Here is a 115,343-nt window from a genome sequence, read left to right as displayed (position 1 = left end):
AAGCGCTGGCCAGCATTGATTTGAGCGGCGCGAGCAGAAAATATCGCCGGGAGCAATCCTGTCCCGGGCAGATGCCCAATTGTGGGAGCTTTTCTACCGAGATTCAACAGGCGGGAGAATGATTTTCGGAGTGGTGTCTGCGGCTGCCCGATTGCTCGCCGCATTCTCTATAGTCAATGACGGCGCGTCTCTGGAGATCGTCAAAAGCCGGTATAATACGCCGGCTTTCTCTCACGCGACGTCTGACGGCCTGTCTTGCCTGTCGAGCGCCGAAATGAGCTGGTTGGGGTCGCGAATTCCGTGGCGATAAAGATGGATGAGGGCGCGCGCGAGCTTCCTGGCCTCCGCATCATCCTCGATGAGCATCCGGCGAACGCTGATCGTGTTGAAGGCCTGTTGCAGCGCCTCCATGTCCCGCTGATCGAACATCCCGATATCCTGTCCGTCCCGATGGTATTTCATGCCTACCTCCACTTCAATCCCGCCGGAGGCTGTCGTGTGCGACGGGATTGTGAACTGGTCCGACTGCTCATGAACTGCGCTTCATGAACGCATATCACAGATTGAAGTCTTTGGCATGCAACTTAATTGCGTCATCGAGCCTGATTGTGAAATCGGCTTTCCCCACAGCGAAGCACGGGATTAGCGCGCAAGACGAGCAACGACGGCTCAGGCCGCGACATATTCATCGTGGCGCCGCCACCAGCGATAGGGCGGAGTCTGCGGTGTGCCTTCGGGCGACACTTCCCATTCTTCCTGCCGCCCCATCGGCGTAAGATCGAGGAAGGACCAGACCGTGCCCAGCATCTCGACACCGCGGCTCGTGGTGAAATAGGTGCGGTAGATCTTGCCGTCCTGACGGAAAAATACATTCAGGCCAAAGCCGCCCTGGACGACGTCGAAATCCGAATTGAATTCCTGGCCGGTCGAATAGAACGGCAGGTCCCAGTCCAGGCGCTTCTTGAGCGCTTCGATTTCGTCGATCGGCGCTCGCGCAACCAGCGCCAGCGTCGTGTCGCGCTGATTGAGATGGATCATGTTGCCGACATTGTCGGTGAACATGCAGCAGCCAGGGCAGGGTGCGGGATCCTGCGGCTTGAGCATGTGATGATAGACGATCAGCTGCTTGCGCCCGTCGAACAGGCCTTCAAGATCGGTCTTGCCATTGGGACCTTCGAAAACATAGTCCTTCTCGACCAGTTGCCACGGCTGGCGCCGGCGCTCGGCTGCAAGCGCATCGCGGGCGCGCGACAGCTCCTTTTCCTTGGCAATGAAGGCATTGTGGGCAGCGAGCCATTCGGCGGGCTTCAGGATTTGAGGTTCATGCATCTTCTCTCTCCCTTTTCAATTCCAGCGGTTGGCGTTGAAACAATTGCGCGACATAGCGGCTGAGGTGATCGATGCTGTCTGCGGCGACATCAGCGTTCCCTTTCGCCTTGGCAAGAATGAAGGCGCCCTGGATCACGGCTTGGGTGTGCAGCGCCAGGCTTTCCGCCGTCCATTCTGCATCGGGCGCATAGCGCCGACGAGCCTCGACGAAATCTTCCCTCAGCGTGAAGACGTGACCGGCCATGCTGGTGTCGCAGGCAATGCGGATCGCCGGATTGGTCTCATAGACTTCCTGCACCATGGTGCCCAGCAGGCAAGTGAACTCGGCAAGCGTGCCGCGCAGCAGCGCCTTGCGGAAATCGATATAGCCGAGCAGCCGATCAGCGGGATCGGCGTGGTTGTGGTAATCCGCCTCACGAAACAGGGCGCCGGTGACTTCAGACCAGTGCTCCGCGGCGGCAATCGCCACCTCTTCCTTGGAGCCGAAATGATGGAAGAACCCGCCTTTTGTCAGGCCGGCAGCGGCGCAGATATCCTCAACCCTCGTCGACGCATAGCCCTTGAGGCGAAAGACATCGGTCGCGGCCTTGAGAATTCGCGTGCGGGAATCCGTTTTTGCGTCCATCTGCGCGGTTCCTCACTTTCATATCCAGCATACCGACTGGTCGGTTTGTCGTCAATATCGAATATTCTAAGATGCATTCGTGGCCGTGATCGGCGTCATCAATTGAATTCATTTGAAAGTTAGAGCTGCGGCTTGAATATAGACTTTTACGACCCGGCTCGATTCCATGCTCTCCGCATTTCTCGTCATTCTTCGCAATCCGTCTCTTCGCGTCGCCACGCTGGCACTGTTTATCAGCGGTATGACCGGCGGCGCCACGCTGCCATACCTTTCCGTCGTCGGTATCCGAGAGTTCCATCTCAGCGACCAGTCGCTATCGCTGCTGTTGTTCCTCATCGCGCTCGCCAACCTGATCTATGGCGTGACGGTGGCGGTGTTTTCCGATCTGATCGTCGACCGCAAGCCGTTGCTGCTCAGTGTCCTGCTTGCCGGCATCGTCGGCTTTGGGCTGATCTATCTGCTGCCGGACATCAGGATCTTCGCCTTCTGCGCCATCCTGCTCGTGCCGCTTTCCAATTCCAGCTACTCGCTAGGCTTTGCCACCATCCGCTCGCTCAGCAATAGGCTTGCAGCCAACGAGGCGCGTGCCATCACCTCCGTCGTGCGGGCGATCTTCTCGGGTTCATGGATCCTGGTGCCGGGTCTCGTGGCGCTGTGGATCTCGACCTCGCCGAGCATGCTGGGCGCCTGGGGCTTTTCGGCGATCGCCTGCCTCGCAGGCTTCCTGGTGATCCTTGCCTTCATGCCGCCAATCCGCAGCGAACCGGGAAAGAACGTGGAGCGATTGTCGTTCTTCGCCTCGCTCAAGCTGGCCACCACGCCCGTCATGCTGATGCGCGTCACCTCGATGTCGCTGGTGACCGCCGCGACGCGACTGATCGCCATCATCCAGCCCTTGATCATCACCGGCCGCGCCGGCGGCACGCTGATCGATGTCGGCATCGTCGCCGGCAGCTGTGCGGCGCTGGAAATCCCCTTCATGCTGATCTGGGGCAGCCTGCTGAAGCGGCTGAGCGTGTTGCAGGCGCTGGCGGTCGGTTCGCTGATCTATACGGTATTCATGGGTCTGCTGAGCTTTGCCAGCCAACCCTGGCATATCTATCTGCTGCTGATCCCCAATGCGTTCGGGGTCGCCGCGATCCTGTCGCTGCCGCTTACCTATTTCCAGGATCTCTGGCTCGACAAGCCCGGCTTGGGCACATCGCTCAACCAGATGACGTCATTCATGTCTGCCGGCATGAGCGCACTCGCCTTTGCGGTCGGCGCCCATCTGTTCGGCTATTCCGATACTGCCTGGCTCGGTGTCGTCATGGCGCTGGCTGGCGTGGCGGGTCTCGTATTTCTCGAGAGACGCCACACTGTTACCGCCTAGCTAGGGCATCATCTGGCCGCCGTTGACGTCGATCATCTGGCCGGTGATGTAGCCGGACAGCGCATCCGAGGCGAGGAACAGATAGGTGCCGACGCAATCTTCAGCGGTGCCGACGCGGCCGAGCGGGACTGCCTTGGCGACTGTGTCCGCTTGTCCCGGCAGCGCATAGCGATCCTGGAACGGGGTCGCGATATAGCCAGGCGCCACCGAATTGACGCGGATGCCATATTTCCCGAGTTCCAGCGCCAGCCCTTTGCTTACCGCCGCCACAAAAGCCTTGGACGAACCATAAGGCCCAGAACCTGCCGTGCCGCCGGTGCGGGCGGCAATCGAGGTGGTGTTGATAATGAAGCCGCCCTGCTTCTTGAGATGCGGAATGGCTGCGGTGGTGGTCGAAAACACCGAACGACCATTGAGATCCATGACGGCGTCGTAATGCTCGTCGGTCATCTCCTCGTAGGTGAGGCGTGCGACCATGCCGCCGGCATTGTTGATCAAACCATCGAGCTTGCCGAACGCCTTGGCGGCTTCCTCAACCACCCGAACCATATCGGATGATATGGTCGCATCGCCCTTGAGCAGCACGACGCTGCCGCCGGCATCCTCGATCTCCTTGGCAACCGCATGCGCCGCCTCGGTGCTGGAATTGTAATGCAGGCCGACCATGGCGCCCTGCGCAGCAAAACCCCGCGCGAGCGCTGCACCGATACCGGTCGAAGCACCGGTGATCAAAACCGCCTTGCCGGCGAGATCGGGAATTGTCAAAGCGGATGCGGCCATGGAGGCCTCCTGACGGTTCAAAAAGTGTGGAACGATTGCGCCTAGGCCTATCGGACGGTGGTAGCGCTGTCCAGTGCGTTAGTATGGGATCATTCGGCGGCGGAAGTCAGATCGGCGCGATCTCGCCCACGCCCTCGCGCAACCGAGCGGCGTCGCGCGCTGGTGGAATGCCGAACAGACGGGAATATTCACGGCTGAACTGCGACGCGCTTTCGTAACCCACGGCATAGGCTGCGCGGGCCGCATCGGCGTTGGTCGCCAGCAGGCGGCGCGCGGCATGAAGCCGAAGCGTCTTCTGATACTGCAGGGGGCTCATCGCGGTCGCGGCCCTGAAGTGCCGGTGAAAGGACGGCACGCTCATGCCGGCCATGTCGGCAAGCGTCTCGGTGCGCACCGTCTGTTGGAAGTGTTGGCTTATCCAGTCGATGGCGCGCCTTACCTGTGACAGCCGGCTTTCCTCGCGTCCGATCTGGCGGAGCATGGGGCCGTGCGCGCTCTGTAACAGGCGGTAGAGCACCTCGCGTTCTCGCGCTGCGGCGAGGACGGGAATGTCGCCGGGCATGTCGAGCAAGGCGAGGAGGTGATCCCACGCCTCAAGCAGTTCGGGTGTGACCGGAGCTACACCAAAGCCGGAGACAGGAGCGGTGGTGGCAGCAGGGGCGAGATCGGCCAGCAGCGTAGTGAGCACACCGCGATCGAGCGCCAGTCCCGCCGATACGTAAGGCTTGTCCGTCTCCGCTTCGACCACGCAACCGGTCGCCGGCAGACCGAGCGAGATCATGAAACAGCTGGCGGCATCGTAACGCAACAAGCGGTCGCCGATCAGCACCTGCTTTGCGCCTTGCAACACCAGACAGATCGTTGGCTCGTATAGCGTCACCATCGGCATGCCGCACTGTCGCGAGACGCCCAGGCCGATGCGCGGCAACGGCGTCTCCAGACGTATTCCATCGGTATGGCGCAGTACGCGGCGGCACATGCTGTCGAGAAGTTCCTGCATGACCTGAATAATTGTGCATTGCGGGAGCCGGCGCAAGGCCATTGATCGGATCAGGCAAGGAATCGAGACGATTGGGCGCGGATTTCGATCATCCTCGAACCATATCTGGCAAACCGGCGGGCATCCGCTGCCGGCAGCGTCTCCATCAATCGAGGACATTATCATGACAAATCAATTTGGTGCGACATCGACCACTGACGAGGTGCTTGCGGGCGTGGACCTCGGCGGCAAGCGCGTGCTCGTGACAGGCGCTTCGGCGGGGCTCGGCGTCGAGACCGCCCGGGCGCTGGCGGCCCACGGGGCCGATGTCGTCGGCGCCGCTCGGGATCTCGCCAAGGCCGAACGTGCCACGGCCGGGGTACGCGAAGCCGCCAAGGCGGGTGGCGGCAGTTTCGAGTTGATCGACCTCGACCTCGCCTCGCTCGACAGCGTCCGCGCCAGCGCCAGTCAGTTGTTGGCGGATGGTCGCCCGTTCGACATCGTCATCGCGAATGCCGGCGTGATGGCGCCGCCCCTGGGGCGCACATCCGACGGATTCGAAACCCAGTTCGGCACCAATCATCTCGGCCACTTCGTCCTGGTGAACCGCATTGCCTCGCTGATCAAAGATGGCGGGCGGTTCGTGAATCTGTCGTCGGCGGGCCACCGCTTCGCCGACATCGACCTGGACGACCCCAACTTTGAGCGGACTGCCTACGATCCATGGGTCGGCTACGGTCGGTCGAAAACAGCCAACGTCCTGTTCGCGATCGAATTCGACCGCCGGCATCGCGGTCGCGGCGTGCGCGCATGTGCCTTGATGCCGGGAGCCATCCGCACCGAACTCGGCCGGCATATGAGCCAGGCGGACGAAGAGGCGTTCATCGGCTCGATCAACGCCGCCAACGCGGAGGCCGGCCTGCCGCCGTTCGAGTTCAAGACGATCCCTCAGGGCGCCGCGACATCGGTATGGGCGGCGGCCGTCGCTGATGCAGACGCGGTAGGCGGACGCTATTGCGAAGATTGCCATGTCGCAGAGGTCACGGAAGGCGAAGGCATTCGAGGTGGCGTGCGGTCTTATGCCCTGGACCCGGAACGGGCCAAACTGCTTTGGGCGAAGAGCGAGGAACTCGTGGGCGAGCGCTTCTGAGCACCGCTGGTAGCGGGCGCGATTTTGGTCGCGCCCGCTGTACACGTCCGATAGCGGTAATCGATTTGTGTCTTATAGCCCGATATCGGGCTTCTATTTCCCGATCAAATGCTCGTATTTCTTGTCCGTCAGCGTCTTCAGGAACGCCACCAGTGCGTCGACGCGCTTGTCGTCCAGGCCCGGTCCGGTCTCCAGCTTGTCCTTGGCGAGGTTATCGGAGATTTCGGGATCGGCCCAGCGCTGGCCAGTTTCGGCGTTGATCTGGCGGCTTTTCTTCTTGGAATTATATTTGTTGTAGAACAGGATAACGGTGCGCAGGTCGTTGAAGACGCCGTTGTGCATGTAGGGTCCGGTGACCGCGACATTCCTCAGGCTCGGCACCTTGAACTTGCCGCGCTCCAGTGGATCGCCGTTGACGAGCGGATTGCCGGCAAGGCCGACATCGACAAAGTCCGGCTTGGAGCCATTGCTCTTGCGCACATCCGTGTTGGCCGGCACGCCGATGTTGAAATATTTGTGCGACGAGAAGGTCGAGGTTTCAAGGCGGCCGTCGGCACCCTTCAGGTCATGGCAGAGATTGCAGTTGGTGAACTGCGTCGAGAAAAACAGAGTCCGTCCCAACTCTTCCTGCTCGGTGAACTTTTCCTCGCCGCGCAGATAGCGGTCATAACGGGAATCGAAGGGCGAGAATTCCGGTGTGCGTTCGAAAGCCGCGATGGCCTGCGTGGTGGCACGGAAGGTTTTGTCGGAATCCTCCAACACCCCGGCACCGAACAGTTTGTCGAAGGCTGCCACGTAAGCAGGGTTCTCATGAATGCGGGCCGATATCTCCTTGTCGTCCGTCATGCCCATCTCGATCGGGTTGAGCGGCGGCCCGGCGGCCTGCTCCTCCAGACCGCTGGCACGGCCATCCCAGAACTGCCCGCCGACATAGAGCCCGGTGGCATCCTTGTGAAAGGGTGGCGTCAGCGCCGCATAGCTGGCGGTCGGCGCATTGCGGTCGCCAAAGGATTTGCCGTTGTCGCCCAGCGAAACGGCATTGCCCTTGTGGACGTCGTGACGGTCGGCGAAGCCGATCTCCGGCATATGGCAGGTCGAGCAGGCCTGGGTGCGGTTCTGCGACAGGTTCTTGTCGTGGAACAGGGCTTTGCCCAATGCCTCCTTGGTTGGATAGACGTCGGAGCCGGCAAGGCCGATGCCTGCGAGAGCAACAAGCGAGGTAGCTGCGATACAAACAGTAGTGAGAACAAGGCGCATGGCGGTACTTCGAAATCGTGCCGGGCGGACGCAAAATATGTCTACCACCCTCAAGTTTTGGCACTTCTATACACCAGTCCTGAGCAGAGGAAAGATCAATTTTGCCATGCGACGATTGCGCTCAGATCGGCTTGCCGACTGTCATCGCTTCACGGAATGCCGCGTCGTCGCTGATATAGACCGGCTCCGGGCCGGCACCGACAGCGTCGAAGAACCGACTGACGAAGGAGCGGAAGGCGGCGCAGAGCGCGATATCGCAGATCTGCTGGTCTGAAAAGCCGACGGCGCGCAACCTGTCGATATCCGCCTGCACGATGGACGCTGCATCCCTGGTGATCTTTTCCGCATAAGCAAGCATCTCGACATCCCGCTCGGAGAGGCCGGCATTGCGGAAATCGCGCTGGACGGCGAGCACCGCCTCGGGAGATCCCAGTTCGTCGACGAGTTGCTTGCCATAGACATGGGAGCAATAGGTGGAGGGGATGTCACGGGCGCAAATCAGCGTAATCAGTTTCCATTCGCGCATGCCGAGCGAAAAACCAGCGCGGATTTTGTCGTTGAAATCGGTGTAGATGGGCAGCAGGTCGGGCCGCGTGGTGAAGCACTTGGTGGCTTCCATCACGAAACCTTGAGCGTCCAGTTGCTTTTGATAGATCTCACCGACCCGGCCGTTGCCTTCAGTCTCCGCGATGGTCTTCAAGAACATGCGCTGATCTCCCCTGCAAGGTCAGAGAGGATGATAGCAATAAAACCTGTGATCACCTATCGCGGTCTGTTCCGGGAAGGCCTGCCGGCAGATGTCGGTGGCATGGGCGCAGCGTGGATTGAATGGACAGCCCGGCGGCGGATTGAGCGGTGACGGCAACTCGCCCTTGAGCTCGATGCGGGCCTTCTTGCGCGTCGGATCGGCGATCGGGGTCGCCGACAACAGGGCTGCGGTGTAGGGGTGGCGCGGATGCGCGAAGACATCCTCGACGGGGCCGATTTCCACTGGCTTGCCGAGATACATGACCAGCACGTCGTCAGCGATGTGGCGGACGACCGAAAGCCCATGCGAGATGAAGAGATAGGCAAGTCCCATCTCTTTCTGCAGGTCCATCAGCAGGTTCAGCACCTGCGCCTGGATCGACAAGTCGAGCGCCGAGACAGGCTCGTCGAGCACCAGAACCTTCGGATTGAGCATCAGCGCACGGGCGATGGCGATGCGCTGGCGCTGGCCGCCGGAGAACATATGCGGGTAGCGATCGTAATGCTCGGGCCTGAGGCCAACCTTGGCAAGCATCTCCATCGCCTTCCGGCGCCGGGTCGCGGCGTCGTCCGGCATGTTGATCTTCAGCGGTTCCTCGAGGATCGTGCCGATCTTCTGGCGTGGATTGAGCGAACCATAGGGATTCTGGAAGACGATCTGTACCGTGGAGCGGTGAACCTTGTCCTGCGGATCGGCTGGCCGGCCCTCGATCAGCAGATCGCCGTTGGTGGGATGCTCGATCATGGTGACGAGCCGGGCGAGCGTCGACTTGCCGCAACCGGATTCGCCCACCACGGCCAGCGTTTTGCCGGGCTGCAGGCTGAAGCTCAGGCCATTCAATGCCTTGACGGTCGCGGGCTTGGAAAACAATCCGCCGCCGACCTCATAGAAGCGCTTGAGATCGGTGCCTTCGATAATGGCCTGGCTCATGCCATCTCTCCCTGAAATGCGGGATGATTGGTCGGCTTGCCTGCCTTGAGCGGATAGTTGCAAAGCGCATTACCATACTCCGCACCCTGCCGCTGAACACTCTGACGACAGAGGTCGGTGACAAAGGCGCAGCGCGGCGAGAAAAGACAGCCTGTCGGACGATCGCGCTGACCCGGCACAACGCCGGCGATCGACGGAAGCCGGCCACCGGCCATGGCGCGTTCTGGCAATGCGGCGAGCAATGCCGCGGTATAGGGATGATGCGGATCGGTGAAGAGGTCGATGACGCCCTGTTCTTCGACCTTCTGGCCGGCATACTGGACCTGGACGCGCTCGGCGGTCTCGGCGACGACGCCCATGTCGTGGGTGATCAGCACCAGCCCCATCCCCTCTTCCTGCTGCAGCCGGATGAGAAGATCGAGAATTTGCGCCTGGATCGTCACGTCCAGCGCTGTGGTTGGTTCGTCGGCGATTAGGAGCTTGGGATTGCAGGCCAGCGCCATGGCGATCATCACGCGCTGGCTCATGCCGCCGGACATCTGGTGTGGAAAGTTTCCGAGGCGGCTTTCCGGCGAGGGAATGCCGACCTTCTTAAGCAGCTCGACGGCCCGCGCGCGCCGCTGCTTCTTGTCGAGGTCGAGATGCGCCTTCAGCGCCTCCTCGATCTGGAAACCGACGGTGAAACAGGGATTGAGCGATGTCATCGGCTCCTGGAAGATCATCGCCATGTCCTTGCCGATAATCTGGCGACGGTCACTGGGCGACATGGTCTGCAGGTCGCGGCCGTCAAATGCCATCTTGTCGGCAGTGATGATCGCCGTCCACGGCAGCAGGCCCATGACAGCGAGCATGGCGACCGATTTACCCGAGCCAGATTCGCCGACGATTGCGAGAATCTCGCCCTTGTCGCAGCTCAACGAGACGCCGTCGACAGCCCGGAACAGGCCGGACGTGGTCTCGAACTCGACAGTCAGGTTGCTGATTTCAAGCAGGGCCATGCACAAGCTCCAGACGATTGACATGGGAGGGCAGGCGGGGCGTGATCAATTCCTCATGATAACCCACCGAGTAGCGACCGATGCCCAGGGCTCGGTCCCGCTGGCGGGCCAGCGCCAATGCATCGCGATCGCTGCGGGCAGGTACGGCATGGTTGGCCAGTTGGGTTTTCACAGGTTCGCCTTCGGCTATCCGCATCAGGCATTTGGCGTTGCCGCCGAGGAACTGTTGCGCCGACAGCATCGCTGCCGTCCAAAGGATAAGCGTGACGGCGATGACGAACACACGGCGCGCGCGCACCAGGCCAATCGCCCGCTCCAGGATTTCCGTGGCGTCGTGGCCCCGTTCGATGCGAGACCGCGCCTGCTGCATCAGGCTGACATAGGCACTCGCCGAGCGGGACAGGGACGAATGGCTTCGTAGTCCGTTGGCAAGCACAGGCGTCGAAAGGTGCAGGTCGTTCGGCTGGTATTTGCCGAACCAGACCGCCCATGCCGTGAACGCAAACCCCGCACCAACTGCGAGGCCGCCGTAAAGACTGGAAAAGTCGAGCGAACAGATCATCGTCACGACCTCTTCAGCTTGGGATCGAGCGCGTCGCGCAGGCCATCGCCCATCAGGTTGATGGCAAGCACAGTTATCAGAATCGCAAGACCGGGGTAAGTCACGACCCAAGGTGCACGCAGAATGAATTCGCGGGCGGTCGCCAGCATCGTGCCCCATTCCGGCGTCGGCGGCTGGGCGCCAAGCCCAAGAAAGCCGAGCGCTGCGGCTTCGAGGATGGCGTTGGAGAACGACAGCGTTCCCTGCACGATCAGCGGCGCCAGACAGTTCGGCAGAATGGTCAGGAACATCAGCCTGAGATTGCCGGCACCCGCGACCTTGGAGGCGGTGACATATTCACGGCCTTTCTCCGCCATGACGGCAGCACGAACGAGCCGGGCAAAATGCGGCACCAGCACCAGCGAGATGGCCAGCATGGCGTTGAACAGGCTCGGGCCGAGGATCGTCACCATTACCAGCGCTAGCAGCAGCGACGGAAAGGCAAGGATGATGTCCATGATCCGGGTGACGGCGACATCGACCCAGCCACGGAAGAAGCCGGCGACAAGGCCAAGCGTAATGCCGCCGATCAGCGACAGCGTCACAACCACGGCGCCGATCAGCAGTGAAAACTGCGCGCCATACAACAGGCGCGACAGCATATCGCGTCCGACAGGGTCAGTTCCGAGAATGAACTTCCACTGGCCGCCTTCGTGCCAGACCGGCGGCACCAGAAAGGCATCGCGATACTGCGCGTCAGGTGCATGCGGTGCGAGCACAGGTGCGAGCATGGCTGCAAGCACCATCAGGCAAAAGACCACCAGCCCGATCACCGCGCCGTGGTTCATTGAGAAGTAGTACCAGAATTCGCTCAGGCGCGGGAAGCGCGCCCGCTTTGTCACTGCAAGTGTTTCGATTTCGACCGTGCTCATGGCTACCCTCGCATGCGTGGGTTGATGACGGCGTAGAGCACGTCGACGATGAGGTTGACCGACATGACGATCAGCGCGATCAGCAACAAGCCGCTTTGGACGACGACATAATCGCGCTTGAAGATGGAATCGACCATCCACTTGCCGATGCCGGGCCAGGAGAAGATGGTTTCCGTCAGGATCGCACCCGCCATCAGCACGCCGATCTGCAAGCCGATGGTGGTGATGACCGGGATCAAAGCATTGCGCAGGGCATGCACGCCGATGATCCGGAATGTCGACAGCCCCTTGGCACGCGCGGTACGGATATAGTCCTCGCCGAGCACTTCAAGCATGGCGGATCGCGTCTGCCGTGCTACCACGGCAAGCGGAATGGTGCCGAGAACGATAGCCGGCAGGATCATGTATTTGACGGCGGAGACGAAGGCGTCCCACTTGCCGTAAAGCAGCGTGTCGATCAGCATGAAGCCGGTGATCGGGCGAAAGAAGAACTGCAGCCCGATACGCCCCGAGACCGGCGTCCAGCCGAGATAGCCGGAGAAAAAGATGATCAGCAGCAGGCCCCACCAGAAGATCGGCATGGAGTAGCCGACAAGGGCGGTGCCCATGATCAGCTGGTCCGGCCATGAGCCGCGCTTGGCAGCGGCGAGCACGCCGGCCGGAATGCCGATGACGACGGCCAGCAGCATGGCAACAATAGACAGCTCGATCGTCGCCGGAAACAGCGTCAGGAACTCGTTCATGACGGGTTGCTTGGTCGAGATCGAGATGCCGAAATCGCCCTGCAATATCTCGCCGAGATAGCGCAGATATTGCTGCCAGATGGGCAGGTTGAAGCCGAATTGCTCCTTGAGGATCTCGTAGCGCTCGGGCGTGACGCCATGCTCTCCCGCCATGGCGAGAATCGGATCGCCCGGAAGCAGACGCACAAACGCGAACGCACAGATGGTGATGCCGAACACTGTCGGCACGAACAACAGTAGCTTGTGAAGGATATAGCGTATCATCGCGGAAACCAGAACCGGGCGGCGGCAAATGCCACCGCCCGAATTCCATGTTACTCAGCCTTGTCCGTGCCGTCAAACCGGTGAATACCGAGCGGGTCCATCATGAAGCCGCTGACATTCTTGCGGGTTACTGCATAGACCTGGCTGTGGTCGAGCGTGAAGGCAGGCGCCTCGCGCTTGAAGATGACCTGAGCCTCTTCATAGAGCTTGGTGCGTTCGGCCATGTCGCTGGTGACCTTGGCCTTCTGGATCAGATCCTCGAAGTCCTTGTTGCACCAGCTCGAATAGTTCGAAACGCCGATAGCGGCACATGAGAACAAGGTTGCAAAGAAATTGTCCGGATCGCCGTTGTCGCCGGTCCAGCCGATCTGGAATGCGCCCGGGCGGTCCTTCTTCTTGCCTTCTTCGCGGTACTTGGTCCATTCGAGCGTCTTGATCGTCGCCTTGACGCCAACCGCTGCCCAATCCTGCTGGATCAGTTCGGCGGCGCGGGCAAAGCTCGGATTGTACGGACGGAAGCGGTCAGAAGCCCAGAGATCGATGGAGGTGACGTTGTTGGCGGCGAGCACCTTCTTTGCTTCTTCAGGATTGTATTCGTCGTCCTTGACGTCCTTGTTGTAGGACCACATGGTCGGCGGGATCAGGTTGACGGCAGGCGTGGCGCCAGCATCGCCGAACAGGGCTTCGATCATGGACTTCTTGTTGATCGCCATGTTCAGCGCCTTGCGGACTTCGACCTTGTCGAATGGCGGCTGGGTGGTGTTGTAGGACATGTAGCCGATGTTGAGGCCGGCCTGCTCAAGCAGGTTGACGTCCGCATTGGCCTTCAGCGCCTTGATGTCGGCCGGGTTCGGGTAAGGCATGATATCGCATTCGCCGGCGATCACCTTCTGCATGCGAGCGCTTGCATCGGGGGTGATGGCGAAGATCAGGTCGTCGATCTTTTCCTTGCCGCGCCAGAAATCCGGGAATGCAGCGTAGCGAATGACCGAATCGAGCTGGTAGTCGACGAACTGGAACGGACCGGTACCGACCGGCTGGCTTGCGAACTTCTCCGGCGTACCGTCTGCCATCAGCTTGTCGGCATATTCCTTCGACACGATCGACGCGAAGTCCATGCCGAGGTTGGCCAGCATCGGCGCATTCGGCTCGGTCAGCGTCATCTTGACCGTGAGGTCATCGACCTTCTCGATCGACTTGAGATATTTCGGCATGTCCATGCCCTGGAAGTAATCCCAGGTGATGTTGGGCATGTAGGTATGCCACTTGTTGTCTTCCTTCCACTGACGTTCGAAGGAGAAGATCACGTCGTCGGCGTTCAATTCGCGCGTCGGCGTGAAATAGGGCGTCGTCTGGAACTTCACGCCCTTGCGCAGCTTGAACGTGTAGGTCAGGCCGTCGTCGGAAATCGTCCAGCTCTCGGCAAGGCCAGGCTCCAGCTCGGTCGAGCCGTGCTTGAATTCAACGAGGCGGCTGTAGACGGTACGCGACGAGGCGTCGAAATCATTGCCGCCGGTCGTGATCGATGGGTCAAAGTTCGCCGGCGATGCTTCGGAGCAGTAAACGAGCGTCTTGGCGGAGGCCGAGAACGCGAAAGTGGACGCAATGGCAGTGGCTGCCAGCAGTATAGCGAGCTTTTTCATGATTTTTCCCCAGTTTATTCCGCGCCGGCTTCTCTACCGGCCCGGTTGTGCCGAATGGACCGCATTTGATGCCGAAATGCAATATGCGGCAGGAGAAATATTTTCCAAAAGGTCAAAACCGTGGAATGGCTTGTAACAAAATAGACATTCCACGAACAAAAATGACTGCGGATGTACAAAATCGACTGTGGACAACCAAAATCCGATTCCGTTTTTTCCGGAACGGGGCTATTGCGGAGACCAACACCCTCCCAACCCGCCCGAGTCCGGGTTTTCCGGCTCCAAAAAGGAATGTTCCAGGCATGAATTTCCGCTCGCTCCTTATTGCCGGCATGGCTATGACCGTTGCCGGCTGCACCACGACTGCCGGCCTCTCCGGTGACGCCCTCTCCTCCCGCTGGGTGGGCACCGAAGCCGGCAAGTTCTTTGCAGCCTATGGTCCGCCGGTATCGGATGAGGAAAGCGGTTCGAGCACAACTTATGTCTGGCGCGGCGGCTACAAAACACGCCGTACGCCTGCCCAATACGAAGGCGAAGGCAAGGGCAAGAAGCTCATCGCCCGCGCCAAGACCGAGTACCTGGTCTGCCAGGTCCGCCTGACCGTCGGCTCCGACTACATGATCCGCTCGATCACCAAGGTCGTCGACAAGCCAGCCGGCAAGGACGGCGCGAGCTGGTGCGAACAGGTGCTCGACGCCGCAAAATAACGCCATTGCCAATATATGTTCTGAAAAATCCGCCGGCAAAACCGGCGGATTTTTTTGTCTGGTTGCGACAACGACAGGCCAATCCGTCCGAGGGCCGGTACCTTGATGCCGGGATGGGCAAGATCTACTGCCGCCATCAAGGCGCTTAGCGAGCCGCATGATGTGTTGATTTCCCCTCAGTATTTTGCGATGGCCTGTTGGGACATCCAAAGGCCGAAGTTTTCCGATACATTCGGGCCGATTGAAGGAAAAATCATGTCAAATCCGGTTCTTGTCGAAGTCACGCGCGGCAATCGCGTCGAAAGCCGCCACAGCGGGTCGGTCGTCGTGGTCGACGCCGCGGGCAAGACGGTGTTTTCCGTCGGCGATATCGACAGTCCGGTATTTCCCCGCTCGGCCTGCAAGGCGATGCAGGCTTTGCCGCTGGTCGAGAGTGGCGCTGCGGATGCCTATGGTTTCGGCCAGAAGGAATTGGCGCTGTCGTCGAGTTCGCATTCCGGCGAGCCGGAACATGCTGATCTGGCAGCCTCGATGCTGAAGGCCGCCGGACGCAGTGTGGCCGATCTCGAATGCGGCGCACATTGGTCCTTCGAACAGAAGGTGCTGAACAACCAGGCACGCACGCTCGAACGACCGACCGCCCTCCACAACAATTGCTCCGGCAAGCACGCCGGCTTCGTCTGTGCGGCATGCCAGATGGGTCAGGACCCGAAGGGCTACGTCAATTACGAGCATCCGCTGCAGGCGGAAATCCGCGATATCATGTCCGACCTGACTGGCAGCCTGTTCGATCGCAACAATTGCGGCATCGACGGCTGCTCGATCCCCACCTATGCCGTACCTTTGAGGGCGCTGGCACACGGTTTTGCTAAAATGGGAACCGGGCAGGGGATCGGCACCGAGCGCGCCAAGGCGTCCAAACGCATTATCGAGGCCTGCATGGCCGAGCCCTTCTATGTCGCCGGCACCGGTCGCGCCTGCACCAGGCTGATGCAGTTGGCACCCGGCCGGATCTTTGCCAAAACCGGCGCAGAGGGTGTGTTCTGCGCCGTCCTGCCGGAGCTCGGCTATTCGATCGCACTCAAATGCGATGACGGTGCCACGCGTGCGGCCGAAAGCATGGTCGCGGGCGTCCTGGCACGATTCTTCGCAAATGACCCGGCGATTCAGGCACAACTCCTGGATATGGCCAATCATACAATGCGCAACTGGAATGGTATCGAGGTTGGCAGGGTGTTGATAACCGAGGCTCTCTCTGTGTCAAACTGAGGCAAAAACACCTGAAATCCCGTTTCGGTGCAAGGTTCGGAAACCAGAAATCCAACTGTGCCCGCAGTCTGCATTTTACTTTGCTAATATCTGCTCCATGAATTGTTGAACTGGATGATGCAACCAGACTTCAGAACAAATCAGTTGGGAGATAGATATCCATGTATGCCGGACGGTATTTGTGGTGGAATATGCTCGCAGCGATGGGCTTTGTATTCTTTTCCATTTATTTCTACTACGTCACATGGCTGGCGATCAGGGTTTCCGGCTGTTCTGCTGTCATCGGCAGGTGCGGTACGCTGGATACTGAGCTGAATGGCGTCATCAAGCCCTATGGGCTGCTCGCCTGCGGCATCATCGTGGTGGCAACCGGCGTGTTCCGGATCCATTTTCTCAGGATGAGCCCGCTATGGGGCCTGGCGCTGTTCACCTGGTTTGGCGCATCGGCCGACTTCTTCTTCAACTTCGGAAATCTCTGGTTTGCCCATGTCGATCTCGAAACGATCATGCGTGGCATGCCGATTGAAACGGCGTTTCTGGCCGCGCTCGTGGCCTTCATGGCCTTCCCGGTCGAACTCTATAAGAAATCGCCGCAGGGTGCGCTGCGCGTCATCTACTATGTCGCGGGCTTCACGGCGTCCTATTCGTTCTCGTTCACGATCGCCAAGTCAGAGCAGCTGCCATCCTATGTCAGGCTGATCACGGGCTCGGACGAACTCGCTACGCTCTCGGTGGAACTGCAGCACAGGTTGGGGGATTTTCTGTCGATGGGGCAGGGAAGCAGCATGCCCATGGTCATCGTGCTCAGCCTGTTCATTGCGGCATTGAGCTACCTGGTCGTCATGCGCAAAGCGCCGGGCGGCGCATCCGCCGCCACGGCTTGAAAAAGCGCTATCACTTTGCCTTTTTCTTCTTGGGTTCCGAGACAGGTTCGGGACCCGCCAGCGCAGCTTGCTCGAGGCGCAACTGCCTCAGCTTCAGCGTCTTCTTGTCCCGAGCCGTTGCCTCGGCCGCGATGATCTTCTTCGCGGCGTCATCGGTCACGACGCTTTTCTGTTGGGGCGTCATTTTCGTCGGATTTACGAATGCATCCTTGCTCGGCGTCATGTCTGCTCCCATAAAATCAAATAGCGATTGCTGTTACGCCCTTGCCGGTGCGTTCGCAGCCTTCTTGGGGGCAGGCAGCAGGCCTTCGCGCTGCATCTTCTTGCGCGCCATCTTACGCTGACGACGAATGCCTTCGGCCTTTTCGCGGGCGCGTTTTTCGGACGGCTTTTCGTAAGCGGTGCGGGCGCGCATTTCGCGGAAAAGCCCTTCGCGCTGCATTTTCTTCTTCAGGACGCGGAGAGCCTGTTCGACATTGTTGTCTCTAACCAATACTTGCAAAATAACTCCTTGGTGCAGGCACGTCGCGCGCCCGCGTTTAGCTGTTGATGAATGGGTCGGGTTTATTTCCCGGCCCTGATAGAGGACGGCTTGAACCACGGCTCCTTGGGGTCGGGCGGTGCCACGACATGTGGCGCCGGTGACACCTGCACGTCGATATCGCCCGAGGAGACACGGCGGTCGAAGCCTTCGCTTTCGGATCGCACACGATACTGGACCATGCCGTCAGACACAGGCAGCACCGCAAGAATTTTGAAACGGCCCTGAACCCTGGAAGTCCGGAGCGGGCCCTCTCTGAGGACAACGATATCGCCAATGCCGTAATTTGCTTTGCCCACTATCGTTCCTTTGACCTGCGGAAATATCCCGCAAAACAAAAAGGCCGGGCTGCCCCGACCTCTTCCTATCATTCGGCCTCACGCTGCCAGTACATCCGTGGTCAGCGGCGGCGAATGATCAAATCACGCTGGCTGAAGGTTTTCAGCGGAGCTCTTGCCCGAACGCTTGTCGGTGACGACTTCGTAGGACACCTTCTGGCCTTCGGCCAGGCTGCGCATTCCGGCGCGTTCTACAGCCGAGATATGCACGAACACGTCGGTCGTGCCGTTCTCAGGCTGAATGAAGCCGAAACCTTTGGTGGTGTTGAAGAACTTTACGGTTCCGATGTTCATGACGATTTCCTTTCAATCGCATTGTGTACCCAGCGGTTATTCGCCCGGCATATCGATGTTGAAAGGAATTTGAGAGCAGGGAAGCTCGAACAAAGGGTCGCAAGCAAATATCGATGTCACTTATTTATACTAATCTCAGAAAATTACAAGCCGCCATGAAAAATGATTCCTGCGAATGAATTTCTTAGAAAAATATTTTCTATTGGTGGGAACAAAATGCCGTCTGGCGTAACACATTCATTGCGCAGCGTTTTTTCGTCACCGCGGGGCCTGAGGCGTGGTCGCGGCATAAGCGGCGCGATAGCCGCGCCGCTCGAAATTGCTATGTTTCAATCTTGCAGCACGACCCTTGCAGCCACCGGACGCATCCGCAGCAAGCCGATTGCAACCGCTACGAACAGCAGAAGTCCCGACGAAAGCATGAATACGGCGGCATAGCCATAAGCGAGTTGCAGCGGCTGGCTGAAGACCGGCGACAGGAACTGCCCCGAAAAGATCGCCGACGACAGCAGTCCAGCGACCCGTCCACGCGTGGCTGGGGTGGCGAGCGCCAGCGCCGCGGTCGAGAAATTGGGCATGACGATACCCATGCCAAGGCCCGAAACGATCACACCTGCAAGCACCACTGCATAATTGGGCGCGAGGCCGAGCGCCAGGTGTCCTGATGACATCATCAGGAAACCGAGCACGAACAGTCCGGCGGTTCCGAATCGCTGCTTCAGCCTTCCGAACAGCAGGCTGGTGATGGCGCCGAAAAGCGGCGACAGGCCGATGGCGAGACCCGAAAGCGCCGAGCCCACAAGACCCAGCTCCCGCATGTAATAAGGCAATTGCGTGGGTAACAAATAGAAGCCGACGAAATTCAGGAATGCGATGAGGCAAAGTGCCCAAAGCGGGAAGGGCGCCTTGGCCAGCGGTAAGGCCTGGGCGACCTTCGGCGCACCGGTGGCGGCTTCAGGGGCCTTGGCTCCGATGAAGGCGATGATGGCAGGCAGCAGCAGGAAAGCCAACCCGTAGATCGCGAAGGGCGCGCGCCAGTGCTGATCGGCGAGCAGGCCGCCGGCGAGCAGGAAGACGAGGCCGCCGAAACCGTTGGATGCCACTTGCAGGCCTATGAACCGGTCGCGTGCCGCTCCCGCGAAATAGTCGCCAGCAAGCGCCGTCGAGGTGGTCATGATTCCCGCCACCGCAATACCGAGCATGGCCCGGCCGATCAGCAGACCGACGAGACTGTCGGCCACCAGACCGGACATGCCGGCAAAGCCATAGAGTATGGCCGAGGCGACAATCATCGGCCGCCGTCCATACTTGTCGCTCAGCCGTCCGGCGATTGGGGCGGCAAAAACGATCATGATCGCCGGCAGGGTCAACACCAGCCGAGTCAGCATGTCGGCATGCCAGGCGTCATGAAAATGCGCCTCGATCGCCGGCAACGATGGCGAGATCGTCGCGCCGGCCATGATGGTGAGGCTGCTTGCCAATAGCAATGTGAGGATGGTCGCACGCGCGGGACCAGATTTAACCGTAGGAGCCGGAGCCGCGCTGCTCATATTGCATCCTCCAGAACCCGGTTGGCGCGACGGGCCGCCTTCAGCACGGTTCCCCACCAGAGCAGCGAATCCGTCATCCGCTGCAGCGAGGTGTTCAGCCTGTCGGCATCGGCCGGCTCGCCGTCTTCGCTGATGGCGTTCCAGGGATTGGAGACGCTGACCGTTTCCCTGAGGCCAACCATGTCGAGTTCGGCAACCACCAGTCTCAGCTGTTCGACGGCGCGTAGGCCGCCCGAGATGCCGCCATAGGAGACGAAACCGACGGGCTTCTTCCGCCAGGGCTGGCCGACGGCATCGAGCATCGCCTTCAGCGGTGCGGGAAAGCTGTGATTGTATTCCGGCGTCAGGATGATCGCCGCATCGGCGTGCTCGATCTCCTGTTCCAGCCTGCGGGCGGGGAGAGGAACGCCGGTCAGGGCTGGATCGTAGTTGCGCGCATCGACAATGTGGACGGAGAAGTCGGAAGAGAGAAGTTCGGCCAGCAGCCATTTCAGCAGGCGGTCGGCAACGCGGCCGTGACGGCTGCTGCCGACGATCAGCGCAATGTTGAGTTTTTCGAGGTTCATGGCAGGCTCCAGAGGGTTGATCATGCGTGGAGCCACGTTTATAAAACCTCAAGTAAAGTTGAGGTCAAGTGCCATGGTCAATAAAAATGCGCCGTTGGAAATAAGAAGGCTGCTGAGCGTTGGCGAAGTCGCCGAACGCGCTGGCGTTGCTGTGTCGGCCCTGCATTTCTACGAGCAGAAGAAGCTGATCGAATCCGTGCGCACGGGCGGCAACCAGCGGCGCTACCGCCGCGAGGTCCTGCGTCGCGTCGCAGTGATCAAGGTGGCACAGCGTGTCGGCATACCGCTCGCCGAGATCGAACAGGCTCTTGCGGCCTTGCCGCAAGGCCGCGTGCCGAACGCGGGTGATTGGGCAAATATGTCCGCGGGCTGGAAGGATTCCCTCAACCGCCGCATCGAGAGCCTGACCGCATTGCGCGACCAGTTGGAAGGCTGCATCGGCTGTGGCTGCCTTTCGACCGCCACTTGTCCGCTGCGCAATCCCATGGATCGGCTGGCGGCGGAAGGGCCGGGGCCGCATTTCCCGCCGAAATAGTCGCCCGCGACAGCCTTCCTTTGTTGCGATCCTATCCGGCAATCTCGACGGTAAACGCAAATCGGGCCGTTGCACCCGGCGCCAGTATCTTTGTGTATGGCCGATCCGCCAACTCGCTCGAGCCACCCAGTTCCGCCGCCATCCCATGCCAAGGCTCGACGCAGAGGAACGGTGCGCCCGGCTTGGCCCATAGCGCGAGATTGGGCAGATTTTCAAAGCTGAACCGCATCGTCGGCCCGCCTTCGGCACCGTAGCTCAGCCCCTTGCCAGCGCCCTCGGGAAAGATCATCGCGTCCTGCTCGAACATGGCGTGATCCAGCACCAGCCGGCCGGCGTTGAATGGCGAAGCCAGCTTGTCAGGGCGTATCAGCCCTCCCTCTATCCGAACAAGCTCGGGCTCGCCGCCATTGTCGAGGGCGACCACATGCGCACGCCCGGAAGCGCCGGGCAACGGCCAGACGAAGGCCGAATGAAATCCGATCCCGAACGGCATTTCCTTGTCATCGCGGTTGGTCACCTCGGCCGCCACCGTCAGCGCACCGCCTTCGACCGAATGCTCTACTGCCAGCAGGAAATCGAAGGGATAGAACGCCTTCGTGGCCTCCGAGGCTGCCAGTTCATGCCGGGACTTTGTCGCCGTCGATGCGGCAAGGACGAACTCGCTGCGCCGCGCAAAGCCATGTTGGCCCATGCCAAACACCTTGCCGCCTATCGCCACCTTGTCGTCCGGGGCCTTGCCGACGATCGGAAACAGAATCGGCGACCGCCCTGACCAGAACGCCGCGTCACCATTCCACAGCCACGATCGGCCATCGCTGGTGTTCAGCGCCTGCATCTCCGCACCGAGCGAGGAAACATCGACGGTGAGGTGCTGGTTTCCGATCCGGATTGGGCTTGGCATCGCGTTTCCTTTTGGCATTGGTTTGGTGTCTAGCTTCGCCCAGCTGAGGTAGCAGCGCAATGGGTCAACAGCAGAACCGGACACCTGATCTGAAATCTCTGTCGCCGAAGGTCGCGCCAGATAGGCGCAAAACAGCGCCGGAAGTCGTTTCCGGCGCCGTAAAATGCAGCAACGCGACGTTCGAGCCCGAGGCCTCAAGCCCCCGGAAATACCTTCCAGCGTGTCGGCCGAAAGCGCAGCTCGCTGCCCCGTTCCGCCAGAGCGTCGAGCGGAATTTCCACTTCGATCAGAACAGGCGAGCGTGACGTTCCGACGTCGAGTTCGACGATGCGGGCACCTGCCAGCCGGCGCGAGGTCGTTACCTTGCCGGCAATTCCCGGACCTTCTGTCACCAGCGTCACGTCGCGCGGGCGGAAGAACATCTGGCCAGTGCCGTCTTCCGGATGCTGCAAGCCAAGTGGCTGGCCGGCGAACTGCACGTCGCCATGCGACATCGTCACTGGCAGGTTGACGCTGTCGCCGATGAACGAGAAGACGAAGGGCGAATTCGGGCGGTCATAGACGTCGTCGGAGGAACCGATCTGCTCGATCTTGCCCTGGCTCATGACCACGACGCGGTCGGCAAGTTCCAGCGCCTCTTCTTGGTCGTGGGTGACGAAGATCGTCGTGTGGCCGGTGCGGTCGTGGAACTCCCTGAGCCATTTACGCAGTTCCTTTCGCACCTTCGCATCCAGCGCGCCGAATGGCTCGTCGAGCAACAGCACGCGCGGCTCGATCGCCATGGCGCGGGCGAGCGCCACCCGCTGCCGCTGGCCGCCGGAAAGCTGGTTGGGATAGCGCTTCTCAAGGCCTGTCAACTGCACCATGTCGAGCAGTTCCAGCGCCCGGCGACGGATCTCGACCTTTGGCGGCCGCGACGCCTTTGGGCGGACAGTGAGGCCAAAGGCGATGTTGTCGAGGATCGTCATGTGGCGGAACAGGGCATAGTGCTGGAAGACAAAGCCGACATTACGCTCCTGCACCGGCTTCCACGAGGCATCCTCGTTGCCGAAGAAAATCCGGCCGGTGGTCGGGCGTTCCAAGCCTGCGACCAGGCGCAGCAGCGTCGTCTTGCCGGAACCGGAGGGACCGAGCAGCGCGATCAGTTCGCCGGACTTGATGCCGAGTGATACTTCCTGCAGCGCCGGGTATCGGTCGAATTCCTTGCGGATTTTCTCAATACGGATTTCCATTTGTAGTCCTTAATGTTTGTTCGAGCCGGCGATGCCGTGCGAATACCAGATTTCAAGCACGGTACGGACAACCAGCGTCAGAAGAGCGAGAAGGGCGAGCAGCGAGGCAACGGCAAAGGCGCCGGCGAGATTGTACTCGTTGTACAAGATCTCGACATGCAGCGGCATCGTCGTCGTCAGGCCCCTGATATGACCGGACACGACCGAAACCGCGCCGAATTCACCCATGGCGCGCGCGTTGCAGAGCAGCACGCCGTAAAGCAGGCCCCATTTGATATTCGGCAGCGTCACCCGCACAAACGTCTGCCAGCCATTGGCGCCGAGCGTGATCGCGGCTTCCTCTTCGGCCGTTCCCTGTTCCTGCATCAGCGGGATCAGCTCACGCGCAACGAAAGGGAAGGTGACGAAGATCGTCGCCAGCACGATGCCCGGCACGGCAAACAGGATCTCGACGCCATGGCTCTTCAGCCAGGGGCCGAGCGCACTCTGCGCCCCGAACAGCAGGACATAGACGAGGCCGGAAATAACCGGCGACACCGAGAAGGGCAGGTCGATCAAGGTGATCAGGAAAGCCTTGCCTTTGAAGTCGAATTTGGCGATCGCCCAGGAGGCCGCCAGGCCGAACAGAAGATTGAGCGGCACGGCGATACCAGCGACCAGCAGGGTAAGCCGGATCGCAGCCAGCGCATCGGGTTCCCTGAGCGCGGCCATGTATTCGCCGACGCCGTTGCGGAAAGCCTCGACCATCACCGAGACCAGCGGCAGGATGATGATCAGCAGCAGGTAGACAAAAGCGGCTGTCATGAAGGTGGCTTTGGCCCACAAAGGCTCTGTGGTTGCCGAGCGCCATTTGCGCGGCGCGTTGGTTGGCCTAGCGCTGGATTTGAGATCAAGCGACATTGGCATATCTCCTGGTCCAGGCCTGAATGAGATTGATGACGAACAGCATCAGGAAGGACACCGCCAGCATCACGGTCGCAATCGCGGTCGCGCCGGCATAGTTGAACTCTTCCAGCCGGATGATGATCAAGAGTGGCGCGATTTCCGAGACATAGGGAATGTTGCCGGCGATGAAGATCACCGAGCCGTATTCGCCGGCCGCGCGTGCAAAAGCCAGTGCAAAGCCCGTCAGGATCGCGGGCAACAGGCTCGGCACTATGACGCGCACGATGGTCTGCAAGCGATTGGCGCCGAGCGTCGCTGCTGCTTCCTCGACTTCCTTGTCGATCTCTTCGATCACCGGCTGCACGGTCCGGACCACGAAGGGCAGGCCGATGAAGATCAGCGCCACGACGATGCCGGCGGGCGTGAACGCCACCTTGACGCCGAGCCAGTTGAAGATCTGCCCCACCCAGCCATTCTTGGCATAAAGGGCGGCAAGCGAGATGCCGGCGACGGCGGTCGGCAGTGCGAAGGGCAGGTCGACGATCGCATCGACCACGCGCTTGCCGGGGAAATTGTAGCGCACCAGCACCCAGGCGACCGGCAGGCCGAACAGCACATTGATGATGGCAGCAATCAGCGCACAGCCGAATGAGGTCTTCAGCGCATTCTGCGTGCGTTCGTCGGCGAGAAGAGTGGCATAACCCGAAAATCCGAGAGATGCGGAATGCAGCACCAGGGCCGCGAGCGGGATCAGGATAATCAGCGTCAGCCAGGCAATCGTCACGCCGAAACTCAAGCCGAAGCCCGGTATGACGCTATGCCTCCTGAAACCGATGCGCTCGGTCAGAGGTTTATTGTACATTGGTATTCCCCGTTGAATTTTTGAGGCGGGAGAGCCGGCTTTTTGCCTTTTGCTCTCCGTAAGAATTTTTTTCTTGTCGTTTTAAAGGGGCCGCGACCCTTCCGGTCTCGCGGCCCCATCGTCTCAATTATGGGATAGTAGCTTAGTTTGCCGGCTTGTAAATCTGGTCGAACACGCCGCCATCGCCGAAGTGCTCAGGCTGAGCCTTCTTCCAGCCGCCGAACAGCGGATCGTCGATGGTGATGAGGTTGACCTTCGGCAGTTCAGGCACACCCTTGACCAGTTCGGGCGAAATCGGCCGGTAATGGTTCTTGGCGGCGATCGTCTGGCCTTCGGCGGTGTAGAGATAGTTGAGGTAAGCCTCGGCCACCTTGCGCGATCCCTTGGCGTCGACATTGCCGTCAACCACGGCAACCGACGGCTGGGCGAGGATCGACAGGCTAGGCGTCACAATCTCGAAACCCGCGTCCTTGAACTCGTCCTGAGCGAGATAGGCCTCGTTTTCCCAGGCGAGCAGCACGTCACCGATTTCGCGCTGTGCGAAGGAGGTGAGTGCACCGCGGGCGCCGCTGTCGAGCACCGGAGCGCGCTTGTAGAGATCGGCGATATAGGCCTTCACCTTGGTCTGGTCGCCACCATATTCCTTGTTGGCCCAGGCCCAGGCTGCGAGATAGTTCCAGCGTGCGCCGCCAGAGGTCTTCGGGTTCGGCGTCACGATCTGCACGTCACCCTTGACCAGGTCGCCCCAGTCCTTGATGCCCTTCGGGTTGCCCTTGCGGACCAGGAAGACGATCGTCGATGTGTAAGGCGCGGAATCATGCGGCAGGCGCTTCTTCCAGTCGGCTGGGATCTTGCCGGTCTTCTTGGCGATGGCGTCAATGTCGCCTTCGAGAGCCAGTGTCACGACATCGGCGTCAAGGCCGTCGATCACGGCGCGGGCCTGCTTGCCCGAGCCGCCGTGCGACTGCTCGATAGTCACATCCTCGCCGGTTTCCTTCTTATAATGGGCGATGAACGCCGCATTGAATTGCTTGTAAAGCTCGCGTGTCGGGTCATAGGACACGTTGAGCAGCGTGGTCGCCGAATAGGCGGGCAGGACCGAGGTAAAGGCCAGTGCGAGGCCGAGCGCCGCGCCGCTGATCTGTTTCAGAGTGTTGCGTCGATTGAGAACAAAAACCATTGGGTCACCCTCCAGCTTGGTTAATGCCTAAAGTCTATCTGCTAGGTAGAGTATGTCAACAAACCAAATCGAAAAAGCAAAAGCGGTTCGTTTCGCTGCGGAAATTTGGAACACGCAACGGACCAGAACTGGATTGGCTGGAACAAAAGTGGCGGAAAAGTGACGAAGGCGGGTAGGAAATTCCGGCCGATTTGCGCCGTGTGGGCTTTTCGAAGGCGAAAAATGCTCATTCAAGGAGCGCAATTGCGAATTCTGGCGCCCGCTTGACCGCTGCCTATTTGCTGAACAGCTTGCTCGCCCACTTGCCGGCTACGACCCGTCCCAGTTCCACGCCATCTTCATCGACAACGCGAACGATCCCTTTGTCTGCAGTCGAGACATGGCAGTAGGCCGTCATCGCAATGGCAATCTGAGCCTGCCGGGTGCTTCTGATCCACCACCGCCACGAAACCTTGACGACGACATCGGCGGCCTGTTTGTCGACAGACACAACCTGCCCGGTCGTCCGGGCGAGATCAAGTGCGATCGTCTCGCTCTTGCAGCCATTCGCAGGCCCTCTTTCCAGCGCGGCTTCCCGCTTGTTGACAAGCAGGGTAATGCCACCAAAGCAAATGCCAAGGATAGCAACCATGGTGATCCCAAGGCCAAGCATACGTCCGTTGGAAACTTTGCTTGTCCAGCGACGGGATGCCGGGCGTTCAACATCAATCAGTCTCGGAATATCCTGAGCATTGATCGTCCGCTGCTCATAAGCGGTCGGCCGTTGGGGTATGAAGAACTTGTCGTCCATTCGCCGCTTTACCCCGCCAGCATCGCTGTCACTGCGCTCTTCTCAGCCAGTGCATCCGCGATAGTGGCAGAGAACAGCACTTCACGGGTTGCATCGGCTACACGGGCGAAGACATGGCGGATCTCGCAGTCGGCCTCGCTCAGACAGTCGTCGCATTTGCGGTAAGCTGTCTGCGACAGGCAGGGCAGGGGCGCGATCGGCCCGTCGATCATTCGCAGGATTTCGCCGAAGGTGATGTCGGTCGCCGGCCTGAGAAGCAGGTAGCCGCCATCCTTGCCGCGCTTGGACATAACGATGCCCCGGTGCTTGAGATCGAGGAGGATCTGCTCGAGGAATTTCTTGGGAATTTTCTGCTGGATGGCGATCTCAGCGATCAGCACAGGCTTGCCGCCGGGCGCACGCGCAAGCGCAGTCAGCGCGCGCAGGGCATATTTGGCTTTCTGGGAAATCATGACAGGCCCGAACGATGATTCTTTCGTAGGCTCATATAGTAAGGCCGCTGGATATGAAAGAAAGTCCTCAATACTGCTCAATTTCAATAGATTTTGGCGAGTAAACATTGTTCCGGTAGGTTTTTCACCGAATCCCGAAAGCAGAGAGATATTTGCTCACCTGTTGGAGAGATAGGAAAACCGTTTTCTGTCTTCCGCTGTGTCGACCTGCGATATTGCCGCCATCAGAATTGCCAGGACAGCAGACATGAACATGATCAATCTCTCCACCGAAGCCCAGTCGCTGAATGCCCAGATGCAGGAACTGGACCTCGCGGGACGCCTTTCGCTTGCCGCGAGCCTCGGTGGACGCGTGGTCTTCACCACCAGCCTCGGTATCGAAGACCAGGTGATCACGCATGTCATCGGCACCAACCGGTTCGACATTGATGTCGTGACGCTCGAAACCGGCCGGCTGTTTACGCAAACGGTTCAACTGATTGCCGATACTGAAAGCCGCTACGGCATCGAGATCCGCCGTTACTTTCCGGAAAAGGCCGATATCGACGCTTATGCCGCTCAATACGGCCTGAATGGCTTCTACGACAGTGTCGAAGCCCGGCATGCCTGCTGTGGCGTGCGCAAGGTCAAGCCGCTGGCGCGTGCGCTGACTGGGGCTTCGGTCTGGGTCACCGGCCTGCGCCGCGGTCAGTCCGGCAACCGCGCCGACACGCCGTTTGTCGAATATGACGCCGAGCGCAACCTGCTCAAGGTCAATCCGCTGGCCGATTGGGACATCGACAGGATCAACTGTCTCGTCAACGACGAGGAAGTGCCGATCAATCCACTGCATGCCCGCGGCTACCCGTCGATCGGCTGCGAACCCTGCACTCGCGCCATCAAGCCGGGCGAGCCCGAACGGGCCGGCCGCTGGTGGTGGGAGAACGACGAAAAGCGCGAATGCGGCCTGCATGTTCCGGAAGCGGCTTTGCCGTCGCTGGAATCGAGCGAGCTTTAATATCCAGGAGAGTTTGCCCCTCACCCTAGCCATCTCCCCGCATGCGGGGAGATGGGACGCTAGAGGCGGTGCCACAAGTTCCTTCGCCCGCTTCAGCGAGGAGAAGGTGGCGGCAGCCGGATGAGGGGCAAAGCCTCATAAGAAGTCAGGAAATGAAATGTCTCCCCAGTCCGAATTTGATGCCCACACCAAGGATGCCGCCGGTCGTGCGCCGCTCGACCCGCATCTGAAAGCGCTGGAAAACGAAGCTATCCATATCTTCCGCGAAGTTGCCGGTGAATTCGAGCGTCCCGTGATGCTCTATTCGATCGGCAAGGATTCGTCCGTGCTGCTGCATCTGGCGCGCAAGGCGTTCTATCCCGGCCGCGTGCCGTTCCCGTTGCTGCATGTCAACACCGGCTGGAAGTTCAAGGAGATGATCGAGTTCCGCGACAAGATCGTCGCCGAATACGATCTCGACTTGATTGCCCACACCAATCCGCGCGGCGCTGCCGAGAATGTCACTCCATTCTCGCATGGTTCGGCGCTCTACACCGACATCATGAAGACCGAGGCGCTCAAGCAGGCGCTCGACATGGGCAAGTATGACGCAGCCTTCGGCGGCGCCCGCCGCGATGAGGAAGCCTCCCGCGCCAAGGAACGCATCTATTCCTTCCGCACGCCCGACCATAAGTGGGACCCGCGCAACCAGCGCCCGGAACTCTGGAACGTCTATAACGGCCAGATCCGCAAGGGCGAGAGCGTCCGTGCCTTCCCGCTGTCGAACTGGACCGAGGTCGATATCTGGCGCTACATCCAGGCCGAGAACATCCCGATCGTCCCGCTCTATTTCGCTGAAAAGCGCCCGATCATCGAGCGCGATGGCATGATGATCCTTGCTGAGGACGAGCGCCTGGAGCTGCTGCCTGGCGAGGTCAAGCGCGAGGAAGTCATCCGCTTCCGCACGCTCGGCTGCTTCCCGCTCACCGGCGCCATCCGCTCCAACGCCACCACGCTCGACGAGATCATCTCCGAGCTCGAAACCGCCACCGTCTCCGAACGCCAGGGCCGCGCCATCGACCGCGATCAGGCCGGCTCGATGGAAAAGAAGAAGCGCGAAGGGTATTTCTGATCATGACCGCCATTTCCAATCTCGCCGAACAGCAACAGCTGGCCTCGGACGCTCAGAAAGTCACCCGCGACTCCCGCCCCCTGCGCCTCATCACCTGCGGCTCCGTCGATGACGGCAAGTCGACGCTGATCGGCCGTCTGCTCTGGGACAGCAAGGCCGTCAAGGAAGATCAGGAAGCCGCGCTTCGCCGCGATTCCGGCAAGCAGAACGATCTCGGCCTGCCCGATTTCGCGCTGCTGCTCGATGGCCTTCAGGCCGAGCGCGAGCAGGGCATAACCATCGATGTTGCCTACCGCTATTTCGCAACCGACAAGCGCTCGTTCATCGTCGCCGACACACCGGGACATGAGCAGTACACTCGCAACATGGCCACTGGCGCCTCGACCGCCGATCTCGCTGTGCTGCTGGTCGATGCCCGTACCGGCCTGCTCGAACAGACCCGCCGGCATGCAACCATCGCCACGCTGATGGGCATCAAGCAGTTCGTGCTGGCCGTCAACAAGATCGACCTGATCGGCTATGACCGCGCTCGCTTCGACGAGATCGCCCATGAATTCAAGGAACTGGCGCTGTCGCTCGGCGTCCGCCAGGTCACCGCGATCCCGGTTTCGGCGCTCAAGGGCGAGAACATCGTCTATGACGGCCGCGCCTCCATGCCCTGGTACGACGGTCCGACCATCGCCGAAGCTTTGGAAAAGGCCACCGTCCGCTCCAATCAGACGGTTGGCTTCCGTATGAGTGTCCAGCGTGTTTCGCGTCCGGGCGAAAGCTTCCGCGGCTATCAGGGCACTGTGTCCGGCGGTTCGGTGAAGCCGGGCGATTCGATCCTTGTGCTGCCCTCCGGCATGGTCGCCAATGTCTCCAAGATCGTCACCTTCGACCTCGTCCGCAATGCGGCTGTGGCCGGCGATGCGATCACGCTGGTGCTCGACCGCCAGGTCGATATCGCCCGCGGCGACCTGATCGTCTCCATCGACAGCCAGCCGATGCAGGGCCTCGCCTTCGACGCCCAGCTTGTGGCTTTGCAACCCGACGGCATCGAGCCCGGCAAGCGCTACTGGCTGAAGTCCGGCTCGCGCCGTCAGCGGGTCATCGTCGAGCCCGCCCAGCAGCTTGATCTCAAGTCGGGCAAATGGAACCCGACCGAACGCCTGCCGATGAACGCCATCGGCAAGGTGCATCTGGCTTTCGAAGAGCAGGCGGTGTTCGACACCTACGAGCAGAACCGCTCGACCGGCGCTTTCATCCTGATCGACCCCGACACCAACAACACGGTGGCCGGCGGCATGATCACTGCCAAGCGCGGTGCGGTGTCGTCGATCCATAGCGATGACGCACGTGTGGTCCTGTCGCTGCCGGCCGATCTCGCCGACCAGTTGATGAGCGGCGAACTGTTTGCCGGCCGCCGCGATGAGGTGGAGATCCGGCGTATGACTGCCGGAAAGGCACGGGAGCTGCTGGAAAATCTTGATTGACCGTGCAAAGGTCGTTGTCAAAAGCAAATAAGGGGCCCGGTGGCCCCTTTTTTATTTTTGGATCGAAAAAAATGTCTGGACTCTAAATACGAGAAGCTCTTCACTTCACATTTGGCTTCACGCTTGCAAGCAAGACTTCTCTGTCTCCCGACTAGGGGATATTCCGCGCGGATTTCTTGACCAAACGTCATATGGTGTGAGGGAAAACCTCATGGCATTGCCGAGTGACACCAATTTCGCCGAGCAATGGTATCTTCGCAATACCGCGGTCGGGCAGTATGACCTCAACGTCGTTGGTGTCTGGAATGAATACACCGGCAAGGGCGTCAAGCTGGTCGTCATCGACGACGGCTTCGACTACACCCACCCCGATCTCGCCCCCAACTACAAAGCCGCCTCCGATCACGACTACGGACAGAATGACGACGACGCGGCCCCCCTGGGCACTATTGATCGGCATGGCACGGCGGTCGCCGGCATTGCGGCCGGGGCGGCAAATGGATCTGGTATCGTCGGCGTTGCCAATGGCGCTGACCTGATCGGCTACCGCCTCGACTTTGATGCTAACGACAACGTCTTGGACGCACAGGTGGCGCAGGCGGTCAGAGATGCCGCGGACAACGGTTTCGATACGGTCAACATGAGCTTCGGCGTCGGCGGATATTTCGAGACATCCAGCTACCTGCTCAATGTCATCGATGCGATCGACTACGCGGTGGATAACGGCCGCGATGGCTTGGGTACAGTCTTGGTCATGGCAGCCGGCAATACCGGACAGGATAGCCACGAGGCCAGATAAACGGCCGCACATTCGACAGCCAGACCGAGATGATCTGCGTGGCCGCCGTGGATCGCGACGGAACTGTAAGCGACTATTCGAGTTTTGGTGCGCCTGTACTGGTCTCGGCCTTCGGCTCGCCGAGCATAGCGTTCGGCTCGCCAGGCGAAATCTTCACCACCGACATCGTCGGTTCGCCGGGTTATACCACGGGCGATTTCACCGGATCGTTTGGCGGCACCTCCGCGGCGGCTCCGCAGGTGACTGGGGTCACGGCATTGATGCTTCAGGCCAATGCCGATCTCGGTTGGCGCGATGTGCAGACGATCCTTGCCTATACTGCCCGCCATGTCGGCTCGCCAATCGACGGGCACACCACCGATGGTGTCGAACGCTACATCTGGGGTTTCAGCGGCGCGGACAACTGGAATGGCGGCGGCCTGCACTACAGCCAGGATTACGGCTACGGACTCGTCGATGCGCTCGCCGCCGTGCGTCTGGCCGAAAGCTGGACAAGCACATCGACATCCGCCAACGAAAAGACGGTCGCGGCCAGCGTTTTGAGCCAACAAGCTACGGATCTCGCGGCCGACGATACGGACGGGGTGTCCTTCTCCGTCGATGTTAGCAAGAGCATGTGAGTGGACTTTTTTCTTGAAAGTATTTCACTCAGGAAGTGATCTCCCGTCGCGAGTAAGAATTGATAGTGTTATACACCGAAATTGAACGCTCGCCGTAGCTGTTCTGGGGAGCTTTTATTTTTTTGGAGGACGTCATGAGTTTGCCAAGTGATACATTGTTTGCCCAGCAATGGCATCTGCACAACACTGTTGCGGGAGAGTATGATCTAAACGTCGCCAAAGTCTGGGACGAATACACTGGCAAAGGCGTGAAAGTCTTCGTCATCGATGACGGTTTCGATTACGCCCATCCCGATCTTTCCCCGAACTACGACACGGCCAACGACTACGACTACGGCAACGCCGACGATGACGCCGCGCCATTCTATTCCGACGACAACCATGGCACGGCCGTCATGGGCATCATCGGTGCCGCGCGCAACGGCACTGGCGTGGTTGGGGTCGCCTACGGTTCAACTCTGATCGGCGCCCGCATCGACTATAACGTCGCGACCGCAGACGAGTGGACCGCCAATTTCGTTGCGGCGCTCGCCGGCGCCGTCACACGCGACGCCGACGTCGTGAATATGAGCTTCGGTGGCGGCGGCGATTTTGACAGCTATTCCGGCGCGGCAAACGTATTGCTGGAGAAAGCTGCGATCGACGATGCGCTGGCGAACGGTCGCGGCGGCCTTGGTCTTGCCCTCATCAAGTCAGCAGGCAATTCCCGCGTTACAGATGTTGATGTAAATCACAATCAGGCCGACAACAATTCTGGCCAGATCATTGTCGCCGCGGTCAACCGTGACGGGTTCGTCTCGAGTTACAGCAGTTATGGCGCGCCGGTCCTCGTTTCTGCGTTCGGATCGCCCGGTGAAATCGTCACGACCGACCGGCTTGGCGCAGCGGGTTACAATACTAGTGGCGATTTCATGCTTAGCTTCAATGGCACCTCTGCCGCGGCGCCAATGGTCAGCGGCGTCGTGACGCTCATGCTGCAGGCGAACGATCAGCTTGGCTGGCGCGATATCCAGACGATCCTTGCCGACACCGCGCGGCATGTCGGCTCCATCGTGGACGGCTCGACCCTCGCGGGCTCAGAACTCAATGCATGGCATTGGAACGACGCCTCAAACTGGAATGGCGGCGGCATGCATTACAGCGAGGATTATGGCTACGGCCTGGTCGATGCGCTTGCCGCCGTGCGCTTGGCCGAGAGCTGGACGCTGCAATCGACATCCGCCAATCAGAATTCGGGCTCATTGGATATTCTGGACACCCCGACGGCTATTCCCGACAACAATGCTGCGGGAACGTCGTTCACCGGCACGATGAACACGTCGCTGGTCGTCGAACGGGTCACTGTGACCGTCGATTTTTCAGCAGCCTTTAGTCGTGATATCGTCGTTTATCTGACCGGTCCGGACGGACGGGAAGAGCGACTGATAGCCTATTCCGGTCACGGATCTTACGATGACGCCTTCACTTTCCATAGCCAAGCCTTCCGTGGAGAATTGAGCAATGGTGATTGGCAAGTGCGAATAGCCGACGGCATGCCCGGCGATTTGATCACAGTCTCCGACATTAATATCAAGGTGTTCGGCAGCACTCCGTCGAAAAACGACACCTATGTCTACACCAACGAATTCTCCGACTATGCGGGCAACCAACACCTCAAGAACCTCCAGGACACCAACGGCGGCTCCGATCTTCTCAACGCGAGCGCGGTCACTGCGGCAATGTCCGTCGATCTCGCCGACGGCACCGGCAAGATCGATGGCGTGGCGATGAAAATCGCCGGCATCGAAAAAGTGTTCGGCGGCGATGGCAAGGATCATCTGACCGGCAACACCGCCAACAATGATCTCGCCGGCGGGCGCAATGCCGATATTCTCTCAGGTGGCAAGGGCAGTGACGACTTTATCTATCGCGTGCTCAGCGACTCGCTCGATGGAGCCAGGCACGATCTGATCAGGGATTTCGGCAAAGGCAACGACCGCATCGACCTATCCGACATCGACACGCTGGCCAAGTCAGGGGATCAGGGCTTCAGGTTCATCGGCGACGACAAATCGTTCAACGGCAAGCACGGCGAATTGCACTTTCTGATATTCAACAAGGCTGGTACCAGCAACGACCACACGATGGTCGAGGCTGATCTCGACGGCGACAAGCATGCTGATTTCCAGATCGACCTCACCGGCCTTCACACGCTGATCGGGGCCGATTTCGTGCTGTAAGTTCGCTTGTAGTAGCGCACATGCGGCGGCGCTGCGCGCGCCGCATGGCCTGCATGCTCTTGCCCGCCCAATAGGTGAGGTGGGCGGAGGGAGCACCTTCGATCGCTTCGAATTCGAAGCGCTCTTGCAGTGCCGCGCGGAACCGATCCGAGCGCCGTGAGCCCCAGACGCCGAAATAGATCTCGCGTGCGTCCTTGCTGCGGAAGATGGCGACATGGTTGAATGCCATCGACAGGCCGCCTTCGCCGAACAGCCCGCCGTCGCCGAACACGGCGATGACCTGCTCCATCGGAGCCACGGTGACGATTGTATCGCCCGAACCGAAGGGCCCGCTGCGGAAAGTGTAGATCTTTGCGGTTGCGGTCGTCATCAGCGGCTCTCCCATTCCAGCCTTTGCCCGCGCTCTATGACCGGCAATGATGGGAATTTTGCGGCGTGGGAGGGGCAGGAGTCGATTTGACGCAGCCAGATATGGCACAAAGGCAGGGTTCGAATGTGCTCCCTTAACAGGGGAGCGCACTCGAATTAGCGTTCCAGCATCGACTTGCCGAAATAGCTCGTCAGCGGCCGGACGAGGTAGTCGAACGGTGTTCTCATCGTCGTCTGGATGAAGGCTTCGACCGGCATGCCGGGCCGGATCTCGGCAGTCGAGCCAAGGAATTTCTCTTCACCCGGATTGAGCGTGATCGTGGCGTTGAAGAAGCTCTGGCCGGAACGTTCGTTGGTGACGATGTCGGCGGACACCCGCTTCACCTTGCCCCGGATGTCAGGCGTATGGCGGCGATCGAACGTCTGGAAGCGGATGATGGCATCCTGGCCCTCATGCACCTGGTCGATCTGCGACGGCGGGATCTGCACGGCGATGACGAGCTTTGCCTGGTCCGGCACGATTTCCATGATCGGTTCGGCTGACCGCACGACGCCGCGCACGGCATGGACCGCCAAGTTGAAGACCCGGCCTTCCATCGGCGCCTTGACCTCGATCCGCGACAGCGTCTCAAGCGTCGAGTTGCGGCGTTCGCGGAGCTCGGCCACCTTTGCATCGGTGTCGCTCAGCGTCTTAATCGCTTCCTCGCGCATCTGTGCACTGACATTGATGCGAGCGAATTCCATTTCGGCCATGCGGGCCTTGTTCTCTGCGATCGATGACCGGGATTCGGCAATGCCGCCGCGCGCCTGCGCCGCGTCGCGCTCCAGTGCCGAAACCCGGCTCTTCTGCGTCAAACCCTGTGCCAGCAGCTTATTCTGGGCGTCGATATCTTCCTGCAGCAACCGCAACTGGGTGGTCAGCGCGTCAATGCGGGCCGAAAGACCCTCATTCTGCTCTTCTATCTGCTGCTTGCGCTCCTGGAGCTGTTCGATCTGCTTGTCGCGAGTCGTCCGCCGGGCGATCAGCAATTCCGACTGGCTGCGGATGATCTCGGCATCGGTCGGATTGGTCTTCGCCCGCTCGATGAGCTCCGGATCGAAGATCGCCTTGGGGGCTTCGTCCTGCTCGGCGATCGAGCGTGCGCGAATCCCGAGCAATGGATAGAGCTGGCTCTCGGTCACCGCGAGTTCGGCGCGATCGAATGTATCGTCGAACACCAGCAGCGTCTGGCCGGCCTTGACGAGGTCGCCTTCCTTGACAAGGATCTGGCCGATCACTCCGCCGGTCGCATGCTGTACGACCTGGCGCTTGGTTTCGACTTCGACGACGCCGGAGCCGACGACGGCGCCGGCCATCTGGGTAAACAGCGACCACGCGCCCAACCCGAACACCAGAAAGAACAGGGTTATGAAACCCATGATCAGATAGCGTCTCATGCTCCAGACGTTATGCGCAGGACTTGCGGTGGTCACTTCTCGCTCCCGTCTTCGGGCTTGACCGCATCATCACCGCTTTTCGGAGGCGTGGCATCGTCAGTCTTGGTGTCTTTCGCTGGCTCTGTGGGGCCGGCAATGCGCCGTGGCCCGGAGGCAACGCTGCCGGCAGCGCCCGGCAGAAGGCCGGTGCCTAAAATGCCGGGCAGGGCGGTGAGATGGCCGCCGCCGGCACGCGGCGGCTGACCGCCACCGCCGGGCACAGGACCTTTGGGCGGCTGGCCGGTGGGAGCTGCCGCAGGCGGCTGCGCGCCACCGGGCTGACCGCCGGAACCGATTGCCGTGTAATTCTTGAGGTGCTGCTTGAGCACTTCGTCACGCGGACCGAAGGCCACGCGATTGCCGCCTTCGAGGATCAGGATCAGGTCGCACTCTTCGATGGCAGCTGGCCGGTGCGCCATGATGACGACCGAGCGGCCTTCCTTCTTGGCGTTGCGGATGGCGATGTTGAGCGCCATCGAGCCTTCGGCGTCAAGATTGGCATTGGGCTCGTCGAGCACCAGCAGAACTGGGTCGGCATAGAGAGCGCGGGCGAGGCCGATGCGCTGCTTCTGGCCGCCCGAAAGGCGTTGGCCTTGCGCCGGCAGCTTTGTGTCGTAGCCATTGCCGAGCCGCAGAACGAGATCGTGGGCGGCTGCGTTCTGGGCGGCGGCAACAACCTTTTCCGAGTCCGGCTCAAGTGCCAGCCGGGCAATGTTTTCGGCGATCGTGCCTTCGAACAGAACGACGTCCTGCGGCAGGTAGCCGACATAGGTGGCAAGGTCATCGACGCTGTACTGCTCGATCGACGCGCCATCGAGGCGGACTTTGCCGGCCTGGATCGGCCAGACGCCGGTCAGCACGCGGGCGAGGGTGGATTTGCCGGAGCCGGACTGGCCGATGACACCAAGCGCCTGGCCCGGGCGAAGCTCGAAGGACAGGTTGCGCAGCGTCGGCTGGCGTTCGCCGGGCGGTACGACCGAGATGTTCTGCACGTCGAGGATGGCGCGCGGTCGCGGCAGCGTCGTGCGGGCACCTTCCGGCGGCACTTTTGCGAGCGTGTCCGAAAGGCTCTTCCAGCCTTGCAGCGCGCGCTGGATCAGCGACCACTGGCCGATCACCTGCTCGATTGGCGACAGCGCACGGCCGATGATGATCGAGCTTGCGAGCATCGCACCCGAGGTAATGTGCCCCTGGATCGCCAGCCACGCACCGGCACCGAGAATGCCCGACTGCAGGAAGATGCGGAACGTCTTCGAGGTGATGGAGTAGAAGCCGTTGTTGTCGGAGTAATGAATATTGGCTGCCAGCGTATCCTCGCGCAGCGACTTCCAGCGGACGGCGGTCGAGGCCCGCATGCCGAGCGCGCGCACGGTGTCGGCCTCGCGCTGCAGGGTGCCGGTCATTTCTTCCGAAAGACGGCCGGCATTCATTGCCTTTTCCTGGTCGCCCTTGGTGCCGTTCTGGTTGAGCCAGGTCAGTGCGATCAGGATCAGGCCGCCGACGACGCCGATGATGCCCATCAGCGGATGGAAGATGAAAATGATGACGACGAAAACCGGGGTCCAGGGAATGTCGAACGCCGCAAATGCCGCCGGTGACGACAGCGCTCGCTGCACCGAGTCGAGGTCGCGCATGGCGGTCGTGGCATTGATGCCTTGCGACGCCAGCATGGTCCGGTCGATGACAACACGGAAGACGCGCATTTCCAGATTGGCCTGGAAGCGCGCACCGACCCGCGCCGCGATGCGGCCGCGCATATGGTCGAGAATGCCCATGATGGCGTAGAGCATGACCAGCAGGATCGTCAGCACGACGAGCGTCGGCTCGGAGCGGCTGGTCAGCACCCGGTCATAGACCTGCAAGCTATAGAGCGAGCCTGTGAGGACGAGCAGGTTAACGAAGAAGGAAAATACGCCAATCGCGATAAAAGCTGCACGACTTTCTGCAAGGGCTGCACGTAGTTCTTCCACGCCGTTTTTCTTCGGAGCAGCGCTCAAAATCAGCCTCTCTCACTCAAAATAGTCGTCTTGCGCGGCATGAATATTTTGTCTGACTGCTGTTCGGGCAACGTGGGATAAGTATTGCAGCGACGCGTTGTGTTTAGACGGCATTAACCCCCTTTCCGTCCAACAATCAATAGCGAGCCCTGTAAATTCACGGTGTAATTCCGTGCTGTTGAAATCTTGCATCTTTTCACCGTCCTCAGGCATGTCCGGCATCCCGGCCAAGCAGCGCCTTTTTGCGATTCAGCACGCTTTTACGACGAGCGCCGCTCCGTCGATGCGCCTCGCCGCGGGTGGATTTCTCCTGTTTTGAAACATGGACGCTCTCGCGTCTCGAAAAATTCAATTGACAAAATTATCATTCGATGAAAATTATTTCATGATAATTTTTTCCAGCACTACAAAAAATATCAAGAAGCCGGTGGGAGGAATGGATGGCGAGCTTCAGCAGCGGCAGCCTGCGCGACGAGGAAACCAGTATGGCCACCCGTGCCGCCTGGCTGCACTATGCTGGCGGCCTGACGCAGTCCGAAGTTGCCAAGCGGTTGGGTCTTTCCTCGCTCAAGGCGCATCGTCTGATCATGAAGGCAAACGAGCAGGGGCTCGTGAAGGTCTATATTGACTCGGATGTTTCCGAATGCGTCGAGCTCGAGCAGCAGCTCTGCAAGCGCTTCAATCTCGACTACTGCGAGGTAGCACCTGACTTTGATGGCGACGACATTCCTCTCAAGGCGCTCGGCATCTGTGGCGCGCAGTTCCTCAAGCGCGAGATCGAGAACGGTGAGACGGCGTTGATCGGCGTCGGCCATGGCCGGACGCTGGCCGCCTGCGTCGAATATCTGCCGCGCACAGTCAACAAGAACATCCGCTTCGTCTCGCTGCTCGGTGGCCTGACGCGCAAGTTTGCGGCCAACCCGCATGATGTCATCCATCGCCTTGCGGACCGTGTGGCGGCGGACGCCTACGTCATGCCGGTGCCCTTCTTCGCCAACACCGTCGAGGATCGCGACGTGTTGTTTAACCAGCGCGGCGTGCTGGATGTCTTTAACCTCGCCAATTCGGCCGACCTGCTGTTCGTAGGCATCGGCACCGTCGAGCGCGAGGCATCGCTTGTCGCCACCGGCATGATCGAGATGAGCGAGATCGAGGAAATCAAGAAGGGCGGCGGCGTCGGCGAATTTCTCGGCCACTTTTTCGATCGCTACGGCCAGCCGATCGAGACGGCACTGTCGGATCGCACATTCACGCTCAGTCGCGAAAATCTCAGGAACCGCAGGGTGGTTGCCGTGGCTGGCGGCAAGTTCAAGTCGCGCGCCATTCGCGCCGTGCTCGAGAGCGGTTATCTCAGCGGCCTGATCACCGACGAGCGAACTGCACAGGAGCTGATGAAATCGGAGGAATAGGCGGCATCTGCCGTCTTCGCCGCAGCCGGCCCGGGAGTGCCGCGCTGCAAATCTGGAGGAATTACCGGTCGGGTGGCCGGTATGGCTCGCGAGGGCCTTTCACACCCAAGTGGAGGAGAAACGATATGCATGAGAAGGAAAAAGATCTGATCGCAGCCTTTCTGCGTGGCCAGACGGATCGTCGCGGCCTGCTCAAGGGTCTCGGTGCGATGGGTATCGCCGCCGGCACCGCCGGCACGCTTTTCAACATGATGTCGACCCAGGCGCTCGCCGCTGATTTCGACTGGAAGGTGCACAAAGGAAAATCGCTGAAGCTGCTTCTCAACAAGCACCCCTACGCCGATGCGATGATCGCCAACCTGCAAAATTTCAAGGACCTGACTGGCATCGAGATCACCTATGACGTGTTCCCTGAAGACGTCTATTTCGACAAGGTGACTGCAGCTTTGTCGTCCGGTTCAACGGAATATGATGCCTTCATGACCGGCGCCTACATGACCTGGACCTACGGCCCGGCCGGTTGGATCACCGACCTCAAGGAATGGATCAACGATCCCGCCAAGACCAACCCGCAATATGCCTGGGATGATTTCCTGCCGGGCGTGAAGAATTCCTGCGCCTGGAACGGCCAGCCCGGCGGCGCGCTCGGTTCGGACGATGCCAAGCAATGGTGCATTCCCTGGGGCTTCGAGCAGAACAACCTCACCTACAACAAGGCGATGTTCGACAAGGTCGGTGTCGGCGTGCCGAAGAACCTCGACGAACTGGTGGAAACCTCGGCCAAGCTTAGCAAGGATGTCGGCGGCGGCGTCTATGGTATCGGCGTGCGCGGTTCGCGCTCTTGGGCGACGATCCATCCGGGCTTCCTCTCCGGCTACGCCAATTTCGGCCAGAAGGATCTCAACGTCTCGGCCGACGGCAAGCTTTCGGCGGCAATGAACACCGCAGGTTCCAAGGCGTTCCACACCAAGTGGGTGCAGATGATCCAGGAAAGCGGCCCCAAGGACTGGTCGACCTACACCTGGTATCAGGTCGGCACCGATCTCGGCGCCGGCGCCTCGGCAATGATCTACGATGCCGACATCCTCGGCTACTTCATGAACGGCGGCGACAACAAGATGAAGGGTCAGCTTGCCTACGCTGCCTTCGCCGCCAATCCGGAAGAGAAGGCCGCGACGCCGAACATCTGGATCTGGTCTCTCGCCATGTCCAACTTCGCCAAGGACAAGGACGCCACCTGGTACTTCATGCAATGGGCCTCCGGCCTCGAGCACGCCATCTTCGGCGCCACCAAGATGGACTTCGTCAATCCGGTCCGCCAGTCGGTGTGGAAAGACGAAATCTTCACGGAGCGGCTCAACAAGAGCTATCCGGGCTATGTCGACATGTTCAACTCGTCGGCTCCCGGCGCGTCGATCAAGTTCACGGCCCAGCCGCTGTTCTTCGATGTAACGACCGAGTGGGCCGCGACCCTGCAGAAAATGGTCGCCAAGGAAGTGCCGATCGATGAGGGTCTCGACCAACTCGCCCAGTCGATCGATGGACAGTTGAAGGAGGCCGGTCTCGGCTGATCCTCCCAAGCGCGGCCGGGCGGTTGTTCTCCCTCCCGCTCGGCCGCCTTTCTTAAGTAAAGACCCCGCCCCAACCCCTCCCCACAAGGGGGAGGGGCTTTGATGCCGCACCCGTTCGGCTCAATCCCATGCTCGCAACAAACGGCGAGATTGCGCGTGTTTGAGCGGGGGCGACGGTCTAGTCCCTCCCCCTTGTGGGGAGGGGTTGGGGAGGGGTCTTTCTATTCATGATGCTGGCGATAGTATCTCCCAGCGCACGCGGTTTCAAACTCCAGCAAAATGGAGCTCATTATGGCTTCGGTAGCCAACACCAAAAAAGCCGGATCGGGCTTCAGGATTTCGAAGCGCACGCTTCCCTATGTCCTCAGTCTGCCGGCGCTGCTCGTCTGCATCGGAATCCTCGTTCCGTTCTTCACGGCAGTCATCAATTCCTTCCAGCGCTACCGCCTGAGCCAGCCATGGGCGCGCCAGTTCAACTGGGGCCAGAACTACCTGTCGTTCTTCACCGACCCGAGTTTCTGGAATACGCTGAAGGTCTCGCTCACCTACGCTTTCCTGACCGTGACACTGGAACTGCTGCTCGGCCTCGCCATCGCGCTGCTGCTGCAGCGGCGGTCCATGGTCAACAATTTCATCTCGATCATGCTGCTTTTGCCGCTGATGATCGCGCCGGCGCTCGCCGCCCTGATGTGGAAGCTGATGACCAATCCCGGCTTCGGCATCCTCTCCTATTTTGCTGGTCTGATCGGCCTTCAGAATTTCCGCTGGGCATCCTCGCCGGATACGGCGCTGCTCACCGTCGTGCTGGTGGATATCTGGGTCTATACGCCCTTCATCATGATCCTGCTGCTCGCCGGCTTGCGCTCGCTGCCCACCCAGCCGTTTGAGGCGGCGGCACTCGACGGCGTGCCGCGCAGCTTCGTCTTTTTCCGCATCACGCTGCCGATGCTGACGCCCTATATCCTGACGGCGACGCTGTTCCGACTGCTCGATTCCATCCAGCAGTTCGACATTATTTATGCGATGACCCAGGGCGGGCCGGGCGATACGCTGACCGTCTTCCAGGTCGAGGCTTATCTCAACTTCTTCCAGGCGACCAATGTCGGGCGCTCGGCGGCACTGCTGATCATCCTCTGGGCGATCACCTACTTCCTGTCGAACATCTTCATCAAGAACTGGCTGCGGCTGCGCGAACGCGCCCGCGGCGAAGCGTAGGGAGAGGGAACGATGCATTCCATGTCCACTCTCGAACGAACCCTCCGCGCCATAGCCCTTGCGCTGGTCGTCATCTTCTTCATGTTCCCGATCTTCTGGATCTTCATGATGTCGTTCCAGACCAACGAGACGATCCTGACGATACCACCGACGCTCAACTTCACCCCGACGCTGGCCAACTACACGGCGCTGATCACCGGCAAACTGCAGACGGCGGCCGGCACGCTCGACATCGCCTTCATGGGCAATCTCTGGAACTCGATATTCCTGTCGGTGTCCTCCGTTGCGATCGCGCTGCTGCTCGGCGTGCCGGCGGCCTATGCCTTTGCCCGCCACAAGTTCAGGGGCTCGGAAGACATCGCATTCACACTGCTGTCCTTCCGCTTTGCGCCGCCGCTGCTGGTGCTGCTGCCGCTGACGCAGTATTTCCAGTGGCTCGGCTTGGCGAACACCTATATCGGCCTGATCTGGGTCTATCAGTTGATCTGCCTGCCGCTGATCCTCTGGATCGTGCGCGGCTATTTCGAGGATATCTCGGCCGATGTCGAATATGCCTATCGCATCGCCGGTCATGGCTGGTTCGCCACTTTCCGCAAGATCGCCCTGCCGCTCGCCGGTCCGGGCATTGCCGCCGCGGGCCTGCTGGCCTTCATCTTCGCCTGGAACAACTTCGTCTTCGCGCTGGTGCTGGCCTCCGCCGACAAGCAGCCGGTGACAGTGGGTGCGCTCGCTTTCATCACCTCGTCCGGCATCCAATATGGCCAGATCGCAGCCGCGATCGTGCTGTCGGTGACGCCGACGCTGGCACTCGCACTCTACGCCCAGCGCTACCTTGTCGAAGGCCTGTCGCTCGGCGCGGTGAAGGGATAATCAATGACGACGCTCAAACTGCAAAACATCACCAAGCGCTTCAAGACCAATACCGTGCTCGATGATCTCTCGCTGGATGTCGCCGATGGTGAGACGCTGGTGTTGTTCGGCCCCTCGGGTGCCGGCAAGACCGTGCTGCTGCGGCTGATTGCCGGCGTCATCGGTCCCGAACAGGGCAAGATCGTCATCGGCGGCGAGGATGTGACCGATGTCGATGCGGAATTCCGCGGTATCGGCATGGCGTTCCAGAACTTTGCGCTCTTCCCGCACATGTCGGCCTTCGACAACATCGCCACGCCGCTTGATGCGCGCGGCGAGCGGGCCGCCGGCATCAAGGCCGGTGTTGAATCGGTGGCAAAACTCCTGAAGATCGACCATGTGCTTAGCCACCACCCCAAGGCGTTGTCGAATGGCCAGAAGCAGCGGACGGCGCTCGCCCGCGCGTTGGCCGGCTCGCCGCCCCTATTGCTGCTCGACGATCCGCTGCGCAACGTTGACGCCAAGCTGCGCTTCGAGATGCGGCTGGAACTGCCGCGTCTGCTGGCAAAACAGGGCGCGACCGTCATCTATGTCACGCAGGATTACAAGGAGGCCATGGCGCTCGGCGACCGCATCGCCGTGATGTCCGAAGGCAGGATCCGTCAGCTCGGCACGCCCGAGGACATCTACCGGCAACCCGCTGATATGGAGATCGCCCGGCTGTTTGGCGACCCGACGGTCAACCTGCTTGATGTGACGCCGAAGAAAGACGCCGATGGCATCTTCATCACGCTCTCCGATGTTCGCGTGTCATTGCCCGGCGCTGCCGAAAGTGTCGTGGGCGCGGCCTCGGTACTAGGCTTGCGCCCCGAGACAATCCATTTCACAGATACCTCAGCCAAAGGCGCCATTCCGGTGACGGTCGAGGCCGAAACTCCGCTCAACGAAAAGACCGTGACGCTGGTCAACACCCTGCGTGGCCGTGAAATCCTGCTGTCGCGACCGGCGGGAACACCAGGCCCGAAATCGGGAGCGGCTGCGATCGCCGTCGATGCGAGTTCCGCCTTCCTCTTCGACAAGCAAACGGGCTTGCGCATTTCCATGGGAAATAAACATATGACCCGTGAGGGAGCAGCGGCATGAGCGGCGCAGCATTGAAAATCCAGGGCGTCGACAAGTTTTATGGTCCGATCGATCACGGCGTGCATGCCGTCAAGAAACTGTCGATGGAAATCGCCCCAGGCGAGATCATTGCACTGCTCGGCTCGTCGGGCTGCGGCAAGACCTCGACCTTGCGCATGATTGCCGGCTTCGAGGAAGTGTCGCGCGGACAGATCTCGCTCGCCGGTCGGGAGGTCCATACCTTTCCGCCTGTCAAGCGCAAGGTCGCCATGGCCTTCGAAGGGTACTCACTCTATCCCCCGCTTACGGTGCGTGAGAACATCGCCTTTGCGCTCAAGGCGGCCAAACTTTCGCAGACGGTGGTCGACGAGAAGGTCGCCTTCATCGCCAAGCTTCTCGAAATCGAGGATATCCTCGGCCGCTACCCCTCGTCGATTTCCGGCGGCCAGCAGCAGCGCGCCTCGCTTGGCCGGGCATTGGTGCGTGATGCCGACCTGCATCTGCTCGATGAGCCGATGGGGCAGCTCGAACCACAGCTGCGCGCCGTGCTGCGTGGCCGCATCAAGCACTACATCAAGGAGCGTGGATTGACCGCGATCCTCGTCACCCACGATCAGACCGAGGCCAACGCGCTCGCTGACCGCATCGCCGTTATGGAGGGCGGCGTGCTGCAGCAGTTTGGTACGCCGCAGATGATCAAGGAGCGGCCCGCCAACCTGTTCACCGGGACCTTTGTCGGCGAGCCGCCGATGAATGTCTTCGAGGCAACGGTCACCGGAGCCAACGACCGCATCGCGTTCGGCCTCAACGAGGGCGTGAGGCTCGACTACGCCGTGTCGGCTTTTTCGCCTGCTGTGCGTGATGCGCTGCTGGAGCGCCGCAAGGTCGTGCTCGGCATCCGCCCCTATGCCGTTCGTCGCAGCGGCGATGGCGTCGAGGCGCAGGTTGCGGTCAACCAGTGGCTCGGCGACCAGACGCATATCGCCGCCGATTTTGCCGGTGGCACGATGGTGCTGGTGGAGCATGACAGAACCAGCCTGCAAATGGGCGAAACCATCCGCATCCATCTCGAGCCGTCCAGCCTGCATGTCTTCGATGCCGAAACCGGCATGGCAATCTCCCATGGAGAGGCACTGGCATGAAGGCTGACATACTGATCGGGATCGACGCTGGAACCTCCGTCATGAAGTCGGTCGCCTTTGACCTCGGCGGTCGGCAGCTGGCGGTCGCGTCGATCCCGAACAGCTACCAGCCGGAAGGGCAGGCGGGCTGGGTGCAGGACATGGCCCGCACCTGGGCCGATGCCGCCAGGACGCTTGCCGAACTCTCCACGAAGATTGCAGATCTCGCCGACCGCGTCGCCGGCATAGCCGTCACCGGACAGGGCGATGGCAACTGGCGGATCGACAAATCGGGCGAGCCGGTCGGCAAGGCGTGGCTTTGGCTAGACGCGCGGGCGGGCGGAGTGGTTGATCGTCTGCGCGGCGACAGCGGTGATCTCGCCCGCTTCCGCGCCACCGGTACGGGGCTAGCAGCCTGCCAGCAGGGTGCGCAGCTTCGCTGGATACTCGAGAATGCACCGGAAACCATCGACTGTGTCACCAATACCTTTCATTGCAAGGACTGGCTCTATTTCAAGCTGACTGGCAAGCGCGCCACCGATCCGTCCGAAGCCTGCTTTACTTTCGGCGATTTCCGCACGCGGCAATATTGCGAAGAGGTCATTGACTTCCTCGACCTGCAAAAGGTGAAATATTTGCTGCCGGAGATCGTCGATGGCGCGACGACGCATCACGCCCTTTCCGAAGAAGCTGCTGGACTCACCGGCCTGAAAGCCGGCACTCCCGTCGTGCTTGGTTATGTCGACGTCGTCTGCACCTCGATCGGGGCAGGCCTCTATGAACCCGGCACCGACATCGGCTGCTCGATCATCGGCTCGACCGGAATGCATATGCGCTTTGCGAGGGATGCCGACGATGTCTGGCTCAACAAGGACCAGACCGGCTACACGATGTGCCTGCCGATACCGGGCGCCTACACCCAGATGCAGTCCAACATGGCCGCCACGCTGAATATCGACTGGATTGTCGGTGTCGCCGGTGGCCTGCTCAAAAGCATGGGCGTGGAGAAATCGAAGCCCGAACTGCTCGGTCATCTCGACCAATGGCTGGCAACGGCATCGGACGCGCCGCTGCTGTTTCATCCCTATATCTCCGACGCCGGCGAGCGCGGCCCCTTTGTGGATGCCTCGGCGCGCGCCTCCTTCACCGGCCTTACCATGAGCCATGGCTTTGGTGATCTCGTCCGCGCCGTGTTCGACGGCCTGGCCTTTGCCGCCCGCGATTGCTACGCCGAAATGGGCCCGATGCCCGGCAGGGTGCGGCTGACCGGCGGTGCTGCCCGCAGTGCTGCGTTGCGCTCCATTCTCGGCGGTGCGCTTGACGCCGAGATCCAGACATCCGAACGCGAGGAGGCTGGCGCAGCGGGCGCAGCGATGATTGCCGCCGTCTCGCTCGGTGTCTATGAGGACATGGAAACCTGCATCCGCGACTGGGTTCTGCCCTACCAGCGGCCGGCTGAACCGGCCAATCCCGATATCGTCCGCCGTTTCGAGGAGGCCTTCCCAGCCTACAGACAAACGCGGACCGCGCTGCGTCCCGTATGGCACACGCTTGCCAACGGCGCCGCGCACCATGCCGAAAAGGAATGAGAGAATGAAGAAGATAGCCATCATCGGCGACCGGTTCATGCTGCCGGAAGTGTTTCGCGACAAGATCGTCGCAGCCTGCGGCGAGGGCCATGATATCCGCACCATCGAACAGCCCTGGCCGGATGAGCCGATGGAACACGGCTATGCGACCGAAGGGATGGCCGGGCTCAAGGAATATATGGGGAAAGCCCACGAGATCGTTGATTTCATTGGTGATGCCGAAATCATGGTGACGCAGCTGGCGCCGCTGTCGGCCTCGATGTTTGCGCGATTGCCGGAGCTTAAGCTGGTGGCTGTGTCGCGCGGCGGCCCCGTCAACATCGATATGAAGGCGGCACGCGAAGCTGGCGTCCGCGTCGTCAACACGCCGGGTCGCAATTCAAGCGCAGTTGCGGAATTCACGCTCGGCGCGATCCTTGCCGAGACGCGCCTGATCCGCGTCGGCCACGAGGCGCTGCGCAAGGGCGAATGGCGCGGCGACCTCTATCGCGCCGACCGCACGGGCCGCGAGCTCTCCGAAATGACTGTCGGCGTCGTCGGCTATGGCAATATCGGTACCAAGGTGGTGCGGCTGCTGCGCGCCTTCGGCACCAAGGTCATTGTTCACGACCCCTATGTCCAGCTGTCTGCCGATGATCTGCATGCCGGCGTCGAGCAGGTCTCGTTCGACGATTTGCTGTCGCGTTCCGATATCGTGACGATGCATCCGCGCGTCACGTCCGAAACCACCGGCATGATGAATGCCGAGACCTTCAAGAAGATGAAGCCCGGCGCGATCTTCGTCAACACGGCGCGCGGACCGCTCTGCGATTACGACGCGCTCTATGAGGCACTGACGGATGGTACGCTCTCAAGCGCCATGCTCGAAACCTTCGGCGTCGAACCCGTGCCGCCCGATTGGCCGCTCTTGCAACTGCCCAATGTGACGCTGACCCCCCATATCGCCGGTGCCTCGGTCCGCACCGTCACCTATGCCGCCGAAATGGCCGCCGAGGAAGTCCGCCGCTACATCGCCGGCCTGCCGCCGGTCAATCCCTGCTGAGGGAGAGGGGAGATGCCTGCCACCGGAAAGCACTCATCGTCACGGGGTTACCCCTCACCAAGCGTGCCTAAGCATTCGCCTTCGGCTCACGCAGGCTTGCTATCCTCTCCCACAAGGGGAGAGGTAAATTCGCGGCGCCCCCGTTACCACACGCGAGAGCCGAGTTCGTGGCACCTTTACCTCTCCCCTTGTGGGAGAGGATGCGCAGGCCGGGTGAGCGTTAGTGAACCCTTGGCCGAAGTTGGTGAGGGGTACCCGTCATGACAACGACAAACCCCGACATCCTCGACCTCTTCATCATCGGCGGCGGCGTCAATGGCGCCGGCATAGCGCGCGATGCGGCGGGCAGGGGCCTCTCCGTCGCGCTCTGCGAAAAGGACGATCTCGCCCAGGGCACCAGTTCGCGCTCGGGAAAACTCGTGCATGGCGGCCTGCGTTATCTCGAATATTACGAATTCCGCCTAGTCCGCGAAGCGCTGATCGAGCGCGAGGTGCTCTTGGAAAGCGCCCCGCACATTATCTGGCCGATGCGTTTCGTGCTGCCGCACAACCCCGCCGACCGCCCGGCCTGGCTGGTGCGGCTCGGCCTGTTTCTCTACGACCATCTCGGCGGCCGCAAGCGCCTGCCGGGCACCCGCACGCTCGATCTGCGGCAGGCGCCGGAGGGCGCGCCGATCAAGGACGAATTCGGCAAGGCCTTCGAATACTCCGATTGCTGGGTCGATGACTCCAGGCTGGTGCTGCTCAATGCGCTCGACGCCGATGCCAGGGGCGCAAGAATCTTTACCCGCACCGCCTGTTCGTCTCTTCGACGCGACGGCGATCTGTGGGACATCGAAACCACCGATACCGTCACCGGCGCCAGGACGAGTTTCAAGGCACGCTGCGTGGTCAACACGTCAGGCCCCTGGGTCAACGATATCATCGGTCGCGTGGCGGGGCTGAACTCCACCCGCAATGTGCGCCTCGTCAAGGGCAGCCACATCGTCGTGCCGAAATTCTGGGAGGGGCGGCAGGCCTATCTCGTGCAGAATCCAGACAAGCGGGTGATCTTCATCAACCCCTACCAGAACGATCTGGCGCTGATCGGCACCACCGACATTCCCTATGAGGGTCGGCCTGAAGATGTGGCACCCGATGAAAACGAGATCGAGTATCTCCTGAAGTCGGTGAATCGCTACTTCAAGCAACAGCTCGTTCGCTCTGATATCGTTCACAGTTTCTCGGGCGTCCGGCCGCTCTATGACGATAATGCCGAAAACCCGTCGGCAGTCACCCGCGACTATATCTTCGAGGTCGACGCACCGGATGGCAAGGCGCCGCTGCTGTCGGTCTTCGGCGGCAAGATCACCACGTTCCGCAAGCTTTCGGAGCACGCGCTCGACAAAATAAAACCGTTCTTCCCGGCGATGAAGGACGGATGGACGAGGACGGGCAAACTGCCGGGTGGCGACATGAAGGGTGCCGATTTCGACACGTTCCTCGGCGAGGTGAAACTGCGCTATCCGTGGCTGTCTCCGGCGCTGCTCAAGCACTATGCGCGGCTCTATGGCACACGCATGCATCAATTGGTCGGCGACGCCAACTCCGTGCACGATCTCGGAACGCCCTTCGGGCCGCTATTCTACGAGCGCGAGGCCTATTTCCTCATCTCGCAGGAATGGGCACGCACGGCGGAAGACATCCTCGACCGCCGCACGAAGCACGGACTGCATTTGAGCGAGGGCGAGCGACATTCCTTCGGTCAATGGTTCGAGCATCAGGCAATGCATGCGGAGGTGAGGGGATGACGGCCCTTTGCCACCTACGAAACCACCTGCAGGATTGAAAGCGTGAACTCCCCCGAATTCGAAGCCCTGATCGATCTTTCTGCCCGTGTCGGCGCCGACCCTGCGCTCGTGCAGGGTGCGGGTGGCAACACCTCGATCAAGGAAGGCGGCACTCTGTGGATCAAGGCGTCCGGCTTGTGGCTGGCGCATGCCCGTCAGCGCGACGTGATGGTGCCGGTCGATATGCAGCCGCTGCTGGATGCAGTAGAGCGCGATGATCCCGCCGCCGAAAAGGCGCAGCAATTTGTCTTCGCGGACAGAAATCCCTCCGGCCTGCGCCCCTCGATCGAGACGACGGTGCACGCATTGATGCCGCAGAAGATCGTCGTGCATGTCCATTGCGTCGACACGATCGCCACCGCCGTGCAGACCAATGGCGAGGCGCAAGCCGCCGAACGGCTCGCCGGCCTGCCGCATGCCTTCGTGCCCTATGCGCGGCCTGGATTGCCGCTGGCAAGAGCCATTGCCGCCGTCATAAAGGACGACACCTCGGTGCTGGTGCTCGGCAACCACGGGCTGGCGGTTGCCGCCGACACGGTTGCCGAGGCGACGAGCCTGTTGGCCGAGGTCTGCCAGCGCATGAAGCGCGAGGCCCGCGTGGCGCCCGAGCCGGATCATGCAGCGCTGTCACGTCTGGCGCTCAACAGCAGCTACGGCTTGCCGGAGGACGAGGCGATCCATCCGGCCGCCACCGATCTGGAGAGCTGCCGCATCGGCTCGGTCGGCAACCTCTATCCCGATCATGTGATCTTCCTCGGCCGGGCGCTGGCGATCGCCGCCCACGACGAGACGGCGCTGGATATCGAACGGCGTTATGTAGAGATGGAACGCCCGCCGGTGATCCTGTTTCCCGGCAAGGGCGTGCTGGCGCTCAAGGAAATCGGTGCTGGGCCCGCGGCCATGGCCCGCTGCTTTGCCGACGTTGCCGCCCGTATTCCCGAAGGTGCCCGCCTGCGTTATCTCACCCCGGCTGAGAATGCCGAACTGCTTGGCTGGGACGCCGAAAAGTATCGCCGGGAACTCAATCGCGCGGGGCAGGTGCTGCAATGAGCAGCGTTCCTCTGGTCATCGGCATCGACATAGGCACATCTGGCGCGCGCGCCGTGGCGATGTCTGGCGATTTCGATATCCATGCCAGTGCCTCTGCCAAGCTGGCCGGCTTTTCCGACGATCATCGCGATCCTGCTGCGTGGTGGACGGCGGTGCAATATGCCTTGAATGGCGTCCTCAGCGAGATCGACCGCAGACTGGTGCGGGCACTGGCCATCGACGGCACATCCGGTACCATGCTGCCGGTGAATGCCGAAGGCGAGGTGCTGGCAACGCCGATGATGTACAACGATCCAGTCAGCGATGCCGTCATCCTTGGCGCGATCGCCCGGCTGGCGCCCAAGGAAAGTGCTGCCCACGGCGCGACCTCGGGGCTCGCCAAACTCATGACCTTCCAATGCATCAGAGGCATCCACAAGATCATCCATCAGGCCGACTGGCTGATGGGACATTTCACCGGCCGATATGAAACGTCCGATGAGAACAACGCCTTGAAAACCGGCTATGATCCCGTTGCGCGGCGCTGGCCCTCATGGATCACCGCCACCGAAGCACGCATCGATTTCCTGCCGAAAGTGCTGCCTGCGGGCACACCGAATGGCGAGATCTCCGCCGCAGCCGCTGCCGAATTCGGCCTTCCCGCAGACACGCTCATCGTGGCCGGCACCACGGATGGCTGCGCCTCTTTCCTCGCCACCGGCGCCGACCGCCCCGGCGATGGCGTTACTGCACTAGGCACGACGATGACCGCGAAGCTGCTGTCCGGCAAGCCGCTGTTTGCGCCTGAATTCGGCCTTTACAGCCACCGCATCGGCGACATGTGGCTAGCGGGAGGGGCCTCCAATACCGGCGGCGTGGTTCTCGCCCAACACTTCAGCGCCGAGCGGATCGCCGAACTCTCCGAGCGCATCGATCCCGGGACATCGACAGGTCTTGATTACTATCCGCTGGTCAAACCGGGCGAGCGCTTCCCGATCAATGACCCCGATTTGCAGCCACGCATGCAGCCGCGACCGGTAGACGACGCCGAATTCCTCAAGGCGATTTTCGAGGGCATCGCTGATATCGAAGCTCTGGCGTATAATAGGCTCGCAGAACTTGGCGGACCCACACTTCGTTCCATCCGCAGTGTCGGCGGCGGCGCGGCCAATGGCAAGTGGACGGCAATCCGCGAACGCCACTTGCAGATTGCCTCGCTTCCGGTCAAATCCGACGAGGCGGCAGCAGGCGCTGCCCGCCTTGCATTGCAGGGCGCGAAATCGGCGGGACTGTTATGAAGACACCGAAAATGAAATCCGGCCTGGCGCAGATCGCCTCGCAATACGACGCTTTCCTCATCGACCAGTTCGGCGTTTTGCGCGATGGTCGCGGACCTTATCCCGAAGCGGCGGCAACGCTTGTCGCGCTCAAGGCGCTCGGCAAGAAGATCATCATCCTTTCCAACTCCGGCAAGCGCTCCGATGAGAATTCCGTCCGGCTCGCCGAACTCGGTTTCCAGCCGGAGAGCTGGGACTGGTTCCTGACCTCGGGCGAGACCGCCTTCCGGATCATGGAGAAGGAGGCATCCGGGCCGATGCGGAAATGCCTGCTCATCAGCCGCGACAACGACACATCGCCTCTCGACGGGCTTGATATCCAGCGCACCGGGGATGCCGGCGAGGCCGATGTCATCCTCATCGCCGCAAGCGAGGGCGATGTCTATCCGATGGATCACTACGAAACCCTGCTCGCACCCGCTGCCGCGAAGCGCATTCCCTGCCTTTGCACCAATCCCGACAAGGTGATGTTGACCCGGAAGGGTACTGCCTTCGGAGCAGGGCGCATCGCCGAGCTCTACGAGACACTTGGCGGGACGGTGCGCTGGATCGGCAAGCCGTTTCCGGACATCTATCGCCTGGCGGAGGATTTCCTGGGGGGGATTCCGAAGGACCGCATCTGCGCGATCGGCGACAGCGTCGAGCACGACATCGCGGGCGCCCGCGATGCCGGCATCGCCTCTATCCTGGTCACCACGGGTATTCTTGCCGAGACGAGCGATGAACAGCGCCGGCACCTGTTCGAGGCGCATCATGCCGCGCCCGATTTCATCCTGCCGATGTTTCGGATGTGAGGCAGCGATGTATGTCTCCGCTATCGCAAGGTTTGCCCCTCATCCTAGCCCCGTCCCCGCTGAAGCGGGGAGAGGGAACTTGCTCAGCGCTCGTCGCTTTGCCGGCGCACGACTTGAGCAGTGATAAAAAGGACGAGGAGTGCGCTCCATCGCCCCCTCTCCCCGTCGTTACGGGGAGAGGGCTGGGGTGAGGGGCAAATAACCAGAGGAAACCATATGCCCTTCACGCTGTCGCTCAACACCAATCCGCTGGTCAATCGTTTCGCCGAGGCTGATGATCTGATGGACACGATCGCGGACAGGATGAAGATCGGCTATGTGCAGTTGACCCACGAATTCATCAATCCGGGCTGGCCGGCCGCGACGATCTCCAGGCATGAGCGGCTGTTTGCCAAGGCGCTGGATCGCACCGGCGTCAAGATCACCTCGGGCATGACAGGCCCCTATGGAAGGCTCAATCATTTCGGTCATCCCGATGCCGATGTTCGGCGCTACTATGTCGACTGGTTCAAAACCTTCGCCGATATCTCCGCCGGTTTGGGCGCCTCCGGCATGGGCACCCAGTTCGCCATCTTCACCCACAAGGACTACGACGATCCCGTCCGCCGCGAGGAACTGATGAAAGTTGCTATAGACTGCTGGGCCGAAGTCGCTGAACACGGCAAGGCGGCGGGACTGAGCTACGTATTCTGGGAACCGATGTCGGTGGGCCGCGAATTCGGCCATACGATCGCGGAATGCAAGGCGCTCGATCGCCGGCTGGCGGCATCCGGCCTTGCGATCCCAATGAAGATGATGGTCGACATCGATCATGGCGACGTCACCTCGCCAAATCCCGATGATATCGATCCCTATATGTGGGCCGAAACATTCCCGCGGGAATCGCCGATCATCCACGTCAAGCAATCCACCATGAACAAGGGTGGCCACTGGCCATTCACCGCCCAATACAACGAGAATGGCCGCATCACGCCGGAGAAGATTCTGGATGCCGTCAGGCGCGGCGGCGGTACCGACAACGAGATCTGCCTGGAGCTTTCCTTCCGCGAGCGGGAACCGACCGACCATCTCGTTGTCGAGGCGATCGCGGAGTCCGTGGCATTCTGGGAGCCTTATATCGACACGGGTTTCAACAAACGAACGTAACAAAATTTATCACATTATCTCATTTCAGAATTGATAAATCACAGATCGATGTTATGTAACATTGAACACTGGAGGAAGCGTGAAATGAGGAATGTCTGGGTCGGCACGAGCTGGAAGATGAACAAGACGCTGGCTGAGGCGAAGGCCTTTGCCGAGGCACTTGCCAAGGCCGATAGCCGTCGCGACCTGCGTATCCAGCGTTTCGTCATCCCGCCCTTCACATCGGTGCGCGAGGTCAAGCAGATGCTTGCGGCGACCAGCCTCAAGGTCGGCGCCCAGAACATGCATTGGGACGACGCCGGCGCCTGGACTGGCGAGATCTCGCCGGTGATGCTCAAGGATTGTAATCTCGACCTTGTCGAACTCGGCCACAGCGAACGCCGCGAGCATTTCGGAGAAACCGACCGCACCGTCGGTCTCAAGACGGCAGCCGCGGTCCGGCACGGCCTGATCCCGCTGATCTGCATCGGCGAAACGCTTGCCGAGCGCGAAGCCGGGCAGGCGGATGCGGTGCTCAGGCGACAGGTTGAAGGCGCACTGGGCCTTCTCGAAGGCGATGCGAAAACCAAGCCAGTGCTGCTCGCCTATGAGCCCGTGTGGGCCATTGGCGTCAACGGCATTCCTGCAAGCGCCGACTATGCCGACCAGCGGCACGCCGATATCGCTGCCGTGGCGCGAGATGTGCTCGGCCGCGATGTGCCGGTGCTTTATGGCGGCAGCGTCAACGCAGGCAATTGCGAGGAACTGATCCGCCAGCCGCATATCGACGGGCTCTTCATCGGTCGCTCAGCCTGGGACGTCGCCGGCTATCTCGATATTCTCAACCGCGTCTCCAAGGCCCTTGCCTGACGCAAGAACATGACGCGCTAAATCACTCGCACAGAAAGGGAATTCCCATGAAAATCGCCATTGGAGCAGATAGTGCAGGCAAGCCGCTGCTCGACGTCATCGCAGCCCATCTCAAGACCAGGTCGGACCTCGAAGTCACCGATCTCAGCCAGTCCGGCTTTTATGCCGACCTCTCGCAGAACCTGGCGCAGAAGATCGTCGATGGCGAATACGAGCGCGGCATCCTGTTCTGCGGCACCGGCATCGGTGTCTCGATCTCCGCCAACAAGGTACCGGGCATCCGCGCAGCCCTGACCCACGACACCTACTCGGCCGAGCGCGCCGCAAAGTCCAACAATGCCCAGATCATCACGATGGGCGCCCGCGTCATCGGCCCGGAACTGGCGAAAGCCATCGTCGATACCTGGCTCGCCTCGGAATTCGACCCGAACGGCGCCTCGGCCGGCAATGTCCAGGCAATCGACAAGCTGGATGTGAGGAAGAAGTAGATATTTGCGTTTCACCTAGTCCCTTCTGTGGGCGCGATTGTTTGATCTAAGTCTTGGTGATGCCCTCTCCTGCGATAACACCGAGGTATCGACGCCATCACGATAGGACGAGCGTGTCGCAAAATGAAGGTCGGACGTGCAGGCTTGTTCAATATCCAGTTAACAATTCTATTCTAGATTGCGTATGCAATTTCAGTATGGGACGATGACAATGAACTACGATAATTGGATGAAATTGATGCAATCGGAGGGCTTTTGGGGAGGTGTGCTTGCGTCGATATTGGCGGCTGTCATATTGTCGGTAGTGGTATTCATCGCCCGAAACGCCATTGCGGCCGCAATAGACTACCAAAAAAAGGGAAAAGAAAATACGGATTTATTTGAGAAATCGCTGAAAACGAGCAATGTATATTCTCCGTTCGCATTTGGTATAGCTCAAGCAAGAGCTCTGAGATATTTTGTAATAGCTATGTTTATAGCTTACGTCGGTGATATATTGGGGATATTTTTGCCGTTAAACATAATTATATATTGCATATCTCTGATTTTCCTTGGGCAGTCTCTTCGGTGGTTTTATAAGATTGAGCGTAGAGCTCTTGAAATAATAGGGAGTATCTCTAGTCGCTGAGAGCGAGGCCAATTGACGCCACCGCCGCTCCCTCTCTACTGTCGTGACAGTATGTCCCAGCGAAAGGCCCAGCATGAGCGGCGTGACGGCTCCATCTCCTGAAGACCTGCATCATCATGCCGAGCGCATGCAGGGTCGCGATCCGCATGAGGCGCATCGGGCGGCGACACCTCTGGAACTGCTGTTCGACCTGACCTTCGTGGTGGCCTTCGGGCTGACCGCCTCGCAGCTGGCGCATTTCCTGGCCGAAGGGCACTATTTCGCCGGCATCGTCGGCTTCTCCTTCGCGTGCTTCGCGATCTGCTGGGCGTGGATCAATTTCTCCTGGTTTGCGTCAGCCTATGACACCGACGACTGGATCTTCCGCATCGTCACCATGGTGCAGATGATCGGCGTGATTATCCTCGCCATCGGCCTGCCGCGGATGTTCAATTCGATCGAGCATGGCGATCACTTCGACAATGGCATCATGGTGCTGGGCTATGTCATCATGCGCGTGGCGCTGGTCTTTCAATGGCTGCGGGCCGCAAAACAGGATCCCGCTCGCCGCCGCGCCTGCCTGACCTATGTCACGGCGGTTTCCATAGCCCAAGTGGGTTGGGTCGTGCTGATCTTCATCGACTTCTCACTTGTCGCAACGTTCGTCTTCTCGGCGATCCTGATTGCCCTGGAAATGGCCGGCCCTTACGTTGCCGAGCGCAGAGCGGGTGGCACACCCTGGCACCCCCATCACATCGCCGAGCGTTATGGCTTGCTGGCGATCATCGCGCTGGGCGAGGGCGTCGTCGGCACGGTGGCCAGCGTCTCCGCCGTGGTCGAGTCACAGGGCTGGAACATGGACGCGGCGCTCGTCTGCATTGCCGGCATCGGCCTGACCTTCGGCATGTGGTGGGTCTATTACATCGTGCCGGCGGGCGACATGCTGCATGCCCATCGCGAGCGTTCGTTCGTCTGGGGCTACGGCCACATGGTGATTTTCGGTGCGATCGTTGCGACTGGCGCCGGCCTGCATGTTGCGGCCTATTTCATCGAGCATAAGGCGCATATCGGGGCGCTCGCAACAGTGCTGACCGTCGCCGTTCCGGTCTCGGTCTATCTTCTGTCGATCTATGCGATCTACACCTACCTCGTGCGCCGCTGGGATCCGTTTCATGCCTGGCTGCTCGCGGGAACGGCCGTAGTCGTGCTGTTGTCGATTGGCGCGGCCATGGCCGGTGTCGATATGGCGCTTTGCCTGATTATCCTGATGTTTGCACCGGTGGTAACGGTCGTAGGCTACGAACTGCTCGGCCACCGCCATAGCGCCGAAGCAATCACCGAGCAGATCCAGGAAACTGAAACTGTGCATTGATTATTTCGGGCGGCGATGCGCTGCCCACGGCCTCGATCAGGACAAGCGGTAGGAAAACCGGTTGATTTCCCAAGCGTTCAGTTTTTCGACCTGGGTATTCACCAAGGGATGATCAGCAAAAATCGCTGCTGATGTCTGCGACTTGTCGCGCGTATCCGCCTTGGCATTGATCTGGCTGAATGTTTCCCAGAGGCCCGACAAGGATGGCATCTGCTTCTCGAGCGCCAGGATGTCTTCCTCGAAATTCTCAAACCGGATGTAGGTGTCGATGACGTCGGTGTCCTTAACCCTGTAGTTCGGATAGTTGATTTCGAGTAGGTATGGTTTTTCCTGGAAATATTTTGTGAAATTCTTGATGTCCGGCCGTCGGTCCTTCTTGGTGTTCTTCCAGAAGAAGATCGAGATGGCGCGGTCCCACGGATTCCGGACCAGCGATATCTTCTTATAGTCACGCCACACCGAGGCATCGAGCCGCGATTTTGCCAGGGCGGCCGGTATGTGATTGTAAAACTTCAGCGGCAGATCCCATCGAGAGAACAGCATCGGCCGCTTCGCATCGTTGCTGAAATATTTGATCAGGCCGAAGTTGAAGTTGCTCGGCCCCTGGAAACCGCGCGCGGTCCTGACTTCTTCGTCAATGCGCGAAACCGGCGTGATGATGTCGGAGGAATCCAGATACTTCGACAGGGCGATTTCGAAGGAAGTACCGGCGACCTTGCGGGGTTTCAGGAAGATCAGCTTGTGCTTGTGAGATACGATCATCTTATGTGCTGCAATCGGCCTTGGCTGCTCTCGATGGAGCGAACTTGAAATTTCCCACTGGCAATTTCAAGTTCTTTGATGCCTGTCAATGCCATTGTCTTCAATCGGGCCACCGAGTGGCCCGATTTTCCGATATGCCGATGAGGCGACAACGGGCGAGGTCCGTCGCACAGCGATCAGCCGATCTTCGGCGCCAGGCTGCCGGATTTGTAGCGCTTGGCCATCTCGGTCAGCGATATCGGCTTGATCTTGTCGGCATTGCCGGCGGTGCCGAAGGCTTCGAAACGCTCGATGCAGAGCTTCTTCATCGCCGCCATCGCCGGGGCGAGATACTTGCGCGGGTCGAATTCGGAGGGGTTCTCGGTCAGCACCTTGCGGATCGCGCCGGTCATGGCCATGCGATTGTCCGTGTCGATGTTGATCTTGCGGACGCCATGCTTGATGCCGCGCTGGATTTCCTCGACCGGAACGCCCCAGGTCGGTTTCATCTGGCCGCCGTATTTGTTGATGATTTCCTGCAGTTCCACCGGAACCGACGAAGAGCCGTGCATGACGAGATGCGTGTCCGGCAGGCGACGGTGGATTTCCTCGATCACATTCATGGCGAGCACCTCGCCGTCCGGCTTGCGGGAAAATTTGTAGGCACCGTGGCTGGTGCCCATGGCCACTGCCAGCGCATCGACCTGCGTGTCGCGCACAAACTGCGCGGCCTGCACGGGATCGGTTAGCAACTGGTCATGGCTGATCGTGCCCTCGACACCGTGGCCGTCTTCCTGTTCGCCGCCGCCATTCTCAAGCGAGCCGAGCACGCCGATTTCGCCTTCGACAGACACGCCGCCCCAATGGGCCATGTCGACGACCCGGCGGGTGATGCCGGCATTGTAGTCGTAATCGGCCGGTGACTTGCCGTCTTCCTTCAGCGATCCGTCCATCATCACGGAGGTGAAGCCGTGCTGCATGGCTGTTGCGCAAGTGGCTTCGTTATTGCCGTGGTCGAGATGCATACAGATGGGAATTTCCGGATGGATTTCTGTGAGCGCATCGATGAGTTTGGCCAGCACAACATCATTGGCATAGGCTCGCGCACCGCGGCTGGCCTGGAGAATGACCGGCGAGCGGGTCGCCGCTGCCGCTTCCAGGATCGACAGACCCTGCTCCATATTGTTGATGTTGAATGCCGGAACGCCATAGCCATACTCGGCGGCGTGGTCCAGCAACTGCCTCAGGGTAATGCGCGCCACGAATAAATCCTCCTTCGTTGATAGTGCCAGCGACACGGACAAATTCAAGCCAATTCGTCGCCAGCAGGCAATTTGAAAAGGCTTTAAACTTCCTAAAATTATTTAGGTTGAAGTCTTGGTGCAGTGCGGGGAAACGAATGTCAAGCTTTGCAAACATGACATTTTATCCTTTGAATTCAGCACCAGTACCGTCCTCCTCCCAAAGGTCGTCATGCTTGAATAGATTAAATCGATTGTATGTGAGGTTCAGCGCATAGGCCAGAGAAGCCAGCGAAATTAAACCGTTTTAGTCCGCCGGACCCGCAAAATTTGCCATCTGGCGAAAAAATCACTTATCCCCAGCCGGCAACTGCGCTTCTGCATTGTTGTGTTGCCTGCACGAATGGGCGGTAGGCGGGAATAAGATGCGACTAAAACCTTGACGTGCGACACCAGCCGTTTCAAAGTTCAGCACGATCAGTTGAGTTTGAGAGCCAAAGCAGCAGCGCCGAGACCAGCCGGCGCAATCAGGAAGATAGGCTTGCCTGACTGTGGCAACAGCCTTGCTCTCGAACAGGAGGTGAAAGCTATGAGGCATCTGCCCATAACGATCACGCTGGAATTGAAAAGGACTCGGACGAGCTGGTCACTCACGATCCGAGTCCAATTCATGTCGCTCTAGCAAAGCGGGAGGCGGGCGAAAGCCCGTCTCTCACTCCTAAAGATAGATTATCTCGGCGAAAGTTTCAAGGAACCGTAAAAGTGACCCGCCCGAAAGGCGCCAGTCCTGAGATGATCTGATGCTTTCGGCCAGCATAAGGTGCTCCCTGGACTTTCATGTGAAGCCATTTGAAGACCTTTGTTGTCAACACCCGTGGAATGGGCGACAAGCGGAATCGGACCATATCGGGGGCGTTGATGAAATCGGGTGATCGCAGGGACGGTATCATGGAGTGGATGCTTCAGCTCGGCACCGTGACGGTCGACGATCTCGCTGCCCGTTTCGGCGTCTCCAAGATGACTGTCCACCGCGATCTCGACGATCTCGAGACTGCGGGCTTCCTCCGCAAGATCAGGGGAGGAGCCTCGGTCCTGTCCAGTTCGCGCTTCGAGAGTGACTACCGCTATCGCGAGAAAGTCGCCGCAGAGGAGAAGGAGCGCATCGCCCGCGCCGCCGCAGCTATGGTCGAGCCCGGCCAGACGGTGATCATCGACGATGGCTCGACCTCGGGCCGGGTGGCCGCCCACATCCTCGATCTCAAGCCGCTGACGGTGATCTCCAACAATCTCGCCGTGATCGAACAACTGGCTGGTGTCGCCGGCATCAACCTCATCGCGCTTGGCGGCAACTATAGCCGCAAGTTCAACGGCTTCTTCGGCATCGTCACCGAGGAAGCGCTGAAATCGCTGCGGGCCGATGTCGCATTCCTCACGTCATCGGCCATCCATGGCACCTCTGCGTTCCATCAGGAGCAGGAAGTCGTGCAGACCAAGCGGCTGATGATTGCGGCCGCCGAGCGTCCCTATTTGCTGGTCGATCACGGCAAGTTCGAAAAGCGGGCGCTGCATTTCCTGGCCGATCTCAAGGCTTTTGCCGGCGTCATGACAGGCGGCCCGGTTTCGGATGATCTCGGTCGTCAATTCGCCGACTCCGGCGTCTCGCTGTCGATCACCCGCTAACAGTTCAGCTATCCTGACTTCTTGAACGCGACGGATTGTCCGCACGCGATGATCCCGCGCGTCCGCCAACCGTCTAGAAAAATTCGATAGGGGGCTTACTATTTTTAATAAGTAGGCCTATATAGTAGCTAGCTACCTAAATCGGATTTGAAATCATGTCGGACGCGCCGTCGCTGCTCGAGGAAATGACCAATGTCACCCGCAAGGTGCGCACCCTGTTTGACAACCACGTCAAGGAGAGAGGGCTGACGCTGGCGCGTGCCCGCATTCTGCGGCTTCTCAAAACCTCCAACGCCGGCGCCACCCAGCGCGGCCTGGCCGACGAACTTGAAATCGAAGGCCCGACGCTGGTGCGCCTGCTTGACAATCTTGAGGCGCAGGGCAGCATTGAGCGTATAACGGTCGAGACAGACCGCCGCGCCAAGCAGATCGTGCTGACCGAGGAAGGCATCCGCCAGGCAAACGAAGTCGAAGAGATCGTCGAGCGTTTCCGCGGCCAGATCCAGCAGGGGATAGACCCCGATGACATCGCCATCGTCCGTAGCGTGATGGCGCAGATGAATCGCAATTTGGATGCGCTGCTATGAGTGACACAGCTCTAGGCTCCCCAAAGCAATCGGGGAGGGAAGACAAGGTCGAAATAGAAGCCGCACAGCAAAGTGCGGCTTCCGACGTTAGCGATGACGCTGCCGTTGCTCCGCCGGCCGCCGCTGCGCCGCCCGCGCCGCTGCCGTTTCGCCGTGCCATCCCGTACGTGCTGGCCGCAGTCGTGCTCAGTCTTGCGCAGGGGCTGGGGATGAATTTCATTTCCGGCAATATCCAGCAGATCCAGGGCTCGTTCGGTGCCACCACCAACGAGGCGACCTGGCTGCTTGCCGCCTATATGGCGCCGAACGCCAGCCTGTCGCTGATCCTCGTCAAGGCGCGCACCCAATTCGGCCTGAGGAATTTCGCCGAGGTCAGCATTGTCCTTTTTGTTGCCATCTCGTTGATCCACCTGTTCGTCAACGACTTCCAGACGGCGCTGATCCTGCGCTTCTTCGCAGGCGCCGCCGCATCGCCCATGTCGTCGCTGGCCTTCCTCTATATGCTGGAGCCATTCCCTCCGGCCAAGAAGATGAATATCGGCCTCTGCCTGGCGCTCGCCAACATGTCGATTGCTGCCCCTCTTTCACGGCTGATATCGCCCACCCTGCTGGATATCGGCGGCTGGCATGCGATGTATGTGCTGGAGGTCGCCATTGCGCTGATCGCATTCGCCTTTGTCTATACCGTCAAGCTGACCCCCATTCCGCGCGCCAAGGTCATCGGCGTCTGGGACCTTATCAGCTATCTCTTCATCGCGATTGGCTTCGGCTGTCTCGCCGTCGTGCTCACGCTCGGTCGCCTCTACTGGTGGACCGAGGCGCCATGGCTCGGCATCCTGCTGGCCATCTCGATTGCCTCGATCGCCATTGCTGCGATCATCGAGCTCAACCGCAAAGCGCCGTTGGTCGATATCCGCTGGATTGCCAGTCCGCCGATCCTGCATTTTATCGGAGTGCTGATCCTTTTCCGCATTGTCCTGACCGAACAATCGTCGGGTGCCCAGGCGTTATTCACCGCCCTCGGGCTTGGACAGGAGCAGATGCACTACATGTGGATTGCCATCCTGATCTCCTCGGTCGGGGCAGGTTTGCTTTGCGCCAAGATGATGAAGCCGGGTCGCGAGCCTATGATCCACGCGCTCGCCCTGGTGCTGATCGGCGTGGGCGCGTTCATGGATGCGCACTCGACCAACCTGACCCGTCCGGAGCAGATGATCGTCAGCCAGATGCTCATCGCTGCCGGTGGCGCACTCTTCCTGCCGCCGGCCGTGGCGCAGGGACTGATGTCGGCACTCAAAAACGGACCGAACTACATCCTGAGCTTCATCATCGTCTTCCTGTTCACCCAGAGCCTGGGCGGTCTGTTCGGCTCGGCATTGCTCGGCAGCTTCGTGACGTTGCGCGAGAAATTCCATTCGAGCTATCTGGTTGAACACCTCAGCCTGACCGACCCCATCGTCGCCAGCCGCATCGCCCAATATGGCGGGGTCTATGGCAAGGTCCTGACCGACAAGGCCCTGCAAAATGCCGAAGGCGTGCAGCTGCTCGGCCAGCTCGCCACCAAGGAGGCGAATGTCCTCGCCTACAACGATCTCTTCATGCTCGTGGCCATCCTGTGCGCGCTCGCGCTCGTGGTCCTCATTCTTCACGTGCTCTACGACGCGCTAATCAAGCCCGCGCCTGCAAAAGCCTAACCGAACCCTATAGGTCATACGAAAATGTCCCGCTTTGCCCGTTCTGCAGCAACCCTGATTGCACTTCTTGCCGGTGTCGCCGGCGTTGTCCTGGTTCTATACGCCTGGCAACTGCCGCCCTTTTCGGGGACGGTGGAGACGACAGAAAACGCCTATGTGAAAGGGCAGGTGACCATCGTTGCACCACAGCTCGCAGGCTATATCTCCGAGGTTCCGGTCAAGGACTACATGAAGGTCAGGAAAGGTGACGTGCTCGTCAAGATTGACGATCGCATCTTTCAGCAGAAGGTCAGGCAGGCCGAAGCGACGCTTGCCTCCAACAAGGCCAATATCGATGCGCTGGCCCAGAAGAAGCTCTCGGCCGAGGCCAAGGTCAATGCCGCCAGAGCGCAGATCGAGAGCGCCCAGACCGCGATGACCACAGCGCAGTCGAATTTCGACCGCAACCAGTCACTCTCCAAGCAGGGCGTGATTTCCAAGACAGCTTATGAACAAAGCACCAGCACGCTGGAAACAGCGCGTGCGGCCCTGATCCAGGCCAAGGCCAATCTCGAAGTTGCCGAGCAGGATCTCGACTCCATCGGCGTGTCGCGCGAGGGCTATGAGGCAGCCGTTGCCGGCGCGCAAGCGGCGCTTGAACTCGCTAGGATCGACCTGAACAACACCACGATCACCGCGCCGACCGACGGTCGCCTTGGCGAAGTCGGCGCGCGCGTCGGCGCCTATGTCACGGCTGGAACGCAATTGATGGCCGTGGTGCCGGAAAAGATCTGGGTTGCCGCCAACTTCAAGGAAACCCAGCTTGCCGGCATGAAGATCGGCCAGCCCGTCACCTTCACCGTCGATGCGCTGAACCACGAGAAGTTCACAGGCAAGATCGAAAGCTTCTCGCCGGCTGCCGGCAGCGAGTTCTCGGTGCTGAAGGCCGACAACGCCACCGGCAACTTCACCAAGATCGCCCAGCGCCTGCCGGTCCGCATCGCCATCGACCCCAACCAGAGCATCGTCGACCGCCTGGCGCCCGGGATGTCGGTGATCGTGAAGATCGATACGGCCTCGAAGCTATGAATTGTCCGAAACACACAACTGAGGTGGGAGGCTTTCGGCCTCCCTTTTTATTTGCGTGAGGCAGCGAGCCTGACCTTGCCCGGAGCACACGCGCTCACTACTTGAATTCTACCAGGGAGAGAATTCCAGTTTGTAGACAACTTTATTTAAACCGTGGATAGATTTTGAAGTTTCAAAGTTTTGCGGGGAGGGCGACACGATGGATCCACTAACGGAGTTTGCAGTTGGACTGAAACCTGAGCTGAAATCACTAATCGAGAGCGACAAGACAAAAGCGTTCGAAGGGAAGATCGCGGCGGCCGTTCGAGAAATCACCAATGCGACTGATGCGACCACCGCACAGGGGGCAGTTGACGCCGATACCAACCTGAAAGCTGGCCTGATCGCCCTGTTGGGAAAACTTGTAGGGGACGAGGAAGAGGCTCGAAAGGCTGCTGCAGGACAATCCACGATGGCGCAAGACAAGCCTGTCGTTTCCGGCACCAATCGCTCGACCCAACCGTATACAAGATTGCCGGCGACATATGCCTGGGTCAACCCCGCACTCTCGATGATCATAACAGCTGGGTTTCTCGTGCTCGTATATCTTCTGCTCTACAAGGCGCCAGCGGACGTTGCAACCAACCAGGTCTTCAACATCGCCCTCGGCGCACTGGCGACCGCATTTGCGACGGTCATCGGCTTCCACTTTGGATCGTCAGTTGGCTCCAAGGAAAAGGACAATCTTCTCGCCGAGCGCGTTGTAGAAAACGACGCACGCGCCGCGGAACCGACAACTTGAAGCGATGACGCTTCAAGCGAATTTGATTCCACGAAGGCCGGCATTTGCCGGCCTTTTTTGCGTTTGCCGACACCTCGTCACACGCAGATCACGGCAAAACATAACATCATCACAGAAATGATGTTATAGTCATTGACATGTCATACCAGTATCAATTAGGACTCCCGCCATGGAATTGCAGGGAGGATGTCATGACATCGATCGCACTGTTTGGAGCGGGCGGCAAAATGGGTTGCCGGCTTGCCAAGAATCTCAAGGGCTCGCGTTTTGACGTGCGCCATGTCGAAGTCAGCGACGCGGGCAAAGCCCGTTTGCAAAATGAACTCGGCCTTTCGACCGTTGATGTCGACACTGCGCTGAATGGCGCCGATGTCGTCATTCTCGCCGTGCCGGATACGGCCATCGGCAAGGTCGCGGCCTCGATCAATGACAAGCTCAAGGCTGGAACCATGGTCGTGGCGCTCGATGCCGCAGCCCCCTTTGCCGGTCATTTCCCGGAGCGCCCGGACCTCGTCTACTTCGTTACCCATCCCTGCCATCCGCCGATCTTCAATGACGAGACGGACATGGCTGCCAAGAAGGATCACTTCGGCGGCGTCCATGCCAAGCAGCATATCGTCTCCGCCCTGATGCAGGGTCCGGAAGAAGCCTATGCCGTCGGCGAAGAGATCGCCAAGGTGATCTGGGCGCCGGTGATGCGCTCGCATCGCGTTACCGTCGAGCAGATGGCGCTGCTCGAGCCCGGCCTGTCGGAGACGGTCTGCGCCTCGCTACTGGTGGTCATGCGCGAAGCCATGGACGAATGCGTCCGCCGCGGTGTGCCCAAGGAGGCTGCCCGCGACTTCCTGCTCGGCCATATGAACGTGCTCGGCGCGGTGATCTTCGAGGAAGTGCAGGGCGTGTTTTCCGATGCCTGCAACAAGGCCATCGAATTCGGCAAGCCCGTGCTGATGAAGGACGACTGGAAGCGCGTCTTCGAGCCTGAGGAAATTGCCGCCAGCATCCAGCGCATTACCTGACCCGAAAGGGCAGGTCGGCCACGCGCCGGGAGAGGAACTGCCACAATTGCAAAACTGCTCCTTCATGAGGAGGGAGCGGTTCCATGCTTAACACGGAGGAGAAGAGCATGAATATTACCCGTAGACTGACGATCGCAGGTTTTGCCGCTGTCATGGCGGCCAGTGTCGCCATGCCCGCTTTTGCGGCCGACTTGATCGCCATCATCACCCCGAGCCACGACAATCCGTTCTTCAAGGCCGAGGCCGTTGGCGCCGAAGCCAAGGCCAAGGCACTTGGCTACGAGACGCTGGTGCTCGTCCATGATGACGACGCCAACAAGCAGAGCCAGCTGATTGACACCGCGATTGGCCGCGGCGCCAAGGCCATCATTCTTGACAATGCCGGCTCGGATGCATCGATTGCAGCCGTCCAGAAGGCCAAGGATGCCGGCATTCCGTCGTTCCTGATCGACCGCGAAATCAATACCACCGGCATTGCCGTCTCGCAGATCGTCTCCAACAACTACCAGGGTGCCCAGCTCGGTGCCGAAGAGTTCGTCAAGCTGATGGGCGAAAAGGGCAACTATGTCGAACTGCTCGGCCGCGAAGCCGACCTCAATGCCGGCATCCGTTCGAAGGGCTATCACGACACGATCGACGAATATCCCGACCTGAAGATGGTTGCCCAGCAGTCGGCCAACTGGAGCCAGACGGAAGGCTATTCCAAGATGGAAACCATCCTCCAGGCCAATCCGGACATCAAGGGCGTGATTTCCGGCAACGATACGATGGCCATGGGCGCGATTGCCGCTCTGCAGGCTGCCGGCCGCAAGGACGTGATCGTCGTCGGCTTCGATGGCTCCAACGACGTCCGCGACTCCATCAAGGCGGGTGGCATCAAGGCGACCGTGCTGCAGCCGGCCTACGCGCAGGCCCAGATGGCTGTCGAACAGGCCGACACCTTCATCAAGACGGGCAAGGGCCCGGCTGAAGAAAAGCAGCTGATGGATTGCGTGCTGGTCAACGGCGGAAACGCTCCGAAGCTCGAGACTTTCGCCTTCACTGAATAATCCTCCCAAGGGATACGCGCGGGGCGGGGTTTTCTCCGCCCCGCGCGCAATTTCGATACGTTGGATTGGATTTCCCCATGCCCAAGATCAAGGCGCCCAGCACCAAGGCCGCTGTCACTCTCGTTCTTGCCTCAGCGCTGGTGCTGTCCGGCTGCAAGTTCATCAAGACGGCGGACGAGCAGAAGGAAGCGGCAGCGAGCGCTTTCAATCCGGACAAGATGGTGACCGAAATCTGGGATTCCAAGGTCGTTCCGTTCCTCGACACGCGCGCCGGACCATTCAAGGACGTGGCCGCACTGGCCTTGACCGATTTGGCGGCTGCCGGTGCAAAATATGGCCACAAGGAAAAGCAGGGTAGCGCACCCTGGACATTCGCTGCCAAGGTGGACGGCACGATCGTCGGTGAGGAAATCAAATCGCGTGCGGCCTACCTCGATGTCGATGTCGATGGCGACACCAAGGCCGATGTTCGCGTCTTCATCGGACCGGCGATCCGTGGCACAGCCCTCCGGGATTCGCTCGATTTCGTCGATTTCAACTCGTTCAAGAACCAGATTGAATGGGCGCAGTTCGGCAAGTCGTTCAACACCCACGTCAACAAAACCCTTCTCGAAAAGCTGCCGCGTGACGGCCTGACCGGCAAGAAGCTGACGGCTGTCGGCGCCTATCCGCTGCCCGCCAAGGGCCAGCTGCCGCAATTCGTGCCGGCCACCATCACCATCGGAGGCTGATGTCATGTCTGAAGTCGATGACGGCGATGTGATCCTCGAACTCAAGGACATCACCAAGGCCTATTCCGGCATTCTGGCGGTCAAGAAGGCCGACCTGAAGCTCCGCCGTGGCGCGGTCAACGTGCTGGTCGGCGAAAATGGCGCCGGCAAGTCGACGTTGATGCGCATCATCGCCGGCGTCGAGCGGCCGACCCTTGGCGAAATCTGGATGGAGGGGGAGCGAATTCATCTCGACAGCCCGGCCGATGCGGTGCGTCACGGTATCGGCATCGTCTTTCAGGAACTCAATCTGTTCGGCAATCTCTCCGTCGCCGAGAACATCTTCGCCACCCGCGAGATCACCCGCGGCGTTCGTGGCATCGATCACAAGGCGCAGGTCGACAAATCAAACGAATTCCTCAACCGGCTCGAGGCCGGCATTTCGGCCGACACGCTCGCCGAGGACCTGCCGATCGGCCAGCAGCAACTGGTCGAGATTGCCCGCGCCGTGTCGCTCGACACTCGCATCCTGATCATGGACGAGCCGACCTCGGCGCTCAGCGCTGCGGAAGTCGATATCTTGTTCCGTGTCATCGCCGAGCTGAAGGCGCAGGGCGTGGCGATCGTCTACATCTCGCATCGTCTTGAAGAACTGATGCGCATCGGCGACTACATCACCGTGCTCAAGGATGGCCAGATCACCGGCCATGCCATGGTCAAGGACATCGACACGCGCTGGATCGTCCGCTCGATGATCGGCTCCGACGCCAAGGATTTTGCCAAGCAGGTTGACCACAAACTTGGCGACGAGGTCATCCGCACCGAAAACATCTGCCTGCCGCGCATGCAGGGTGGCTATGCCGTGGACCACGTGTCGCTGTCGGTCCGCAAGGGCGAAATCCTTGGCATCTACGGGTTGATGGGCGCGGGCCGCAGCGAACTGTTCGAATGCATCATGGGCCGGCACGACCACTACACCGGCAAGATCTTCATCGACGGTGAAGAACTCAAGGTGCGCGATACCACCCGCCGCATCAAGCACGGGCTTGCCTTGATCCCGGAAGACCGGCAGCGCGAAGGGCTGGTGCAGTCGCTTTCCATTGCCAGCAACCTGACCATGGCCAGCCTCGGCCAGTTCGTGAAGGGCGGCTTCCATATCGACCTGGCGCGCGAGAAGCAGGCCATCGTCGATTCCATCAAGAACCTTGCCATCAAGGCCAAGCATCCGGATTTCGAGGTCACCTCCATGTCTGGCGGCAACCAGCAGAAGGTCGTCATCGGCAAGGCGCTGATGACATCACCCAAGGTGCTGCTGATGGACGAGCCGTCGCGCGGCATCGATGTTGGCGCCAAGGCCGATGTGTTCCGCACCATGCGTCGCTTAGCGGGCGAGGGGCTGGCGATCCTGTTTTCCACATCGGACCTCGAAGAGGTCATGGCGCTTTCCGACCGCATCGCCGTGATGAGCAACGGCAAGCTGGTCACCGTTATCGACCGCGACGAGGCCACCGAGGACATGATCATCTCGGCCTCTGCTGAAGGGCATAAAACCAAAAGGAACCATGCGTGATGACCACCGCAACGCAAACTGCCACTGCCGAAAGCCAGAGCAGCGGATCGATCCTTTTGACGCTGATGAAGCTGCGCACATTCATCGCGCTGTTCGCCGTGATCATCTTCTTCTCGATCTTCGCGCCGAACTTCCTGTCAACCGCCAACATGATCCTGATGTCCAAGCACGCCACCCAGAATGCGTTTCTGGCGATCGGCATGACCTTCGTCATCATCACCGGCGGTATCGATCTCTCGGTCGGCTCGATCGTCGGCCTTTGCGGCATGATCGCCGGCGGACTGATCATGTATGGCATCGAACTGCCGATCGGCTACACCGTCTATTTCAACATCATCGAAGTGTCGGTGATAGTGCTGATCGTCGGCATCATCATCGGTGCGATCAACGGCTTGTTGATTACGCGGCTGAATGTGGCACCGTTCATAGCCACGCTGGGTACACTCTATGTGGCGCGGGGTGCGGCACTGCTTTATTCCGATGGCCAGACGCTGCCGAACCTTTCCGGCAAGGCCGAACTCGGCAATCAGGGATATGCCTGGTATGGCTCGGGCACGATGCTTGGCCTGCCGGTGTCTGTCTGGATCCTGATCGTGGTGGCGCTGGGCGCAGCCTATTTCGCCCGCTTCGTGCCCCTCGGCCGGCACATCTTCGCCGTCGGCGGCAATGAACGCGCCGCGCGCATGTCGGGTATCCGGGTCAATCGGGTCAAGATGTTCGTCTACATGTTCTCAGGTTTCTGCGCCGGCATCGTCGGCCTGGTCATTTCGTCCGAGCTCATGGCCGCCCATCCCGCCACCGGCACAAATCTCGAACTCAATGCCATCGCGGCAGCCGTTCTCGGCGGCACCTCGATGTCGGGCGGCCGCGGCACGATCGGCGGCACCATCATCGGCGCCTTCGTCATCGGCATTCTCTCTGATGGCCTGGTTATGATGGGCGTGTCCTCTTTCTGGCAGATGGTCATCAAGGGACTTGTCATCATCGTCGCAGTCGTGGTTGATCAGGCGCAGCGCCGCTTGCAGCAGCGCGTGACCTTGATGCAGATGGCACGGGCGGGCTGAGTTTGGGGCGCTTACCCCTCACCAAGCGCGTCCAAGCACTCGACATTCGTCTCGTGCGGACTTGCTAGCCTCTCCCACAAGGGGAGAGGCTAAGCTGAGGCGCCGCAGCGATCTTGCCTCTCCCCTTGTGGGAGAGGATACGCAGGCCGGGTGAGCATCGCGAACCCCTGGCCGAAGTTGGTGAGGGGTAATTCTCCGGGATGGAGACTGGAAGGATCGGAGGGGAGTTCAAATGCCAAAATTCAAAGGTGCAGTCATCGGCTGCGGCTTCTTCGCCGTCAACCAGATGCATGGCTGGCGGGATCTCGACAACACAGAGATCGTGGCGATCTGCGATCGCGACCCCGAGCGGTTGAAGATCGTCGGCGACCAGTTCGGTGTGGCCAGGCGCTATGCCTCCGCCGAAGAGATGTTTGCGGACGGCGGCTTCGATTTCGTCGATATCGCGACTACGGTGCAGAGTCATAAGCCGCTGGTTGAGTTGGCCGCCCGGCATAAGGTGCCGACTATCTGCCAGAAGCCGTTCGCGCTCAATCTCGATGACGTCAAGGCGATGGTGAAGGCCGCCGACGATGCTGGCATTCCGCTGATGGTGCATGAGAATTTCCGCTGGCAGACGCCGCTGATTGAGGTCAAAAAGGCGCTCGACAGCGGCGCGATCGGCACGCCGTTCTGGGGACGCGTGTCCTTTCGCTCCGGCTATGATGTCTTCGCGGCCCAGCCCTATCTCGCCAAGGGCAAGCGCTTCATCATCGAGGATCTTGGTATCCACGCGCTCGACATCGCCCGCTTCCTGTTCGGCGATGCATCCAGCATCACGGCGCGCACGACGCGTGTTCGGCAGGAGATTGCGGGCGAGGATGTCGCGACCATGCTGCTCGGCCACGAAAACGGCATCACCTCCGTCGTCGATTGCAGCTACAGCACCTACCTGCCGGAAGAGCAATTTCCCGAGACGCTGGTCGAGATCGATGGCTCGGAAGGCACGATCCGTCTGCTGAAGGACTACCAGCTGGTGGTCCATGGCAAGGGCGGAACGCAACGTGTTTCGGTCGAACCCAACCTGCTGCCCTGGGCGACAAAGCCCTGGCACAATGTGCAGGAAAGTGTCGCGCTCATCGAAAGGCACTGGGTCGAAAGCCTTGCTGCCGGCACGGAACCGGCCACGTCGGGTCACGACAATCTCAAAACTTTTGCCTTGGTCGACGCGGCGTATCTCAGCGCCGAGCGCGGCCAGACAGTCCTGCTCAGGGATTTGCTGGGATGACGGCGGTCGCATTCTCTTCGCCCCCTCATCCGACCCTTCGGGCCACCTTCTCCCCGCTGGGGAGAAGAGGGAGGCTGCTGATCGGTGCTACACCGTCTGCCTCCTCGAAGTGGTTGCACGCTTGTAGGATGCGGCCTCGCCTTCCGTCTTCTCCCCAGCGGGGAGAAGGTGGCGCGCAGCGCCGGATGAGGGGGCGCCGTGTCTGACGACGTTCAATTCCTCCTCTACGGCACGCGCGAACGGCAGCCGGACAGCCGCGAACTCTCCGCCGGTCCGCTGACGATTACGCTTCAGGACGGCAATCTGCGCACCATTCGCTTTATGGGCCATGAAGTGCTGCGCGGCGTGTCGTTCCTGGTGCGTGACAAAGATTGGGGCACGTGCAGCGCGGAGATCAGCGATCTCACAATCGATACCAGCGGCACGCAATTCGCCATTCGCTATCACGCCCGCTACGTCGCTCCATCGGGAGCACATCTCGATTGCGAGATGAAGATTTCGGGCGATGCAGCCGGCAAAATCGAATTTGCCGCCGACTACGTGGCCGATGCCGATTTCGAAACCGCGCGCGCAGGCTTTACGATCCTGCATGCGCTTGTCGGTGTCGCTGCCGAAAAGGTCACCGTGGAGCATGGCGATGGCTCAGTTGAGAACGCACACTGGCCCGAGTTGATCGATCCCTGGCAGCCCTTCATGGATATGACGGCGATCACCCACGCCGTCGCGAATGGCATCGAGGCCGAAACGCGTTTCGAGGGCGATGTCTTCGAAATGGAAGACCAGCGCAACTGGACCGACGGTTCCTACAAAACCTATGTTCGCCCGCTGGCGCGGCTATGGCCCTACATGGTCGAAAAAGGCCTGAAGCAACGTCAGAGTGTTACTGTGACGATCCGCAGCACTGCCGACGCCATTGCTGCACCGGCACCCGGAGGCTCCGTCAGCCTCACGCTGACGCTAACCGATATTGTCTTGCCCGAGATTGGCGTGGGCCTGCGCCCGGAATGCCTTGCGGATGAGCTGGTGTCACTCTCCACGCTTGAGCAGCTTGGTGCCCGACATCTGATCGCCCATTTCGATCCGCTCGCCGGGCACGGGCTGGCGGCGCTAAATGGTTATGCCGAGATTGCCAGAAGATCCGGGTTGAAGGTAACGCTCGAGCTTGCCGTTCCCTGCATTCGGCCGCTCGATGACGAGCTTTCGGAAATTGCCGCACTCGTGCGCGAGGCGGGGCTCGTGGTCGACACCCTGTTCGTCAGCCCATCGGTGGATCGCCAATCCACACCGCCCGGCAGCAAATGGCCGGATTGCCCGCCGCTAGAACAGGTCTACGCGGCTGCGCGCAAGGCGTTTCCAAATGTCCGACTCGGCGGCGGTATGCTGAGCTACTTCACCGAACTCAACCGCAAGCGCGTGCCCGGCCATCTCGTCGATTACATCAGCCACTGCACCAACCCCATCGTGCATGCAGCCGACGACCTCTCGGTGATGCAGACGTTCGAGGCGCTCAGCTTCGTGGTGAAATCCACCCGCGCCATCTACGGCGAAAAGCCCTATCGCATCGGTCCCTCGACCATCGCCATGCGCCAGAACCCGTATGGTTCGGCGACCAAGGACAATCCCGGCCTCGGTCGCATACCGATGGCCAATATCGATCCACGCCACAATGCCCAGTTCGGCGCCGCCTGGACGCTGGCTTACGCGGCGACGGTTGCCGCGGCTGGATTGGAAGTGCTGACGCTTTCGACGCTTGTCGGCCCGTTCGGGCTGGTGGCGGGTGCGGACGAGCCGGCCGCGCATGGCACGCTTCGACCCCTTGCGCATGTGATTGCGGCACTCGCTGTTTTGTCGGGCAGCAAAGTCGAAACCGTAACAACTTCACGCCCGTCTGCTGTGCTCGGCCTCTGTGTACGATCCGAGGATGGTAGCACGACGTTGCTGCTGGCAAACATCAGCGCGGAAAGGCAGGCGGTCGCGCTTGGTTCGTCGGCCGCTTCGATCGAAGTGCTGGATCTGGCGTCGCATGGGGATGCCGGCTTCAGGCCAGTGGCTTCAGGCGGCACGGTCGAGCTTGGACCCTATGCTTGCGCTCGCGTTGTGCTGCACTCGGCAATTTAGCGAACCGCTCGGAATCCCCTCATCCGGCCTTCGGCCACCTTCTCCCCGAGGGGAGAAGAGGTAGCTCGCTGCACCATCCTGCAATTTCCGCGACACGAACGCATGCAGTCCCGCTTTGGCAAGGCGCGGCGGCATTCTCCCTCTTCTCCCCTCGAAGAGAAGGTGGCGCGCAGCACAGCGCAACAAGTTGCGTCGGGGATGAGGGGTGCCGCACACGCAAGGCCACGCATTGTCCAGCGAACTTTCATGAAACTTGAACAATACACGCAGCTTTCACGGCATTGTGATTCAATGTTTAGCTGACAGGCCTGCGTCATTCTGCCATAGGCTGTTTATTCACATTGCAAAGCAGCCCATGGAGAAATCATGAACGTATTTAACCGCTTGAGCCCCTATTCGCCCTACATTCTCAGCATCGTCCGGATTGTGGCAGGGCTGATTTTCATGGCGCATGGCACTGCCAAGCTCCTGGGTTTCCCGGCATCCGACATGCATCCTGCCGTCGGCAGCCTGCCGTGGGTCGCCGGTTGCATCGAATTGGTCGGCGGCGCGTTGATCGCGCTCGGCTTGCTGACACGTCCGGCTGCCTTCATCGCCTCCGGCATGTGCGCCTTCGCCTATTTCCTCGCCCATGCACCGAACAGCTTCTTCCCGGTCCTCAATGGCGGCGACGCAGCGATCCTCTATTGCTTCCTGTTCCTGTATCTCGTCTTCGCAGGTCCGGGTCCGCTGAGCATCGACGCCTCGCGCGGCAAGGCCTGATCCTGAATTCGGAGGGGCGCGCGTTCGGCGCGCCTCGCCTCAGGCGCCGCTCTGGTGCCGCATCGTGTAGAGCGCGCGCGACCGCTCCAGATGCTTGATCATCGCCCTTTCGGCGAGATTCGGATCGCGCTTTTCGATCGCGGCGATGATTTCCTCGTGCTCTGCCAGGGTATAGTTTTCCCGGCCCGTCCAGATCAGCATCTCGGTATGATAGGCCTTCAGCCAGCCCAGCATGGCTTCGCTCACCGCTGCGAAGATCGGATTGCCCGAAATCTGGGCGAGATACTGGTGAAACTCCATGTCGGCATTGATAAAGGCTTCCGAATTGCCCAGGCATTCGGACTGCTTGCCCAGCCGGGCCCGCAATTCGGCGATCTGCTTGGGCGTTGCCTTTTCCGCAGCCTCGCGCACCATGCCGCGCTCGAAGAAGATGCGCGCACTCTTCAGATGTTCCAGCGAGTCAGATGAGCCGGCCAGCATCAATTTGGCCGGCAGGTCGACCTGATGGAAGATCGATTTCGCCGTGACCTGCAGCACCTTGGCGCGTTCGCCGTGTGAAATCTCGACCAGCCCCTTGCCGGCCATCGCCTGCATCGCCTCACGGATGGCGGGGCGGCCGACTCCGAAGCGTTCCATCAGCTCGCGCTCGGACGGCATTTCGTCGCCGGCCTTCAGCTCGCCGTTTTCGATCAGCGCCTTCAGCCGCAGGAAGACCTCGTCGGAAAGTTTCCGCCGGACAATTGGTTCTGAAAGCACGCCCATCGATTCCCCCGTATTCAATCGATGCAAATATGCACAATTTGCAGGAAACTAGAAATCGCTTCGCGAAATCGCGCTTGAATTCACATGAATACTCATTATACCAGTTACGCGAAATAGACAAGTTGCTGATATAGACAGGCGAGGGGATAGCTCGCGGGAGGATGTCCTTGATCCGATTGACCTACAGGGTGGAAACGCCCGGCTCGGTGGAAAAGATGGCGACCAAGATTGCCAGCGACCAGTCGACGAGCACATTCGTCGACCTGCCGGGCGAGACCGAGGAGCTCAAGGCACGTGTCGCCGCCCGTGTTGCCGATATCCGTCCATTGCCGCCCGCCGACAAACCGTCGTTTCCCGACGAGGGCGGCGATGCCAAGGTTTTCCATCGTGCCGATGTCGATATTGATTTTCCCTTCGATGCGATCGGCACCGATCTCTCCGCATTGATGACCATCGCCATTGGCGGCGTTTTTTCGATCAAGGGCCTCACCGGCATCCGTATCGTTGACATGAAGCTTCCGCGGGAATTTGCGACCGCGCATCCCGGCCCGCAGTTCGGGGTGACCGGCAGCCGCAAGCTGACCGGCGTCGAGGGCCGCCCGATCATCGGCACGATCGTCAAGCCGGCACTCGGACTGAGGCCGCATGAGACGGCCGAGATGGTGGGTGAACTGATCGAAGCGGGCGTCGATTTCATCAAGGACGATGAGAAGCTGATGAGCCCGGCCTATTCGCCGCTCAAGGACCGCGTCGCCGCGATCATGCCGCGCATTCTCGACCACGAGCAGAAGACCGGCAAGAAAGTCATGTATGCTTTCGGCATCAGCCACGCCGATCCCGATGAAATGATGCGCAATCATGACATGGTGCTCAAAGCCGGTGGCAATTGCGCCGTCGTCAATATCAACTCCATCGGTTTCGGCGGTATGTCCTTCCTGCGCAAGCGCTCGGGCCTGGTGCTGCATGCCCACCGCAACGGCTGGGATATTCTCACCCGCCACGCGGGCCTCGGTTTCGAGTTTTCGGTGTGGCAACAGTTCTGGCGGCTGCTCGGGGTCGATCAGTTCCAGATCAACGGCATCCGCGTCAAATACTGGGAACCCGACGAAAGTTTCGTCAAATCCTACAAGGCAGTTACGACGCCGCTTTTCAGCGACAAGGACTGTGCCTTGCCAGTCGTTGGCTCCGGCCAATGGGGCGGCCAGGCGCCTGACACCTTCAAGGCCTCCGGCGGCTCCACGGACCTGCTCTATCTCTGCGGCGGCGGCATCGTCAGCCATCCTGGCGGACCGGGGGCAGGGGTCAAGGCGGTTCGGCAGTCGTGGGAAGCGGCCGTGGCCGGAATACCGCTGGATGTTTATGCCAGGGAACACCGCGAGCTTGCGCAGTCGATTGAGAAGTTTGCCGATGGAAAGGGGGCGTAAAAGCCCACGCTTGGAGCAGCACCCCTCACCAAGCGCGTCCAGCGATCGGCTACGCCTTTCGCGGACTTGCTATCCTCTCCCACAAGGGGAGAGGTAGTGTGCCGCGAGCGCCCTGCGACTTTACCTCTCCCCTTGTGGGAGAGGATACGAAGGCCGGGTGAGCGTCGCGAGCCCATGGCCGAAGTTGGTGAGGGGTGAGCCCACGCCTACCCGTCGTGTCGGAAAGCTGCCGAATAGAATTCGCCGAAAAATGCTGCCCGCAGGAAACCAAAACACTAATCGAGAGACCAAATTGACGCACCCCCTCATCAGCTATTACGGCGATGACTTCACCGGCTCCACCGACGTCATGGAGGCCCTGTCGGGCAACGGCGTCGACACCGTGCTGTTCCTCAAAAAACCGGATGACGCCCTGCTGGCGCGCTTTGCCGATGCCCGTGCCTTCGGCCTTGCCGGCACCAGTCGCAGCGAAACGCCGGAGTGGATGGACACGCATCTGCGCGACACGTTCGAATGGCTGAAGACGCTCGATGCCGACCTTTGCCATTACAAGGTCTGCTCGACATTCGACTCTGCGCCCCAGATCGGCAGCATCGGCCGGGCAATCGAACTCGGCCGCAAGGTATTTGGCGCAACGACCGTCCCGCTGATCGTCGGCGCGCCGCAGATCCGCCGCTACACCGCCTTCGGGCAGCTGTTCGCCGCCTATCAGGGGAAAAACTATCGCATCGATCGGCACCCTGTGATGGCCCGCCACCCCGTGACGCCGATGGACGAGGCGGATATCCTGCTGCATCTGGCGCGCCAGACGGCGCTCAATTCGGCGCTGCTGGACAACGTCTCGACCGTCGCCGCCGACGCAGAGGCACAACTGGCCGAGGCGCTGAGGGACAATCCTGCCATCCTGCTGCTCGACGTGCTCGATGCCGCGACCCAGGCTGCCGCCGGCAAGCTGCTGCTCGGCATGGCAAGCGGCTTCGTTTGCGGCTCGTCCGGCGTCGAATATGCGCTGATCCATGCCTGGCGCGAGGCAGGCCTGATCGGTGCCAAGCCGGTTTTCGCAGATGCTGGTCCCGTCGATCGCATATCGGTCGTCTCCGGCAGCGTATCGCCGACCACCGAGCGCCAGATCCGGCATGCGCTGGCCAATGGCTTCGAAGGCGTGGTGCTCGATCCAATCGCGCTTTCGGGCGAGGGCGGGGAGGGTGAAGTCACCCGCGCTGTCGATGTCGGGCTCAATATCCTCCAAGCCGGCAAAAGCGTCGTACTGCATACCGCGCTGGGCCCCTCCTCGGATCGCGGCGGCGAGCTCGATACGTCAACCGGCGCACGTCATCGCATCGGCCGGGCCTTGGGTGCCATCCAGAAGCAGCTGGTCGAGCAGGCGGGCCTCAGCCGTGCCGTTGTCGCCGGGGGCGATACGTCAAGCCATGCGCTGGGCGAAATGGACATTTCGGCGCTGACATTGAAAATGCCCCTGCCGCAGACGCCGGGCTCGCCGCTTTGCGTGGCGCATGGCGGCAGCGTCGACGGCTTGGAAATCGCCCTCAAGGGCGGCCAGGTCGGTGGCGATGACTATTTCTCGATGATAAGGGCGGGAAGGGCCTGATATTGCAAGCGTGACTTGCCCAGGTCGGTCCCGTCTTTCCGTGCGGCCTATGGCACGCAAGCACCCACTGGCAAAATCAAGCTGTTCAAAGCTGCGTCACTGGGGTGGAAGCTGGATTGATATCCGCTTCAGATCGTCACGTTCACTGCGGACGTGTGTTGTCCGTGTCCTTGATCGCCTCGGCATGATACCAGGCGCTTTCATAGATCACCGGCGTGGCAGGCGTTGGCATGCTGGGCTCGCGGCCGAGCGCCAGAGATGCGCGCCCGCCGACGGGAAACTGATAGATCTTGGCCGATGGCCTATTTACACTTGCACTCATGCTGCATTCACTCCCTCTTTCTGGGAACGGTTTTGGACTTTCTGATCATAACACAGGCACATTAGAAATGCGTGACCTGACTAAAAATAATTCATTCTGGCTAAATAATGTGCAATAGGTTGTTTCTTAACCGCCTGTTATCAAAGCGGGAATGATGTCAGGGCAATAAAGTTCCCTGCGGTGAAACTGTGGGTCGCGTGATATTCCAGCGATCCGAGGCACTTAACACATCTATACATGACCAGTGTTGCGTGTACCTTTCGGTACGCCCACCCTTTAGGCATGGTGACCGCAAGGCGCTGGAAAACTTGCGGATTCGCGCCAGACATGCGGCGGATTGTCGCATATTTTTGATGCTGCGGTGCGATGTGATTCTTGTGGACAGAATGTCGCAACGCACAGAACTGGCACGCCTCCTGCATGGCATGGGCAAGTCGTGTGTGTCGGGCTTGTGTCCGGCGCCTCGGCGTTCCTGGGATTTTTTCCTGCCTCGTACTGTTAACTTATCAGAGGTTCGCAATGACTAAATACAAGCTCGAGTACATTTGGCTCGATGGTTACACCCCGGTTCCCAATCTTCGCGGGAAAACCCAGATCAAAGAATTCGACGCTTTTCCGACGCTCGACCAGTTGCCGCTCTGGGGCTTCGATGGCTCCTCGACGATGCAGGCTGAAGGCCGCAGCTCGGATTGCGTGCTGAAGCCTGTCGCCCTCTATCCGGATCCGGCTCGCACCAACGGCGTGCTGGTCATGTGCGAAGTCATGATGCCCGATGGCGTTACTCCGCATGCGACCAACGCCCGCGCCACGATCCTCGATGACGAAGGCACATGGTTCGGTTTCGAACAGGAATATTTCTTCTACAAGGACGGCCGTCCGCTCGGCTTCCCCGAGCATGGCTATCCGGCTCCGCAGGGCCCGTACTACACCGGCGTCGGCTACTCCAACGTTGGCGATGTCGCCCGCAAGATCGTCGAAGAGCATCTCGACCTCTGCCTCGAAGCCGGCATCAACCACGAAGGCATCAATGCTGAAGTGGCCAAGGGTCAGTGGGAATTCCAGGTGTTCGGCAAGGGCTCAAAGAAGGCCGCCGACGAAATCTGGATGGCGCGCTACCTCTTGCAGCGCCTGACCGAAAAATACGGCATCGATATCGAGTATCATTGCAAGCCGCTCGGCGACACCGACTGGAACGGTTCGGGCATGCACTGCAACTTCTCGACCAAGTTCATGCGCGAAGTCGGCGGCAAGGCCTATTTCGAAGCGCTGATGGCCCAGTTCGACAAGAACCTGATGGACCACATCGCCGTCTACGGCCCGGACAACGACAAGCGCCTGACCGGCAAGCACGAGACTGCTCCATGGAACAAGTTCTCCTACGGCGTTGCCGACCGTGGCGCCTCGATCCGCGTCCCGCACTCGTTCGTCAAGAATGACTACAAGGGCTATCTGGAAGATCGCCGCCCGAACTCCCAGGGCGACCCATACCAGATCGCTTCCGCAGTCCTGAAGACGATCTCCGAAGTCCCAACTGCTATTTCTGCGGCAGCCTGACGATAACTGACGACAACTCCCCTAGCGCCGGCCGTTCGCTGTCGGCGCTATTTTTTTGCCAGTTTTTCTGAACTCTCCCATCCTGCCTTCGCCTGCTTTCCAAATTGACTGAACGGTTGTGCCGTGTAGAGATGGCGGCCTGTCTTCCGTTCGGGATTGCTTAGATTGAACAATGACATGACGAGCGACATCGCCATCATCGGCGCGGGCGTGGTGGGCTGTGCGATCGCCCGGCGCTTTGCGCTAGAAGGCGCGCGCGTTGTTCTGATCGAGGCCGGCGCCGACATTCTGTCCGGTGCCAGCAAGGCCAACAGCGCCATCCTGCATACCGGCTTCGATGCGCCGCCCGGCAGCCTCGAACTGCAATGTATCCGCGACGGTCATCAGGAATATCTCGAACTGCGCGAGGCCTTCGGCCTGCCGATCCTCAGCACCGGCGCGCTGGTCGTCGCGTGGAACGAGACTGAAGAGGCAGGGCTCAACGGCATCCACCAGATCGGCATCGACAACGGCGTCAGCAATGTCGAATTGATTGGCCAGATGAGGCTGCATCAGATGGAGCCGAACATCGCACCCTCAGCGCGGGCGGCTGTCTGGGTGCCGGATGAGGCGCTGATCGACCCGTGGTCGCCATTTCTTGCCTATGTCGAGCAGGCGATGGTGCACGGCGCCACGGTCAAATTCAATGCGCGTGTCACCGGCGGCGAGTTCGATGGCACCCATTGGCGGCTCAAGACGACGGCCGGTGACGTCACTGCGCGCCACGTCATCAATTGCGCCGGCAACCAGGGCGACCGGATCGAGGAAGCCCTGCTCGGCCAGTCCGACTTCCACATCAAGCCGCGCAAGGGCCAGTTCGTGGTCTTCGACAAGGCTGCCGCCAGCCTGATCAACGCCATCATCCTGCCCGTGCCCAATGAACGAACCAAGGGTGTCGTCGTCACCCGGACCGTGTTCGGCAACCTGCTGGTTGGCCCGACGGCCGAGGAGCAGGACGACCGTGACCACGCCGAGGTCGACCACGCCCAACTCGAAGCGCTGGTGAAGAAAGGCGTCGAGATTGTCCCGGCACTCGCCGGCATGCCGATCACCGCAACCTATGCCGGTTTGCGACCCGCCACCGAGAAGAAGGACTACCGCATCTCGACCAAGGCGGAGCGGCACTGGATCAGCGTCGGCGGCATCCGCTCGACGGGCCTGTCGGCTGCCCTGGGTATCGCCCGTCATGTTTTCGGTCTCTACGAAGGCATAGGCGAGAAGCCTGAGCCCGTTGCATCCCCGCATGTTCCGCACGTCCCCGTTCTGGCCGAGCACCTGCCGCGCGATTATGCGACGCCGGGATATGGCGAGATCATCTGTCATTGCGAAATGGTGACGCGCCGCGAGATCGATGTGGCGCTGACACGGCTGCTGCCGGCCGGTGATTTCAGTGGCCTCAAGCGCCGTACGCGCTGCGCCATGGGCCGCTGCCAGGGTTTCAATTGTTCCGCCCGGCTGGCCGCCATCACCAAGGGTCGTTTCGGCGTGCCGCTCGATGCAGGGGACGCGACGTGACGGATGCGATCGAAGCCGATGTCGTGGTTGTCGGCGGCGGTCCGGCAGGACTGTCCGCCGCGACGCATCTGGCACGTCTCGGGGTCGGCAAGGTAATCCTGCTGGAGCGCGATACGGTCGTGGGCGGCATCCCACGCCATTGCGGCCACTCGCCCTTCGGCATGCGCGAGTTCCACCGTGTCCTTAACGGCAAACGCTACGTCAGACGGCTGGAGAAGGACGCGCTGGCGGCCGGCGTCGACATACGCATCAGCACCTCGGTACTCGATATCAACAATAGCAGGGTCCGCGCTGCCACGCCCGACGGGCTTGTCGAATTTCAGGCGAGGCGCATTATGTTGGCCACCGGCAATCGCGAGAAACCACGCTCGCAACGACTGGTGAGCGGCGAGCGGCCGCTCGGCATCATCAACACCGGCGCCCTGCAGGCCTATGTCTATCTCGAAAAGCTCGCGCCCTTCAAAAGGCCGGTGATCGTCGGCACCGAACTCGTGGCGATGTCGGCAATCCTCACGTGCCGCTCGGCGGGCATTGCGCCCGTTGCGGTGATCGAGAAGAACGATCGTCCAACCGTGCGCTTCCCGTTTCATTTGCTGCCGAAGGTGCTCGGCATTCCCGTCCATTACTCGACAGAAATCCTCGGCATTCATGGCCGGGGCCGCGTCGAGGAAATCGAGATCTCCGTGGGCGGCGAGAAGCGTTCGATTGCTTGCGATGGCGTGCTGTTCACCGGCGATTTCACGCCGGAATCGGCGCTTGCGCGCATGTCGGGGCTCACCATTGATCCGGCCAGCGGCGGGCCTGTTGTCGATGCCTATGGACGCACATCCGATCCACACGTCTTCGCAACCGGTAACCTGTTGCGCCCGGTCGAGACCGCCGGCTGGTGCTGGGAGGAGGGCAGGCGGGTCGCATCCGCCGTGTTCTCCGACATGCAGGTTGGCGGGCCTGCGCCGACTGAAATGGTGCGCATCCGCGCCGGACAGGGCATCAAGTATGTGATGCCGCAGGTATTCGGCCGCTATGACTACTCACGGGCCCTGGACGCTCTTCAGGTGCATGTGACTGATCGGGTTCGGGGGCGGTTGGCGCTCTATAGTGGCAACACTATCGTCTGGTCGCGGCGGCTGGTGAGCGCGCCCGAGCGGCGGATCCTCATTCCGATCGCCGAGATCGAGCTTCCCGCCGCGGCATCCGAACTCACGATTTCAGTAGAGAAATAAATGGCAAGATTTGTTTCGATCGATCAAGGCACGACATCGACGCGCTCGCTCGTGGTCGAGGATGACGGCTCGATCACCATCGCCAAGTCGCTGCCCCATGCCCAGCACTATCCCAATCCCGGCTGGGTCGAGCACGATGCCGAAGAGCTGCTCGCCAATGTCGTTGCCTGCCTCGAAGCCGCCGGCCCCGCCGCCGCCATCGGCCTTTCCAATCAGGGCGAAAGCTGCCTCGCCTGGGATGCGCAAACCGGCAAACCGCTATCGCCCGTCATCGTCTGGCAGGACGACCGGACTTCTGACGCCATCGAGAAGCTACGTGCCGACGGCAAGGCGCCTGACGTGCTGGCCCGCGCCGGCCTGCCGCTCGACCCCTATTTCTCGGCGGCTAAATTTCGCTGGATCATCGACAATATCGACGAAGCGGCAAAAGCGCTGGCTGAAGGCCGCTTGCGGCTGGGAACGACAGACAGTTTCTTCCTGCAGCGCCTGGCCGGGCATTTCGCCACCGATGTGACGACGGCCTCGCGCACTTCATTGATGAACCTTCGTACCGGCCAATGGGATGCCGATCTCTGCGCGCTTTTCGGCGTGCCGATTCAGTGCCTGGCAGAGATCCTGCCGACGGTAGCCGATTTCGGCAGCTGGAAGACTGGACCAATTGCGGCTGCCATGGTCGACCAGCAGGCGGCGCTCTATGGTCATGGCTGCCGCGAACCGGGCGATCTCAAGATCACCTTCGGCACCGGCGCCTTCTGCCTGGCCATCGCCAATGGCACGCCCGATCCCTCGGCGCTGCCCGACGGCTTGCTGCCGACCATCGCCTGGGAGATCGGCGGCAAGAAGACCTATGCGCTCGATGGCGGTGTCTATGATGTCGGCTCGGCCATCGAATGGGCACAGAAATCAGGCCTCGCCAAGGATCTCACCGATTTCCAGACATTCGACCGGCCACCGGCAGTCTCGCGCGACCTCGTCTTCGTGCCGGCCTTTTCCGGCCTTGCCTGCCCCTATTGGGATCGGTCGGCCGCACCAGTGCTGATCGGCCTTTCGCATGCCAGCGACATTTCCGATATCAGGCAGGCGATGCTGGAAGGTATTGCGCTACTGACCTGTGATGTGATTGCTGCAATGGGCAGTGAGGTCGCAATCGGCGAGACAATTTCCATCGACGGTGGCGTGTCTCGCAATGCCTATTTCTGCCAGTTCTTGGCCGATGCATCCGGCCGGACGATCGCAGTTTCCGAGATGGATGAGATCACCGCCTTCGGCGCCGCCCAACTCGCCGCGGTCGGTGCAGGCAAGACCCTGTCGATCCCGCCCGGCACGGCAGCCAAGACCTATCATCCCCGCGACGTGCCACGACAGGCCTGGAGCCAGCGTTTTCATGATGCGGTTGCCCGAACACGCGCCTGGAAATAGTGATTTCCGCCAAACGGGAACTATTCTCCCACTTTATGATTAGAAGCTGATAGAACGGCGTGTCGTCATCCCCCAAGTCGGGTTGGCGCTCATGTTCTGCCGCGCCCAAAATCTTTTGCAATGACCTTCGAAACCCGTTTCGAGGGAACCATTGTCGCTGCAGTGCATTCATTCGAAAAGCCAATTGCGGGCGAGGGTGACGGTTAATGGATGTTGGAGTCAAGGAAAACGAAGCCCCGCATGTCAGTCGTAATGTCTTTGACGGATTGGACCAGCCGATCCGCACGGATTATCGCGGTTCCCACGAGCTGACTGAGGTCGGACACGTCCTCGCCACCACCAAGTCCACCCGCCTGCCTGTCTTCCGCGCCTTTCATTACCCCGCGCGTCTCGATGACAACGAACATGCCATCCTCGCCAATTACGAGGAAATCGCCAAGGCGTCGCGCACCAAACAGGTGATCACGCCGGCCGCCGAGTGGCTGCTCGACAACCATCACCTCGTTCGCGAAAATATCCGCCAGGTTCGCCGCGACCTGCCCATCAAGTTCTTCCGCCAGCTGCCTGACATGACCATCGAGGGCGGAGTGGTCATGCCGCGCACCTTCGCGCTCGCCTGGGTCTATGTGGCGCACATCGACAGCAATTTCGACGGTACGACGCTGACCGCGATCGTCGAGGGCTTCCAGCAGTCGGAGACGCTGACGATCGGCGAGCTTTGGGCGATCCCGGCCATCCTCCGCTACATCCTGCTTGAAAACCTGCGCCGTATTTCCGATCGCGTCGATCGCTCGCGCCAGATGCGCAACCAGGCCAATGCATTCGCCGACTACCTGGCGATCCCGGTGCAGAAGTCCGAACTGGAGAATACGTTCAGGCAAAAAGCCGGGCTCACCGACGACGATGCCTTCGTCGCCCAGCTTCTCTATCGGCTGCGCGAAGACACAGAGGCGTCGTCACAGGCGCTTTCCTGGCTGGAGCAGCGGCTGGAGGGTCGCGAGAGCAATGCCGAAGAGGTGATGATCTCCGAGCACACCAAGATCTCGACCAGCAACCTGACGGTCAGCAACATCATCCGCAGCCTGCGCCGGGTCGACGATTTTGACTGGACCCAGTGGTTCGAAGACATTTCCAAGGTCGACCAGGCGCTCAGGGACGGATCGGATTTTGCTGGTCTCGACGCCGCCACCCGTAACCATTACCGCACCAGCATCGAAAAGCTCGCCCGCCGCTCGGACAGATCCGAGATCGAGGTCGCCAAGCAGGCTCTCGATCTCGCCGGCCGCGCCGAGGGAGCGCAGGGTATCGTCAGCGCCCGCAAAGCCAATGTCGGCTACTACCTGATTGGCGATGGCCTGCCCGATCTGCGCGCTGCTGTGGGCTACAGGATGCCGATTATCCAGCGGTTTGGCACGGCCTATCGCTCCATGGGCGTCGGCGGCATCTCGCTGCCGGTCGTGATCCTGATGGCCATGCTGGTGGCCATCGCGGCCTTGCTATTGTGGCGCGCAGCGGTGCCGGCGCCCGGCATTGTGCTTCTGTCTCTGCTGTTTGCTCCGCTGACTTGGGAGGCGGCGACTGCGATCTTCCGCACCATCGTCTTCGTGCTCGCCGCGCCATCCTTTCTGCCTGGCTACGAGTTCAAGAAGGGCCTGCCTGCAAGCGCCCGCACGCTGGTCGTCATTCCGTGCCTGATGACCGACCGTGACACCGTGGTCGCACTGGTTCGCAGCCTGGAGATCCACTATCTCGCCAATCCCGACGAGGGCATCTATTTCGCGCTGTTGAGCGACTGGGCCGATAATTCGCAGGAACAGGCGGACAACGATCTCGATGTGCTCGGCTTTGCCGAGACAGAGATCGAACGCCTTGCGACCAAGTACATTTCGGCGGGGCCACGCCGTTTCTTCCTTGTGCACCGCAAGCGGCTCTATAACGAGACCGAAGGCGTCTGGATGGGCTGGGAGCGCAAGCGCGGCAAGCTGCATGAGCTCAACCAGCTCCTGCGCGGCGAGGAGGACACGACCTTCGTCAGCCGCAAGGCCGAACTGCCGGAAAACATCCAGTATGTGCTGACGCTCGATTCCGATACCCGCCTGCCGCGGGATTCTGCGCGCAAGCTGATCGGCAAGATGGCCCATCCGCTGAACACGCCGGGCGTCGATCGGGTCTCGCACCGCGTCACGCAAGGTTACGGCATCCTGCAACCGCGCATTACGCCGTCGCTGACCACCGGTGACGAAGCCTCGGTCTTCCAGCGGATATTCTCTAAGGATCGCGGCCTCGACCCTTATGTCTTTGCTGTCTCGGACCTCTATCAGGACCTCTACCAGGAGGGCTCGTTCACCGGCAAAGGCCTTTATCACGTCGACGCATTCGCGGCATCCATGCATGGCCGAATCGAGGAAAACACCGTCCTCAGCCACGATCTGCTCGAAGGCTCGATCGCCCGCTGCGCGCTGGTCACCGACGTTGCCTTCGTCGAGGATTTTCCGGTTCGCTACGAGGTCGAGCAATCCAGGCAGCATCGCTGGGCGCGCGGTGACTGGCAGCTCTTGCCCTTTATCTTCTCGCCCAGGAGCGGCCTGCCGGCGCTTGCCCGCATCAAGATGGTCGACAATCTCCGCCGTTCGCTGATGCCGCTTATCTGGCTGGCGGCCTCGGTCGCCGGCTGGCTGCTGCTGTCCTCGTCCGGAGCCGCCGTCTGGCAGCTGGCGGTGATCGCCGCCTACTTCTCGGGCCCGCTGATCTCGCTCTTCACCGGCGTCGCGCCGCGCCAGGTTGGGGTTACGCCTCGCCGGCATCTGCGAACCCTGCTGGAGGAAGCGATCGATGCGATGGCGCAGATCTGCCTGCATATTGCCTTCATGGCCCATAATGCCGTGACGATGGTCGATGCGATCATCCGCTCGATCTACCGCATGACGGTCAGTCGCAAGCATCTCCTGGAATGGCGCACCGCCGCAGACGCCCATGTCGACAAGCCGAGCGGGGTTGCCGACTATTACCGGATGATGGCCGTGTCGCTCGTCGGCAGCATCGTGCTGTTCGCCAGCGTCGTGCTCGCCGACCAGAAGACCACGATCATTGCCGGTGTCTTCACATTGATCTGGCTGACTGCCCCGGCGCTTGCCTGGTGGATCAGCCAGTCCGCCGAGAACGAAGACTGCCTCGATGTCTCGGAAGCCGATGCCAAATCGCTGCGCACCATCGCCCGCCGCACCTGGCATTATTTCGAGACCTTCGTCAGCGCCGAGCACAATTACCTTCCGCCGGACAATTTCCAGGAAATACCCGTCCCCTTCGTTGCGGCCCGCACCTCGCCGACCAATATCGGGCTCTATCTGCTGTCGGCAATCACCGCCCGCGACATGGGCTGGATCAGTTTCGGCGAAGTGCTGAACCGGCTCGAAAACACGCTGACCACGGTCGAGAAGATGGACAAGCATCGCGGCCATCTGTTCAACTGGTATGATACGCGCACGCTTGGCACGCTGCCGCCGCGCTATGTCTCCGCGGTCGACAGCGGCAATCTTGCCGCCCATCTGGTGGTTGTCTCGTCGTCGCTGAAGGAATGGGCTGCCGCCCCCGCTGCCTATCTGCTGGGCGATGTGCGCGGCATCGGTGACACCGTGCAGATCGTGGTGGAAACGCTCTCCCGTATCCCTGACGAGCGCCGAAACATTCGTCCCCTGCGCCGCCGCTTGCAGGAGCGTCTGGACGGCTTCGTCGCCACGCTGAAATCCAATCTCGAAGCGCCGCAATTTGCGCCGGTTCGCTCGATCGGCCTATCGGTCATCGCCGGCGAGATCGAGGCGCTTGCCAAGGACTTGCATGGCGAGTTGCTGACACCCGAGACACACTGGCTGACGGAGTGGGCCGAGAAACTGCATCAGGTCTGCGAGGCGCATTTCTCCGATGCGGTGTCGGATCGCAGCCAGACCCAGGCGCTGCGTGAACGCCTGCTGGCGCTCGGAGAGCGGGCGCGGGCGCTGGCCTTTGCGATGGATTTTGGCTTCCTGTTCAATCGCGAACGTCGGCTGCTGTCGATCGGCTTCCAGTATGAGGACAACAAGCTCGACGATTCCTGCTATGACCTTCTGGCGTCGGAAGCGCGGCTGACCAGCCTGTTTGGCATCGCCAAGGGCGACCTGCCGAGCGAACATTGGTTCCGTCTCGGCCGGCCGGTGACTTCGGTGCGTGGCCAGGCGTCGCTTGTTTCGTGGTCGGGCTCGATGTTCGAGTATCTCATGGCGCCGATCGTCATGCACGAGCGGCAGGGCGGCATTCTCAACCAGTCCGACAATCTCTCCATCGACGGCCAGATCGCCTATGGCCGGGGCAAGGGCATTCCATGGGGCGTGTCGGAGTCCGCCTACAATGCCCGTGACCGCGAGCTCAATTATCAGTACACCAATTTCGGCGTGCCGGAACTCGGGCTGAAGCGAGACATCGGCGCCAATGTCGTCATTGCGCCCTATGCCGCCGCGCTTGCCAGCCAGTTCAAGCCTCGCGAAGCCGCGAGCAACCTCAAACGCCTGGAAGGTCTCGGCGCGCTAGGCATCTATGGCTACTACGACGCCGTCGATTTCACCGAGAGCCGCATTCCCGAGGGCAAAAGCTGCGCCATCGTCCAGAACTACATGGCCCACCATCAGGGCATGTCGATCACCGCGATCGGCAATGCCGTGCTCAACGGCCGCCTCCGTGATCGCTTTCATGCCGACCCGGTCATCGAAGCCGCCGAACTGCTGCTGCAGGAAAAGGCGCCGCGCGATTTCGTCGGCATCGTCAAGGAAGAGGGCGGCGAGCTGCGCAGCGATGGCAGCCGGCCGGGTATTGGCCTCAAATACCGCGTCATCGATGACCCATTGCGCGCCAAGCGCTCGGTCTGCGTGCTGTCGAACGGCCACTATTCGCTGATGGTCACAGCAGCCGGCTCCGGCTATTCGATGTGGAACGGCCTGGCCGTCACCCGCTGGCGCCCGGATCTCACAGTCGATGACTGGGGCAGCTATGTCTTCCTGCGCGACGTCAAGAGCGGCAGCTGGTGGTCGGCGACCGCCGGTCCAAAGCCTGTACCGGAAGAAATTTCGCGCACCGTGTTCGCCGACGAAAAGGCCGAGTTCAAGAAGACGGTCGGGGCCATCGAGTCAAAGCTCGAATGTGTGGTCGCCACCGAGGCGGATGCCGAAGGCCGCCGCCTGACGCTGCGCAACAATGGCGAGACCGACCGCTATATCGAGGTGACGTCCTATGGCGAACTCGTCCTGTCCTCCAGCGACAGCGACGCAGCCCATCCGGCATTCTCGAAGATGTTCGTCAAGACGGAGATATCCGAGGATGGCGATGTCATCTTCGCGCGCCGCAACAAGCGCGCCAGTGACGAACCGGATATGGAAGTGGCACACATGGTCTCTGGCTCCGGCCGCGCCGGCAAGACCGAAGCGGAAACCGATCGCCGCGCTTTCATCGGCCGAGGTCGCACGCTCGCCAATGCCCGCGCCTTCGATCGCAATGCCCGGCTCGAGGGCCACGACGGCTTCACGCTCGATCCGATCTTCTCGCTGCGCCGCGTGCTGCGCGTGCCGGCCGGGCGCGAAACGTCGGTGACCTTCTGGACCATCGCCGCGCCCAACCGGACGGAGCTGGAACGGGCAGTCGAGCGCTGCCGCCATCACGAACGCTTCAGCGACGAGGCCCGCCTCTCCTGGACCCGCTCGCAGGTGCACATCCGCCACCTCGACACCACCCATCAGGAGGCGATGGTCTTCCAGCGCGTTGCCTCGTTCCTGATCTATCCGGATACGCGCCTGCGGCAGGCCGCTCTGACGTCCGGGCAATCCATATCGGCGCCACAATCGGCGCTCTGGCCGCTCAGCATCTCTGGCGATTTTCCGATTTTCGTGCTGCGCATCGATAACGACGTCGATCTGCCGATCGTGCAGAAGGCGTTCCGGATGCAGGAATATCTGCGCGCCCGGGGCGTGATCTCCGATCTCGTCATCCTCAACGAGCGCGAGACGTCCTATGCGCAGGATGTGCAGCACGCCATCGACTTCATGTGCGAAAACGCCCGCCGTCGTGGCCTGTCCTCGGGCCCGGCGCAGCATATTTTCTCGGTCCGCCGCGACCTGATGGATGACGCGGCCTATGAGGCGCTGCTGGGCGCTGCGCGCATTGCGTTGCACACCCGCAACGGGGCGATCTCCGAGCAGATCGACCGCATGGAGCGGCTCTACGAGACCGAGAATGCGCCGCCGCCTGTGACCAGGCGCAAGGCCGCGCTACCGGCCCGCCGCGGCAGCCATCCCAAGCCGGCTGTCGTGCCGGATGGTATCGCCGCCAATCTCGAATTCTGGAACGGCTTTGGTGGTTTCGACCCGCAAAGCCGCGACTATGTCATACGCCTGCCGGGCGGAGGCGCCACGCCGCAGCCCTGGATCAACGTGATCTCCAACGGTGCGTTCGGCTTCCACATTTCGGCCGAGGGCGCGGGCTTCACCTGGAGCACCAATTCGCGCGATTACCAGCTGACGCCATGGAGCAATGATGCGGTCGTCAACCAGCCGGGCGAGGCCTTCTACATCACCGATCTCGCCACGAAGCGGATGTTCTCGCCGTTTGCAGCCATCAACCGTGACCAGAGCATGTTGCATGAGGTCCGGCATGGGCCAGGCCACACCACATTTGCCGCGACCAGTGATGATCTCGCGGCCGAAATGACCCAGATCGTCGCCTCCGGCGATCCAGCCAAGCTGATGCGCCTGAGGATCGCCAATCGCGGCCAGACCACCCGACGGCTCCGGATCTACGCCTATGTGGAATGGGTGCTCGGCAACAATCGCGCCAGGACGGCCCCGCATATTCGCAGCTGGAACGAAGGCAACGCGCTGATGGCGTCCAACCCGTTCAGCGTCGACAATTCCGAGCGTACGGCTTTCCTCGCAGCCAGCATCAAGCTCTCGTCCTGGACCGTCTCGCGCGGCGAGTTCATCGGCAACATCGGCGATGCCCTGACGCCGATCGCAGCGCTCAACGGCACGGTACTCTCCAACAGCGAGGAAAGCGGCGGCGATCCCTGTGGGGCAATCGCGGTCGACCTCACCATCGAGGCCGGCCGGAGTGGTGAAGTGCTGTTCCTGCTCGGCGATGTCGAGCGGGCGGAACTTGCCGAACCGCTGATTGCCAGGCTGGTCAAGGACGGTTTCGACAAGGAAATGCACAAGACCACGGCCGAGTGGGATGCCTTCCTCGGCGTACTGCAGGTCAAGACGCCGGATGAGTCGTTCAACCGGATGGTCAATACCTGGCTTCCCTACCAGAACCTCGCCTGCCGCATCCGCGCGCGTAGCGCCTTCTATCAGGCGAGCGGCGCCTTCGGTTTCCGTGACCAGTTGCAGGATACCCTGGCGCTGATGCTTCAGGACCCGAAGCTCGCGCGTGCCCAGATCCTCAATGCCGCCAGCCGGCAGTTCATCGAAGGCGATGTGCAGCATTGGTGGTTGCCGAAGTCCGGGGCAGGGGTGCGCACGCTGATCTCCGACGACGTGGCCTGGCTGGGTTACGGCACCGCCCTCTATGCCTCCACCACGGGCGACTACGGCATTCTCGACGAGCAGATCGCCTTCCTCAAGGGCGATGTCCTCGGTGAGAAACATGAGAGCTATTTCCAGCCCGAGATCTCCGACAAGAAAAGTAGCCTCTACGATCACTGCGCTCGCGCGCTCGATCTTGCAGTTCAGCGCACCGGACAGCACGGCCTGCCGCTGATCCTCGGCGGCGACTGGAACGATGGCATGAACCGCGTCGGTATCGAGGGCCGCGGCGAAAGCACCTGGCTTGCCTGGTTCCTGTATTCGGCCCTGCAGCGCTTCATCCCGATCGCCAAGGATCGCGCCGACCACAAACGCGCCGATGCGTGGAAGGCCCACTGCGACCGGCTGAAGACGGCCGTGGAAGGCTCGGCATGGGACGGCGAATGGTACCGCCGCGGCTATTTCGATGACGGCTCGCCATTGGGGTCAAAAGACAGCGACGAGTGCAAGATCGACTCAATCGCTCAGTCCTGGAGCGTGCTTTCGGGCGCCGGCGATCCCGCGCGTGCCAATCAGGCGATGGACAGCGTCTCGTCCAGACTGATCGATGCCGACGCCAGGATCCTGCGGCTGTTTACGCCACCCTTCGAGCACTCCAGCAACGATCCCGGCTATATTAAGGGCTATCCGCCAGGTGTCCGCGAGAATGGTGGCCAATATACCCATGCAGCGATCTGGTCGGCCTATGCGTTTGCCAAGATGGGCCGAGCCGACGACGCCTATCGCACCTTCTCGATGATCAATCCGATCAACCACTCGCTCAATCGCGACGAGGCGGAACTCTACCGCGTCGAGCCCTATGTGGTTGCAGCCGACGTCTATGGGGCGGCAGACCGTACCGGGCGTGGCGGCTGGACCTGGTATACGGGTTCGGCCGGCTGGCTTTACCGCACGGCGGTCGAGGCAATCCTCGGCATCACCAAGCAGGGCCAGACAATCAAGGTCGAGCCGGCGCTGCCGACCGAATGGCCGGGCTTCACGGCTGTGCTGCAACAGGATGGCAAGACATTCGAGATCAGCGTCCAGCGACAGGATAGCGGCACTCTGGCGATCACCGTCAACGGTGCAGCCCCCACTACCGACGACGGCGCGTTCGCCATTTGAGGCTAGCCCCGAGCTTGGCGCTGATGGCCCCGGCGGACCTACGCCGGGGCCGCATTCTCCTGACGCCCGACTATCTCAGCTGTCACACCAACTTCACCCTCCTCCGCTAGCCTTTTGTTAATCCGGGGAAAAAGTGGAGTTGGGATATGACCGACATCGCAACGACTGAAATCGAAATACAAAAACCCGAACATCCGCTTGGCAAGCCGAGTGTGCTCGGCAACTATTTCCTGCCGCTCTTCGCACTTATCCTGATCGGCGGCCTCGGCTATGTCGGCTATGCGCTGAGCCGCGATCTCACCAGTGCGGTGGCCGTGCCGTGGATCCTGCTGGGCTTGGCACTTCTGATTGCGCTCGGGTTTGAGTTCGTCAATGGCTTCCATGATACCGCCAATGCCGTCGCCACCGTCATTTACACCCATTCGATGCCGGCCGAACTCGCCGTCATCTGGTCCGGTTTCTTCAATTTCCTCGGCGTGCTGACCGCCAGCGGCGCGGTCGCCTTCGGCATCATTTCGCTGCTGCCGGTCGAACTCATCTTGCAGGTCGGCTCCAGCGCCGGCTTGGCCATGGTGTTTGCGCTGCTGGTGGCCGCAATCATCTGGAACCTCGGCACCTGGTATCTCGGCCTGCCGTCGTCGAGTTCGCACACGCTGATCGGCTCGATCGTCGGTGTCGGCCTTGCCAACCAGTATATGGCGCCAGTCGGTACCGCCACCAGCGGCGTCGATTGGTCCAAGGCCACCGAAGTCGGCATGGCACTGCTGATCTCGCCGCTGGTCGGCTTCTGTGCCGCCGCACTGCTGCTGCTGGCGATGAAGGCCTTCGTCAAGAACAAGGAACTCTATGAGGCGCCGAAGTCGGCGGCCCCGCCGCCGCTGTGGATCCGCGCGCTTCTGATCTTCACCTGCACAGGCGTCAGCTTTGCCCATGGCTCCAACGATGGCCAGAAGGGCATGGGCTTGATCATGCTGATCCTGATCGGTGTGGTGCCGACCGCGTTCGCGCTCAACCGCACGCCGGATGTCAATTACCTCGAAGCATACAAGACCTCGGCCACACAGGTCGAACAGGTACTGGGTAAATATCTCAAGCCCGGTGTCACCATCGCTGCGGCCAATGCCGAAAAGGTCGTCGGCGAGGCCGTCCGCACCAAGACCTGGAAGGACGAGACCACACCCGCATTGCAGGCCTTCATCAACCAGACCAGCAAGCTCGTCTCGCCTTATCCGACGGTTGAGAAGCTGCCGCTCGATCTGGTCAGCAACGCCCGCAACGATATCTATCTGATCGGCGAGGCATTGAAGCTGATCGACAAGAAGAAGCTGCTGCCGATGGAGCCGGCCGATCTGACCGTGGTTTCCGGCTATCACAAGGCGGTCGACAACGCGACCAAGTTCATTCCGCTCTGGGTCAAGGTCGCCGTAGCGCTGGCGCTCGGGCTCGGCACCATGGTCGGCTGGAAGCGCATCGTCATCACCGTCGGCGAAAAGATCGGCAAGACGCACCTGACCTATGGCCAGGGTGCCTCCGCCGAGCTCGTCGCCATGGGCACGATCGGCGCCGCCGACTATTTCGGCCTGCCGGTATCGACCACCCACGTCCTGTCGTCCGGCGTGGCGGGCACCATGGCCGCCAACGGTTCAGGCCTGCAATGGTCGACCGTGCGCAACATGCTGATGGCCTGGGTGCTGACGCTGCCGGCGTCGATCGCCATCGCCTTCGTGTTGTTCCTGATCTTCCGGGCGGTGTTCTAAGGCGACTACACTTTTGATTGATAAGCCGCCGCCAACCTAGCGGCGGCTCTCACTTTTCTGCCATGCGACAAGCCGCAGTTCTGCTATCGTCCTTTCAGGAGTCGGGCAGAAGAGGGCGAATTGCGCAGATCCGATATTGTCGCGGGTATCTCTGTGGCCGGCCTGATGTTGCCGGAGGCCGTGGCCTATGCGGGCATTGCCGGTCTGCCGCCGCAACGCGCCATCCTCGCCGCGATTGCCGGCTGCCTCGCCTATGCCGCCATCGGCCGCAGCCGGTTTGCCATCGTCTCGCCGACCTCCTCGTCCGCCGCGATCCTCGCGGCCTGCATGATGTCGCTGCCGGGGGCGATGGCCGACAAGCTGGGCCTGGTGACGATACTGATCGGCCTGGCCGGAGTCATTTTCATCATAGCCTCGCTGATGCGGCTGGGGGCGCTTGCTGCCTTCATCTCGCGGCCGGTGCTGCGCGGCTTCGCGTTTGGGCTGGCGATCACCATCGTCATCCGCCAGTTGCCGGTGCTTGCGGGTGTGTCGGTTCCCAGCACGGATATCTTTCGCACGGCCTATGCCTTTGTCTCGGTACTTCCACAGTGGCATGCCGAAAGTGTTGCGATCGGCTTGGTCGCGCTTGCGGCGTTGTTGATCCTGAGGCGGTTCCCGGCGCTACCGGGCTCGTTTCTCGTGCTTGCCGCTGGCATCGGCGCGTCCTACCTGCTCGACCTCAAGGGGCACGGCGTATCGGTGGTCGGCGCCATCGACCTGTCGGTGGCATGGCCAAACGTCTCCGCCTATGACCGTTCTGATATCGCCCGGCTGATCCCGTTTGCATTCCCGCTGGCGTTCATCCTGCTCGCCGAATCCTGGGGCACGATCCGGTCGCTGGCGCTTCAGCACGGCGATGTCGTGGATGCCAACCACGAACTGGGCGCCCTGGGGGCGGCCAACCTCGCCAGCGCCCTCGTCCAGGGCATGCCGGTCGGCGCCGGTTTCTCCGCCGGTGTCGCCAATGAGGCCGCAGGCGCCGCGAGCCGCCTGGCTTCCGTCGCCGCTGCCGTGTGCCTCGGCATCCTGGTCTTCTCTGCGCATTGGCTGGTGGCAATGCTGCCGCATCCTGTGCTGGCGGCGGTGGTGATCGCTGCCTTGATGCATGCGCTCGATCCCGCACCTCTGCTGCGTCTCTGGCATCTCGGGCGTGATCAATATGTGGCGCTGGCCGCCATTGCCAGCGTGTTGCTGCTGGGCGTTCTGAACGGGCTGCTGGTCGCCGTCATCCTGTCCTTCGCGATCTTCATTCGCCGGCTGGCGCTTTCGGATGCCGCGCGCCTCGGACGGTTGGGCGACAGCCACGATTTCGTCGATATCAGCCGCCATGACGATGCCACGGAGATTGCCGGCATCGTTATCTGGCGACCGACCCAACCGCTGTTTTTCGGCAATGCGGAGACTGTGCTTGGCAAGATCGCGGCCGATGCCAAATCCGAGCCGCAGGGCACTGCGGTGATTGTTAGTCTCGAAGAAACGTTCGAGCTCGATACGACGGCGCTAGAAGCGTTGGTCGAGTTCGACGCCACTATGTCTGCGTCCGGCAAGCCGCCGCAATACGCGCGCGTTCACGACCATGTCCGCGATCTGCTGATGTCGGGCTCGGCCGGATATCTGATCAAGCGCAGCAGCTACAGCGTGGAAGATGCGGTTGCCGCGATCGACACAAAGGAAGCCAAGGAAGATGGATCGCCTGCATCAATATGAGCCCCGGTTGCAGCCGGTCGAGATCAAGTCGCTCCGGCCCACCCAGCTGACGGTCGGCTTTATCGAGGTGGAACGCAAGCGCCAGGAGTGGCGCGGCAGGGCCGATCGCAACGGCCCGGATTACCTCGGCAAACATATGGTTCCCGTCGTCATCGGCCCCAAGGGTGTGCCCTATCTTGTCGATCACCACCACCTCGTCCGGGCGCTACACGAGGAAGGCGTCGAGCATGTTCTGACCAGTACAGTGGCCGAGCTCGACAGGCTGGAGAAAGAGGAATTCTGGGCGTTTCTTGACCACCGCAACTGGATCTATCCCTATGACGCGGCCGGCAAGCGCCAGAGCTACAAGGAAATCCCCAAAACCATCGGCGAACTCACCGACGATCCCTACCGGTCGCTTGCGGGCGCCCTGAGGGTGGCCGGCGGATATGCCAAGGACATCGTGCCCTATGCGGAATTCCAATGGGCCGATTTCCTGCGTAACCGCGTCAGTCGCCGTATCTTGCGCGACGATTTCAAGGCTGCGCTGGCAGAAGCCAAGAAGCTTGCGCGCGGACCGGCGGCTCGACACCTACCGGGCTGGTGTGGCCCGTCCGATTGAGTGTCGTCAGCGGAGATAGAAGGTAAGGTTGCCGGAAAAAGCCTGTTTGACTGCAACGATATTGTTGATCTGGACCTGCCGGGCCCGCAACGCCGCGGCGAGTGAACGGTTTGCCCGTATCGCGCCTTGAAGTGCGTGCACCTGGTCCGGATAGGTTGAGCTCCAGTTTTCGATCATGGCCCGTTGTGCGTCGAAAAGGTCCATCGCGGAGATCAGTTGTACCCTGAACCGCTCGCCCTGCCAGCTCTCGATCGCGCCGCCCGGGAAGTAGCTCGATGTGTAGCCGACCTCCAGGACGAGACTCTGGTCAGTACGGAAAGCAGGCGCTCGGGGGGCTGCATTCGATTGCGACAGCAGCAGGGTGGGGCTGATCAAAGCGATCAACGTGGCATTAAGGATGCGTAACATGGCGGACTCCCTTGCGGTCGATGTTTACGACACCGTCCTGCCGCGCACACGCCTGAAGGCAAGCGCGCGGTGGATATCGCCTATTTGGTGATCCTAAATTACGATTTCTACAAGTGTGCCAAGCTCAAGTTCGCGTGATCGGGTAAAGATCCGTCAGTATCTCTCGGGAACGTACATCTCATCGGGCACGGGCGTGCGATGATAATCGTCGTGGCGGATGCGCTCCGGCAGCTCGATCTCCGCCTTGGGTACGTCCTGATAAGGGATCTGCTCCAGAAGATGGGCGATGCAGTTCAGCCGCGCCTTCTTCTTGTCCACAGCTTCCACCACCCACCATGGCGATTCAGGCGTATGGGTGCGCGCCAGCATCTCTTCCTTGGCCTTGGTATAGTCTTCCCAATGCTTGCGGCTTTCCATGTCCATCGGCGACAGCTTCCACTGCTTCAGCGGATCGTGGATGCGCATGTTGAAGCGGAATTCCTGTTCTTCGTCGGTGATCGAAAACCAGTACTTGATCAGCACGATGCCGGAGCGCACCAGCATGCGTTCGAATTCCGGAACCGAGCGGAAGAACTCCTCGAGCTCGTCCTTGGTGCAGAAGCCCATGACGCGTTCGACACCGGCGCGATTGTACCAGCTACGGTCGAACAGCACCATTTCGCCGGCCGATGGCAGATGCGGGATGTAGCGCTGGAAATACCATTGATGGCGCTCGCGTTCGGTCGGGGCGGGCAGGGCAACGACGCGGCAGACGCGCGGGTTGAGACGCTGGGTGACGCGCTTGATGGCGCCGCCTTTGCCGGCGGAATCGCGGCCTTCGAAGATCACCACCACTTTGAGCTTCTGGTGCTGGACCCAATCCTGCAGCTTGACGAGCTCGTGCTGTAGCCGAAACAGCTCGCGAAAGTAGATCTTCCGATCGAGCGTCTGCTCTGCAGGTTCGCTGAGGCCTTCGACGACCAGCTCGTCGAGCCGGTCTTCGTCGAGCTGCATCTCCAGTTCCTCGTCAAAGCTGTCGGCGATTTCGGCCTTGATGCGTTCGAGCTGGTCGTGATGGTCCATAGCCATGGCAAGCGCCCCTTCTGTGTTGTGGAGACCAAAACAGGTCTGTGCGACAGAGATGTGACAGTTTTGCTTTGCCGCAATTGCATTTGCCGACAGCCCGGAAAAGCTGGCTTCCGGTCTTGCCAAATGAGGGGAAGAGATTAGAGCCTTTCGCGGTTAAATGAAAACAATTCTGCCGGTGCCACAAATCAAAGGCCTGTAATGGACGCGTCTTCCCCGGTCACGCTCAGACGTGGCACGATCCCCATCATGGCGACCGCCTGCGGCGTGATGGTCAGCAACATCTACATCTGCCAGCCGCTGCTGGGGTCGATCGCCCGCGATTTCGGCGTGCCGGAAAGCATGTCGGCGCTGGTGGCCGTCGCGACGCAGGTCGGCTATGCGCTCGGTATCCTGCTGCTGGTGCCGCTGGCCGATGTCGCCAATCCCAAGACACTGCTGCGTTGGCTGATGGGCCTGACGGCGTTCGCGCTGATTGGCGCTGCCTTTTCACCCACCATCCACATTCTCATTCTCGCCAGCATCAGCTTGGCGGTAACCACCGTGGCGCCGCAGATCCTCATTCCGCTTGCGACATCGCTGGTGCCGGCGGAACGGCGGGGCAGGGTGGTCGGCAGCATGATGCAGGGCCTGACGCTGGGCATCCTGCTGTCGCGAACGGTGTCGGGCATCGTTGCCGAGTTCACCGGCAGCTTCCGGGCGTCCTTCGCGGTTGCGGCGATCCTGACGCTCGTTCTGTTCATGGTGCTGCCCTCCTTTCTGAGGGAGAAGCCGCAAAGTGGCGCCAAACTCGGCTATCTCCAGCTGTTGGCCTCGCTGCCGGGCCTGCTGAGGCATCGGCTGCTGGTGCTGTCGATGGCGATGAACTTCTTCGCCTTCGCGGCCTTTTCGGGTCTCTGGTCGACGCTGGCCTTCCACCTCGAAGCCCGGCCCTTCGGCCTTGGTGCGGCGGCGGCAGGCTTGTTTGGGCTTTGGGGCGCGCCCGGCACGCTGCTTTCGCCACTGATGGGACGGCTGGTCGACCGATACGGCTCCTCGACGGTCAACGCCATCGGCTTCGCGTTCATCTTCATTGCGTTCGTCGTCGCGGGGACTTGGGGCGCGCTTTCGGTGATCGGTCTGGTCGTGGCAGTCAACATGCTGGATTTCGGCATCCAGAGCGGCCAGATCGCCAACCAGACCCGCATCTTCGCCATCGGCCCGGAAATCCGCGCCAGGCTCAACACACTCTACATGTTCTCGTCGTTTTCCGGCGGCGCGATCGGGGCATTCTGCGCAAGCCGTGCCTGGACGGCCTATGGCTGGACCGGCGTCTGCACCTTCGGCGGGATATCCACCGCGCTGGCGGCGGCGATATTGCTGGTCGGCGTGACGACAGGAAAAAGCGACCAACATTAGGCCATTGGCATTGTATCACATCAGCACCATCGCGATCGCTGTCTTGCGGGACGGAGCGGCTACTTCGGCGAACTGTCCAGCAGTTCCCGAATTCGCCTCAGCCCACGGGCGGCTTCCGACGACGTGTGTCGCCAAAACATCAACGTCGCCGATCCCAGCGTGCCCAGGATAAGCCCCCACGGCCCGAGAAACCACAAGACCGCGGCGAACACGAAGTAGTATGAGCGCACCCCTCGTGAGAATGTCTTGAGCGCGGGGTTGATCACGCAGGTCAGGGCGTCCGTCCATGCATCGAGGTCGCGTTCCTCGGTCTTCGACGGGCTGCTTCCGATCGCCGCGAGGCCATAGTTCACCTGCCTGACGGCCCAAACGAAATCTGCAAGCCCTTTCAGCAATGCCGCGGACACCACGATGATCTTGACCTGAATTATCCAAGGCGCCGAGCCTGCCGAAAACGTTGCGTGCAGCCCCATCTTGGCGACTGTGACAGGATCGATAAACAGCGATCCGGCCACCGCCATCATGACGAGGAGATTGACCGAAGCGAAAAACGAAGCGGAGTTTATCGTGTGGCCGAGAATCGCGGCGTCGCCGATGAAATTGGTGTCACGGGTCAACACTTCCCGCATCCACGCGCGGCGGATGACTTCCATGCTGCGGGGAATGGCGCTCTTGTGCTGCATGCGCTCAAGCAACGGCTCGAGCCCGATCCACGCTACCAGGAAAAGCGAGATTGCGAAGACATCCGGCAGTGACATCGGTTTCCGGCAATCGGATGCCGCCTCAGTTGACAACTGCATAGCTGTCGCAAATATCCGTCATCTTCTCAATCCCGTCATTGCCACATCTGACGGACTTCCAAAACTGCCAGATGCGGCGCAGATTTTTCACCGTCTTACTGGACGTTCCCGCCGTGACGGTTATGTCACTGCCAAGTAGACCGAGAATGGCGCGTGGAAGACAGTGTCCAGTTCGGCCCTTTGTCTTTGGGCGACGACGCGAACGCGGGCCGTCGCGCCACAATGAAGGGGAATGCCAAACGTATCGCTAGATGCGATTTCCGCCCTCGGGAAGGGCCATCTGATTTTGGCTAATGAAATCAGATGAATCAGCTTGGTCGGAGTGAGATGATTCGAACATCCGACCCCCTCGTCCCGAACGAGGTGCGCTACCAGGCTGCGCTACACTCCGAACTCAAGCGGGGTCTCTATAGACCAGCAATCTGTTTTTCACAAGACATTTGCTGAAAAAAGTGAAGCCATATTCGCATCACTGTCATGTCAGCAGAATATGGAAGAAAATCAGTGTGTTGTTGGGGTTTTGGCGTAATCATGGCACTGCCCTGCGAGCCCGGCCAGCAATTGCCGGTGATGGGCGAGAGGGATTCGCGGCCGTTCTAAACTGCGGCAAAAAGCCGATGAATTTCGGGCCTAGACGAGCACCTGTTCCAAGGCGCTGAATGTCTCTATAGCCTCATCTACAGAATCGCAGATCGTCAGTTTCCCGTCGTTAAGGACGCCCGCCGATTGGCAGTATTTGGTGATCAGCTGTGGATTGGACGTGGCGAACAGGAATTTCAGTCGATCCTTGTTCTCTTCTATGTGCTCGCTGCACTTGCGCCTGAACGAATTATCGCCGCCTTCCAGATTGTCATCGACGAGAATGTAGTCAAATCCCATCGCGAAAAGCGCGCTTATCGAGAGTCTCGATTTCATTTCAGCGTTGTAATTGCGAAGGGAGCCATCCAGATAGCGGCCGAGATCGGAGAATTCCGCCACGAAATCATAGGCGTAGGAGAAGTCCTGCCCGTAGACGTCTGACAGGAAACGAACGTTCTGGCGGCCGGTCAGGCGATTGGAGATAACGTTCTTGGCATTGTACGCCCATGAAATGCGGCCCTGGCGATAGATGCGGCCTTCACTCGGGGCTTCGTTTCCGGCCGCAAGTTCAATCAGCGTGCTCTTTCCCTGTCCACGCGTCGCGAGGATGCCCATGTTCGCATCGGATGGGAAAGCGCCCGTGAACCCCCGCAACACCCAGCTGACGACACCCTTGCGGTTCCGGTATGCCTTGCCGGCATTGTCGAACGCGATCATAGCTCGTCCTCTTCGTCTTCATCGCTCTTCGACCGCAGGATCTCCTTGCGGAAGAGTCGCTCTATCGCCAATGAAAGCAGAAGCACGACGGTTGAAAAACCAATAAGATATTGGGGATCATAGACAGAGAGATAGTCGAGGTAGGAACTGGACCTCAACGCTTCCACGCAGTGCAGGAAAGGGTTCCAGATGATGATCCTGAGGACCTCTGGCGGCATCTCGGCCGGAACGTAAAGCACGCCTGATGTAATCATCAGAGGCGTTGCCATCATTTTCCAGATACTCCGCCAGACCGGCACCAGCGCCCCAACCGTGGCATTGAAGATGCTCATCGCCAGGCAGAAATACAGGATGAGCAGCAAGGCCAGCACGAATCCCTGGAAATTCGTGATGACGACCTGCCCCATGATCCTGCTCACCCCCGTGAAGAAGCAGGCGAGGATGATGAGCCAGATGGTGAATTCAAGCACCGTCTTGGCAATCACGGCGTCGATCGGCTTCACGGCCCCGAATTCGAACAGCGCACGATTTGATGTAATGCCTCTACCACCGCGGTTGATGATGTTTCTGGCTGCGCGAAGTGCCACCACGCCGGTCAGTAGGAACACGATCGAGCTGTCGCCGAATGCGGCACTCATGTTGCGGACGTAAACGCGCGCCAAAAGCAGAATGCCGATCAGGATGGCAGGCTCGACCAGCGTCCAGACATATGAAATCGGGCTGGAACCGAATCGAATAGCAGCTTCCCGAAAAATGAGCGCGATAATCACGCGCCCATTCATAGCCGCACCCCTGCGGATGTCGTCCATCGTGGATACGTTGATCGTAGATGCTTTGCTCATCGGTTCACTTCGTCTGGCATTTGGCCGCGAATTCTACCTCGCCCTCAATCGCGTCAGATCGCATGGTCGCGGAATGAGCGATACAAGAACTGGCTGATCATCCAGACGGCCAGCAACACCAGGAACGCGATGAAGCTATCGAGCAGGCGCATCGGGTAAAGTGCGATTTCAGGCCTGGTCGGGCTTACGAAAGTTGCGAAATACCGTTCCTGCTTCTGCGCTTCGGCGAGCGCCGTTTCAAATGCTGCAAGCGATGTCGTATAGGCCTGCGTGGCAAAGCCCTGTTCTACGGTATATTCTTCGAACTTGTTCAACACGCCTGCGATGTTGGAATCTTCGTCGCCGACCTTGACCCTGCCGGCCTTCAGAGTGCCATGGTCGCTGATCTTGTCTCGCTGCGCCGCAAGCTGGTCTTCAAGCGCGGTGATCTGCTTCTTCAATATGCGGGCTGACGGCGAATTCTTGTCAACGGACTGCAATACCGTGTTGTAGCGTGTCTGGATGCCCGCCAACTGGCTCTGCAGGGACTGCTGCAACGAACCTTCGATCTTGGTGAGCACTGTCGGATCGATTGTCTGCTGGTCGACGCGCAATTGCCGGATCTCGTCGCGCACCTTTTTGAGCCTGTCTTCGGCGCGCTCCACTTGCTTGGAGGCGACTTGCGTCATCTGCTGGCGGGAGGCTTCTGACAGGTTGTTGACGAGCGTTTCGGAGACTTTGAGAACGGCGTCGGCGATTGCCTTGGAGTCGTCCGGCGAGAAGCCGTAGACATAAAGGGTGGTGTTGCCCGTCGTGGAATTGAAGCTCACCTCGATCATGTCTTGCCAGTAGCTGGTGAATTTTTCGAGCGGCATATTCGGATCGATGCGGTAGTAAAAATCAATATTGTTCTTTGAATAATACTGACGAAGGTCGATGCCGAGCTGTTCCTTCACATCGCGAAGCAACTGGACGGATTCAACATAGCTCGACACGATATAGGAATCGTTCGACTGCACGGAGCTGCCAAAAAGGCCGGATAGGCCGAAAGACGATATCGTCGACTGGCTGGAACCGCGAACGGAAAACTGCGTCTCCACGACGTATTGCGGGCTGGCAATGAACGCGAAATAGAGGCCCGTCAGCGTACCCGGGACACCGACCATCAGCAGGAAAGAGATAAATGTCCATGAAAGGCCGGTACGCCGGATCGTGGAAACCGAATGGGCGCGTTGCTTCTGCTCGACCGCTGGATCAGGCTGCCTGACAACTTCGTCCGGATCGAGAGCCGGTATCGGCATTTCAATTTCGCTTGGATCGTTGGCTCTGGCGCGCTCCAGACGTCGGCGAATGCGTTCTTCGCGCCTCTCATCCTTCGTGCCGGGAAACCGAATCGGTTCGGTGACGCCGTTGTCTTCTTTGCCGGTCGATTCCAAAACTGTCATTGCTTATTCCAGTTGCTCGTATTCCAGTTGCTTTCCGACACGCAGAAAACTTCATCATCTTGATAACCGAATATGGTTAAGACGTTGGTAAGGCGCATCGACCGGAAACATCCCCGCGGAACAATTGTCCAGATTTATACGGACAGTCCTAAAGCCAGGAGCTTGCCCTCAAGGCTACAGCCAGCCCCATATAACGCGCAGTTTAATATAAGTCCATTGTGCCAACAATATGGTTTTCAAACACGTTTCCATATGCGGTTGTAACAGAAGACGACCTGACGTGATGGGTGCGAGAGAAGCTGGCGTGAATGTCTTGTTTCCGGGAATGCCGGACTTGTATAGTGAAAGCAGGCTCGCGCCGATCTCGACAGGCAATGATTCCGGGGAAGACAGCTCACAGTGACGCAGAAAATTTCGCTGATTGTTCCACTTCGTCTTACTGCCAGCACCTTCGAAGGTCCATTGCGCCTGCAGCGCCTTTGCCAGGCCGTTCCCCGCGATCTCTTCGATATCGTCATTGCAGACTATGGCACGCAAGAGGTGCATGCCGAGCCTCTGAGAAAGCTGGAGAAAGAGGATGTTCAGATCTATCGGCATCCTTCTCCCGCGAAGCTGTTTTCAATCGGCCACGCACGCGATTTCGGCGTGCAGATGGCACGGCAGGATGTGATCCTCTTCAATGACATCGATTTTCTCGCCACCCCGGCAATGTACCGGCAAATCCACGCCGAGGTGATGCGGCGCGATATGGCACGCAACATATTCGATTTTTTCTGTGTGCCGGTCTTGTTCCTCACCGAGCAGGGAACGCGAGCCTGGTTCGGAGCACAGTCTTCTGGCACGCCATTCGTTGAACAGTTCAGCGTTCAATGGCTGGAGAAGAACGAGGCGACTATTCAGTTCACGGCGTTTGGCAGTTCGGCAATGGTGATCAACAGGCACCACTACCTGTCGCTCGGTGGACACGACCGGCGGTTTCGCGGCCACGGAGCGGAAGACTACGACCTGCTGCACCGGCTTTCGTCGCTTGCCCCCAAGGCTCCGAGGCCGCACGACTACTATACCGATTACAGGACCAATTCCGTTCGGCAATATTGGGGTTTCAGGCCGTTTTTTGCACTCTATGGTTTAGGCGCATTTGCGCGTGAACTGCAACTTGTTCACCTCTGGCATCCTCGCCGCAATGAGAAGGGCTATTTTCGCTCCCGTCCGAATTTTAGGCTGCTTCGCAAGATCATGCGGGACTTCGACCGCATGGGCAAGCAGCCACAGCCGCTTCCGGATCTGCATGCGCAAGGCAACATCGCGCTTTTCTCGGCATATCCCGAAGCTGGGCTCAGAGTCTTTCGGCAATTGCTGGCAGCAGCTGGCGCCTTTTCCATCCATCGGTACGATCGACGCGGGGGCGTAGAAAAAGCGGTCGCGTTGTCTCTCCAAGACAAGGCTGGTTGGTTGGTGCTGCATTTGGAAAATGCCGCAGCGTCTCCGCCGCTGGAAGATCTGATCAAGGCATCCGGCCGGCTCAATGTACTGGCTGGGTGGATAGAGGACGGTCGCTTGTTTGTCCGCCATTGGGCTGGTGGCGCGGAGCAGGCTGCCATCTCCAGTCGGATCGATCCGGCTTACTCCCATGACGGCAAACTCGTCATGGAGCGCATCGAGCAGATCGCCATACCAGGCCTCTGCGCTCTATCAAGCGGCACGGTGCCGCCGATGGAAAGCCCTGACGCCATGATTTTTGATACATTCGGGGGAGCTTCGGCATTTGATCCCACGGGTCAAAGGAAGCCCAGGCGGCCACGGAAAACTGCGATCGCTACCCGCGTTTACCGTTGGCTGACCCGCAGATAACCACTCCTAAGCCAGCCGGGATGAAACGGCCACGAGCGCGCTTGACTTCTTCTATTGCAGCTATCCCGAACCGATATTCAACCGGATTGCTCCGTTTGAATAGTGTAGCGTGCCGACAGCCCTGAAACCGTCGGTTGCTCGTGTCCCCTCAGGCCGTATAGCCGAGCGTCTCCAGGTCGGTCTTGTAGTAGGCGATGCTGCGTTCCAAGTCCGCACCGGTGAGGTAATGCCGCCAGCTTTCATGCGATGTATAGTGCATCTTCGGCAGTTCGGTCTTGATGCCGACCCGGTCTGCTATTTTCTGGAAATCATCATCGATGGTTTCAAATCGACCCACAAAGTCGGCAAATTGCAGGCAATTGAAAGGATGCGTCTGCGGAATCGTGTGATGCCGGATCTTCTCTTCGATCTTCTTCCTGCGCTCGTCATAGATGATCGTCTCGTCTTCCACGATATCCAGCATCTCCGCTATCGTCAGCGGACGGGCGTTGCGCGGCAACGACCAGTTCGGATCGCCTACGGCGCCTTCCGTGAACATCTTCCACGCAGAAATCAGCCGGTCCAGTGGGTGACGGACAAACGCAAACTTAAACAAGGGCGACCATTCGTCGGGAATGCGCCCGAAGACAGCCTTGCTGGCCCGTCCTTCCCATGCACCTTTCCGGATCGATGTGCCGCCGGTTTTCGGAATGTGGATCAGAACGCAATCCGGGTCTGACAAACGAAAGTTGCTCAAGTGATATCCCCTTCACGATTTTTAGCTCTCCTGAGCCTGCGCTTCTTCAATCGCATTCTCTGGTTCATTTTCTTGCGGATGGTCTCGAAGCGTCGAAAAACCGTATTGTGAGTCTGCATTCGTGCGAACAACTCTAGCAGAATCTTGCCCGCAACCGAACTGTCGCTGGCAACAACGTTGGCTCTGCCGAGCATGTTGGTTATCATGTCGCCGTTACCGGCGGAGAATCTCATGACGCCGTCGAACAGATGTACTGTCCCCCTGCGTTCCTTCAGATGCTTGGTTCCCGCTGCAGTCGCATAGCGCTCGCTTTCATAGAGCTTGGCGACGTTGATCAACACCGTGCCAGCCAGGGCTAGTGCCTTCTCGTATGGGTCGGAAGCGAAATCCTGAATCGTGTCGCATGCCGACACAAGCCAGCGTGAGCTTAGTTGTTTCAGCAGTACGTCGGACTTTTCGCTCCAAAGACGATTGAACTTGGCGAGATTTATTTCAAGGTCAATGTTGCGGCGTATCAGTACGATGAGGCCTGAATGATAAAAGCAAATGAACGGCGTACCGGAAAACGTCGTCTCCAGCGTTTCCAGATGCTCTTCAAAGTCGCCCTTGCGACCTGCCCAATGAACCATTTCGCCCACCTCGATGATGTGGTTGGACATCCAATCGAGATCGGGCTGGTAATCGGCAGTGAAATAGTTCTCCAGGCGTCCGCCCATACCAATACCTCAGTTGAAATTAGCGCGTACCGGCAGCGCGGGCAGGACCAGATGACGGAACATTAAGCGGGCTATCACTCGGTCTCGGAAACTTTGCCATCTGGACGAAGCTTGTCGTAGACACTGAATTCGAAAGCGAAGCGCTCCTGTATCTTTTGCATCGTGACTGGATCGACACTCAGATCTTTCTTGGGGGACACGTTGGCCTGTTCGAGCGTGATCGGTCGTTCCAGCTTCGACGATATGAAATCCACAAGGTTGTCCATATCGCTGTAGCGAAACAGATAATCGACACCGATCGTGCCCTTGTTGTTCATGGCAACAGAGCAGGGACCGCCCAGACGTGCGTATTCCGGCCGCTCGTCTGTCGGCAGCAGCAGGGCCTCAAGATAGTCGTTGAACTCGATCTCACCCGTATATCTGGCAAATCCGCGACCTTGCGGCGATGCCAGATGCGACCGCCTGTTATAGCGATACCAGCTTCCGAACCAGTCGATCGGCTCGCGCATGACGGACACGAAAGTGTATTTCTTTCTTTCGAGCTTCTTGCCGCCAGCAATCCACGTTGAAAGCGCGTCCATGAACTTTGCGTAAGTCATGTGCTTCATATGCGGGGGCGTGTTGAAGGCAATCGATGCCTCGCCAGAGATTGCTTCATGCAGGGCAGTGGTGCCGGTTTTCGGCTGGCAAAGAATCACCAGTCTCTGCTTGTGAAAATACAGCAAGAAAATCTCCAGTCAGGCCCCGCGTCTCGTTGTTACCGTCTTTGTCGCTGAGCTATGAACTTGGCGCTGCTATAGCTGATCGCATTTTTCGTGACAATGGTGGTGTTTGTAAAAAGTGCCGATTATTCGAGCAAAGGCAAATTCCTGCGTGGTTTCCTATTCAAAAGCCATGGGAGGTGTGCTTATAAGGGCAACCAAACCCCTGCGCATTCGACAGGCGATGAAAAAATATCGAGGTCCAAGTATGGCATTGCCACATTTCCTTTGTATCGGAGCTCAGAAGGCGGCGACCTCGTGGCTCTACATAAACCTGCAGAGACATCACCAGGTCTGGCTGCCGCCGGTCAAGGAACTCCACTATTTCAACCATTTGTTTGTGCCTGAAAACCGGGCATGGACGAGTTATCATATGCGTCAGGGCACCGCCAATGCGGTCAAGCATCATGTCAGGCATGGCGAATACATAGACTTCAATTACCTGACTTACCTGACACGCCTGATGGATGAGCCATTTACCGAATCCTGGTATCGCGCCGCCTTCGATCGCCCGAATTCCAAGGGTAAGGTGCTCGGCGATATCACGCCGGAATATTCGACCTTGCCGGACGAAGGGATCGACTACGTGCGCAGCTTGTTAGGCGCGCCGAAGATCATCTACATCATTCGCCATCCCGTATCGCGGGCACTGTCGCAACTGCGGATGAATGTGGATCGCCATCCCAAGGACAATATGCAGAAGTCGGATTGGCTTGAGGTCGCACAAAGCTGGGACCTGCTGAACCGTGGCGACTACAAGACCTATATTCCGCGCTGGAAGAAGCGTTTTGTCGGCAAGGATCTGAAGTTCATTCCTTTCAGCCGCGTGGCGAAGAATCCGGTTGTGGTGCTCAAGGAGCTTGAGACATTTCTGGGTCTGGAGCCGTTCAAGGACTACGACGGCACCGAAGAGAAGGTCCACAAGACCAAGGACATCAGCATCCCGTCCTATGTCACCGACCTCTACCACGAAATCTTCGCAGACCAGATCAAATTCCTCAAGGACGAGTTCCCGGCAGATTTCGTCGCCGATCTCTAAGCTGCCGACTTGCGGATCGGATGGGCGAGGGCAGGCCCCTCGCTCCGGCAGGACTGCCTCTATTTAGCTCTGACAGACTCTAAAGCCAGTTGCCGCGGCAGATCAGCCCGAGCTTGATAAGCTGATCGGGAGACTGATAGCGCACGCTTATGCCTGGCTGATGCAGAATGGGGTTGGCTGCCGAAAGGTAAGTCTTGTATTCCGTGCTGCTGGCATAATGTTGCTTGCGGTGCATCTCCTCGGCAGCCTTGTCGGTAAGGCTCGAGATGAACTTGAAATGAAACAGCGCTCCGGTGATCGAGGGGCGGATATCCTGTTCAATCCGCATCAAGCGTACAGGCATCAGGTCGTGCATCGAACTGGTGTATCGATAGTGTCGGCGCCACCAAACCACCGGAATCTTGTTGAGCGCGGGTGACTTGTCGGGATGCGCCACATTATGGATGCGCATCCTTGGTCCACCGCGGGTGAACATGCCACCATGATTTGTGGTCGTCTGAATGTAGCCGTCCTTGTCGAAATAGGGGCAGACTTCAAAAGGATTATCGGCGGGGCCGTAGATGGTCTCGCTAAGCGGCTTGTCGCTGTAGGCATCAAGCATGACGCAATGCATGACGTCCCGCTTTTCCATCTTCAGGAATTCGCCGAGATCCTTGAGATTCCGCGTTTCCATGCAGGGGTAAACGAGAAATTCGTCCGGATCGACCGTCACGCAGAGATGGCCGATGCCATATTTCCTGAGAAGGTGATTGCACCACTCCATGCCGAATTTGGAGGCCTTGTAGCTGGCTTTTGTGTGCCAGACGGAAACGTCCGGCTGGCTCTTCGCCCATTCGATGATGCCATCTTCTGAATCGTTGTCGACAAACAGGAACTGGTTGACGCCCAGTTTCCTGTAATAGTCGCAGAAGAACGGCAGGCGCGTCAGTTCATTTCGCATGCATGCCACGAGTAGAACATCGCTGTCGCGAATCTCCGCCGTGCGATCGGCGACCTGCCTGAGTTGCTTCCCGAAACGCCGGTGGGCGCGCATCCGGGAAAACTGCGTCGACATGGTTTCAAATGTTAAGCTCATTATGACGCCTCTCGGGCCGGACATGCTGCCATTGGTTCAGGGCTTTCAAACGAAGGGTTCGCCGCGGGTGCCTCCGGGGTGTTGTCTATTTCTTGGGCGCTGGAGTCACGGGTTTTTGTTTGGTGGGCGATAGCATTTGCAGCTGCATCGCTGTCGTCACTTGCAGCTGCATCGCTGTCGTCCAGAATTCCTGTAGCGAGACCGGCAGATTGAGCTGCAAGATTCGCCAGTCGGGATCGAGGGAAGCAAGCGTGGAAATGCTGTCCTTCCAGTCGCTCGGCATGCTGCTGGCGATCTGCGTCATAGTCGTTGATTTCACGGCCTCGCTCATACTGTCATAGGCGTCGGCAAGCGGCCCTGCTGCTGGCCCATGCTGGAATTCCAGCGCAGTGCGCCAATAGCTTGTCGACACGGACTTCGAGGATGTCGCACTTTTGATATAGGTGGCAATCTTCTCGCGATATTCACGGGAGACACTGGCGTCCACCGCATTGAGCATGGAGAGAAAGATCGATATCGACGAATTCTCTTCCGGCTTTTCCAGCCGCGCCGTGGTGTAGGGCGCACACAGGATCCAGTAGATCTGCTGCATCGTTTCATCGAACGTACCCGGTACCACCGGCATGACGATCGCATTGCGGCTCTCCAGCAACGCGATTTCCGACGACGGGTCATCTCCGGGGCACAGTTCGAATACCGGCAGGGTTTCGCAGCGTGCAAGGATGCGGTTGAAGTAGTCCGGAATGCTCATGTCCCGGATATTGCCGTCGATTTGACGAAGGCCGTCGAGGCTGTCGCGCCCGTCTCCCAGATCGACCATATCGCGGTTCAGGATGCGGCCCAGCACTGTCAACTCGGTGGATGCCCGAAGAACATCCGCAGCTCGCTTTGTCAGTTGGGGTGGCCCGTAGAGGATGGCGAAGCTTTTCTGGCAGTGTTCGAGAGCGAGGTTCCAGCCTTCCTTCTCGCGGTACTGGAACAAGGTCGGCGTGCCAACCGCCGCTCTCGGCAGCGCAGCCAGCGCTTCCTTGTAAGGAAAGGTATATGGTGTGTTGAAATTCAGTTCCGGCGCGTTTTGCGGCGCTGGAGCTGCGGCGATGCTTTTCAGGCGGGCACGCAATTCTGTTGCGCGGAAGCTGATTTTGCGCGCGAAGAAGTACGGCAACTGGCGAAGCATATCAAAGTGGTCATCGAGGAAGACAAGCGGCTTTCCCCAGTCGTTGAAACGGAAGAAGGTGAGGTTTCTTCGAGCAAGATTCTCGTCGCTCGTATATTTGTGCGCCAGCGTCTGGAAAAACAGCTCGTCTGGAATCCAGGTCGTGCTGAAGAAGAAATACACCAGCGGATGCTTCTTGACGTAGTCCAGAATCTTGGAGCAGAGCGTCCAGCTCAGGCACCACCATTGCGAACCGAAGCGTGGCTCGAGGCCCTTTGGAAACTTCCGTTTTGGCCAGATCTTGCTCTGAAGGTTGTAGTGGTTACGGAACAGACCCTGCTGGGTCTGGAAATTGAAGAAGTGCCAATACTGGTATCGCTCATGCCGCAGTCCGCCGGTAATCCAGCTGGCGTCGAAGGACTCGATGAATTCGGTCTTGGGATGGGCGTCGAGAAACTCCGAGAGTTCCTTGAGCGGCCGGATCGGCATGCAGGCGCCGCTGACGAGCATCACGCGATCACATTCGATCTTGTCTCTGCGGATGACCTTCAGCGCTCGTACGGTCGCATCGACAAGGCTGAAATCGCCCCAGCCGCATTTGATCCGCTCGCGAACGAAATGCACTTTGTTCGAATTGGCGAATTCGGCTTTCAGTTTGGCGAATTCCGCCGCCGGTGATTTGAGATCGTAGTGGATGACTGCATGGGCACCTTCATCCCAATCGGTGAGCACTCTGGCGAGATCGGCCGTGTGGCTTGCATTCTCATGTGCCAGGATAATGAACGTGATCTTTGCCATCAGGAACCCTTGCCGATAATTCGCCGCCGCTTAGTTGTGTGTACCAATTGACTGGTCGTGTTTGGCTGGTCGACGCGACTCTTCCTGGTGCAACGGCCTGGGCAATGAACAACCCGACATTCTAGTCCTCATGCCATTCTCCAAGCCGGCAACATCCCGGCTGTTTGCTTCTTACCCTGCCGCGGCGCTCACCACCAAGCCTCCCCGAGGTAGCGCGCTGCGGATGCCGTGTCAGCGTCGGACTTGTGCCGCCCACGATGCTGGACTATGGTTCGAAAAAGCGTTTAGCGATGCTGACGTTAGAAAGCAATACGAGAGATGGTGCTCGCTGTTCGAGCGCGCAATCTATCGTCCAGAAGAGGCGTTTGTTGTGGCAGATATTATTGGGCCGAGAAAAAAGCTGAGGGAAATCAATGCCGAGCTTCAGACAGCAAAGGAAAAGCTGGTGGCATTGAAAGCCGAGCGCAAAGTGCTGCGAGAGAAGATGAAGGCGGACAAGCTGGCAAAGGCCGGAAAAGCCGCCAAAAAGCCTGGCTGACAACCACTGCCGACAGCGCAAATCGTCCGAAAAGGGCCACAGTCCGTGGTGCGGATTTACTCTGTTGGACGAAACGCTCCTGGAAATGCCGGTGCATCGCTGTGCTCGCTTGAATATCACCCGATACAGAGTATAGACCGACCCTGGGGTGAGCCTTTCCTGTTGTGCACTCGAAAATTCTATGACGGACGCCGATTGCTGGCCGGAATGCTTTCATTATGAAGATCCAAGTTCATCTCGGTGTCCATAAAACCGCGACGACATTCATCCAGAGCCAGTTGCACGACAATCGCTCGCTTTTGGCGGGCGGGCGAATAGGCTTTGCAGGGATCTGGATTGTTCGCCGGCAATTCACCAACCTCTTCGACCGGCTTGCCTGGCTCGACCCGGTCGCAGCCCCTGTTGTCCGGGCACAACTGCAAAAGCGCTTTGCTGACATACTCGGCCAGCATGGCCGCTCGGCAGATACATTCATTCTGTCCGACGAGAACATTCTTGGCCTTATTTCAGCCAATTACTGGACCGGCCGGCTCTATTCGCTGGCAAGGCGGCGCGTGGAAATGCTCGATGCCGTTGCCCGCGGCCACGAACTGCACTACTTCATCGCAATCCGCCGCTACCCCGACTATCTGACATCCTCATGGTTGCAGTTGGCCTCTCGGGGCAAGGCGCCTGCATTCGATAAGTATCGCGCCAAATTTGCGCCGGATTCGCGCGGCTGGGCTGATGTCGTCGGCGATATTGCCAAGGCAGCCGGCCCCAAACGGGTGACTGTTTGGACTTACGACTGGTTCAGCGACGATCCCGCCCGTGCCTTCGGACTCCTGGCGCCGGGCGTGCATTTTTCCGTGCCGGACGAAGAACTGCGGCGCGACGTGCTGCCGTCGCTGACGGTCAAGGGGCTGAAGGTCATCACCCAGCTTGAGGATCACCTGTCGGAAACCGAACTCAAGCATCTCGTTCGGCTGATGCGCTCCTTCCCCTTCGACGAGCCCAATCCCCGGCTTGAAATCACCGACCCGGCGCTGCTCGCAGCCTATGAGCAGAAATATCAGGACGATCTTGTCCGGATTCGCGCGCTTGGCGTCGAGCTGCACGCCTGAAGCCGTCTTTCTCTCTGAAAATACGCAGCTATTTGCCGCCTCGTGCGTTGATATGGATCAATGCTGCGCGCCATATTAAGGTGTAGGCTTCGAGCGCACAGTTTTGGCGAGCCGAGATGTTTCAGGCAGGAGGATTTGATCATGTACAAGAAAATCATCGTACCGGTCGAAATGGGGCAACTGGAGAAAGGCGAGAAAATTCTCCGCAAGGCAAAGGCGTTGCTGGATGCCGGCGGCGAGATCGTGCTGCTCAATGTCGCCGAGAACATCCCGGGCTACCTCACCATCGACCTGCCGCCTGATTTCATCGGTACATCCGTCAAGGAAGCCGAGGAGCGGCTGAAATCGCTGGCTTTGATGTTCGATCTCGAAGTGCGTATTATCGTTAAGGTAGGCTCGCCGGCACGCGAGATCATCCACACCGCCGACGAGGTGTCGGCCGACCTGATCATCATCGCCTCCCATCGGCCCAACCTGTCGAACTATCTGCTCGGCAGCACGGCCGATCGCGTGGTTCGCCATGCCAATTGCTCGGTGCTGGTCGATCGCTGAATAGTTACCGTTGCGGCAATCGAGCGCAATCTCTGCCTTGATCATGGCG

The 115,343-nt window shown here is 60.1% G+C and carries 103 protein-coding genes and 1 tRNA gene; 58 read left to right on the top strand and 46 right to left on the bottom strand.

Annotation, left to right across the window (positions count from 1 at the left end):
* Window positions 1–231 precede the first annotated feature (231 nt).
* The 3 genes from ACXHRN_RS17290 to ACXHRN_RS17280 form a co-directional block, all read right to left on the bottom strand.
* Window positions 232–462: a hypothetical protein gene (locus ACXHRN_RS17290; protein ID WP_488637550.1), complete on the bottom strand. Its 231-nt coding sequence runs from the start codon at window positions 460–462 to the stop codon at window positions 232–234.
* 207 nt (window positions 463–669) lie between these two features.
* The gene (locus ACXHRN_RS17285) at window positions 670–1,329 is read right to left on the bottom strand and encodes a DUF899 domain-containing protein (RefSeq protein ID WP_488637549.1); all 660 of its coding nucleotides are present in this window, start codon (window positions 1,327–1,329) and stop codon (window positions 670–672) included.
* Window positions 1,322–1,954: a TetR/AcrR family transcriptional regulator gene (locus tag ACXHRN_RS17280; RefSeq protein ID WP_488637548.1), complete on the bottom strand. Its 633-nt coding sequence runs from the start codon at window positions 1,952–1,954 to the stop codon at window positions 1,322–1,324. The genes ACXHRN_RS17285 and ACXHRN_RS17280 overlap by 8 nt, the downstream gene beginning before the upstream one ends.
* Window positions 1,955–2,120: 166 nt before the next feature.
* On the opposite strand from ACXHRN_RS17280, the gene ACXHRN_RS17275 reads away from it, so the two are divergent.
* Window positions 2,121–3,326, top strand: coding sequence for an MFS transporter (locus tag ACXHRN_RS17275; RefSeq protein WP_488637547.1), 1,206 nt, complete (start codon window positions 2,121–2,123; stop codon window positions 3,324–3,326).
* Here ACXHRN_RS17275 and ACXHRN_RS17270 read toward each other — a convergent pair whose 3' ends face one another.
* On the bottom strand, window positions 3,327–4,106 hold the full coding sequence (locus tag ACXHRN_RS17270; RefSeq protein WP_488637546.1) for an SDR family NAD(P)-dependent oxidoreductase: 780 nt from the start codon (window positions 4,104–4,106) through the stop codon (window positions 3,327–3,329). It lies immediately after the preceding gene.
* A 106-nt stretch (window positions 4,107–4,212) separates the two neighbouring features.
* The gene (locus tag ACXHRN_RS17265; protein ID WP_488637545.1) at window positions 4,213–5,106 is read right to left on the bottom strand and encodes an AraC family transcriptional regulator; all 894 of its coding nucleotides are present in this window, start codon (window positions 5,104–5,106) and stop codon (window positions 4,213–4,215) included.
* 163 nt (window positions 5,107–5,269) lie between these two features.
* Here ACXHRN_RS17265 and ACXHRN_RS17260 point away from each other — a divergent pair, with 163 nt between their 5' ends.
* On the top strand, window positions 5,270–6,235 hold the full coding sequence (locus ACXHRN_RS17260; protein WP_488637544.1) for an SDR family NAD(P)-dependent oxidoreductase: 966 nt from the start codon (window positions 5,270–5,272) through the stop codon (window positions 6,233–6,235).
* Between the two features lie 93 nt (window positions 6,236–6,328).
* On the opposite strand, the gene ACXHRN_RS17255 is transcribed toward ACXHRN_RS17260, so the two are convergent.
* The 8 genes from ACXHRN_RS17255 to ACXHRN_RS17220 form a co-directional block, all read right to left on the bottom strand.
* The gene (locus tag ACXHRN_RS17255) at window positions 6,329–7,492 is read right to left on the bottom strand and encodes a cytochrome-c peroxidase (RefSeq protein ID WP_488637543.1); all 1,164 of its coding nucleotides are present in this window, start codon (window positions 7,490–7,492) and stop codon (window positions 6,329–6,331) included.
* A 121-nt stretch (window positions 7,493–7,613) separates the two neighbouring features.
* Entirely contained in the window at window positions 7,614–8,198 is a 585-nt protein-coding gene (locus ACXHRN_RS17250) for a carboxymuconolactone decarboxylase family protein (RefSeq protein WP_488637542.1), read from the bottom strand.
* A 21-nt stretch (window positions 8,199–8,219) separates the two neighbouring features.
* Entirely contained in the window at window positions 8,220–9,170 is a 951-nt protein-coding gene (locus ACXHRN_RS17245; protein WP_488637541.1) for a dipeptide ABC transporter ATP-binding protein, read from the bottom strand.
* Window positions 9,167–10,168 carry an ABC transporter ATP-binding protein gene (locus ACXHRN_RS17240; RefSeq protein ID WP_488637540.1) on the bottom strand — a complete coding sequence of 334 codons (1,002 nt, stop codon included), beginning with the start codon at window positions 10,166–10,168 and terminating at the stop codon, window positions 9,167–9,169. The genes ACXHRN_RS17245 and ACXHRN_RS17240 overlap by 4 nt, the downstream gene beginning before the upstream one ends.
* Window positions 10,155–10,736, bottom strand: coding sequence for a hypothetical protein (locus ACXHRN_RS17235; RefSeq protein WP_488637539.1), 582 nt, complete (start codon window positions 10,734–10,736; stop codon window positions 10,155–10,157). The genes ACXHRN_RS17240 and ACXHRN_RS17235 overlap by 14 nt, the downstream gene beginning before the upstream one ends.
* A complete protein-coding gene (locus ACXHRN_RS17230) occupies window positions 10,733–11,641 on the bottom strand; it encodes an ABC transporter permease subunit (protein ID WP_488637538.1) in 909 nt (302 codons plus the stop codon). Before ACXHRN_RS17230 ends, ACXHRN_RS17235 begins: the two co-directional genes overlap by 4 nt.
* Before the next feature lie 2 nt (window positions 11,642–11,643).
* The gene (locus ACXHRN_RS17225; protein ID WP_488637537.1) at window positions 11,644–12,648 is read right to left on the bottom strand and encodes an ABC transporter permease subunit; all 1,005 of its coding nucleotides are present in this window, start codon (window positions 12,646–12,648) and stop codon (window positions 11,644–11,646) included.
* Window positions 12,649–12,698: 50 nt separating this feature from the next.
* Window positions 12,699–14,291 carry an ABC transporter substrate-binding protein gene (locus ACXHRN_RS17220; protein WP_488637536.1) on the bottom strand — a complete coding sequence of 531 codons (1,593 nt, stop codon included), beginning with the start codon at window positions 14,289–14,291 and terminating at the stop codon, window positions 12,699–12,701.
* A 302-nt stretch (window positions 14,292–14,593) separates the two neighbouring features.
* On the opposite strand from ACXHRN_RS17220, the gene ACXHRN_RS17215 reads away from it, so the two are divergent.
* The 3 genes from ACXHRN_RS17215 to ACXHRN_RS17205 all read left to right on the top strand — a co-directional run bounded on the left by ACXHRN_RS17215 (window position 14,594) and on the right by ACXHRN_RS17205 (window position 17,151).
* A complete protein-coding gene (locus tag ACXHRN_RS17215) occupies window positions 14,594–14,998 on the top strand; it encodes a hypothetical protein (RefSeq protein ID WP_488637535.1) in 405 nt (134 codons plus the stop codon).
* A gap of 255 nt (window positions 14,999–15,253) precedes the next feature.
* Window positions 15,254–16,267 carry an asparaginase gene (locus ACXHRN_RS17210; protein WP_488637534.1) on the top strand — a complete coding sequence of 338 codons (1,014 nt, stop codon included), beginning with the start codon at window positions 15,254–15,256 and terminating at the stop codon, window positions 16,265–16,267.
* A gap of 161 nt (window positions 16,268–16,428) precedes the next feature.
* Entirely contained in the window at window positions 16,429–17,151 is a 723-nt protein-coding gene (locus ACXHRN_RS17205; protein ID WP_488637533.1) for a hypothetical protein, read from the top strand.
* Window positions 17,152–17,161: 10 nt separating this feature from the next.
* Here ACXHRN_RS17205 and ACXHRN_RS17200 read toward each other — a convergent pair whose 3' ends face one another.
* The 6 genes from ACXHRN_RS17200 to ACXHRN_RS17175 form a co-directional block, all read right to left on the bottom strand.
* Window positions 17,162–17,374: a hypothetical protein gene (locus ACXHRN_RS17200; RefSeq protein WP_488637532.1), complete on the bottom strand. Its 213-nt coding sequence runs from the start codon at window positions 17,372–17,374 to the stop codon at window positions 17,162–17,164.
* Between the two features lie 33 nt (window positions 17,375–17,407).
* Window positions 17,408–17,653 carry a 30S ribosomal protein S21 gene (gene rpsU, locus ACXHRN_RS17195; protein WP_488637531.1) on the bottom strand — a complete coding sequence of 82 codons (246 nt, stop codon included), beginning with the start codon at window positions 17,651–17,653 and terminating at the stop codon, window positions 17,408–17,410.
* A gap of 62 nt (window positions 17,654–17,715) precedes the next feature.
* Entirely contained in the window at window positions 17,716–17,991 is a 276-nt protein-coding gene (locus tag ACXHRN_RS17190; RefSeq protein ID WP_488637530.1) for a cold-shock protein, read from the bottom strand.
* A gap of 123 nt (window positions 17,992–18,114) precedes the next feature.
* Window positions 18,115–18,324: a cold-shock protein gene (locus ACXHRN_RS17185; protein WP_488637529.1), complete on the bottom strand. Its 210-nt coding sequence runs from the start codon at window positions 18,322–18,324 to the stop codon at window positions 18,115–18,117.
* A 329-nt stretch (window positions 18,325–18,653) separates the two neighbouring features.
* Window positions 18,654–19,874, bottom strand: coding sequence for an MFS transporter (locus tag ACXHRN_RS17180; RefSeq protein ID WP_488637528.1), 1,221 nt, complete (start codon window positions 19,872–19,874; stop codon window positions 18,654–18,656).
* Entirely contained in the window at window positions 19,871–20,440 is a 570-nt protein-coding gene (locus ACXHRN_RS17175) for an NADPH-dependent FMN reductase (RefSeq protein ID WP_488637527.1), read from the bottom strand. Before ACXHRN_RS17175 ends, ACXHRN_RS17180 begins: the two co-directional genes overlap by 4 nt.
* Before the next feature lie 73 nt (window positions 20,441–20,513).
* Here ACXHRN_RS17175 and soxR point away from each other — a divergent pair, with 73 nt between their 5' ends.
* Window positions 20,514–20,975 carry a redox-sensitive transcriptional activator SoxR gene (gene soxR / locus ACXHRN_RS17170; RefSeq protein WP_488637526.1) on the top strand — a complete coding sequence of 154 codons (462 nt, stop codon included), beginning with the start codon at window positions 20,514–20,516 and terminating at the stop codon, window positions 20,973–20,975.
* A gap of 31 nt (window positions 20,976–21,006) precedes the next feature.
* On the opposite strand, the gene ACXHRN_RS17165 is transcribed toward soxR, so the two are convergent.
* The 7 genes from ACXHRN_RS17165 to ACXHRN_RS17135 all read right to left on the bottom strand — a co-directional run bounded on the left by ACXHRN_RS17165 (window position 21,007) and on the right by ACXHRN_RS17135 (window position 27,277).
* Window positions 21,007–21,876, bottom strand: a complete 870-nt coding sequence (locus tag ACXHRN_RS17165) for an aldose 1-epimerase family protein (protein ID WP_488637525.1) — start codon at window positions 21,874–21,876, stop codon at window positions 21,007–21,009.
* A gap of 194 nt (window positions 21,877–22,070) precedes the next feature.
* Window positions 22,071–23,108, bottom strand: a complete 1,038-nt coding sequence (locus ACXHRN_RS17160; protein WP_488637524.1) for a sulfate/molybdate ABC transporter ATP-binding protein — start codon at window positions 23,106–23,108, stop codon at window positions 22,071–22,073.
* Between the two features lie 9 nt (window positions 23,109–23,117).
* On the bottom strand, window positions 23,118–24,008 hold the full coding sequence (cysW, locus tag ACXHRN_RS17155) for a sulfate ABC transporter permease subunit CysW (RefSeq protein WP_488637523.1): 891 nt from the start codon (window positions 24,006–24,008) through the stop codon (window positions 23,118–23,120).
* Window positions 23,998–24,855 (bottom strand): sulfate ABC transporter permease subunit CysT, encoded by an 858-nt coding sequence (cysT, locus tag ACXHRN_RS17150; RefSeq protein WP_488637522.1) that lies wholly within the window; start codon window positions 24,853–24,855, stop codon window positions 23,998–24,000. The genes cysW and cysT overlap by 11 nt, the downstream gene beginning before the upstream one ends.
* 142 nt (window positions 24,856–24,997) lie before the next feature.
* On the bottom strand, window positions 24,998–26,035 hold the full coding sequence (locus tag ACXHRN_RS17145; protein ID WP_488637521.1) for a sulfate ABC transporter substrate-binding protein: 1,038 nt from the start codon (window positions 26,033–26,035) through the stop codon (window positions 24,998–25,000).
* 274 nt (window positions 26,036–26,309) lie between these two features.
* Window positions 26,310–26,825: a hypothetical protein gene (locus ACXHRN_RS17140; protein ID WP_488637520.1), complete on the bottom strand. Its 516-nt coding sequence runs from the start codon at window positions 26,823–26,825 to the stop codon at window positions 26,310–26,312.
* 8 nt (window positions 26,826–26,833) lie between these two features.
* The gene (locus ACXHRN_RS17135; protein WP_488637519.1) at window positions 26,834–27,277 is read right to left on the bottom strand and encodes an RrF2 family transcriptional regulator; all 444 of its coding nucleotides are present in this window, start codon (window positions 27,275–27,277) and stop codon (window positions 26,834–26,836) included.
* Between the two features lie 199 nt (window positions 27,278–27,476).
* On the opposite strand from ACXHRN_RS17135, the gene ACXHRN_RS17130 reads away from it, so the two are divergent.
* The 6 genes from ACXHRN_RS17130 to ACXHRN_RS17105 all read left to right on the top strand — a co-directional run bounded on the left by ACXHRN_RS17130 (window position 27,477) and on the right by ACXHRN_RS17105 (window position 34,498).
* On the top strand, window positions 27,477–28,274 hold the full coding sequence (locus ACXHRN_RS17130) for a phosphoadenylyl-sulfate reductase (RefSeq protein ID WP_488637518.1): 798 nt from the start codon (window positions 27,477–27,479) through the stop codon (window positions 28,272–28,274).
* Window positions 28,275–28,431: 157 nt separating this feature from the next.
* A complete protein-coding gene (cysD, locus tag ACXHRN_RS17125) occupies window positions 28,432–29,385 on the top strand; it encodes a sulfate adenylyltransferase subunit CysD (protein ID WP_488637517.1) in 954 nt (317 codons plus the stop codon).
* A 2-nt stretch (window positions 29,386–29,387) separates the two neighbouring features.
* Window positions 29,388–30,860, top strand: coding sequence for a sulfate adenylyltransferase subunit CysN (cysN, locus tag ACXHRN_RS17120; protein WP_488637516.1), 1,473 nt, complete (start codon window positions 29,388–29,390; stop codon window positions 30,858–30,860).
* 211 nt (window positions 30,861–31,071) lie between these two features.
* Window positions 31,072–31,659: a S8 family serine peptidase gene (locus ACXHRN_RS17115; RefSeq protein WP_488637515.1), complete on the top strand. Its 588-nt coding sequence runs from the start codon at window positions 31,072–31,074 to the stop codon at window positions 31,657–31,659.
* A gap of 38 nt (window positions 31,660–31,697) precedes the next feature.
* Window positions 31,698–32,279 carry a S8 family serine peptidase gene (locus ACXHRN_RS17110; protein ID WP_488637514.1) on the top strand — a complete coding sequence of 194 codons (582 nt, stop codon included), beginning with the start codon at window positions 31,698–31,700 and terminating at the stop codon, window positions 32,277–32,279.
* A gap of 134 nt (window positions 32,280–32,413) precedes the next feature.
* Window positions 32,414–34,498 carry a S8 family serine peptidase gene (locus ACXHRN_RS17105; protein ID WP_488637513.1) on the top strand — a complete coding sequence of 695 codons (2,085 nt, stop codon included), beginning with the start codon at window positions 32,414–32,416 and terminating at the stop codon, window positions 34,496–34,498.
* Here the strand turns inward: ACXHRN_RS17105 and ACXHRN_RS17100 are convergent.
* From ACXHRN_RS17100 to ACXHRN_RS17085, 4 genes are all read right to left on the bottom strand, one after another.
* Window positions 34,455–34,868: a hypothetical protein gene (locus ACXHRN_RS17100; protein WP_488637512.1), complete on the bottom strand. Its 414-nt coding sequence runs from the start codon at window positions 34,866–34,868 to the stop codon at window positions 34,455–34,457. The genes ACXHRN_RS17105 and ACXHRN_RS17100 overlap by 44 nt on opposite strands.
* A 155-nt stretch (window positions 34,869–35,023) precedes the next feature.
* On the bottom strand, window positions 35,024–36,340 hold the full coding sequence (locus ACXHRN_RS17095; protein WP_488637511.1) for an HlyD family type I secretion periplasmic adaptor subunit: 1,317 nt from the start codon (window positions 36,338–36,340) through the stop codon (window positions 35,024–35,026).
* A complete protein-coding gene (locus ACXHRN_RS17090) occupies window positions 36,337–38,313 on the bottom strand; it encodes a type I secretion system permease/ATPase (protein ID WP_488637510.1) in 1,977 nt (658 codons plus the stop codon). Before ACXHRN_RS17090 ends, ACXHRN_RS17095 begins: the two co-directional genes overlap by 4 nt.
* A gap of 39 nt (window positions 38,314–38,352) precedes the next feature.
* Window positions 38,353–38,553, bottom strand: coding sequence for a hypothetical protein (locus ACXHRN_RS17085; protein ID WP_488637509.1), 201 nt, complete (start codon window positions 38,551–38,553; stop codon window positions 38,353–38,355).
* Between the two features lie 227 nt (window positions 38,554–38,780).
* Between ACXHRN_RS17085 and ACXHRN_RS17080 the strand changes: the two genes are divergently transcribed.
* The 17 genes from ACXHRN_RS17080 (at window position 38,781) to ACXHRN_RS17000 (ending at window position 57,709) form a co-directional block, all read left to right on the top strand.
* Window positions 38,781–39,749, top strand: a complete 969-nt coding sequence (locus tag ACXHRN_RS17080; protein WP_488637508.1) for a sugar-binding transcriptional regulator — start codon at window positions 38,781–38,783, stop codon at window positions 39,747–39,749.
* A 125-nt stretch (window positions 39,750–39,874) separates the two neighbouring features.
* Window positions 39,875–41,320, top strand: coding sequence for an ABC transporter substrate-binding protein (locus tag ACXHRN_RS17075; RefSeq protein ID WP_488637507.1), 1,446 nt, complete (start codon window positions 39,875–39,877; stop codon window positions 41,318–41,320).
* A gap of 291 nt (window positions 41,321–41,611) precedes the next feature.
* Complete coding sequence (locus tag ACXHRN_RS17070; protein WP_488637506.1) at window positions 41,612–42,535, top strand: carbohydrate ABC transporter permease; 924 nt, start codon at window positions 41,612–41,614, stop codon at window positions 42,533–42,535.
* Window positions 42,536–42,547: 12 nt separating this feature from the next.
* Entirely contained in the window at window positions 42,548–43,405 is an 858-nt protein-coding gene (locus ACXHRN_RS17065) for a carbohydrate ABC transporter permease (RefSeq protein ID WP_488637505.1), read from the top strand.
* A 3-nt stretch (window positions 43,406–43,408) separates the two neighbouring features.
* Entirely contained in the window at window positions 43,409–44,527 is a 1,119-nt protein-coding gene (locus ACXHRN_RS17060; protein ID WP_488637504.1) for an ABC transporter ATP-binding protein, read from the top strand.
* Window positions 44,524–45,648 (top strand): ABC transporter ATP-binding protein, encoded by a 1,125-nt coding sequence (locus tag ACXHRN_RS17055; RefSeq protein WP_488637503.1) that lies wholly within the window; start codon window positions 44,524–44,526, stop codon window positions 45,646–45,648. The genes ACXHRN_RS17060 and ACXHRN_RS17055 overlap by 4 nt, the downstream gene beginning before the upstream one ends.
* Window positions 45,645–47,216 (top strand): FGGY family carbohydrate kinase, encoded by a 1,572-nt coding sequence (locus tag ACXHRN_RS17050; RefSeq protein WP_488637502.1) that lies wholly within the window; start codon window positions 45,645–45,647, stop codon window positions 47,214–47,216. The genes ACXHRN_RS17055 and ACXHRN_RS17050 overlap by 4 nt, the downstream gene beginning before the upstream one ends.
* 4 nt (window positions 47,217–47,220) lie before the next feature.
* Window positions 47,221–48,258 carry a 2-hydroxyacid dehydrogenase gene (locus tag ACXHRN_RS17045; protein WP_488637501.1) on the top strand — a complete coding sequence of 346 codons (1,038 nt, stop codon included), beginning with the start codon at window positions 47,221–47,223 and terminating at the stop codon, window positions 48,256–48,258.
* A 260-nt stretch (window positions 48,259–48,518) separates the two neighbouring features.
* Window positions 48,519–50,048 carry a glycerol-3-phosphate dehydrogenase gene (locus ACXHRN_RS17040; protein ID WP_488637500.1) on the top strand — a complete coding sequence of 510 codons (1,530 nt, stop codon included), beginning with the start codon at window positions 48,519–48,521 and terminating at the stop codon, window positions 50,046–50,048.
* A 42-nt stretch (window positions 50,049–50,090) separates the two neighbouring features.
* Window positions 50,091–51,137: a class II aldolase/adducin family protein gene (locus ACXHRN_RS17035; RefSeq protein WP_488637499.1), complete on the top strand. Its 1,047-nt coding sequence runs from the start codon at window positions 50,091–50,093 to the stop codon at window positions 51,135–51,137.
* Window positions 51,134–52,414, top strand: a complete 1,281-nt coding sequence (locus ACXHRN_RS17030) for an FGGY-family carbohydrate kinase (protein WP_488637498.1) — start codon at window positions 51,134–51,136, stop codon at window positions 52,412–52,414. Before ACXHRN_RS17035 ends, ACXHRN_RS17030 begins: the two co-directional genes overlap by 4 nt.
* Window positions 52,411–53,247 carry a TIGR01459 family HAD-type hydrolase gene (locus tag ACXHRN_RS17025; RefSeq protein ID WP_488637497.1) on the top strand — a complete coding sequence of 279 codons (837 nt, stop codon included), beginning with the start codon at window positions 52,411–52,413 and terminating at the stop codon, window positions 53,245–53,247. Before ACXHRN_RS17030 ends, ACXHRN_RS17025 begins: the two co-directional genes overlap by 4 nt.
* 216 nt (window positions 53,248–53,463) lie before the next feature.
* Window positions 53,464–54,393 (top strand): sugar phosphate isomerase/epimerase family protein, encoded by a 930-nt coding sequence (locus ACXHRN_RS17020; protein WP_488637496.1) that lies wholly within the window; start codon window positions 53,464–53,466, stop codon window positions 54,391–54,393.
* Window positions 54,394–54,477: 84 nt separating this feature from the next.
* On the top strand, window positions 54,478–55,242 hold the full coding sequence (locus tag ACXHRN_RS17015) for a triose-phosphate isomerase (protein ID WP_488637495.1): 765 nt from the start codon (window positions 54,478–54,480) through the stop codon (window positions 55,240–55,242).
* 47 nt (window positions 55,243–55,289) lie between these two features.
* Complete coding sequence (gene derI, locus ACXHRN_RS17010; protein ID WP_488637494.1) at window positions 55,290–55,730, top strand: D-erythrulose-4-phosphate isomerase; 441 nt, start codon at window positions 55,290–55,292, stop codon at window positions 55,728–55,730.
* Window positions 55,731–55,941: 211 nt separating this feature from the next.
* On the top strand, window positions 55,942–56,358 hold the full coding sequence (locus ACXHRN_RS17005) for a hypothetical protein (RefSeq protein WP_488637493.1): 417 nt from the start codon (window positions 55,942–55,944) through the stop codon (window positions 56,356–56,358).
* Between the two features lie 73 nt (window positions 56,359–56,431).
* A complete protein-coding gene (locus ACXHRN_RS17000) occupies window positions 56,432–57,709 on the top strand; it encodes a low temperature requirement protein A (protein WP_488637492.1) in 1,278 nt (425 codons plus the stop codon).
* Between the two features lie 36 nt (window positions 57,710–57,745).
* Here ACXHRN_RS17000 and ACXHRN_RS16995 read toward each other — a convergent pair whose 3' ends face one another.
* Window positions 57,746–58,471 (bottom strand): sulfotransferase family 2 domain-containing protein, encoded by a 726-nt coding sequence (locus tag ACXHRN_RS16995; RefSeq protein WP_488637491.1) that lies wholly within the window; start codon window positions 58,469–58,471, stop codon window positions 57,746–57,748.
* A gap of 176 nt (window positions 58,472–58,647) precedes the next feature.
* Window positions 58,648–59,712 carry a class II fructose-bisphosphate aldolase gene (gene fba / locus ACXHRN_RS16990; protein WP_488637490.1) on the bottom strand — a complete coding sequence of 355 codons (1,065 nt, stop codon included), beginning with the start codon at window positions 59,710–59,712 and terminating at the stop codon, window positions 58,648–58,650.
* An 897-nt stretch (window positions 59,713–60,609) separates the two neighbouring features.
* Between fba and ACXHRN_RS16985 the strand changes: the two genes are divergently transcribed.
* The 13 genes from ACXHRN_RS16985 to ACXHRN_RS16925 all read left to right on the top strand — a co-directional run bounded on the left by ACXHRN_RS16985 (window position 60,610) and on the right by ACXHRN_RS16925 (window position 75,060).
* Entirely contained in the window at window positions 60,610–61,371 is a 762-nt protein-coding gene (locus ACXHRN_RS16985; protein ID WP_488637489.1) for a DeoR/GlpR family DNA-binding transcription regulator, read from the top strand.
* A 155-nt stretch (window positions 61,372–61,526) separates the two neighbouring features.
* On the top strand, window positions 61,527–61,958 hold the full coding sequence (locus ACXHRN_RS16980) for a MarR family winged helix-turn-helix transcriptional regulator (RefSeq protein WP_488637488.1): 432 nt from the start codon (window positions 61,527–61,529) through the stop codon (window positions 61,956–61,958).
* Window positions 61,955–63,652: an MFS transporter gene (locus tag ACXHRN_RS16975; RefSeq protein WP_488637487.1), complete on the top strand. Its 1,698-nt coding sequence runs from the start codon at window positions 61,955–61,957 to the stop codon at window positions 63,650–63,652. Before ACXHRN_RS16980 ends, ACXHRN_RS16975 begins: the two co-directional genes overlap by 4 nt.
* A gap of 24 nt (window positions 63,653–63,676) precedes the next feature.
* Window positions 63,677–64,720, top strand: coding sequence for an HlyD family secretion protein (locus ACXHRN_RS16970; protein ID WP_488637486.1), 1,044 nt, complete (start codon window positions 63,677–63,679; stop codon window positions 64,718–64,720).
* Between the two features lie 199 nt (window positions 64,721–64,919).
* Complete coding sequence (locus ACXHRN_RS16965; protein WP_488637485.1) at window positions 64,920–65,501, top strand: hypothetical protein; 582 nt, start codon at window positions 64,920–64,922, stop codon at window positions 65,499–65,501.
* Between the two features lie 191 nt (window positions 65,502–65,692).
* Window positions 65,693–66,520: a phosphogluconate dehydrogenase C-terminal domain-containing protein gene (locus ACXHRN_RS16960; RefSeq protein WP_488637484.1), complete on the top strand. Its 828-nt coding sequence runs from the start codon at window positions 65,693–65,695 to the stop codon at window positions 66,518–66,520.
* A 107-nt stretch (window positions 66,521–66,627) separates the two neighbouring features.
* Window positions 66,628–67,569 carry a substrate-binding domain-containing protein gene (locus ACXHRN_RS16955; protein ID WP_488637483.1) on the top strand — a complete coding sequence of 314 codons (942 nt, stop codon included), beginning with the start codon at window positions 66,628–66,630 and terminating at the stop codon, window positions 67,567–67,569.
* Window positions 67,570–67,646: 77 nt separating this feature from the next.
* Window positions 67,647–68,300, top strand: coding sequence for a DUF2291 family protein (locus ACXHRN_RS16950; protein ID WP_488637482.1), 654 nt, complete (start codon window positions 67,647–67,649; stop codon window positions 68,298–68,300).
* Between the two features lie 4 nt (window positions 68,301–68,304).
* On the top strand, window positions 68,305–69,849 hold the full coding sequence (locus ACXHRN_RS16945) for a sugar ABC transporter ATP-binding protein (RefSeq protein ID WP_488637481.1): 1,545 nt from the start codon (window positions 68,305–68,307) through the stop codon (window positions 69,847–69,849).
* A complete protein-coding gene (locus ACXHRN_RS16940) occupies window positions 69,849–70,913 on the top strand; it encodes an ABC transporter permease (protein WP_488637480.1) in 1,065 nt (354 codons plus the stop codon). The genes ACXHRN_RS16945 and ACXHRN_RS16940 overlap by 1 nt, the downstream gene beginning before the upstream one ends.
* A 232-nt stretch (window positions 70,914–71,145) precedes the next feature.
* Window positions 71,146–72,180 (top strand): Gfo/Idh/MocA family protein, encoded by a 1,035-nt coding sequence (locus ACXHRN_RS16935; RefSeq protein ID WP_488637479.1) that lies wholly within the window; start codon window positions 71,146–71,148, stop codon window positions 72,178–72,180.
* A 198-nt stretch (window positions 72,181–72,378) separates the two neighbouring features.
* On the top strand, window positions 72,379–74,298 hold the full coding sequence (gene apnL, locus ACXHRN_RS16930) for a D-apionate lactonase (protein WP_488637478.1): 1,920 nt from the start codon (window positions 72,379–72,381) through the stop codon (window positions 74,296–74,298).
* 366 nt (window positions 74,299–74,664) lie between these two features.
* Entirely contained in the window at window positions 74,665–75,060 is a 396-nt protein-coding gene (locus ACXHRN_RS16925) for a DoxX family protein (RefSeq protein WP_488637477.1), read from the top strand.
* 39 nt (window positions 75,061–75,099) lie between these two features.
* On the opposite strand, the gene ACXHRN_RS16920 is transcribed toward ACXHRN_RS16925, so the two are convergent.
* Window positions 75,100–75,822 (bottom strand): transcriptional regulator NanR, encoded by a 723-nt coding sequence (locus ACXHRN_RS16920; RefSeq protein WP_488637476.1) that lies wholly within the window; start codon window positions 75,820–75,822, stop codon window positions 75,100–75,102.
* A gap of 167 nt (window positions 75,823–75,989) precedes the next feature.
* On the opposite strand from ACXHRN_RS16920, the gene oiaX reads away from it, so the two are divergent.
* A complete protein-coding gene (oiaX, locus tag ACXHRN_RS16915; RefSeq protein ID WP_488637475.1) occupies window positions 75,990–77,246 on the top strand; it encodes a 3-oxo-isoapionate-4-phosphate decarboxylase OiaX in 1,257 nt (418 codons plus the stop codon).
* A 292-nt stretch (window positions 77,247–77,538) separates the two neighbouring features.
* Window positions 77,539–78,855 carry a four-carbon acid sugar kinase family protein gene (locus tag ACXHRN_RS16910; RefSeq protein ID WP_488637474.1) on the top strand — a complete coding sequence of 439 codons (1,317 nt, stop codon included), beginning with the start codon at window positions 77,539–77,541 and terminating at the stop codon, window positions 78,853–78,855.
* A gap of 142 nt (window positions 78,856–78,997) precedes the next feature.
* On the opposite strand, the gene ACXHRN_RS16905 is transcribed toward ACXHRN_RS16910, so the two are convergent.
* Window positions 78,998–79,177: a DUF2735 domain-containing protein gene (locus tag ACXHRN_RS16905; protein ID WP_488637473.1), complete on the bottom strand. Its 180-nt coding sequence runs from the start codon at window positions 79,175–79,177 to the stop codon at window positions 78,998–79,000.
* Between the two features lie 519 nt (window positions 79,178–79,696).
* Here ACXHRN_RS16905 and ACXHRN_RS16900 point away from each other — a divergent pair.
* From ACXHRN_RS16900 to ACXHRN_RS16865, 8 genes are all read left to right on the top strand, one after another.
* Window positions 79,697–80,731, top strand: coding sequence for a glutamine synthetase beta-grasp domain-containing protein (locus tag ACXHRN_RS16900; RefSeq protein WP_488637472.1), 1,035 nt, complete (start codon window positions 79,697–79,699; stop codon window positions 80,729–80,731).
* A gap of 177 nt (window positions 80,732–80,908) precedes the next feature.
* Window positions 80,909–82,285, top strand: a complete 1,377-nt coding sequence (locus tag ACXHRN_RS16895) for an NAD(P)/FAD-dependent oxidoreductase (RefSeq protein WP_488637471.1) — start codon at window positions 80,909–80,911, stop codon at window positions 82,283–82,285.
* Window positions 82,282–83,508, top strand: coding sequence for an NAD(P)/FAD-dependent oxidoreductase (locus ACXHRN_RS16890; protein WP_488637470.1), 1,227 nt, complete (start codon window positions 82,282–82,284; stop codon window positions 83,506–83,508). Before ACXHRN_RS16895 ends, ACXHRN_RS16890 begins: the two co-directional genes overlap by 4 nt.
* Window positions 83,509–84,927, top strand: coding sequence for an FGGY family carbohydrate kinase (locus tag ACXHRN_RS16885; RefSeq protein ID WP_488637469.1), 1,419 nt, complete (start codon window positions 83,509–83,511; stop codon window positions 84,925–84,927). It begins immediately after the preceding gene.
* A 206-nt stretch (window positions 84,928–85,133) separates the two neighbouring features.
* Window positions 85,134–93,629, top strand: a complete 8,496-nt coding sequence (locus tag ACXHRN_RS16880) for a GH36-type glycosyl hydrolase domain-containing protein (RefSeq protein ID WP_488637468.1) — start codon at window positions 85,134–85,136, stop codon at window positions 93,627–93,629.
* 146 nt (window positions 93,630–93,775) lie between these two features.
* Window positions 93,776–95,386: an inorganic phosphate transporter gene (locus tag ACXHRN_RS16875; protein WP_488637467.1), complete on the top strand. Its 1,611-nt coding sequence runs from the start codon at window positions 93,776–93,778 to the stop codon at window positions 95,384–95,386.
* Between the two features lie 120 nt (window positions 95,387–95,506).
* Window positions 95,507–97,135 carry a SulP family inorganic anion transporter gene (locus ACXHRN_RS16870; RefSeq protein ID WP_488637466.1) on the top strand — a complete coding sequence of 543 codons (1,629 nt, stop codon included), beginning with the start codon at window positions 95,507–95,509 and terminating at the stop codon, window positions 97,133–97,135.
* Window positions 97,113–97,736 (top strand): ParB-like protein, encoded by a 624-nt coding sequence (locus tag ACXHRN_RS16865; RefSeq protein ID WP_488637465.1) that lies wholly within the window; start codon window positions 97,113–97,115, stop codon window positions 97,734–97,736. The genes ACXHRN_RS16870 and ACXHRN_RS16865 overlap by 23 nt, the downstream gene beginning before the upstream one ends.
* A 6-nt stretch (window positions 97,737–97,742) precedes the next feature.
* Here ACXHRN_RS16865 and ACXHRN_RS16860 read toward each other — a convergent pair whose 3' ends face one another.
* A complete protein-coding gene (locus tag ACXHRN_RS16860; protein WP_488637464.1) occupies window positions 97,743–98,144 on the bottom strand; it encodes a hypothetical protein in 402 nt (133 codons plus the stop codon).
* A gap of 153 nt (window positions 98,145–98,297) precedes the next feature.
* Window positions 98,298–99,212 carry a polyphosphate kinase 2 gene (gene ppk2 / locus ACXHRN_RS16855; RefSeq protein ID WP_488637463.1) on the bottom strand — a complete coding sequence of 305 codons (915 nt, stop codon included), beginning with the start codon at window positions 99,210–99,212 and terminating at the stop codon, window positions 98,298–98,300.
* A gap of 198 nt (window positions 99,213–99,410) precedes the next feature.
* On the opposite strand from ppk2, the gene ACXHRN_RS16850 reads away from it, so the two are divergent.
* Window positions 99,411–100,607: an MFS transporter gene (locus tag ACXHRN_RS16850; protein ID WP_488637462.1), complete on the top strand. Its 1,197-nt coding sequence runs from the start codon at window positions 99,411–99,413 to the stop codon at window positions 100,605–100,607.
* Between the two features lie 59 nt (window positions 100,608–100,666).
* Here the strand turns inward: ACXHRN_RS16850 and ACXHRN_RS16845 are convergent, their stop codons facing one another.
* The 5 genes from ACXHRN_RS16845 to ACXHRN_RS16825 form a co-directional block, all read right to left on the bottom strand.
* Entirely contained in the window at window positions 100,667–101,365 is a 699-nt protein-coding gene (locus tag ACXHRN_RS16845; RefSeq protein WP_488637461.1) for a DUF599 domain-containing protein, read from the bottom strand.
* 356 nt (window positions 101,366–101,721) lie between these two features.
* Window positions 101,722–101,798: transfer RNA gene (locus tag ACXHRN_RS16840), tRNA-Pro, on the bottom strand.
* Window positions 101,799–102,037: 239 nt separating this feature from the next.
* Entirely contained in the window at window positions 102,038–102,703 is a 666-nt protein-coding gene (locus tag ACXHRN_RS16835) for a hypothetical protein (RefSeq protein ID WP_488637460.1), read from the bottom strand.
* Window positions 102,700–103,545, bottom strand: a complete 846-nt coding sequence (locus ACXHRN_RS16830; RefSeq protein WP_488637459.1) for an ABC transporter permease — start codon at window positions 103,543–103,545, stop codon at window positions 102,700–102,702. Before ACXHRN_RS16830 ends, ACXHRN_RS16835 begins: the two co-directional genes overlap by 4 nt.
* 53 nt (window positions 103,546–103,598) lie before the next feature.
* Window positions 103,599–104,969 carry a KpsE/RkpR family capsule polysaccharide export protein gene (locus ACXHRN_RS16825; protein WP_488637458.1) on the bottom strand — a complete coding sequence of 457 codons (1,371 nt, stop codon included), beginning with the start codon at window positions 104,967–104,969 and terminating at the stop codon, window positions 103,599–103,601.
* Between the two features lie 399 nt (window positions 104,970–105,368).
* On the opposite strand from ACXHRN_RS16825, the gene ACXHRN_RS16820 reads away from it, so the two are divergent.
* Window positions 105,369–106,820, top strand: a complete 1,452-nt coding sequence (locus tag ACXHRN_RS16820) for a hypothetical protein (RefSeq protein ID WP_488637457.1) — start codon at window positions 105,369–105,371, stop codon at window positions 106,818–106,820.
* Between the two features lie 148 nt (window positions 106,821–106,968).
* On the opposite strand, the gene ACXHRN_RS16815 is transcribed toward ACXHRN_RS16820, so the two are convergent.
* From ACXHRN_RS16815 to ACXHRN_RS16805, 3 genes are all read right to left on the bottom strand, one after another.
* On the bottom strand, window positions 106,969–107,556 hold the full coding sequence (locus ACXHRN_RS16815) for a sulfotransferase family 2 domain-containing protein (RefSeq protein WP_488637456.1): 588 nt from the start codon (window positions 107,554–107,556) through the stop codon (window positions 106,969–106,971).
* Complete coding sequence (locus ACXHRN_RS16810; RefSeq protein ID WP_488637455.1) at window positions 107,553–108,272, bottom strand: hypothetical protein; 720 nt, start codon at window positions 108,270–108,272, stop codon at window positions 107,553–107,555. The genes ACXHRN_RS16815 and ACXHRN_RS16810 overlap by 4 nt, the downstream gene beginning before the upstream one ends.
* Before the next feature lie 74 nt (window positions 108,273–108,346).
* The gene (locus tag ACXHRN_RS16805) at window positions 108,347–108,997 is read right to left on the bottom strand and encodes a hypothetical protein (RefSeq protein WP_488637454.1); all 651 of its coding nucleotides are present in this window, start codon (window positions 108,995–108,997) and stop codon (window positions 108,347–108,349) included.
* A 244-nt stretch (window positions 108,998–109,241) separates the two neighbouring features.
* Between ACXHRN_RS16805 and ACXHRN_RS16800 the strand changes: the two genes are divergently transcribed.
* Complete coding sequence (locus tag ACXHRN_RS16800; protein WP_488637453.1) at window positions 109,242–110,072, top strand: sulfotransferase; 831 nt, start codon at window positions 109,242–109,244, stop codon at window positions 110,070–110,072.
* A gap of 79 nt (window positions 110,073–110,151) precedes the next feature.
* On the opposite strand, the gene ACXHRN_RS16795 is transcribed toward ACXHRN_RS16800, so the two are convergent.
* Window positions 110,152–111,147 carry a glycosyltransferase family 2 protein gene (locus ACXHRN_RS16795; RefSeq protein ID WP_488637452.1) on the bottom strand — a complete coding sequence of 332 codons (996 nt, stop codon included), beginning with the start codon at window positions 111,145–111,147 and terminating at the stop codon, window positions 110,152–110,154.
* A gap of 85 nt (window positions 111,148–111,232) precedes the next feature.
* On the bottom strand, window positions 111,233–113,101 hold the full coding sequence (locus tag ACXHRN_RS16790) for a beta-1,6-N-acetylglucosaminyltransferase (RefSeq protein WP_488637451.1): 1,869 nt from the start codon (window positions 113,099–113,101) through the stop codon (window positions 111,233–111,235).
* Between the two features lie 130 nt (window positions 113,102–113,231).
* Here ACXHRN_RS16790 and ACXHRN_RS16785 point away from each other — a divergent pair, with 130 nt between their 5' ends.
* The 3 genes from ACXHRN_RS16785 (at window position 113,232) to ACXHRN_RS16775 (ending at window position 115,294) form a co-directional block, all read left to right on the top strand.
* Window positions 113,232–113,639 carry a hypothetical protein gene (locus tag ACXHRN_RS16785; protein WP_488637450.1) on the top strand — a complete coding sequence of 136 codons (408 nt, stop codon included), beginning with the start codon at window positions 113,232–113,234 and terminating at the stop codon, window positions 113,637–113,639.
* 218 nt (window positions 113,640–113,857) lie between these two features.
* On the top strand, window positions 113,858–114,742 hold the full coding sequence (locus tag ACXHRN_RS16780) for a hypothetical protein (RefSeq protein ID WP_488637449.1): 885 nt from the start codon (window positions 113,858–113,860) through the stop codon (window positions 114,740–114,742).
* Between the two features lie 141 nt (window positions 114,743–114,883).
* Window positions 114,884–115,294 carry a universal stress protein gene (locus ACXHRN_RS16775; RefSeq protein ID WP_488637448.1) on the top strand — a complete coding sequence of 137 codons (411 nt, stop codon included), beginning with the start codon at window positions 114,884–114,886 and terminating at the stop codon, window positions 115,292–115,294.
* Window positions 115,295–115,343 lie beyond the last annotated feature (49 nt).

The organism is Shinella sp. OV683 (assembly GCF_057787725.1).
This window is presented reverse-complemented; position numbering and strand designations above follow the sequence as displayed.

What these genes read in the sequence shown, in the direction of transcription:
- ACXHRN_RS16860 (WP_488637464.1), bottom strand. Translation starts at nt 98,144, where the DNA reads ATGTTACGCATCCTTAATGCCACGTTGATCGCTTTGATCAGCCCCACC.
- ACXHRN_RS17030 (WP_488637498.1), top strand. Translation starts at nt 51,134, where the DNA reads ATGAGCAGCGTTCCTCTGGTCATCGGCATCGACATAGGCACATCTGGC.
- ACXHRN_RS16865 (WP_488637465.1), top strand. Translation starts at nt 97,113, where the DNA reads ATGGATCGCCTGCATCAATATGAGCCCCGGTTGCAGCCGGTCGAGATC.
- ppk2 (WP_488637463.1), bottom strand. Translation starts at nt 99,212, where the DNA reads ATGGCTATGGACCATCACGACCAGCTCGAACGCATCAAGGCCGAAATC.
- ACXHRN_RS16920 (WP_488637476.1), bottom strand. Translation starts at nt 75,822, where the DNA reads ATGGGCGTGCTTTCAGAACCAATTGTCCGGCGGAAACTTTCCGACGAG.
- ACXHRN_RS17075 (WP_488637507.1), top strand. Translation starts at nt 39,875, where the DNA reads ATGCATGAGAAGGAAAAAGATCTGATCGCAGCCTTTCTGCGTGGCCAG.
- ACXHRN_RS16835 (WP_488637460.1), bottom strand. Translation starts at nt 102,703, where the DNA reads ATGATCGCGTTCGACAATGCCGGCAAGGCATACCGGAACCGCAAGGGT.
- ACXHRN_RS16935 (WP_488637479.1), top strand. Translation starts at nt 71,146, where the DNA reads ATGCCAAAATTCAAAGGTGCAGTCATCGGCTGCGGCTTCTTCGCCGTC.
- ACXHRN_RS17050 (WP_488637502.1), top strand. Translation starts at nt 45,645, where the DNA reads ATGAAGGCTGACATACTGATCGGGATCGACGCTGGAACCTCCGTCATG.
- ACXHRN_RS16995 (WP_488637491.1), bottom strand. Translation starts at nt 58,471, where the DNA reads ATGATCGTATCTCACAAGCACAAGCTGATCTTCCTGAAACCCCGCAAG.
- ACXHRN_RS17255 (WP_488637543.1), bottom strand. Translation starts at nt 7,492, where the DNA reads ATGCGCCTTGTTCTCACTACTGTTTGTATCGCAGCTACCTCGCTTGTT.
- ACXHRN_RS17225 (WP_488637537.1), bottom strand. Translation starts at nt 12,648, where the DNA reads ATGATACGCTATATCCTTCACAAGCTACTGTTGTTCGTGCCGACAGTG.
- ACXHRN_RS16780 (WP_488637449.1), top strand. Translation starts at nt 113,858, where the DNA reads ATGAAGATCCAAGTTCATCTCGGTGTCCATAAAACCGCGACGACATTC.
- ACXHRN_RS17290 (WP_488637550.1), bottom strand. Translation starts at nt 462, where the DNA reads ATGAAATACCATCGGGACGGACAGGATATCGGGATGTTCGATCAGCGG.
- ACXHRN_RS17180 (WP_488637528.1), bottom strand. Translation starts at nt 19,874, where the DNA reads ATGAGCAGCGCGGCTCCGGCTCCTACGGTTAAATCTGGTCCCGCGCGT.
- ACXHRN_RS16790 (WP_488637451.1), bottom strand. Translation starts at nt 113,101, where the DNA reads ATGGCAAAGATCACGTTCATTATCCTGGCACATGAGAATGCAAGCCAC.
- ACXHRN_RS17045 (WP_488637501.1), top strand. Translation starts at nt 47,221, where the DNA reads ATGAAGAAGATAGCCATCATCGGCGACCGGTTCATGCTGCCGGAAGTG.
- ACXHRN_RS17025 (WP_488637497.1), top strand. Translation starts at nt 52,411, where the DNA reads ATGAAGACACCGAAAATGAAATCCGGCCTGGCGCAGATCGCCTCGCAA.
- derI (WP_488637494.1), top strand. Translation starts at nt 55,290, where the DNA reads ATGAAAATCGCCATTGGAGCAGATAGTGCAGGCAAGCCGCTGCTCGAC.
- ACXHRN_RS16985 (WP_488637489.1), top strand. Translation starts at nt 60,610, where the DNA reads ATGAAATCGGGTGATCGCAGGGACGGTATCATGGAGTGGATGCTTCAG.
- ACXHRN_RS17265 (WP_488637545.1), bottom strand. Translation starts at nt 5,106, where the DNA reads ATGCAGGAACTTCTCGACAGCATGTGCCGCCGCGTACTGCGCCATACC.
- ACXHRN_RS17240 (WP_488637540.1), bottom strand. Translation starts at nt 10,168, where the DNA reads ATGGCCCTGCTTGAAATCAGCAACCTGACTGTCGAGTTCGAGACCACG.
- ACXHRN_RS17250 (WP_488637542.1), bottom strand. Translation starts at nt 8,198, where the DNA reads ATGTTCTTGAAGACCATCGCGGAGACTGAAGGCAACGGCCGGGTCGGT.
- ACXHRN_RS16905 (WP_488637473.1), bottom strand. Translation starts at nt 79,177, where the DNA reads ATGAGTGCAAGTGTAAATAGGCCATCGGCCAAGATCTATCAGTTTCCC.
- ACXHRN_RS17020 (WP_488637496.1), top strand. Translation starts at nt 53,464, where the DNA reads ATGCCCTTCACGCTGTCGCTCAACACCAATCCGCTGGTCAATCGTTTC.
- ACXHRN_RS16880 (WP_488637468.1), top strand. Translation starts at nt 85,134, where the DNA reads ATGGATGTTGGAGTCAAGGAAAACGAAGCCCCGCATGTCAGTCGTAAT.
- cysD (WP_488637517.1), top strand. Translation starts at nt 28,432, where the DNA reads ATGTCTCCCCAGTCCGAATTTGATGCCCACACCAAGGATGCCGCCGGT.
- ACXHRN_RS16955 (WP_488637483.1), top strand. Translation starts at nt 66,628, where the DNA reads ATGAATATTACCCGTAGACTGACGATCGCAGGTTTTGCCGCTGTCATG.
- ACXHRN_RS17135 (WP_488637519.1), bottom strand. Translation starts at nt 27,277, where the DNA reads ATGATTTCCCAGAAAGCCAAATATGCCCTGCGCGCGCTGACTGCGCTT.
- ACXHRN_RS16925 (WP_488637477.1), top strand. Translation starts at nt 74,665, where the DNA reads ATGAACGTATTTAACCGCTTGAGCCCCTATTCGCCCTACATTCTCAGC.
- ACXHRN_RS17100 (WP_488637512.1), bottom strand. Translation starts at nt 34,868, where the DNA reads ATGACGACCGCAACCGCAAAGATCTACACTTTCCGCAGCGGGCCCTTC.
- ACXHRN_RS17115 (WP_488637515.1), top strand. Translation starts at nt 31,072, where the DNA reads ATGGCATTGCCGAGTGACACCAATTTCGCCGAGCAATGGTATCTTCGC.
- cysW (WP_488637523.1), bottom strand. Translation starts at nt 24,008, where the DNA reads ATGTCGCTTGATCTCAAATCCAGCGCTAGGCCAACCAACGCGCCGCGC.
- ACXHRN_RS17165 (WP_488637525.1), bottom strand. Translation starts at nt 21,876, where the DNA reads ATGCCAAGCCCAATCCGGATCGGAAACCAGCACCTCACCGTCGATGTT.
- ACXHRN_RS17245 (WP_488637541.1), bottom strand. Translation starts at nt 9,170, where the DNA reads ATGAGCCAGGCCATTATCGAAGGCACCGATCTCAAGCGCTTCTATGAG.
- ACXHRN_RS17070 (WP_488637506.1), top strand. Translation starts at nt 41,612, where the DNA reads ATGGCTTCGGTAGCCAACACCAAAAAAGCCGGATCGGGCTTCAGGATT.
- ACXHRN_RS17085 (WP_488637509.1), bottom strand. Translation starts at nt 38,553, where the DNA reads ATGCCTGAGGACGGTGAAAAGATGCAAGATTTCAACAGCACGGAATTA.
- ACXHRN_RS17280 (WP_488637548.1), bottom strand. Translation starts at nt 1,954, where the DNA reads ATGGACGCAAAAACGGATTCCCGCACGCGAATTCTCAAGGCCGCGACC.
- ACXHRN_RS16900 (WP_488637472.1), top strand. Translation starts at nt 79,697, where the DNA reads ATGACTAAATACAAGCTCGAGTACATTTGGCTCGATGGTTACACCCCG.
- ACXHRN_RS16885 (WP_488637469.1), top strand. Translation starts at nt 83,509, where the DNA reads ATGGCAAGATTTGTTTCGATCGATCAAGGCACGACATCGACGCGCTCG.
- ACXHRN_RS17220 (WP_488637536.1), bottom strand. Translation starts at nt 14,291, where the DNA reads ATGAAAAAGCTCGCTATACTGCTGGCAGCCACTGCCATTGCGTCCACT.
- ACXHRN_RS16970 (WP_488637486.1), top strand. Translation starts at nt 63,677, where the DNA reads ATGTCCCGCTTTGCCCGTTCTGCAGCAACCCTGATTGCACTTCTTGCC.
- ACXHRN_RS17015 (WP_488637495.1), top strand. Translation starts at nt 54,478, where the DNA reads ATGAGGAATGTCTGGGTCGGCACGAGCTGGAAGATGAACAAGACGCTG.
- ACXHRN_RS17205 (WP_488637533.1), top strand. Translation starts at nt 16,429, where the DNA reads ATGTATGCCGGACGGTATTTGTGGTGGAATATGCTCGCAGCGATGGGC.
- ACXHRN_RS16810 (WP_488637455.1), bottom strand. Translation starts at nt 108,272, where the DNA reads ATGGGCGGACGCCTGGAGAACTATTTCACTGCCGATTACCAGCCCGAT.
- ACXHRN_RS16830 (WP_488637459.1), bottom strand. Translation starts at nt 103,545, where the DNA reads ATGAGCAAAGCATCTACGATCAACGTATCCACGATGGACGACATCCGC.
- soxR (WP_488637526.1), top strand. Translation starts at nt 20,514, where the DNA reads ATGGTCAATAAAAATGCGCCGTTGGAAATAAGAAGGCTGCTGAGCGTT.
- ACXHRN_RS17230 (WP_488637538.1), bottom strand. Translation starts at nt 11,641, where the DNA reads ATGAGCACGGTCGAAATCGAAACACTTGCAGTGACAAAGCGGGCGCGC.
- ACXHRN_RS16775 (WP_488637448.1), top strand. Translation starts at nt 114,884, where the DNA reads ATGTACAAGAAAATCATCGTACCGGTCGAAATGGGGCAACTGGAGAAA.
- ACXHRN_RS16845 (WP_488637461.1), bottom strand. Translation starts at nt 101,365, where the DNA reads ATGTCACTGCCGGATGTCTTCGCAATCTCGCTTTTCCTGGTAGCGTGG.
- ACXHRN_RS16850 (WP_488637462.1), top strand. Translation starts at nt 99,411, where the DNA reads ATGGACGCGTCTTCCCCGGTCACGCTCAGACGTGGCACGATCCCCATC.
- ACXHRN_RS17270 (WP_488637546.1), bottom strand. Translation starts at nt 4,106, where the DNA reads ATGGCCGCATCCGCTTTGACAATTCCCGATCTCGCCGGCAAGGCGGTT.
- ACXHRN_RS17080 (WP_488637508.1), top strand. Translation starts at nt 38,781, where the DNA reads ATGGCGAGCTTCAGCAGCGGCAGCCTGCGCGACGAGGAAACCAGTATG.
- ACXHRN_RS16950 (WP_488637482.1), top strand. Translation starts at nt 67,647, where the DNA reads ATGCCCAAGATCAAGGCGCCCAGCACCAAGGCCGCTGTCACTCTCGTT.
- ACXHRN_RS16965 (WP_488637485.1), top strand. Translation starts at nt 64,920, where the DNA reads ATGGATCCACTAACGGAGTTTGCAGTTGGACTGAAACCTGAGCTGAAA.
- ACXHRN_RS17215 (WP_488637535.1), top strand. Translation starts at nt 14,594, where the DNA reads ATGAATTTCCGCTCGCTCCTTATTGCCGGCATGGCTATGACCGTTGCC.
- ACXHRN_RS16940 (WP_488637480.1), top strand. Translation starts at nt 69,849, where the DNA reads ATGACCACCGCAACGCAAACTGCCACTGCCGAAAGCCAGAGCAGCGGA.
- ACXHRN_RS17260 (WP_488637544.1), top strand. Translation starts at nt 5,270, where the DNA reads ATGACAAATCAATTTGGTGCGACATCGACCACTGACGAGGTGCTTGCG.
- ACXHRN_RS17065 (WP_488637505.1), top strand. Translation starts at nt 42,548, where the DNA reads ATGCATTCCATGTCCACTCTCGAACGAACCCTCCGCGCCATAGCCCTT.
- ACXHRN_RS17000 (WP_488637492.1), top strand. Translation starts at nt 56,432, where the DNA reads ATGAGCGGCGTGACGGCTCCATCTCCTGAAGACCTGCATCATCATGCC.
- ACXHRN_RS16895 (WP_488637471.1), top strand. Translation starts at nt 80,909, where the DNA reads ATGACGAGCGACATCGCCATCATCGGCGCGGGCGTGGTGGGCTGTGCG.
- ACXHRN_RS17275 (WP_488637547.1), top strand. Translation starts at nt 2,121, where the DNA reads ATGCTCTCCGCATTTCTCGTCATTCTTCGCAATCCGTCTCTTCGCGTC.
- ACXHRN_RS16825 (WP_488637458.1), bottom strand. Translation starts at nt 104,969, where the DNA reads ATGACAGTTTTGGAATCGACCGGCAAAGAAGACAACGGCGTCACCGAA.
- ACXHRN_RS16960 (WP_488637484.1), top strand. Translation starts at nt 65,693, where the DNA reads ATGACATCGATCGCACTGTTTGGAGCGGGCGGCAAAATGGGTTGCCGG.
- ACXHRN_RS17060 (WP_488637504.1), top strand. Translation starts at nt 43,409, where the DNA reads ATGACGACGCTCAAACTGCAAAACATCACCAAGCGCTTCAAGACCAAT.
- ACXHRN_RS16785 (WP_488637450.1), top strand. Translation starts at nt 113,232, where the DNA reads ATGCCATTCTCCAAGCCGGCAACATCCCGGCTGTTTGCTTCTTACCCT.
- ACXHRN_RS17160 (WP_488637524.1), bottom strand. Translation starts at nt 23,108, where the DNA reads ATGGAAATCCGTATTGAGAAAATCCGCAAGGAATTCGACCGATACCCG.
- ACXHRN_RS17200 (WP_488637532.1), bottom strand. Translation starts at nt 17,374, where the DNA reads ATGACGCCGAGCAAGGATGCATTCGTAAATCCGACGAAAATGACGCCC.
- ACXHRN_RS17145 (WP_488637521.1), bottom strand. Translation starts at nt 26,035, where the DNA reads ATGGTTTTTGTTCTCAATCGACGCAACACTCTGAAACAGATCAGCGGC.
- ACXHRN_RS17285 (WP_488637549.1), bottom strand. Translation starts at nt 1,329, where the DNA reads ATGCATGAACCTCAAATCCTGAAGCCCGCCGAATGGCTCGCTGCCCAC.
- ACXHRN_RS16875 (WP_488637467.1), top strand. Translation starts at nt 93,776, where the DNA reads ATGACCGACATCGCAACGACTGAAATCGAAATACAAAAACCCGAACAT.
- ACXHRN_RS17210 (WP_488637534.1), top strand. Translation starts at nt 15,254, where the DNA reads ATGTCAAATCCGGTTCTTGTCGAAGTCACGCGCGGCAATCGCGTCGAA.
- ACXHRN_RS16975 (WP_488637487.1), top strand. Translation starts at nt 61,955, where the DNA reads ATGAGTGACACAGCTCTAGGCTCCCCAAAGCAATCGGGGAGGGAAGAC.
- ACXHRN_RS17140 (WP_488637520.1), bottom strand. Translation starts at nt 26,825, where the DNA reads ATGGACGACAAGTTCTTCATACCCCAACGGCCGACCGCTTATGAGCAG.
- cysT (WP_488637522.1), bottom strand. Translation starts at nt 24,855, where the DNA reads ATGTACAATAAACCTCTGACCGAGCGCATCGGTTTCAGGAGGCATAGC.
- ACXHRN_RS17040 (WP_488637500.1), top strand. Translation starts at nt 48,519, where the DNA reads ATGACAACGACAAACCCCGACATCCTCGACCTCTTCATCATCGGCGGC.
- ACXHRN_RS17185 (WP_488637529.1), bottom strand. Translation starts at nt 18,324, where the DNA reads ATGAACATCGGAACCGTAAAGTTCTTCAACACCACCAAAGGTTTCGGC.
- cysN (WP_488637516.1), top strand. Translation starts at nt 29,388, where the DNA reads ATGACCGCCATTTCCAATCTCGCCGAACAGCAACAGCTGGCCTCGGAC.
- ACXHRN_RS17055 (WP_488637503.1), top strand. Translation starts at nt 44,524, where the DNA reads ATGAGCGGCGCAGCATTGAAAATCCAGGGCGTCGACAAGTTTTATGGT.
- ACXHRN_RS16945 (WP_488637481.1), top strand. Translation starts at nt 68,305, where the DNA reads ATGTCTGAAGTCGATGACGGCGATGTGATCCTCGAACTCAAGGACATC.
- ACXHRN_RS17105 (WP_488637513.1), top strand. Translation starts at nt 32,414, where the DNA reads ATGAGTTTGCCAAGTGATACATTGTTTGCCCAGCAATGGCATCTGCAC.
- ACXHRN_RS16980 (WP_488637488.1), top strand. Translation starts at nt 61,527, where the DNA reads ATGTCGGACGCGCCGTCGCTGCTCGAGGAAATGACCAATGTCACCCGC.
- ACXHRN_RS16795 (WP_488637452.1), bottom strand. Translation starts at nt 111,147, where the DNA reads ATGAGCTTAACATTTGAAACCATGTCGACGCAGTTTTCCCGGATGCGC.
- ACXHRN_RS17175 (WP_488637527.1), bottom strand. Translation starts at nt 20,440, where the DNA reads ATGAACCTCGAAAAACTCAACATTGCGCTGATCGTCGGCAGCAGCCGT.
- ACXHRN_RS16800 (WP_488637453.1), top strand. Translation starts at nt 109,242, where the DNA reads ATGGCATTGCCACATTTCCTTTGTATCGGAGCTCAGAAGGCGGCGACC.
- ACXHRN_RS17005 (WP_488637493.1), top strand. Translation starts at nt 55,942, where the DNA reads ATGAACTACGATAATTGGATGAAATTGATGCAATCGGAGGGCTTTTGG.